Genomic DNA, 111,031 nt, shown 5'->3' with positions numbered 1-111,031 from the left:
GGCTGCCGAGGACAAGGCGGTCGAGCGGCTGGCGGGCATCGCCATCCCGACCCGGGAAGACATGCAGGAGATCGAGATCTCCAGTCGCCTCTATATGGAGAACGGCGCGCGCTACATGACCGCGACGCTGATGTGCCACTCCGATACCGACATGCCCCGGACCACCGCGGTGACCTTCATCCTCGGCGATCACCGCCTGGTGACGGTCCGCTACGACCTGCCCAAGCCCTTTGCGCTGGTCGAGGCCAAGCTCGCCCGCTCCTGCACGCCCTCGATCACCGGCGAGATGGTGCTGATGGAGCTCCTGGACGCCGTGATCGACCGCTGCGCCGACATTCTGGAGCGCTGCGGCGCCGAGATCGACCAGGTCTCCCACGAGATCTTCGAGCCGGAGAGCGAGCGCCACGGCCACGCCAAGCGATATTCCCAGATCCTGATCTCGATCGGCCGCAAGGGCGACTTGACCTCGAAGGTTCGCGAGAGCCTGGTGTCGATCGGCCGCGTCGTGACGTTCCTGTCCGCCGTGGTCGAGGGCGTGAAGTGGTCGAAGGACATGCGCGAGCAGCTCAAGACCATGCAGCGCGACGTCGCCTCGCTGACCGATCACGCCTCCTATCTCTCCAGCAAGATCACCTTCGTGCTCGACGCCATGCTCGGCGTCGTCAATCTCGAGCAGAACAACATCATCAAGCTGTTTTCGGTCATGGCCGTTGTCCTGATGCCGCCGACCCTGATCGCCTCGATCTACGGCATGAACTTCAAGGTGATGCCGGAACTCGAATGGGTGCACGGTTACCCGATGGCGCTGGTGATGATGCTGATCGCCGCCATCGTCCCCTACTGGATCTTCAAGTGGAAGAAGTGGCTGTAGGATCGTGCGCGAGCAAAGATACCTACCGAGACCTTACGCCGCTCGCATAGACACGATCAATCGTGTCGCAGAATCGATCGGGATTGCGGCGACGCGGTGACGCGTGTGTCATGCCGCAATTCCTCCGGTAAAATTTGAGCGGTGGGCTGAACGTTTGCGCGAAACTTGTCTGCGATAAGCAGGGCGTAGCCGCGAGGAACAGCCATGGTTGAGAAACACATAACGTCGCCCCGCAACGTCATCGATCTGGCGAACTACCGTCAGGTTCTGGCGAGCGGCAAGGCGCCGTCGATGTCGGCACGCATGTGCCGGCACTGTGGTGCTCCGCTGCTCGATGGTGAGAACGACGACGACTGCTCGACTGCATTCAGCACGGCCGCTCCGCGGCCGCGCGAGCGGTCACGTCGGATTCGACTCGATTGAGGAACGGAAGGTAAGGGCGATCCAGGTCTTGCGGCGGCGTTGTCTGGATCGCCTTGCTTCCCTGAGCGGCCATTTCCACTTCCGTCATTGCGAGGAGCCACCCGGTCCCGCCTCCGGCGGGCCGGATGACAGGCTCCGCGACGAAGCAATCCAGACTGTCTTTGCGGAGGCAGTCTGGATTGCTTCGCTTTCGCTCGCAATGACAGTGCCCGCCTACACGTGCTGGCCGCCGTTGATGTGGATCTCGGCGCCGTTGACGTAGGAGCTGGTGTCCGTGCACAGCACGTAGATGATCTTTGCCACTTCGTCGGGCGTGCCGAGGCGGTGCATCGGGATCTGCTGCTCGACGATCTTCTCGGTGCCCGGCGACAGGATCGAGGTGTCGATCTCGCCCGGGGCGATCGCGTTGACGCGGACGCCGATGCGGCCGAAGTCGGAGGCCATCTCGCGTGTCAGCGCTGCGAGCGCGGCCTTCGAGGTGGCGTAGGCCGCGCCTGCGAAGGGGTGCACGCGCGAGCCCGCGATCGATGTGACGTTCACGACCGACCCCTTGGCGGCCTTCAATTCCTCGATCAGCCCCCGCGCCATCATGATCGGCGCGAAAAAGTTGACATGGAAGACGTGGGTCCAGGTATCGAGGTCGGTGTCGACCGAGCCCAACCGCGAGCCGCCGGCGCCCTTCGGCGAGATCGCGGCGTTGTTGACCAGCGCATGCAGCGTGCCGCCCTCGAGCCGGTTGCGGATCTCCGAGATCGCGCGCGCGGTGTCCTTGGGATCGCCGAGGTCGACCTGGATGTGGTCCTCCGGCCCTGCGTCCCAGGGGCAGTCCTCCGGGAAAGGATGCCGCGAGCAGGTGATGACGCGCCAGCCCGCCGAGGAGAAACGGATCACGGTGGCGTGGCCGATGCCGCGGCTGGCTCCGGTCAGGAGCAGCGTACGGCGCGGCGCATTGGACGAATGCGGCATGGACATCTTTCAGGTCGGCCCAAAGCTTACGGATACATTCGCGTCTTGGACCACGGTTGGCCGGCCGCGTCACGGCGAAATTCAATGCGGTCGTGCAGGCGGAACGGGCGGTCGTGCCAGAACTCGATCCGCACCGGCGTGATGCGCCAGCCGCTCCAGCCCGGCGGCCGCGGCACTTCGCCGATGACGTATTTGGCCGCGACCTTGGCGATGGCCTGCTCGAACGCGAACCGGCTCTCCAGCTCTTGCGATTGCTTGCTCGCCCAGGCGCCGATCTGGGCCTGCTTCGGTCGCGTCGCGAAATAGGCGTCGGCCTCCGCGTCGGTCACCGGCGTCACGTTGCCGCGGATGCGCACCTGACGGCGCAACGACTTCCAGTGAAAAAGTAACGCTGCCTTAGGATTTGCGGCGAGTTCGCGGCCCTTCTGGCTGGCGATGTGGCTGTAGAAGACGAAACCCTCGGTATCGAAGCCCTTCATCAGCACCATGCGCACATCAGGCAGCCCGTCGGGATCGACCGTTGCGAGCGCCATGGCGTTCGGATCGTTCGGCTCGCTCTTGACCGCTTCGTTGAGCCAGGCCTCGAACAACGCAAATGGCTCGTCGGCAGCGGTGAAATCACCGGATGTTAAGGGTGTCTGGTGTTTCATCGAGGTCGTGTCGGTCATGTCCGGAGTCCGAGTTGCGTCCCGCGGCCCAAAACGCGTTGTTGTCCGCTACCGCCCTATATAGGGCATGGGGACGCGTTGGCCTATCGGCGATCCGGCCGTCCGGCTTCGTCATGACGATGATTCTGATCGGGCTTGGTGCCGGCGGCTGCAGCTTTTCCCGCAACGACGGCAGCGCCTATGCCAAGGCCGAGGACAGCGACCTCACCGGCTCGATCGCGCGGCCGGCGAAGGACGCTCCCCCGACCGAGACCGATCTCGCCTTCACCCGCAACGCCGCCTCTGACGTCCTCAGCAAGGGCGACAAGGATTCCAGCCAGCATTGGGAGAATCCGGAGACAGGGGCGCGCGGCTCGGTGACGCCCATCGCCCAGTCCTATGCCGCCGAGGACGGGCGCAAATGCCGCGACTTCCTGGCGAGCTACGTCAACGGCAATACCGAAAGCTGGCTCCAGGGCGCCGGCTGCCAAAGCGGTCGTGGCCGTTGGGAGATTCATACGCTAAAGCCGTGGCGGAGCTGAGCATGATCCGGAAACGTGGGAACCGGTTTTCCGATCAGACCATGCTCCAAAGATAGAGCTTCAGCTCGCGTTCCTAGTTGCAAAAATGCCACTCTCTTCCCACATCACCCGCAGGTGGGGCGGGGAGCCCTTTGAACAATTCGATTTCTTGAAGGAGACGTGACGAATGCGCGACCCCTATGAGGTCTTGGGGGTGCCGCGGAGCGCCAGCGCTGCCGCGATCAAAAGCGCCTATCGCAAGCTGGCCAAGAAGCACCATCCTGACAGCAACAAGGGTGATCCGAAGGCTGCCGAACGCTTCGCCGAGATCAACTCGGCCAACGAGATCCTCGGCGACGAGGACAAGCGCAAGCAGTTTGACCGGGGCGAGATCGACGCCGAGGGCAAGCCGCGCTTCCAGGGTTTTCCGGGCGGCGGCGGTCCTCGCGGCCGCGCGGGCCCAGGCGGGTTCGAAAGCTATACGTTCCGAAGCGGCGGTGCGGGCGGCCCGGGCGGCGGTGCGTTCGAGGACATCCTCAACAGCATGTTCGGCGGCGGGATGCGCGGCGCACGGCCCGGAGCCGGCGGCGGCGCCCAGTTCGAGTTCGACACTGGCGGCATCGGGCTCGATCTCGACGTCAACGTCGCCATGAGCGTCTCGCTGGAAGAGGCGGTCAAGGGCGGCGAGAAGCGTGTGCGGCTGCCGACTGGCAAGGAGCTCAACGTCAAGATTCCGGCCGGGGTCACCGAGGGCCAGCAAATCAGGCTGCGGGGGCAGGGAGAAAGTGCGCAGGGCCATCCGCCCGGCGATCTCCTGATCACCATCAACATTGCACCGCACCCGTTCTTCAAGGTCGAGGGCGCAGACCTCAGGATCGACCTGCCGGTCACGCTCTACGAGGCGGTGCTCGGCGGCAAGGTCCGCGTGCCGACCCTCGGCAATGCCGTGGAGCTCTCGGTCCCCAAGAACACGTCCAGCGGCCGGACCTTCCGCCTCAAGGGCAAGGGCCTGCCGAAAGCCGGCGGAACTGGGGATCTCTTCGTCATCATCAGGATTATGCTACCGGACGGGAACGACGCCGAGCTTGAAGCATTGATGGAGAAGTGGCGGGACCAACACCCCTACAATCCACGTAGCGGTGTCGGCTAAAGCATGTCCGGAAAAGTGTGGAGCGGTTTTCCGGAAAGATCATGCGCAAACAAAGAGCTAAAGCGCGAGCCATCGCGCTTTAGGGCGAGAGCGAACTGAAGGGGTTCTCCTAAAGGACCACGGCATCGTCCTGGAGATGATGCCCATCATACGCCTGAGGCGTGGTAGCGCTTCATGGTCTCGACGTGTCGGCTGTCCGGCGGGGCAGCCGATAAAAAGGTGCGGCCTCGAGAGGGGGACCAGCGCGGTACCAAAAACCCCAATCGAGGCCGCCCGCGTCGATCGGCGGATCGAACGCCACTCATAATCGCGTGAGCACCCGGTGCGATAATGAGACGTGTCGATGTCCTGATTCCAAATTTTCGATGACGGAATCTGGGCACTGGCCTTGCGCGGTTGTCTAGGTGCCGTTTTTCTCTGCTTGGTCGTAGACGGCCTGCGCCACCTTGGTCAGCCGCTCGCGATCGCTGCTGCCGCTGACGACGTAGCCGACGCCGCGCTCGGACCAGAACAACGCGCCGTCCTTGTCCGTCTTGGCGTAGCGCATTTGCGTTGCACCATTCTCGGTCTTGGCGCTGTAGATGGTGTACCGTTCGCCCGAAGCGCCCTCGTACATCAGGAACGACGCCGGACCGTTCGGTCCCGGCAGAAGCCGGCCGCCGACCAGCTTCAGCCCGCTCGCCTCCAGGTTCGGCGCGAACACGGTCCAGCCGCAGCGCCGGGTCAGCCAGGCCTGCAAGTGATCGCGCTCGTTGCCGCCGACCTCAACGGGGTGGCGGACCTCGACGACATAGAGGCGGTGGGCGTCGAGTGCGTCCGCCGTAAAGCTCCGGAAGGTCGAAGGCGCGTTGGCGGCGCCATGCGCCACCCAGCCGGCGGTGCCGCCGGCGACGAAGGCGACCAGCACGGCCGCGGCGGCGCCATAAAACCATTGCCGCGGGCGGCGCTCCAGCCTCTCGAGCTCGAGCCGTGCGGGCACCCGTTCATGGGCAATCGAATCGTAACGCGCGTGCAGCATCTCGGCCATGGTCCGCCAGGACTGCACCCGCTCGGCGTCCTCGGGGTGGGCGGCAAGAAAGGCCTCGACGTCGGCGCGTCGCTCGGCCGGCAACTCGCCGTCGACATAGGCGTGCAGTTCGTCCTCGGTTACTGGAATCTTGCGGTCGTTCATATCGGTCGTCTCTGGCTCTGCGGCCCAAAATGCCTTCTGCGAGTTAGCTTCGCGCAGCTCACTATCCGGCTGCGGGCGGAGATCGTTCGATGCATCGACCCGGCCATCATTTTACCCGCCTGAGCGCCGTACGCTCGCCCTCCAGTGAGGCTTTGACGTGGGCTCTTGCGCGCGCCAGGCGCGACATCACGGTGCCGATCGGCACGCCCTGGATGTCGGCAACCTCGCGGTAGCTCATGCCTTCCAGCATCACCAGCAGCAGCACCGAACGCTGCTCCTCGACGAGAGTAGCCAGTGCCTTCTCGATGTCGCGTCCTTCGGCCTCGGTCCCGCTGGCATCGGGGTTGTTATCCGTCAGCGGCATGAATTGCGGTCGCCTTGCCAGCGAGCGCCGCCGGTTCTTGTTGAGGTTGGTCAGGATCGTATAGAGCCAGCTCCTGACGTCGCCTCCGAGAAACAGCCGCTCCGAACGCAGCGCGCGTACCAACGTATCCTGGACCAGATCGTCGGCCGCATCCGCATCGCGTGTGAGCGCGCGGGCGTAGCGGCGCAACGCCGGGATCATGGCTTCCACACTCTGGCGAAACGCACTCATTGCGGTCCTGACATCCCTGGCGTTCGGCGCGCGCCTATAGCGATCATAACACCCAAGCGGAACGGCTATTCCGGCACTCGAAACAGCGTTAATGCTGCGGATTAGGGCTGTACCGCAGGGGAGGGCTGGTGTACCTCCAGACCTCAACGAGAGTTCGACGGGACGTGCAAAAATGGCGCAGAATTCGGGTCTGATGCAAGGAAAGCGCGGGGTCATCCTCGGCGTCGCCAACAACCGCTCGATCGCCTGGGGCATCGCCAAGGCATGCCACGCCGCGGGCGCCGAGCTCGCCTTCACCTATCAGGGCGATGCGCTGAAGAAGCGCGTCGAGCCGCTCGCCGCCGAGATCGGCGGCCTCGTGCTTGGCCATTGCGACGTCACCGATGCCGCGACCATCGATGCCGTCTTCGCTGTGCTGAAGGAGAAATGGGGCAAGATCGACTTCCTCGTGCATGCGATCGCCTATGGCGAGCAGCTCGACGGCCGCTACGTCGACACCACGCAGGAGAATTTTTCGAAGTCGATGCTGATCTCCTGCTATTCGTTCACGGCGGTGGCGCAGCGCGCCGAGAAGCTGATGACGGATGGCGGCTCGCTGATCACGCTCTCCTATTACGGCGCCGAGAAGTGGATGCCGCACTACAACGTCATGGGCGTGGCCAAGGCGGCGCTGGAAGCCAGCGTGCGCTATCTCGCCGCCGATCTCGGCGAGAAGAACATTCGCGTCAACGCGATCTCGGCAGGTCCCATCAAGACGCTGGCGGCGTCCGGCATCGGCGACTTCCGCTATATCCTGAAGTGGAACGAGACCAATGCGCCGATGCGGCGCAACGTGTCCACCGAAGACGTCGGCGGCAGCGCGCTGTATTTCCTCTCCGACCTCTCGCGCGGCGTCACCGGCGAGGTGCACCACGTCGATTCCGGCTATCACGTGCTCGGCATGAAGCGGCCGGATGCGCCTGACATCTCGCTGAGTGGCAAGGACTAGCTTTCAGCCGACATGCCGGTGCCCACGATCTACTTCCTTCGCCACGGCGAGACCGAGTGGAACGCGCTCGGCCGGCTCCAGGGCACCAGGGACGTCCCGCTGAACGCGCGCGGCCGGGGTCAGGCGGTGCACGCTGCCGAAGTTCTGGCCGATCTGTTCAAGCGCGACGGCAAGGATAAGGCGGCGCTGCCCTATGTGTCGAGCCCGCTCGGACGGGCGCGCCAGACTATGGAGCTCGCGCGCGGCAAGCTGGATCTGCCGCCTGCCGACTATTCGCTCGACGACCGCCTGCGCGAGATCGGCTACGGCGTCTGGGAGGGGCTGACACTGGCGCAAAGCGAGGCCTCGGATCCGGATGTCTATGCAAGGCGCCTCGCCGACAAATGGACGGTCGCGCCCGCAGATGGGGAGACCTATGCGGCGGTGCAGCTGCGCATGCTCGACTGGTACGAGTCGCTTCTGGTCGATACCGTCGCAGTGGCCCATGGCGGGACCTGCCGCGCCCTGATGGTGGCCTTGGGCCTCGAGACGCCCGCCAGCGCCGCCGAGCTCTATATCGAGCAGGGCGCCGTCTACGTGTTCCGCGACGGGCGGTTGGAGAAGTTTAGTTAGCCCGGAGCGCTGCCTCGCCCCCGCCGTCATGCCCGGGCTTGTCCCGGGCATCCACGGACTTTCGTGCTCGCAGCCACCAAGAACGTGGATGGCCGGGACAAGCCCGGCCATGACGGCTTCGCCGATATTTGACCCCTATTTCAGGGCGAGTTAAGTCAGCATTGACTTACGAACCCGCGAGCAGCGATGTCCTTCAACACTTTCGGCCACATGTTCCGCGTCACAACCTTCGGCGAGAGCCATGGGGTGGCGATCGGCTGCGTGGTTGACGGCTGCCCGCCGATGATCCCGCTCACCGAGGCCGACATCCAGCGCGATCTCGACCGGCGCCGTCCGGGCCAGTCGCGCTTCACCACCCAGCGCCAGGAGCCGGACCAGGTGAAGATCCTGTCCGGCGTGATGGCCCATCCCGAGACCGGCGCTCAGGTGACGACGGGCACGCCAATCGGCCTTCTGATCGAGAACACCGACCAGCGCTCGAAGGATTATTCCGAGATCAAGGACAAGTTTCGCCCCGGTCATGCCGACTTCACCTATGAGGCGAAGTACGGCCTGCGCGACTATCGCGGCGGCGGGCGCTCCTCGGCGCGCGAGACCGCGATGCGCGTTGCCGCCGGCGCCATCGCCCGGAAAGTGCTCCCCGATATCAAGGTGCGAGGCGCCCTGGTGCAGATCGGCCCGCACAAGATCGATCGCGACAAGTGGGACTGGGACGAGGTCGCCAAGAATCCGTTCTTCTGTCCCGACAAGGACAAGGCCGCGTTCTTCGAGACCTATCTCGACGGCATCCGCAAAAGCGGCTCCTCGATCGGTGCCGTGATCGAGGTCGTCGCCGAGGGCGTGCCGGCAGGTCTCGGCGCGCCGATCTACGCCAAGCTCGATTCCGATCTGGCGGGTGCGATGATGACCATCAACGCGGTGAAGGGCGTCGAGATCGGCGCCGGTTTTGGTGCGGCGGAACTGACGGGCGAACAGAACGCCGACGAGATGCGCTCCGGCAATGACGGCACGCGCTTCCTCTCCAACCACGCCGGCGGCGTGCTGGGCGGTATCTCCACCGGGCAGCCCGTGGTGGTACGTTTCGCGGTGAAGCCGACCTCGTCGATCCTGCAGCCGCGTCTCACCGTCGATCGGCAAGGCACCGAGACCGAGATCTTCACCAAGGGCCGCCACGATCCCTGCGTCGGCATCCGTGCCGTCCCCGTCGGCGAGGCCATGATGGCCTGCGTGCTGGCCGATCACTTCCTGCGCGATCGCGGACAAGTCGGGCGTTGAACTCGCGGTACTAGTCCACCGTGCGGCTTGACGGCCCCGCAACTTCGTCCGCAAATGCGGCCATGAACAGCTCCGAGCTTCAGCGCATCACCAACTGGCTGATCGACGGCACTTGGGCGGCTCAGGAGTCGGCCGTAGGGATTGCCGATTTCTGCGAACGTCTGGTCGCGGCCGGCCTGCCGCTGTGGCGGTTCGGCATCTTCATCCGCACGCTGCATCCCGAAGTCTTCGGCCGCAACTTCATCTGGCGGCAGGGCGAGGGAGTAGAAATCGGTGCCGTCGATTTCGAGATCCTGGACACGCCCCAATTCGCCCACAGCCCGCTTCGCGTGGTTTTCGAGCAGGGCATCGAGGTCAGGGGCCGCGCAGGCGACCCCGACAGCAAGCGATTTCCGTTCCTCGAGGACATGCACGCCGAAGGCGCGACCGATTATATCGCGGTGCCGGTGCCTTTTCTCGACGGCTCCATTCACGCGACGAGCTGGATCACGCGGCAGCCCGGCGGCTTCAGCGACGACGACATCGCAGCCATCCGAGCTCTCATAGCGCCTCTCGCACGCATCAGCGAGATCATCACTATGCGCCGCACCGCCGAGATGCTGCTCGACACCTATGTCGGTAATCGCGCCGGCGCGCGCATCCTCGGCGGCCAGATCCGCCGCGGTCACAACGACACCATGCAGGCGGCGATCTGGCTGTCGGACCTGCGCGGCTTCACCGCGCTGTCGGACCGGCTGCCGCCCGAGACGGTTGTCCAGATCCTCAATCATTATTTCGACTGCCAAGTCACGGCGATCCGAGACCATGGCGGCGAGGTGCTGAAGTTCATGGGCGACGGCCTGCTCGCCGTGTTCCCGATCGACGAATATGTCGGCGATGCCGCTCATGTCTGCGCGCAGGTGCTGGAGGCGGCGCGCGACTCGCGCGCCAGCGTCGAGGCGCTCGCCTTTCCGGTGGGCGAGGCCGTCGAGCGCTTCCGCTTCGGCGTCGCGCTGCATGTCGGAAACATCCTTTACGGCAATATCGGCGGCGGCAACCGTCTCGACTTTACCTGCATCGGCCCGGCGGTCAATCTCGCGGCAAGGCTGGAGAAGATCACGGGGCGCCTGGGGCGGACCGTCGTCGCCTCGGAAGGTTTTGCCAATGTCTGCCGCCATGATTGGCACCAGCTCGGCGAGTTTCCGATCGCAGGATTTTCCAAGGCGCAGCGCGTCTACGGGCTGGCGGAGGAGACGACGGTGGTGATGGCGTGATGTGCACTGAGCTGAAGGACATTCATCGTCGCAGGATGAAGCCTATTCCTCCGGCTCCGTCGTGAACAATAGCGGATAGCCCTTGGCGCGGCCGGCGTCGGTGGCTCGCGTTGCCTTGGTTTCGGCGACGTCCTTGGTGAATACGGCCACCACGCAGGCGCCCAGCTTGTGCGCGGTGATCATCACCTTGTAGGCCTGATCCTCGGTCATGCGGAATTCGGCCTTCAGCACCATGGTGACGAATTCACGCGGCGTGTAGTCGTCGTTGATCAGGATGACCTTGTGGAGCTTCGGCCGCTCGACCTTGGTCCTGGTCCTGGTTTTCGGTTTGGTGACGGTGTCGTTCATCGTGTCCCGAAACGCCCTGGCTCGAATGAGCCACCAGCCAACACATCATACCGCAGAAGCGGGGAGCGCTCCAAGATATGCGGCCGCTCGCCACTATGCCGTCGCGGCTGGGCAGGAATGCACGACTTGCGCCTGCGCGAGTTACGGAAGTGCGCGAACGAGCTGTAATGCGGCGATCAGAGCGCCCACCGACAGCACGACCGACGCAATCATGTAGGCGGCAGATGCCCATGTCTGGCCGCGCTCGATCAGATACCAGGCATCCAGCGAGAACGTCGAGAACGTCGTGTACCCGCCACAAATTCCGACCGTCAGAAACATCCGCGCGGCCTGCGGCAGGTTCCATTTGGTCGCGAACAGCGCGGTGAAAATGCCGATCAGGAACGATCCGGTGACGTTGACGATCAGCGTGCCCCACGGAAAATCCGTACCGAACGCGCGGCCCGACCCGATCGCAACGAGATAGCGTATGACCGCGCCGAGCGCTCCGCCGCCGGCAACGGCGAGGATGTATTGAATGTTCAATGTCTCGTTCCCCACTTCGCCATTTGCTTCACTTGCCCTCGGTGGCCAGACCTTTGCCGACGGCGAGCAGCCCCACCAGCGAAACCAGCGCGAATCCAAGCCCGGCAAGAAACGTTCCCGCCGGTCCATAGGCGTCCCACAGCGCACCTGCGATCACGCTCGCGGCCAGCAAGGCAAGGCCGGTGAACAGGTTGAAATAGCCGAAGGCGGTGCCGCGCAGGCTTGGCGGGGCGGCATCCGCGACCATGGCCGAGAGCAGGCCCTGCGTCAGTCCCATATGAAGTCCCCACAGCACGACGCCGAGCGCGAGGCCCGCAAGGCTCGGGAGCAGCGCCAGCACGAGGTCGGCCGCGGCGAGGAAGACCAGGCCGAGCGCGAGAAGGCCGGTCCGGTTGATCCGGTCCGACAGCACGCCGGCCGGATAGGCCGACAGCGCGTACGCGACGTTCATCAGCACCAGCACCGCCGGCACCCACATCACGTCAAGTCCGATGTTCTGTGCGCGCAGGATCAGGAAGGCCTCGCTGAAACGCGCCAGCGTGAAGACGATACCGACTGCGACGACGCGCCAGTACACCGCGCCGAGCTGGCGCATCGCGGCCAGATTGAGCGGATTCCTGGCGCGCTCGCGCCTCGGATCGGGCTCCGGCTCCTTCACCGCGAACGCGATCAGCCCGAAGGACAGGAAGGCCGGCAGCACCGCGACCCAGAACACGAGGGTAAAATTGTCGGCCGTCCACCACATCAGGCCGATGGCCACGAGCGGCCCGACGAAGGCGCCGATCGTGTCGAGCGATTGCCGCAGGCCGAAACTCGCGCCGCGCAGGCCGACCGGGGCGATATCGGCGATCAGCGCATCGCGCGGCGCGCCGCGAATGCCCTTGCCGACGCGATCGATGAAGCGCGCCGCCACCAGCCATCCGACGCTGGGCGCGAGCGGGAACAGCGGCTTGGTGAAGGCGGCCAGCCCATAGCCGAGCGCGGCGAGCAGCTTGCGGCGGCCGAGCCAGTCCGACAGCGCACCGGAGAAGATCTTGGTGATCGAGGCGGTCGCCTCGGCAATGCCCTCGATGAAGCCGACGGTGAGGGTGGAGGCGCCGAGCACGGTGACGAGATAGACCGGCAGCAGCGCGTGGATCATCTCGGAGGAGATGTCCATGAACATCGAGACAAAGCCGAGCACCCAGATCCCTCTGGGCAGCGTGGTACGTACGGCATTCGGTGTCGTCACGTCTTCGTCGTCCCCTCGCATTCGCCTGCCGGCCGCCAGCAGGCAACAAAAAACCCGCCATCGGCGGGTACGTCCATGCTCCCGCCAAAGGCAGAGGCCCAAGATTGCCTCTCCTCGAGCAGGAGTCATCAGCCCATGAGGTCATCGATCGCCGGGCGGTTGTCGGGGGACTCCATCCCCATCTGCGACCAACCTAGCATGGAAATCGTGCCGGACAAGTGGGCGGGGTCGCGTGCCTCCGCCGGCAGCTGGATTCCGGGCCCCCGCTTCGCGAGTCCCGGAACGACGGCTCTTGAGATCGCCCCTGTTCCCGACGCGGCAACATGGCGGCAGACTTGCGTAACGTGTGAATTCCTAACTCGAATGTGAAGCACAAGCGATCTTCGGCCTTTGCGGCAAGCCGATTGCATGTCACCATCGCGTCATACGACGGGAGACTGCGATGCGTTTGCTGTTCTCGATCGGGGCTGTGCTGGTGGCCGGCATGTTCGCCGGAGGGGACGTCGCGGGCATCGCGGCACCAGGACCCAAATTCGAATCGCCCAGAACTCAACCGCAGCGGCTTGCGGCCGACAAGGACGCGCAGAGCGTCGATGTCGAGCTGATCCTCGCGGTCGACGTGTCCTACTCGATGGACATGGACGAGCTCGCGATCCAGCGCGAGGGCTATGCACAGGCGATCCAGTCGAAGGAGTTCCTGCAGGCGCTGAAGCTCGGCCCGAACGGCCGCATCGCAGTGACCTATTTCGAGTGGGCCGCCTCCAGCGACCAGAAGATCATCATTCCCTGGCGGCTGATCGATGGTCCGGAGACGGCGGACGCGGTTGCCGCCGAGATCATGAAGACGCCGATCCGGCGCGCTTCGCGCACCTCGATTTCAGGCGCGATCAACTTCGCGATGCCGCTGTTCGACGAGGATCCCTATCGCGGCCTGCGCCGCGTCATCGACATTTCCGGCGACGGTCCGAACAACAATGGCGGCCCGGTCACGATGGCGCGTGACGCCGCGCTGGAGAAAGGCATCGTCATCAACGGCCTGCCGATCATGGTCAAGGAGCCGTCCTATTCGACCATGGATATCGACAATCTCGATCTTTATTACGAGGACTGCGTCATCGGAGGGCCGGGGTCCTTCGTCATCACGATCAAGGAGCGCGACAAGTTCAAGGAAGCGATCCGCACCAAGCTGCTGATGGAAATCGCCGGCCGCACCCCGGAGCGGCCCGTGATGCCGGTTGCCGACAAGGAGCCGCGCGTCAATTGCCTCATCGGCGAGAAGATCTGGTCCGATCGCTGGGGGCGGTGAGGGGGCGGTTTTTTCCGGTGGCATCACGCCAGTTCCGGCTGAGATCTTTTGCCCGCCCGGCCGACGCGCGCGCTTAACGGCTCGTTAACGGGTGCGTGGCCCTAATCGCATCGTTACTGTTCGTTCCCGCCGGCATCCTGACCTGCCCAAGCCAGCGAAAGCGGGTTTGTGAGGCCCGTCCGAGCAATCCAATGGCCATCGTCACATCGAGCACCAGCCAGATTTCGCCCGCCAACGAGCGGCTGTATCGCCAGAGCGCTCTGCTCGGTGACTGGAAGGGCAATTGGGTGGGCAACAACCAGCCCGTCGGTTTCAAGGTCGTCAACATCCGCGGGGCCCGGGCGCAAGTCGAGTACACCCACAACGGACGCACCGAGCGCGGCTTTGGCGAGGTTCAGGGCACGCTCATCACCTTCGGCGGCGTCACGGTCGGCACCAAGGACGGCAAGAACATGGTGATGCTGTTCTCGTTCGGGGGCGTCGGCAAGCAGACTGCAAATCTGCAAAAGCAGGACCCGCCCGCGTCCGACAGCCGCCTGATGGGAAGCTGGGGCGGCTATTCCAGCGAGAACGGCAAGAGCGCGAGCTTCAAGGTGCTGTCCGTCAATGGCAAGGAGGCCGAGGTCAGCGTCACCACCGACGGCGTCACCCGCAAGGGCACCGGCTTCGTCTACAAGAACGTCATCATGTTCGGACAGACGCAGATCGCAAGCGACGACGGGCAGAACGGCAAGATCATCTACCAGGTCGGCACCAAATCCTTCATGGTGCCGGTGACGAAATATCCGCCGGCGGATTCGTCGTCTTCGGTCGACAAGACCGCATAACCCTTTACGGCGCTGTTCCGCCGGGGTGAGCCAGCGCCTTCAATTCTCGGTCGACCTGCCGCAGCATTGCGCAGGCCTGCGCGAAACCGCCATGAGCGACAAGTCGCCAGATTTCGTCGGCCTGCTCCACCAGGTGTGGAATCGTCAGCGGCGGGCCGGCTGCCTCCTGCAGCGCCCCCTTCTCGTTGATCAGATAGCGCTCGTTCAGTGCGAACAGTACCTGCGCGACGCAGGCGAGCGATCTGTAGAGGCAGCCCGCGACATGGGTCCGCTCGTTGCGTGCGGCCGCGAGCTCGGCATTTTCGATACTGAACAGGACTTCCCATTGGAAGCGCCGGATCAGGGCGCTGCGCAGTGGCTCCGGATAGGGAAGCGCGATCGACTTGAGCCGGGCAATCAGGCCGGTCGGATCGTGCAGCGGCTGACAATATGCGATCTCGCCCATCCAGATCGCCGAGCAGAAGCCATGCGGATGGCCGGGCTGGTAGTCCATGGTGACCGCGCCGGCGCCGCAGGATTCCATGACGGCCTCGACCGCGTCGGCGTCGCGGTAGAGCAGGTCGACCTTGCGGCCTTCCACCGAAAGCCAGGCGCCACCGACGATCCTGGGCCCCCATTCTCCGACGGGCGTCACCGTCGTGGCGGCGGGATCGTCCGCGATCGTCTTCGCGGCGGCCAGCAACCGTCCGGTGTCCAGCGCTGACTTGAAATAGAGTCCGATATCGTAGTCCGAGGCCGCGTGCGCGCGGCCCCGCGCGCGAGAGCCGCCGAGCACAACAGCTTGAACGCCAGGTACATCGGCAACAACGGATGCTAGGCGGGTGAGCAGCGGATCGTCCGGCATCAGGTGCGGTTCCCCGAAAGACTTGCGGCCGCGAGGGCCGGCGCGGTCGCTCCGCTGGCATTGAGGATGGTCGAGGAGTATAGTTTTGCAGTGTTTCAGACGGTAGCCAGAATGTTCGACCTTGCACGCTCATGCGCTCTTGCAGCTCTCGCCGTGTTCTGCCTCGACGGAGCGCCGGTTCACGCGCAAGTGGCGCCGCTGCGATATTGGATTCCCGGGGGGCCTTTCGGCCTTGGCGGCGCTGCCGGCCTGAGCTCCGACAGCTATGGCAACTTTGCGGGCTTCAACGCCGGAGAGGCCGATTGGCGTACGAGCTCTGCGAACGGCTTCTTCATCGGTCGCGAACGCGGCAATCTCGGATTGAGCGGCTTCAACCAGGCGGGCTCGCTCGGCAATTTCAGCGCGCTTTCTTATGACAGCACGCAATTCGGCTATCAGATGAAGACCGGCGGCGGCATGCCCGTCACCTTTTTCGCCGGCTTCGACACGCTGAAATACGGCAACGGCATCGGCAGCTCGCTGGCGCCGCTCACCTCCACCGCCGCGCCCGGCTATGGCGGGTTTGCGGGTGTCGAATTCAAGCCGACCTCAAATCTCAGCCTGTCGTTCGGCGTCGGCTACACCCAGCAGGATTCGGGCCGCATGGACAGCGATATCAGATCGAACATGCTGCCCGGCGAATCGCCGGCGCTGAGCGGCCTGCGACGCTAAGATCGCATCACCAGCTCCGGTGGACGCCGCAGCGATTTCGGCAGGCTTGGGCCGGTGCCGAAGCGCATCACGATGTCGGGGCGTCGTTCGCCGAGGCCGAGCCGGGTCGCGAATTGCTGCCTCAGTGCTGCGACCTCGACCGGCTGGTTGACGAAGGAATATTTCAGTCCCAGTGCGGTCGCCTGCAAGCCGAAGCGCTGGCAGGCGCGGCCGACCGCGATCCAGTGCGAGGTGTCGCTGCGATCGGCAGCAAGCACGACGACACCGGCCGAGCTGTCGAGCTGCTCGCGGTATTTCTTGTTTTCTCCGCTTTCGGTGAAGAACAGCTTCAGAAGCGGCCGGGCTATCCAGGACGGCAGCGCAGGATTTCCCGATGCGGGCGCGAACAACCCGTCCATGGTCGCGACCGCCTCTGCCTCGTTGAAGCGGATCCAGTCGACGAGCTCGCGCATGAAGGCCTTGTCGCGCATCTGCGCCGAATTGCCTTCGAGCACATAGTCGGCGACCTCAGCCATTCCGGCACGCTCGGTGATCAGGATCGCAGCGACGCCGGGTTGCCGGCAGGCGTTCTCGAGCTGGCGCAGGATCTCGGGCGCGGCAGGCTTGCCGGCGAAGGCCGCGCGGGTGCATTGCCTGACGGGAATTGCATCGGCCAGGGCCGATGCGGCAGGAGCGGCCTCGTCGAGCGTGATCACGATGCGATCGCCGTCGACGACCGGATCGGCGCGCCAGCCCAGCGTGGCCGCGGCGAGGATGAGGTTTTCGGCGGCACAGCCGAGACTGACGAAGAGATGATGATCGCCGGGATCGACGGCCGGACAGCGCCGCGCGACGTCAGGCGCAATCGTGATGACATTGCCGCGGACGGCGAAGATCCACGGCTGGGTGTTGTGGCTGTTGGCCGCAAGCGTCGCAAACCGGACGAGCTCGCGATCCCTGGGCGCTGCTCGCAGCGGAGCCCGTGACGCGTTGATGGCCTCGTCATAGGTCATCGCCGCCAGCGCGGCGGAAGGGCTGCCGATCGCTGCCGCAGAAAGCCCGAGCGCGGTCGTGATGAATTGTCGCCGGTTGGCCACGGACTTCCGCTCCACACCCCATGATGAGGCATTCTTAGCGCCAGGCGGCGCCGAGAAGATTGACCGGAATCAAGGTCGGCAGGATCACGATACGCCGGCGACCAGCGGACGCTGCAGGTGCCGGGCCATCAGGTCGGCGGCTTCGCTGTAGCGCCGCGCTTCCAGAACGTCGAGCAGGCGCAGATGCTCGCGCACGTGCCGCCTCATGCCGTCACGATCGGCGAAGCTGCGATAGGCGAACAGGCGCCTGATCGAGTTCACGCGCTTGAGCGCTTCGAGGAAGAATGGATTGCCTGTTCCGCGGATGATCTCCTCGTGGAATTCGCAGCCGGAGTGAAAGATCTCGCCAATCGTCATCTTCTCGATTTCGCCGTCGAAGACCCGCTGTTGGCGCTCGCGCAGGCGTGTGATCACCTCCTGGGGCAGCGCAAAGCCGGGCTGTGCGATCGCCGCCGGCTCGATCACTGCGCGAAACGCCTTGGCCTGCGCCTGCGCTTCGGGGCTCGAGACCGTCTCCGCGAAACGCCAGCCATAGCCGGGCAGGCGTGCGATCCAGCCCTCGGCGGCGATACGGTCCAGCAGCCGCTGCAACTCCGCGCGGCTCAGATCATAGCGGCGCAAGAGCTCCGCCTCCGTGACGTCGGCTGGGAGTCGGCTCGCGAGCACGTCCCCTGCGATGGCCGTATAAACCTGCTCGCCGCGCCTGACGGCCGCGAGCGCCGGTTGGGCGGCGCCGCTGGTCGGATTCTTCGCCAGCACGAAGCCGCGATGCGGCTCGCCGCGCGCCAGCCCCGCCGCTTCCAGGGCCTTCAGGCCGAGCCGGATCGGCGCGCGTGAAAGATCCAGCGCATCCGCAAGCCTTTGTTCGACCAAGCGGTCTCCGGCCTTCATGCCTTCGCGGCGGGCTAGCGCCATGATCAGGCCGGCGAGCTGCTCGGCCCGCTCGGAACCGTTCTTGTCGCTGCGCGGTCGGGAACTGTCGGTGGCGCTCATTGCAGTGCACGCAAGTTTTAGGGCTTGACAGACTGTCTCATGGATTGTTCTTTTATGCAACAATATACAATCGTCCCCAGGGAGACCCACATGGCCCGCGAGCCCGATGTCCACATTTGCGAGGTCGCGCCCCGCGATGGTCTTCAGAACCTGGACATCTTCGTTCCGACCGAGGCCAAATGCGCGTTGATCGACATGATCGCCGCCGCGGGCATACGCGAGATCGATGCCGGGTCGTTCGTCCCGCCGAAGGTCGTGCCGCAATTCGCCGACGTTGATGCGGTGATGGCGCATGCGCTCATGCACAAATCCACTATCATCGGCGCGCTGGTGCCGAACCCGAAGGGCGCCGAGCGCGCCATCGGCGCGGGCGTCGACGCCGTCTATTTCGTCATCTCGGCCAGCGAGACGCACAACCGCGCAAACGTGCGCCGCTCGGTCGACGAGCAGGTCGAGGGGTTTCGCGCAGTCCGCGCTGCGATCGACGCCCGGCCGTTGGGGCAGCGGCCGCGATTGATGGGGGCGATCTCCACCTCCTTCGGCTGCTCGCTGGAAGGGGAGGTGAGCGAAGCGGCGGTGTGCCGGGTTGCGCGCGCTTTTGCCGAAGCGCGTGCCGACGAGATCGGGCTTGCCGATACCGTCGGTTATGCGACGCCGAAATCGATCCGGCAGATCGTCGGGGCGGTGCAGCGCGAGCTCGGGTCGCAAATGACGCTGCGGCTGCATCTGCACGATACGCTCGGCGCCGGCCTGGCCAATGCCGTCGCCGGCCTTGAAGCGGGCATCCGCCGTTTCGATGCCGCCGTATCCGGCCTCGGCGGATGTCCCTTCGCTCCGGGCGCACGCGGTAACATCGTCACCGAGGATCTGGTGTTCATGCTGGAGCGCATGGGGCTCTCCACCGGCATCGACCTCGACCGCCTGATGCAGACCCGCGAGATTCTCGCCCGCCACATCCCCGCAGACCATCTGACCGGGCATCTGCACGAGGCCGGAATTCCCAAGCTCCTGCGGAGCGCGGCATGACCATGGCTGTGCGTGAGACGGGATCTGAGCTTCGTCCGTTGGCGGGCCTTCGGGTCATCGAGTTCAGCCAGATGGTGATGGGGCCGAGCTGCGGCTTGATCCTGGCCGATCTCGGTGCCGACGTGATCAAGGTCGAGCCGCCCAAGGGTGACCGTACCCGCGCCTTCAAGGGACCTGCCGCCGGCTTCTTTGCGACCTACAGCCGCAACAAGCGCAGCATCGCTCTGGACACGTCGACAGCGCAGGGCCAGCACATCGCACGCAGACTGCTCGAGCACAGCGACGTGCTGATCGAGAACTTCCGGCCGGGCCTGTTGAAGCGGATTGGTCTCGACTACGAGAGCGTCGCGGCTTTCGCGCCGCGCCTGATCTATTGCTCGCTCAAGGGCTATCTGCCTGGTCCTTACGAGAACCGCCTGGCGCTCGACGAAGTCGTGCAGATGATGGGCGGCCTCGCCTACATGACCGGTTTGCCCGACAGGCCGATGCGCGCCGGCGCCTCGGTCAATGACGTCATGGGCGGCATGTTCGGTGTGATCGCGATCCAGGCCGCGCTCGCCGAGCGGCAGCGTACCGGCCGGGGCCGCTACATCCAGAGTGCGCTGTATGAGAACAACGTGTTCCTGATGGCCCAGGCGATGATGTGCGAGGTGGTCAGCGGGCAGCCATCGATCCCCTATTCGATCAAGGACAGCCCGTGGCCCGTCTACGACCTCTTCGACACCAGGGATGGCTCAAAACTGTTCGTCACCATCGTCGGTGAAGAGCAATGGGAAGCGTTCTGTCGCGCCTTCGATCGCGAAGCCTGGCTCTCCGATCCACGCTTTGCGACCAGCAATGGCCGGGTCGATCATCGCGGCTGGTTGATCCCGGAAATCGCGAATATCTTCAAGCAATGGGACAAGGCCGATCTCGCCGCGCGGCTCGAGCAGCTCGATCTGCCCTACGCACCGGTGAACAAGCCCGGCGATCTCTTCGATGATCCGCATCTCAACCAATCCGGCGGCCTGACCGACATCCGTTTGCCTGACGGTAATGAGGTCAAGACACCGCTGTTGCCGATTGCCATGGACGGAAAGCGGCTGTCCAACCGCTACGATCCACCCGGTATCGGCGAGCACAGCGGCGAGATCCTGCGCGAGATCGGGATGTCGCCGGATGAGATCGAACAGCTGCGACAAGCAGGGACAATCAAGGTCCCGCCGTCCTGACGGACCGCGCGATTGAACAAGAACCAAGGGAGGAGGATCACATGAGCATTTCGAGACGCCAGGCGCTGTTCGCGGGGTCTGCATGGGCCGGCGCGTCACTGCTGCCGGGGCCATTGCGTGCGGAGGCCAAGCAGGTCTCGCTCGCTTTCGGGCCGGTGTCGCCGGTTTACGCCGTCGGCATGATCGCGGAGCTGAAGGGATACTTCAAGGACGAAGGGCTCGACTCCAAGCTCGTTACCGGCAATGCCGGTACGTTCGGCCGGCAGACATTGGCGGCGGGGCAGGCGCTGTTCGCGCACGGCGATGCCAGCCATCCGCTCCAGCTCGGTGCGCGCGGCAAGCCCTGCAGGATGCTGCTCGCGACCGAGATGGTATGCTCCTACGCCAACATCGTGGTCCGGCAGGACCTCTACGAGAGCGGCATCAATTCGATCGAGAAGCTCGCGGATTACAAGCGCCCCGACGGCGCCAAGCCGATCGTTGCCGCGACCGCCATCGGGTCAGGCACCTGGGTGTACGGCACCTATGTGTTCGAAGCGCGTGGGCTCGGCAACAAGGTGAACTGGGTTGCGGGCGGCGGGCCCAACACGATGTTCCCATCGCTGCAGACCAAGCAGTTCGACGCCATCGTGGCGCCGCCGAGCTGGATCGTCGAGGTCGAGAAGAAGGGTTTTGGCCGGACGATCTACGACACGTCGAAGCCTGGCGTGTTCGAGAAGGATTTCGGCGGGACGTTGCCCGTGCTGGTGATCTACACGCTCCAGGACACGGTCCAGCAGGACAAGGCGATGGTGCAGGCCTACGTCAACGCGATCTACCGGGCGATGGCTTTTGTGAAGGCGGCGCCGCTCGCGGAGGTGCAGGCGCTGGTCACGCCGAAGTACTTTTCAGGGATAGATCCCGATGCCGTCAGCGCCGAGCTCGGCTTCGACAAGTCGACCTGGGCCTATGACGGCGTCATCGACAAGGCGTCGTTCGAGCGCGGCGCCAAGCCCTGGTACCGCAAGGGCACGGACATTCCCGAGACCAGGTACGAGGATGCGGTCGACATGAGCTTCCTTCAGGCGGCCAGGGCGAAATACAAATGATCGCCGCGCCAAGCCAGAGCCTCGCGCTCGCGCGCGACGAGGATCGCGCAGCGGCTGCGCGCACGCGCATCGCCGTACAGGGTCTTGCCAAGCGCTTCAACGCGTCCGGACGCGAGTTCGTGGCGGTGGATGACGTTTCCTTCGAGGTCAAGCAGGGCGAGTTCGTCGCGCTGCTCGGTCCATCCGGCTGCGGCAAAAGCACCATTCTCAATATGGTCGCGGGGCTGTTGCCGCGCTCCGGCGGACGCATCCTGATCGACCAGGACACGGTCGAGACCGGCGAGGTCAACCCCAGGGTCGGCTATGTCTTCCAGCGCGATACGCTGTTTCCGTGGCGGACCGTGGAGCAGAACATCGGCTATGGGCTGGAGATCGCGGGAGTGCCAAAGAGCGAGCGCGCCGCGCGCGTTGCCACCGCCATCGAGAAGGCCGGCCTTGCAGGCTTTGCGCAGAGCTTCCCGCGCATGCTGTCCGGCGGCATGCGCCAGCGTGTCGCCTTAATGCGCACGCTGATCCTGGAGCCCGAGATCCTGCTGATGGACGAGCCGTTCGGCGCGCTCGACACCCACACCAAGCTCGAGATGCACAAGACGCTGCTGGAGATCTGGGAACGCGAGCGGCAGACCGTTCTGTTCGTGACTCACGATCTCGGCGAAGCCTTGACGCTGGCGAGCCGCATCATTCTGCTCTCGGCGCGCCCCGGGCGTCTCAAGGAAGACTTCGACGTCGCCATTCCGCGGCCGCGCGATCCCGTGGCCGTGCGCGAGACGGCCGAGTTCGCCCGGCTCTATTCCCACATCTGGCATTCCCTCGGCGAAGAATTCCGCCGCACCAGGGCCGACTGATCATGTCCAACAGCCGCACCGTCATCCTGTTCTGGCAATTGGCCATTCTCGCAGTGGTTCTCGTCGTCTGGCAATGGGGCTTCGAATGGAGCAAGACGCTGCTGCCGAAGGCCTACGTGCCGAAAATCCTCGATCCCTATTTCGTCGCCAAGCCGTCGCTGATCTGGCAGAGTTTCCTGCGGCTTGGCTGCTTCGCAGACGCGACCGGCTTTACCGCCTGCATCAAGGGCAGCGACAACAATCTATGGCTTGCCACACTCGTCACGTTGAAGAACACCTGGTGGGGCTTTCTATTCGGCTCGGCGAGCGGGATCGCGGCCGGCCTGGTGCTCGGCCGTTCCGATTTCCTCTCTCGCGTGTTCAGCCCCTACATCGTGGCGTTCAACTCCATACCGCGCATTGCGTTGGTCCCGCTCGTCATCCTGATTTTCGGCCTCGGTGACCTCTCCAAGATCGCAACCGCCTGGCTCGTCGTGTTCTTCGTGGTGTTCTTCAACACCTTCGAGGGAACGCGTGCGGTCGACCGTGACCAGATCGCTGCCGCCCGCCTGCTCGGCGCCAGCGAATTCACGGTGCTGCGCACGGTCGTGATCCCATCCGCGCTCGCCTGGGTGTTTGCCTCGCTCTTGCCGGCCGTTTCTTTCGCGCTGATCGGCGTGATCGTCGGCGAGTTCATCGGCGCCGAACGCGGTCTCGGCAAGCTCATCATCGAAGCTGAGGCGCGGGCCAATGCCAGCGAGATGATGGTAGCCATCTTCGTCATGATGTTCGTCGGCATCCTGCTGGCAATCGCAGTGCGCTCGCTGCAGTCCTACCTGTTGCGATGGCAGCCGCAGTTCGAGGCCTCGGCGTAGCCGCCCGCGTCAGCGGCTGAACCGCGCCACCAGCTCGACATGCGGCGTGTGGCGGAACTGGTCCACCGGCACTACGGCCTCCAGCCGGTAGCCGCCGTCGATCAGCAGCCGCGCGTCGCGGGCAAAGGTTGCAGGGTTGCAGGACACGGCAATCACGACCGGCACCTTGCTCGCCGCAAGCTTCAGCGCCTGCGCCTGCGCGCCCTGGCGCGGCGGGTCGAATACCACGGCGTCGAAGTCCCGCAGCTCCTGCGGCACCAGCGGGCGGCGGAACAGATCGCGGGGCTCGCACTTGATCGGCTTCAGGCCAGGTGTTCGCGCAGCTTTCGCCAGCGCCGCGATGGCGCCGGCGTCGCTGTCATAGGCTGCAACGCGCGCCTTCTCCGCGAGCCTGAGCGCAAACGGACCGACGCCGCAGAAGAGGTCGAGCACCTCCTTGGCCTTGCCGATGCGCTCTGCGACGAGTGCCGCAAGCGTCTCTTCGCCCGCCACCGTCGCCTGCAGGAACGAGCCCGGCGGCAGCGTCACCTCGGCGCGGCCCATCCTCACCGTCGGCGGCAGGCGTTGCAGCACCAGCTCGCCATGCCGGGTCAGCCGCGCCAGGCGGTGCTGCTCGGCGACGCGCGACAGCGCCGTGACCAGCGCCGTCGGCAGCGGGCCCGAGCCGCGCACGTCGACATCGAGCCCGTTGGCGGTCGCGGTGACCTGGATGTCCAATGGCTTGGTCACCGGCATCTTGGACGTCAGCGGCTCGGCGAGTGCCCAGGCGGCATCGAGTGCGCCCTCGAGCGCGGGATCGAGGATCGGACAACGATGGATCGGGATGACGTCGTGCGAGCTCGCAGCCGAAAAGCCGACCTTGAGGATGTCGTGCGTGCCGAACCGGCCGTGCAGCGTGATGCGCCGGCGCCCGGCGCCGTGGGCGTCGACCAGCGGCGCCACCTCGCAATCGATGCCGGCCTGCGCCAGCGTTTCGATCACCATGTTGCGCTTCCAAGCCCGATACGGCTCGTTCGCCCAATGCTGGATCGCGCAGCCGCCACACACGCCGAAATGCGGACAGAATGGTTCGACGCGTTCCGGGCTTGCGACCTCCACCGCCAGCAGCTTGCGCCGGTCGGGATGATGGCCTGCGACGTGATCGACCTCGACGGTCTCGCCGCCGAGCGTATAGGGCACATAGATTGCTTCGCCGGCGTCGAGGCAGACGCCGTCGCCGCGATGGCCGACATGATCGATCGTGATGCGCTCAACCACGGCGCGCGCCCAGGAAGAATTCGATATTGCCGTCGCCGCCGGTGATCGGCGAGGGGAATATGTCGATCTCGGTGCAGCCGAGCGATACCGCGAAGGCTGCGATGTCGTCGCAGATCTCCCGGTGCACGGCAGCATCGCGGATGACGCCCTTCTTGTTGTGCTTCCTATCAGCCTCGAACTGCGGCTTGATCAGCGCCAGCAGGCTCATCGGTGCGTCCGCGAGCGACAGCGCCACCGGCAGCACCGTTTTCAGCGAGATGAAGCTGACGTCGATGACGACGACATCGGGGCGCGCCGGCAGGCGCTTGCCCTCATAGCTGCGGATGTCGGTCTCCTCGATCGACACGATCTTGGGATGATCGCGCAGCGAGGGATGCAGCTGGCTTGTGCCGACATCAATCGCGAACACCAGGCTCGCGCCGTTCGCCAGCAGCACCTCGCTGAAGCCGCCGGTGGAGGCGCCGACGTCGAGGCAGACATGGTCCTCGATCTCGATCGGGTACCGCTCCAGCGCCCCGGCGAGCTTGACGCCGCCGCGGGAGACGTAAGGGTGCGCCGGCTCGGCCTGGATCACCGCGTCCTCGGCAATCGTCTCCGACGGCTTTGCGATTTGCTTGTCGTCGGCCGTGACGAGGCCGGCCTCGATCGCCGCGCGGGCCCGCGCCCGGCTCTCGAACAGGCCGCGCTCGACCAGCAATACATCCGCGCGCTTGCGGGCAGGGGGCATCGGATCTCCGACGGACGACTAAAAAGCTTATGTAGCGATCAATCGCGCGGCCGCCATCCGGACGCAAGTCTCGAACGCGGTGAGATCGTGCCAGACGTCGGTCGGCATAGTGGCCGGCGTCACCAGCGGGCAGCCGTGCAGCTCCAGCGCATGGATCATCATGAGGTTGTCGACGAGGCCGAAATCTTCGACCGCCAGCCCTTGGGCATCGACCAGCCGCCCGTTCTCGGAGGTGACCTCCATGAAGCGACTGAGGCGGTCGGCATAGGCGGCGCCATCGTTGGAATAAGCCAGGCAGAATTTGCGGCGGCCGGCCATGTAGCCGAGCTCGTAGACGGTGCCGGGATCGGCGCCGGCGCCGCGGAACGGCGTGAGGTTGGCGATGATGGCATCGGCCGCGTCCATCATCGCCTCGTTGCCGCAGAAAATCTGCCGCGAAGCGTCGCGCGCGGTGAGGTCGATCGCGTTGTCGAGGGGGTAGAGCCCGGTAAGCCCGTGCGCGGCGCAGATTTCGACCTTGCGCCGGCCGATCTCGACGGCATCCGGCAGGAACACGTCGGGGCCTGCCAGATAGATTTTCATCGCACGACCGATTGAGAAGGCATCGGAGTTGCCGCGACGTTGGCGGTGCAAAACCTCTCCCAAGGGGAGAGGTCGCGCCGAAGGTGCGGGTGAGGGTTACGCTCTCACGTGGGATCTGAGCCCCTCACCCGGATTGCACTGGACGATGCTTCGCATCGCCAGGAGCAATCCGACCTCTCCCTACGGGAGAGGTGGGGTTCAGCGTCTGCCGCGACAATCAAGCCAGCTTGACCGTCTCGGTCTTCACATCCTTGCCGAGCGCCTCGAACACCTTGGCCACGATGCCCTTGGCGTCGAGGCCGGCGCGGGCGTACATGGCGGCCGGGGTGTCGTGATCCTGGAACACGTCGGGCAGCACCATCGAGCGGAACTTGACCATGCCGGTGTCGAGCACGCCCTGATCGGTCAGGTATTGCGCGACATGCGAGCCGAAGCCGCCGATCGAGCCTTCCTCGATCGTGATCAGGATCTCGTGGTCGCGCGCGAGCTTGAGGACCAGCTCGGTGTCGAGCGGCTTCATGAAGCGCGCATCGGCGATCGTGGTCGACAGGCCGTGGGCGGCGAGCTCGTCGGCGGCCTTCTCGCATTCGGCGAGACGGGTGCCGAAGGAGAGCAGCGCGATCTTGCTGCCCTGGCGGATCACGCGGCCCTTGCCGATCTCGAGCGGAATGCCGACCTCGGGCATCTCGATGCCGCGGCCTTCGCCGCGCGGATAGCGAAGCGAACTCGGACGGTCGTCGATCGCGACCTGGGTCGCCACCATGTGCACTAGCTCAGCTTCGTCGCTAGCTGCCATGATCACCATGTTGGGCAGGCAGCCGAGATAGGCGTTGTCGAACGAGCCGGCATGGGTCGCACCGTCGGCGCCGACAAGGCCGGCGCGGTCGATGGCGAAGCGGACGGGCAGGCTCTGGATCGCGACGTCGTGGACGATCTGATCGTAGCCGCGCTGCAGGAAGGTCGAGTAGATCGCGCAGAACGGCTTGTAGCCTTCGGTCGCAAGGCCCGCGGCAAAGGTCACCGCGTGCTGCTCGGCGATGCCGACGTCGAAGGTGCGGTCGGGGAAGGCCTTGTTGAAGATGTCGACGCCGGTGCCCGAGGGCATCGCCGCGGTGATGGCGACGATCTTGTCGTCCTTCTGGGCTTCCTTGACGAGGCTCTGGCCGAACACGTTCTGATAGGCCGGCGCGTTCGGCTTGGCCTTGGCCTGCGTACCGGTCGCGACGTCGAACTTGACGACGGCGTGATACTTGTCGGCGGAGGCTTCCGCCGGGCCGTAGCCCTTGCCCTTCTGCGTCACGACGTGGACCAGGATCGGACCGGTCTCCATGTCGCGGACGTTCTTCAGCACGGGCAGGAGATGGTCGAGGTTGTGGCCGTCGATCGGGCCGACATAGTAGAAGCCGAGCTCCTCGAACAGCGTGCCGCCGTCCATCATGAAGCCGCGGGAATATTCCTCGACGCGATTGGCGCGGTTGGCGAGGATCTTGGGCAGGCGCTTGTTGATCTGCTTGGCCGCATCGCGCAGCGTGCGATAGGTCTTGCCGGAATAGAGGCGCGACAGATAAGCGCTCATGGCGCCGACCGGCGGCGCGATCGACATGTCGTTGTCGTTGAGGATGACGATCAGGCGCGAGTTCATGGCACCCGCATTGTTCATGGCCTCATACGCCATGCCGGCCGACATCGCGCCGTCACCGATCACGGCGATAACGTTGTTCTTGCCGCCGGAGAGGTCGCGCGCCACGGCCATGCCGAGGCCGGCGGAGATCGAGGTCGAGGAATGCGCCGCGCCGAACGGATCGTAGTCGCTCTCGCTGCGCTTGGTGAAGCCGGACAGGCCGCCGCCGGTGCGCAGCGTGCGGATGCGGTCGCGCCGGCCGGTGAGGATCTTGTGCGGATAGGCCTGGTGGCCGACGTCCCAGATCAGCCGGTCGCGCGGCGTATCGAAGACGTAATGGATCGCGGTGGTGAGCTCGACCACGCCGAGGCCCGCGCCGAAGTGACCGCCGGTCACCGAGACGGCATCGATGGTCTCCTGCCGCAGCTCGTCGGCAACCTGGCGAACCTGCTCGACCTTGAGCTTGCGCAGATCTTCCGGCGTCCGGATGGTGTCGAGAAGCGGCGTCTTACTGTATGCGTTCACGGCGATTTCCAATTTGTCAGCACCGGAAGGTCATTCCGGTGCGCGATGGGTTTGCACAATATCGGCGCAGCGCGAGTCCTATAACCGTCGGAGCCACCTGCACGGGGCAAGGCCCCGCCTTCAAGCTTAGGTAAGCTTAAGTGTGCTCCGGTTCAGTCTCTGTGATCCCTGTCACTTAGATCGGCTTCGTCCGTCCCCAAGCCAATTTCATCAGCAGTTTGAAGCACTTGTCGTCGGTAATCGGTGCCCACGCAAGGCTTACAAAAAGCCACACTCCGCGCAGCTTTACACCAAAGCTTAGGCCAAAGCCAACCCGCTGGGCCGATTAGGGGTATGCAGGTGCAACTCGCGGACCAGAAGTGGTTAACCTCGGGGCGGGATAAGGGGTTCCGGCCTTGCTCGGTTCTTGGCAGGCTTTTGGCCCGAGTATGGGCTTTTCTCGCTCTCAACGACCCGATTCGAAGGCAGGGACGTATCCACCGCCAGGGAACCGCATGCCGGCCGGGAGCTGCGCATGGCGATAAGGACGCAGCGGCCACGCTCACCGCGAAGACATTCTACGCGGACCTGCGTCGCGGTCTTGCACGGCCCTGCGGGGGTCAGAAGACTGAGCGGGAGAGCACTCTTATTACTGGACGTCGAGCGGGGCCGTGCCGGTGGCCTGGCCGCTGGCATCGGTGGTGATCTTGTCGACGCGCGCCTCGGCCTGGCGCAACAATTCCTCGCAGCGCCGCTTCAGGGCCTCGCCGCGCTCGTAGATCGTCACGGATTCCTCGAGCGGCACCTTGCCGTCCTCGAGCCGCTTCACGATCGTTTCGAGTTCCTCGATCGCGCGCTCGAAGGTGAGCCTGGAGACGTCGACTTGAGTGTTTTCGGCCATATCCGTTTCCGATTGCCCGATTCGCTTCACCTTTGAGAAAGCAGAGTTTTACGGGCGTAATGTGGCGGGTGGGTCAAGCGCCCATCAGGGCGCCGACATGCGCCGTAACAGATTCTTTCAGTCCCTGCAGGTCATAGCCGCCCTCGAGCACCGAAACAACGCGGCCGCCGGCGGTCTTGTCGGCGAGGTCCATCAGCTTGCGCGTCACCCAGGCATAGTCCTCCGCGCGCAGGTTGAGCGAAGCCAGGGGATCGCGATAATGCGCGTCGAAGCCGGCCGAGATGATCAAGAGCTCCGGGCTGAATTTCTCGAGCTGCGGCAGGATCAGATTCTCGAACGCGACGCGGAATTCCGGGCCGCCGTCCTCGGAGGCGAGCGGCGCATTGACGATGGTGTCGTGATCGCCGCGCTCGCTTTTGGCGCCGGTGCCCGGAAACAGCGGCATCTGGTGCGTCGAGCAGTACATCACGGTCGGGTCCGACCAGAAGATGTCCTGCGTGCCGTTGCCGTGATGCACGTCGAAGTCGACGATGGCCGCGCGCTTGATGCCGTATTTGCGCTGGGCGTGGCGCGCGGCGATCGCGACGTTGTCGAAGAAGCAGAAGCCCATCGGCTTGCCGATCTCGGCGTGATGTCCGGGCGGGCGGACCGCGACGAAGGCGTTGCGATGCTCGCCGGCCATCACCGCTTCGGTCGCCGCAACCGCACCGCCGACGCCGCGCATCACCGCCTCCCATGTGCCCGGGGACATCGAGGTGTCGCCGTCGATGTAGACCTGACCGCTGGTGGGCGCGATGTGGCGCAGCTCGGTGACGTAATGCTCGTTGTGGCAGAGCGTGACGAGATCGAGATCGCCCTCCGGCGCCTCCTCGCGCGCCAGGAACTGGAAGCGCTCATGCGACAAGGCTTCTTCCACCGCGCGTAGGCGATCTGGCCTTTCAGGGTGTCCCGGCGGCGTGACATGGTCGAGGCAGGCCTTGTGGGAAAGGAGAAGCGTGCTCATCAGGTCGGCCTCACGGAAAAACGGGCTTTTGCCGTCGTTGGCGCATCCGGCGCCAAAACGCAATGCAAAACCCAATCTAAGCGCTTGGCCGGGAATGGCAAAGGGCTGCCCGCTTGATCCGGATCAATTCACCCGCAGGATGCGCCTGGGCGGCAGCGGACCGACCGGCCCGTGCGCCCGGAAGAACGCGAACAGCGCGTCCGCATCGTAACCGCCGTATTGTGGCGCGGTGCCCTGCTTGGCGACGGTAAACCCGTCTCCGCCGACGGCGAGGTAATCGTTGAGCGTGACGCGGTAGCCGCTTCCTGGCTCGATCGGCCTGCCGTTGAGTGTCATCTTCTCCAGGCTGACGCGCTCGCCGAACGGTTTTGAAGCATCCCAGGTATAGCTGAAGCCGTTCGACACCTGGAGAATCCGCGGCCGCTTCGGGTCCAGCCATTGCTGCTCGAGCAAGTCCTTGAGCTGGCTGCCCGTCAGCGTCATGGTGACAAGACGATTGCGGAACGGCTGGCTGGCGAAGACGTCGCCGAACGTGATCGCGCCGTTCTCCTTTGGAACGATGTCGGTGCGGATGCCGCCGGGATTGGTGAGCGCGATGACGGCGCTGCCATCCTTCGCATCGCGCGTTGCGAGCAATTGCGCGTCGGCGATGATATCGCCGAGCGCGCTTTCGCCGGCCTCGTTCGGCACGCGCGACAATGTCTGCGTCACCGAGCCGGCGGGCCGGCTGGCGATCGGCGCGGAGAGCTTGTCGTAGGCGTCGATCAACGCGGTCTGCTCGGGATCCCTGGCCAGCGAAGCATTGGCGACGATGACGTTCTCGGCCTTGGCGGCGACGATATCGCGAGTCACAGGATCGAGCTTGAGGTCGATCGCGGTGACGAGTGTGCCGTATTTGTCGCCGCTAGTGACGAGCCGCCCGTCGATATTGCAGATGTAGGCGCGATGGGTGTGGCCGCTGACGACGACGTCCACGGCAGGATCGAACTTCCTGACGATGTCGACGATCGGCCCGGTGATGGCAGGGCATTCATCGTAGTCGCCGGCGGGCTCGCCGCCCTGGTGGATCAGCACCACGATCGCTTCGACGCCGCGCGCCTTCAGCTGCGGCACCAGCGCGTTCACCGTCTCGGCCTCGTCGCGGAATTCGAGCCCGGCGATGCCCGCGGGCGAGACGATGCCGGCGGTCTCCTTCAAGGTCAGGCCGATGAAGCCGACGGGGATGCCGTCGAACTCCCTGATCTCGTAGGGCGGCAGCACGCTCTTGCCGGTCGCGGTCTCGACGGTGGAGGCCGCGAGATAACGGAATTTGGCGCCCTTGAAGGGATGCGGTCCCTGGCAGCCGTCGGCGGGATGACAGCCGCCGTTCTGCATGCGCAGAAGCTCGGTGTTGCCCTCGTCGAATTCGTGATTGCCGACCGAGCTGATCGCAAGGCCCATCATCGAGAGCGCCTCGATCGAGGGCTCGTCGTGAAACATCGCCGACAGAAACGGGCTCGCGCCGATCAGGTCGCCCGCGGCGACGAAGATGGCGTTCTTGTGTCCTTCGCGCAGCTGCTTCAGCAGCGTCGCCATGTACTCGGCGCCGCCGGCCGCCACCGTCACCTTCTTGGACTTGTCCTCGGGGTCGTTGATGCGGATGCCGCCCGGCGGCGGCCGCAGATGGCCATGGAAATCGTTGATCGCGAGAATGCGCAGCTCGACGGGGGCTGCGCTCTGGGCCGCAGCGGGGAGGATGCCGGTGAGAGCGAGGACGAAGCAAGCCAGGCGGAGAAGATGTCGCATGGAGGTAGACTATTCGTTCGGCGCGAAGATTTCACGAAGGTTGTTGTCGGCATTTTTGGGCACGCGCAGCGTCGTCCCCCTGAGAATCCCATCATCGCACGAGCCATGCCGCTCGATGAATGCCAGGCCCCTTACGTGCCGCAACAATTAGCTACAATGTTTCATTTGAAAAACCGCTGGTTGTGGGGCACGATCCGGCCCCGTTCGCTTCAGACAGACCGTCAGATTCATGATTGCCGCCCCCCGGATCGACGAATCCTCACCGTATTATCGCGGCTGGCGGGTCGTGCTGGCGTGCTTCCTGATGGCCTTCTTCATGTTCGGCTTCGGCCTCTACGGCCAAGGCGTCTATCTCGCCGAGTTGCAGCGCGCTCACGGCTGGCCGGGCACGCTGATCTCCGCGGCCAGCACCTTCTCGTTTCTCCTGACCTCCGTGCTCGTCATCTTCACCGATGACCTGCTCGAGCGCATCGGGCTGCGCGCGCTGATCCTGTGCGGCGTGTCGGCGCTCGGCGCTTCGACCGTGCTGCTGGCGCTGGTGCAGACGCCCTGGCAGCTTTATCTCGCCTATGCGCTGATGTCGGTCGGCTGGACCGGCATGGGCACGGTGGTGATCGCGACCGTGCTGAATTCCTGGTTCGAGCAGCGGCGCGGGCTTGCGCTCAGCCTTGCCTTCAACGGCGCGACTTGCGGCGGCATCATTCTCGTCCCGCTGCTGCTGTCGCTGACCGGCAGCATCGGCTTCCGTTCCGCGATGCTGGCGGCGACCCTCGCGATGATGGTGCTGGTGCTGCCGGCGGTCGTGACCTTCATCGGCTGGCCCGCAGGCATGGCGCCTGCAGCGGGCGGACGTTCCTCCGGCTCCTCAGCGCCGGTTCGCTCGCGCAAGGCGGTGCTCGCCAACGCGGCGTTCTGGACCATGGTGCTGCCGATCGCGTTCGCGCTGCTGGCGCAGATGGGTTTCATCGTCCACCAGGTGACGTTTCTCGAGCCGCTGATCGGCCGCTCCGCCGCAGGGCTTGCCGTCACGATCATGGCGGCGATGGCGATCGTCGGGCGCCTCTCGCTCGGCCTGTTCGTCGACCGGCTCGATGCCCGGCTCGCCTGTGCGGTTTCGATGACGAGCCAGGCGGCTGCGCTGTTCGTGGCTCTGCAAAGCACGAGCCCGACCGTGCTGCTGGCCTGCTGCGCCGTCTACGGCTTCTCGATGGGGAACATGATCACGTTCCCGCCCTTGATCATCCAGCGCGAGATCGGTGCTTCGGCCTTCGCGACCGCGGTGGGCTTGGGCACCTCGATCAGCGGCATCGTCAGCGCCTTCGGCCCCGGTGTCGTCGGTCTCGTGCGGAGCGTTACGGGCAATTACACGACGGCGTTTGCGATCTGCGTGGTGCTCGATCTCGCCGCGGCGGGCGTGGTGCTGTGGCGGCCGGGGAGAAGAGCTCAGGTCGCAGCTTTGTAGCCCGGATGGAGCGCAGCGCAATCCGGGACCGCTGTATCCGCGGTGAGACTTTCCCGGATTTCGCTACGCTCCATCCGGGCTACGATGTCGCGTTTGCGGCGCTCACCTTACCCCAGCAACGCCGCATCCGCCGCGGCGACCGACTCCGCGCTCTCTGTCACGGTGCGCTCGAGTGCGCCGGCCTGCACCGCGATGTTCTCGGCGAAGAAGCGCGCCAGCGCGACGTAGCGTGGCGCATCGCCAAGGCCTTCGGCCTTGGCGGCGAGCGCCTCGGAGGCGAGCAGGCAGCCGCCGAGGGTGGAGCCGAATTGCTGCAGATAGGGCGTCGCGCCCGCGAGCGCGTCGTTCGGCGCGGAGGCAACGCGCTCCAGCAGCCATTTGCTGGTGCGCGTGAGCGCCTCCAGCGCCTCGCGCAGCTTGGTGCCGGTGGTGCCGAAGGCGGGATCGTTGGAGGCCTCCACCTGCTTGACGGTCGCCGAGAGCTCGTCGAGCAGCGCCCACACCGACGCGCCGCCATTGGCAGCTAACTTGCGCGTGACGAGATCGATCGCCTGGATGCCGTTGGTGCCCTCGTAGATCGCGGTGATGCGGGCATCGCGGTAGTGCTGGGCCGCGCCGGTCTCCTCGATGAAGCCCATGCCGCCATGCACCTGCACGCCGAGATAGGCGACCTCGTTGCCAATATCGGTGGAATAGGCCTTGGCCATTGGCGTCAGCAACGCCGCGCGCGCGGCCGCTTCAGCGCGCACCTTCGGATCCTTGGCGCGGGTCGAGACGTCGATCGCGACCGCCGTCGCATAGCAGATGGTGCGCGCGGCCGCGGTCTGGGCCCGCATCCGCATCAGCATGCGCTTGACGTCGGGATGCACGAAGATCGCATCCGAGCCGTCGCCTTTCTTGCCTACCGCGCGGCCTTGGCGGCGCTCCTGCGCATACGACAGGGCCTGCTGGTAGGCCCGGTCGGCAACGCCGACGCCCTCCAGGCCGACGCCGAGGCGGGCCTGGTTCATCATCGTGAACATGCAGCGCATGCCCTGGTTCTCTTCGCCGATCAGATAGCCGATGGCGCCGCCATGATCGCCCATGGTCATGGTGCAGGTCGGCGAGGCATGCATGCCGAGCTTGTGCTCGACGCCGCTCGCATAGATGTCGTTGCGCGGCCCCAGCGAGCCGTCCGCGTTGACCATGAACTTCGGCACCAGGAACAGCGAGATCCCCTTGGTGCCGGCGGGCGCATCGGGCAGACGCGCGAGCACGAAATGCACGATGTTGTCGGTCATGTCGTGCTCGCCATACGTGATGAAGATCTTCGTCCCCTTGATGCGATAGGTGCCGTCCGCCTGCTTTTCGGCGCGGGTGCGCAGCGCGCCGACGTCGGAGCCGGCCTGCGGCTCGGTCAGCTGCATCGTTCCGGTCCATTCGCCGGAGACGAGCTTTTCGAGATAGATTGTCTTCAGCTCGTCGCTACCATGCGCGTCCAGCGCCTCGATCGCCGATGCCGTCAGCAGCGGGCAGAGGCCGAAGGCGACGTTGGCCGCGCTCCAGATCTCGGTGCAGGCGGCATTGATCGCGAGCGGCAGGCCCTGGCCGCCGAAATCTTCCGGGCCGGACACCGCGTTCCAGCCGCCCTCGGTCCAGCGCTTGTAGGCGTCAGGCCAGCCCGGCGCGGTCGTGACCTTGCCATCCTCGAGCTTGATGCCGTGCTCGTCGCCGATCTTGTTGAGCGGCGCCAGCACGTCGGATGCGAACTTGCCGGCTTCCTCCAGCACGGCGGCCGCGAGGTCGGCATCGAAATCGCCGTAATGGCCGGCCTCCAGGGCGGCCTTGAGGCCCGCGCCATGGTTGAGCGACAGCAGCATGTCAGAAATCGGCGCGCGGTAGGTCATGGCTCACTCCCCGAGAACAGATATTGGCGCCGTATTCCCATGAAACGGGAGCGGTCTCAACTGCCGGGACGCCGGATGGCCTGGCCGGAACGGGCAGGCCGTCGGGGCCCAGCATAGAGTGTCGGCCGCCGGGCCCTTTTTGCCCCTCCAGGCGGTTGAAATGCCGCGCCGCTCCCTATAGACCGGCTGCGACCGACGGGAATCTGCGGGTGCCGGTTCTGCCCGTTCCGTTCGTCGTCTGTTGGGGCGTAGCCAAGCGGTAAGGCAGCGGATTTTGATTCCGCCATTCGGAGGTTCGATCCCTCCCGCCCCAGCCAGATCTTCCGCCCAGCCTGAAATCACCCACGGACCCGGCCCGGCTGGGGAGCTGCTGCACAGCTCTGCGCTGCACAGGGCGTTTCTCGGCAAAGATTCCGCCGACCGGGCCTTCCCCATGCGAACCATGACCCGCCGCGACAAAGATGGCGACGTTGAGGGGCGAACGGTCTACGACGGTGAGGTCATCTCATGAACGCCACCTAAAACGAGAACAACGTCATGCCGCACTTGGTGATCGAATATTCGGAAGGGGCGCTCGCTCGCGACGACGTAACAGGCTTGATGGAAGCGCTCTTTGAAGCCGCTTGGCGAACGGGCATCATGAAGGCGGAGGACGTCAAGGTGCGCGCGTGCGTCTACAACGATTTCCTGGTTGCCGGGAAGCGTGACAGCTTCGTGCATCTGTCTGTCTTCTTGCTCGAAGGTCGATCGCCCGACCAGAAGGTTGAGCTGAGTACGAGCCTTCGACGGACGATGACAGAGCGATGCCCGGATGTGGCCAGCATAAGCGTGGATGTCCGTGACATGGACCCGGTCGCCTACAAGAAACGGCTAAAATGACGGGTGCTCGCCAAAAGGCGGCAGCTTCTCAGACGAGCAGGGGCTGCGCGGCGAGGGACATCTCCTTGAGGAGAGGCAGGAAGCGATCGATCATCTCACCGGTCGTGATGCGATCGACATGAGCGCCGATATTTGCGGCCGCGATGACGGCGCCATCGTAGCGGCGAATTGGCACCGATATCGACCGAAAGCCCTCTTCGGCTTCCTGATCGACAAGGCTATACCCTTTGGTGCGGTCGGCAATGATCGTTGCAATCACTGCCGATTTGTCGACCAGCGTCGACTGGGTCAGAGCCGCCAGCTTCATGCCGTCGACCGTTCTCGTCAGCTCGTCGTTTGCCAATCTGCCCAGCAGAACGCGTCCCACCGACGTGCAGAAAGCCGGCAGCCGATATCCTATGTCCAGTCCGGTCGAAAATACCCGCGCCGGACTCGAGCGGGCGATGAAAACGACCTCTTCGCCATCCAGGACCGCAAGGGAGCAGACCTCCCTGGCCTTGCCGGCGACCTCGTCCATCAACGGCTGCATCACGGTGCTGATTTGGTTCGACGTCAAATAGGCCGAAGCCAAAAGCAGCACTCTGGGCGTTAGCGAAAACAACCGCTCGTTGCCCGCGACGAATCCGGATTTTACGAGGGTCATCAGAATCCGGCGCACCGTCGCCCGCGGAAGATTCGCGCTCTTGGAGAGGTCGCTGAGGGTCATTGGACGGCGATCGATACCGAACGACTGTATCACGCGAAGACCCCGATCCAGGGTCTCGATGAACTCGCTGCCCTCCCGCGCCTTTTCCTCTTCTTCCGTACGCTTCAGCCTCGGCATTCTATTGGGCGGTCCCTCTCAGTGGCCTCTCGAAAGCGAGAACCATCACAAATCCGCGCGCTAGGCGCCAGCCTTGTCTCCGGCTGTCACCAGGGATTTGAGGTCAAAGGAAGGGTCTGCGGCTTGCTCCGGTGCAGGGGAGATTCCCGCCGCAATCAGGCGTCGGGCTGCCATTTGCTCGCCTGGCCGGTTGACGCTGTCCACCGCGACCAATCGGCCCTGGCGATAGTAGAAGACCGAGAATCTTCCGTCGTCGACCGAACCTCGGACCGCCTGCCGATCATATCGTCTGGCCAGCCCGACGATCTGCAGCTTGACGTCATATTGGTCGGACCAGAACCTCGGCACATTCTCATAGGGCGCTCGAGCGCCGGCGATCGCCAGTCCAGCGGCCTTCGCTTGATCCTGGGCGTTTTGCACCGATTCCAATCTCACCCAGCTTTCGCAAAAGCGGTTGAAGTGGTTGGCGCAGTCACCGGCCGCGAAAATGTCCGATGTTTCGCATTGTCCGTGCGCGTCAACGACAATTCCATTCGTGCATCTAAGCCCCGCCGAGCGCGCGATCTCGTCATTGGCGACACCACCAATCCCCACCAGCACCAGGTCGGCGTGGACAACGGCACCGTTGCCCAGCACGACAGCGGAAACTTTTCGATCGTTTCCTTTGAAGGAAGCAACCGTTTCGTCGAGCATCACGTCCACGCCAGCCCGCAAATGCGTATCAAGAAGAAAGGTCGACAAGACCGGCGAGACGGCACGTTCAAGCAGGCGGCTGCTCGCTTCCACGACGGTGACCTTCTTGCCCAGCTTTGCCGCGGAGGCCGCAGCTTCCAGCCCTATGAAGCCGCCCCCGACGACGACAATCTCCGCAGCATTGGCCAGACCTGCCTTCAGGTCGATCGCATCGGTCACCGAACGCAGATAGAAAATTCCATCGAAGTCCGCGCCCTCAACCGCGATGCGCCGCGCGCGCGAGCCCGTGGCGAAGAGGAGTTTTTCAAATTTCAGAGCGTTGTTGCCGGCCAGAGTGATCTGTCGCGCGCGCAAATCGAGCAGCGTGGCGCGCTGCCCAAGAACGAGATTGATCTGCTTGCCTTCGAAGAAAGTCTTGTCGCGCAAGATCAGATTTTGCTCGCTGATGCGCCCGAGAAGGAAGTCCTTGGATAGCGGCGGCCTCTGATAGGGCAGCCACTCTTCGTCGCACACGATGGTGATGGGCTGAGAATAGCCGGCGTCACGAGCCGTGAGAGCAGCTTGAACCCCGGCATATGATGCGCCGATGATGACCAGTCCCGTCATGATTGCCTCGCCGGCACATGGACCACCAGCTCGTCGAGAGAGGCGGGCACCTTCAGCTGGCAACTCAGCCGACTGTTCGGCTTTCGCTCTCCCGAGACGGCGGACAGCAACTCGAGCTCTTCTTCGCTCGGCTGAGGGACAGAGCTTGCTTGTTTTTCATCGACGTAGACGTGACAGGTCGCGCAATCGAGGCAGCCGCCGCATTCGCCGTCGATGCCGTGAATACCGTTGCGGACGGCCGCGAGCATCACGCTCACGTCGCGTCCGACCTCGATGGATTTTCCGCTGCCGTCCTGCTGGACAAATCTCACTCGCGGCATCCGACCTCCGTTTGCTAAGTTTGTTCGATCTGAGAACATAAGTTCGTTAAACGGTTACAGCAGTTCTGGCGGACCCTCAATCCCGACTTGTTTGCCGCCGCTGCGGTTCCATTAGGCAGGTCCTGCGGAAATATTTTGCTTGCTTGCGCGTCACATTGGAGTCATTCTGAACAATATCGAACTAATGTTCGTCTACCGAACAAACAGGCAGGGTGTAATGAAGCTGACGACAGCGATCGTGGGAGTGGTGCTGACATCAGGCGCGGCGTTTGCCCAGCAGCAGGAGGCCAATGCTCCCTCGCTTGCCTTGATCAACGGCAAGATTCTCACCATGGACGGCCAGTCAAAGGTCGCGGAAGCGCTTGCCGTTCGCGACGGAAGAATCTTGGCCGTAGGAGATGCGGCGACGATCAAGGCGTTGGCCGGAAATCGCACCCGCACGATCGACTTGCAGGGCAAGACTGTCGTTCCCGGGCTGATCGACACGCACGCGCATTTCAAGGCTGCCGGTCTGTCCGACTACGTCGTCAACATGAGCGGCGCCAAGACTGTTGCGGATGCCCTCGCAAGCATCAAGCAGTTCGTGGCGAAGAAAAAGCCCGGCGAGTGGATCATCGGAAGCGCCTGGCATCCCCCGTCACAGCTCGCGGAAAAGCGTTACCTGACACGCCAGGAAATCGACGGCGTCGCGCCGAACAATCCGGTCTATCTCCGGACCGTTGGCCACTTCTCGATGGCCAATTCGATGGCGCTCGAGAAGGCCGGCGTAACCAAGGCCACGCCAAACCCAAGCGGCGGATCGTTTGAGCGCGACAGTGCCGGTGACCTGACCGGCGTTCTGGTCGAGACGGCGATCGACAACGTCGAAAAGGCCGTTCCGGAGTGGACGGCGGACGACGAGTTTCGCCAATTCAAGCTCGCGGAAGCTGTGCTGAACTCGTTCGGGATCACCAGCGCCGTAGAAGGGGCCACCTCGCCCAGGGACATCGCGGCCCTGCAGCGCGTGGCGCAGGCCGGTGAAGCAACGCTACGGGTCGGTCTCATGTGGCGCCCGGAGCCCCCCGCCGAGAACGCGGCCTGGGAGGCCATCATGCGAGGCAACGGCGCCTCCTCCGGCTTTGGCGATGACTGGCTGAAGTTCGCCGGAATCAAGATCCTTTACGATGGCGGCATGACGCTCAAGACGGCGCTCATGCGCGAGGCCTATCCAGACTCGCATGATGGCTACCACGGCATTGCCCAGCAATCGCCGCAACGCCTCAAGGAGCTGGTGTCCATTTGCAATCGCCACAATTGGCGCGTGGGTGTCCATGCCGTCGGCGACAAGGGCATCGACCACGTCCTTGATGCATTCGAAGCGGCCGACAAGGAGAAATCGATCAAGGATCGGCGTTTCGTCCTGATCCATGGAAGCTTGATAGTGCCCGAGCAAATGGAGCGCGCGAAACGCCTCGGTGTCAGAGTCGACCTCCAGAACGTTTTCATGTGGGACAAGGCGGCCACCGTCGAGCGCTTCCTGGGTGCGGCGGTCGCCAATCGGGCCGTGCCCACGAAAACTCTCATCGAGAAGGTGGGGCTGAACAGCCTCGGCGCAGGCACCGACTTCCCGGTGAACACGATCAATCCCTTCATCAACATCTACGTCATGGTAACCCGCAAGGATCTCGCCGGACGCGTTTATGGAGCGAACGAAGCCGTCAGCCGCGAGCAGGCGCTGCGCCTCTACACCAGCGCGGCATCGCACTATATGTTCGAAGAGAACGAGAAGGGGACGATCGAGGCCGGAAAACTCGCGGACCTGACCGTGTTGTCGGCGGACCTCATGACGGTCCCCGAGGAGCAGATCAAAGACATCAAAGCCGACCTGACGATCGTCGGCGGCAAGATCGTGTTTCAGCGTTAGTCTGCGTCCCGATAGCATGAGGACGCATCTCGAAGCCGAGAGAGGAGATCCAAGTCATGATGAGCCAAGAGCAGAACGACCTCATTACCCGCATCGGACCGAAGGCGCCTGCGGGAAAGCTGATGCGGATGTATTGGCAGCCTGCTGCGCTCGTCGACGAACTCGCGGAGGGGCGCCCCATCAAGGCCGTCAAGCTTCTCGGCGAGAACTTCGTTCTGTTCAAGGACGAAACGGGGCGCTATGGCCTGCTCGATCGCGACTGCCCGCATCGGGGCGCCGACCTTGCCTTCGGCCGGCTCGAGAACGGTGGCCTGCGCTGCGCCTTCCACGGGTGGCTGTTCGACGTCACGGGACAGTGTCTCGAGACGCCCGCCGAGCCTGCAAACTCCTCGCTCTGCAAAAATATCAAGCAGCGGTCCTACCCCGTCGTGGAGAAGGGTGGAATCCTGTGGGCGTATTTGGGTGAAGGCGAGCCGCCCGCGTTTCCGGAGATCGACTGCTTCGCGGCGCCGGACGAATACACCTTCGCCTTCAAGGGCCTGATCGAATGCAATTGGCTGCAGGCGCTGGAAGTCGGCATCGACCCGGCCCACGCATCGTTCCTTCACCGGTTCTTCGAGGATGAGGATACATCGGCGGCCTATGGCAAGCAGTTTCGCGGTGCGTCGGCCGACTCGGAAATGCCCATGACGAAGGTCCTGCGCGAGTACGACCGGCCGATCATCAACGTCGAGCACACCGAATACGGCCTGCGGCTCATCGCCTTGCGAGAAATCGACGAGCAGCGCACCCACGTTCGCGTCACCAACCAGCTATTCCCGCATGCGTTCGTCATTCCGATGAGCACGGAGATGACGATTACCCAGTGGCACGTGCCCGTCGACGACGTGAATTGCTATTGGTATGCGATTTTCACCAGCTACGCCGCGCCCGTCGACAAGGCGAAAATGCGCGCGCAGCGCCTCGAGCTTTACGAATTGCCGGAATACCGCTCGCGGAAGAACAAGTCGAACGACTACGGCTTCGACCCGCACGAGCAGGCGACCGAGACTTACACCGGCATGGGCGCGGACATCAACGTCCACGACCAGTGGGCCGTCGAGTCGATGGGCGCTATTCAGGACCGGACGCGTGAGCATCTCGGGCAATCCGACAAGGCGATCATTCAGTACCGCCGGCTGCTTCGCCAGGAGATCGAGAAGGTGGCCTCCGGGGGCAAGCCGCTGTTGTTCCTCGACGCTGCCAGCGCGCGCAGCATCCAGGGGCCGGCCACAATGGACGGCATCGGTCCGACGAAGGGCTGGGAAACCTACTGGATGGAAGTGGACGTCAAGCGTCGTCGGGGCGCTCCCTGGGCCGCGCCGGTGCCCGCCGAGCTCGCCAAGAAGGTGCCTCACCTGACCGCCGCCGAATAAGCCAGGCCGCCCAGCTCAGCAAAGGAGATGTCGTTGAGTTTCGTCGAAAAGCACGGTCTCTGGTCGGCCGAACAGAAGGAGGCTGCCATCCGCATGCGGCGGATGGCGGAGGAGCAGGAGTTGCATACGATCCGGCTCTCCTTTCCGGACCAGCACGGCATCTTGCGCGGCAAGGCGCTGGTCGCTTCCGAGGCGCTCTCGTCGATCGAGAGCGGCTGCTCGATAACGACGACATTGCTCGCGAAAGATACCTCTCATCGCACGGTGTTTCCCGTCTTCACCGCCGGCGGCGGGTTCGGGATGCACGAGATGCAGGGTGGAGGCGACATCTTGATGGTCGCTGATCCCACCACCTTCAAGGTTCTCCCCTGGGCACCAAAAACCGGGTGGATGCTTTGCGACCTCTACTTCTCCGACGGACGACCCGTGCCCTTCGCCTCCAGGGGCCTGTACCAATCCGTGCTGGGGCAGCTCAAGGACCGGGGCTATGATTTCAAAGCGGGCCTCGAGGTCGAATGCCACATCTTCAGAGTCGAGAATCCCCGCCTGGCGCCTTGGGACGCCGGCAGTCCCGGCCAACCGGGTGAGCCTCCGGAGGTCAGCCTGCTTTCGCAGGGCTATCAGTACCTGACGGAGCAACGTTACGACCAGATGGAGCCTGCGCTCGAGCTGATCAGGCAAAACATCGTGGCGCTGGGCTTGCCGCTTCGGTCGATCGAGTTGGAGTACGGGCCGAGCCAGTGCGAGTTCGTGTTCCAGCCCACCGTCGGCATTGAGCCGGCGGACACCATGGTGCTGTTTCGTACGGCAGTGAAGCAGATCTGCAACCGCCACGGCTATCACGCGACCTTCATGTGCCGGCCGCGGATACCGAACGTGATGTCATCGGGGTGGCACCTTCACCAATCGCTGGTCTCCCGAACAGACGGCGTCAACGCGTTCATGACCAGCGAACCGGCCGGCCTGTCGAACCTTGGCAAGCACTATATGGCCGGGCTGCTGGAGCATGCCAGGGCATCCGCGGTCTTCTCGACGCCGACGATCAATGGCTACAAGCGCTACCGTTCCTATTCGCTGGCTCCGGATCGGGCGATCTGGGGACGCGACAACAGGGGCGTCATGATCCGCGTGCTGGGCGGTCCCGACGATAAGGCCACCCGGCTCGAAAACAGGATCGGCGAGCCGGCCGCAAACCCCTATCTTTACATGGCGTCGCAGATTCTGGCCGGCCTCAACGGCATTGATCGCCAGCTCGATCCCGGTCCGTCGGCGGACACCCCCTACGAGACCAAGGCGAACCTCCTGCCGACCTCCTTGCGCGAGGCGGTGTTCGCGTTGCGCGATGACCCCTTCTTCCGCGAGGCTCTGGGAGAGAAATTCGTCGACTACTACGTTTTCATCAAGAACGCGGAAATCGAGCGCTTCCAATCGACGGTCACCGAGTGGGAGCAGCGAGAATATTTCGAAATGTTCTGAAACAGCATCACCGAAGCGGGAGAAGAGAGATATGAGCTTGAGGTTTGGACTTGTTGGGGCCGTCGCGATTGCCACTGCCTGGATGTCGCCGGCGCAGTGCGACACCATCAAGGTGGGGATCATCGGCACCATGTCCGGTCCGTATGCCTTGTTCGGCCAGAACTTCAAGTACGGCATTGACGCCTGGGTGGCCAAGCATGGGTCGAAAGTGGGCGATCATCAGATCGAGTTTGTCTATCGCGACGAAGAATCGCCGAACCCCGCCAAGTCGAAATCATTGGCTCAGGAGTTGATCGTCAAGGAGAAGGTTCAGTACATCGCGGGACTGTACTTCACTCCGGACGCCCTGGCCGTCGCTCCGCTTCTCGAGGAAGCGAAGGTGCCTATGATCGTCATGAACGCCGCGACGTCCGCGATCGTCGAGAAGAGCCCCTACATCGTGCGGACGTCCTTTACGATGTGGCAGAACACGGTCCCCGCGGCGAAGGTGGCGAAGGCCAGAGCGGCCAAGAAGGTGGCGATCGCCGTCAGCGATTACGGCCCCGGCATCGATGCCGAATCGGCCTTCAAAAAGACGTTCGAGGCAGATGGAGGCACCATCGTCCAATCGATCAGGATGCCGCTCAATACGACCGACTTCGGCCCGATCATGCAAAGGATCAAGGATTCCGGCGCAGACATGATCTTCACATTCTTGCCGGCCGGTCCACCAACCCTGGGGTTCGTCAAGGCCTATATCGACAACGGGCTGAAAGCGTCTGGCGTGAAGTTGTTGTCCACGGGTGATGTCGTGACCGAGCCCGATCTTCCGACTATCGGTGACAGCGGCGTAGGCATCCTGTCGACTTACCACTACGCGGTCTCGCATGACTCTTCAGAGAACAAAGCCTTCCTGGCCGATCTGATCAAGGCCGGTGCCAAGCCTGACGACATCACCATGGCGTCGGTCGCGGCCTATGACGGTGCTCGGCTCATCTACAAGATGGTTGAGGCCACCAACGGCCAAAAGGACCCAGACAAAGCCCTTGCGGCCGTGAAGGGCATGAAATGGGTCAGTCCGCGCGGCCCCGTGTCGATCGACCCGGATACCCGGCATATTCGTCAGAACGTTTATCTGCGCGAAGTCGTGAAGCAGGACGGCAAGCTCCTCAACAAGGAACTGCAAACGTTCGATGCGCAGCCGGACTGGGGCCTGGCGAAGAACTAGGGCGGATCGCTCGCGATGTAAATCTCGCGAGCAATCTCTTCATCGTGTCGGATAAGGGCCCGGAATGAGTGGTCGGTCGCAGTCTATTCGCTTCGTCAACGGTCGCATCTATCGCGATGCCAGCGACCGGATGATACCCGGCTTGACGGACGCGCACATCCACCTGTTCGGGCTGGCTGCCGAGCGGCTCCAGATCCGAAAAGCCGCGGAAGCATTCAACTAATGGCGTGGACGGGTCTCAGCATCGGGCTAGATGCCCTCTCGTACGGCATGGTGCTTTTCATCATCTCCATCGGCTTATCCATTATGATGGGCCTGATGAGGGTCGTGAACCTCGCTCATGGCGCATTTGCGATGATCGGGGGATATCTCGCGTCTTTTGCGCTCAAGAACGCGGGAGTTGGATATCCACTCGCGATTGTCCTAGCGGTCCTCGGCACCATCGCGATCGCCTTTCCGCTCGAGTTTCTTCTCTACCGCCGGATTTATCGCAAGTCCGATGAGCTGACCCAGATATTGCTCACGATCGGCATCGCGTTCGTCATCATCGGCGTTGCCAACTACATTCTTGGCCCGACAACCAAATCCATTCCGCTGCCTCCGCTGCTGAGCGGTCCCGTCGATCTCGGCTTCCGAATGATCCCGGCTCATCGGATTTTCGTGACGATTTGCGGAGTGTGCACCGCGGGCTTGCTCTGGCTACTGATCGACCGCACCGAGTTTGGGATCCGGCTGCGTGCCGCGGTCGACAACGGTGACATGGCCGAGTCGCTCGGAATCAAGACGCAGATCCTTTTTTCCGCGACCTTCGCGCTTGCGGTCGGCCTGGCGGCGTTCGGGGGCGTGGTGGGCGCCGAACTGTTGCCCGTCGAACCTTTTTACGCGCTCAGATATATGGTGACGTTCCTTGTCGTCGTCTCGGTCGGCGGGGCAGGATCGATCCCGGGCGCCGTGGCGGCATCGATATTGCTTGGCCTCGCGGACACGACCGGCAAGTATCTTGCACCCGAATATGGTGAGTTCTTCTTCTATCTTGCGGTCATCCTGGTCGTGTTTCTGTTCCCGAACGGCCTTTTGGGCAGGAGGCACTGACGTGACCGATCGAGCCATGGTCGATGGCGTGAGCCCGCCGCGTTTTTCCGTGCCGCTTGAGCTGCGCGCTGTCGCAATCACGCTGGCGCTCGGAGTGCTCGGCTACACGCTCTTTCCGGAGGACCTCGCGTTTCTGACGCGACTGATCAGCATCACGCTTCTGGTGCTGTCGCTCGATCTGGTCACGGGGTATTGCGGTGTCGCCACCCTTGGACATGCTGCGATCTACGGTGTGAGCGCCTACGTCGTGGGTAACGCATGCCTTGCCGGACATTCCGACCCCCTGCTGTTGTTGCTCGTGGGGGCGGTGGCCGGTGCCGTGATGGGGCTGGTCTCAGGCGTCCTTGTCACGAGGTTCAAGGGTCTCCCCCAGCTTGTGCTATCCATTGCCGTCGGACAGCTCGTCGCGGCGCTGGCCAACAAACTGTCCAGCCTGACGGGCGGAAGCGACGGATTGTCCGGCATTTCGCCTGGACGAGTCTTCGGGGTCTACGCGTTCGACATGTACGGTCGCACCGGCTACGTGTTCTCCGTTGCGGTGCTCATGGTCGTGTTCGTGGTGCTGCTTCGAATCGTGCACTCTCCGTTCGGCCTGCTTTGTCAGGCAATCAAGGATGACAGCCTGCGAGCTCGGATGATCGGTGCCCGCGTGTATCCCCGGCTCGTGCTGATGTATGGCGTGTCGGGGGTTGTTGGCGGAATTGGTGGTGCTCTCAATGCCATCAATACGGGCGTCGTGGGACTGGATAGCATCGGATTTGAGCGGTCGGCTGAAGCTCTCGTCATGCTGGTCCTGGGTGGCGCAGGCAGTCTCTGGGGCGCGCTGATCGGATCCATCGTCTTTCAAGTGTTCGAGCACTACGTCTCGGCTGCGAATCCATTCCATTGGATGACCATGGTCGGTGCGTTGCTGATCGCGGTCGTTTTGTTCGCCCCGAAAGGCCTGGTGTCCCTTGGAGGCTTGCTTGCTGGTCGCACCGCCTCGGTGATGAGGAGGCGCCCGTGAGCCGGCCGCTGCTCGAACTGCGAAACGTTTCGATGTCCTTCGGCGGGATGCGGGTCAACGATGATATTTCCTTCAGTATCGGGAAGGGAGAAAGGGTCGCGTTGATTGGCCCGAACGGCGCCGGCAAAACCACGCTCGTCAACGTCATCTCCGGCGACTTGACCCCTTCACAGGGCGCCGTCCACCTCGCCGGGGTTGATGTGACCGCACTACCGATTTCCGATCGCGTCGACGCCGGCTTGATCCGGACCTTTCAGATCACGAGGCTCTTCAAGAGCCTGACGGTCGCACAAAACGTCGCGCTCGCCGTGATGCAACGAAAGGGGCTCACGAGAAGCATGTTTTCCTCCCCGATGGATCGGCCGGACGTTCGTCGGGAGTGGGAGCGGGCCCTTGGAACGCTCGGTATCGCCCATCTGGCCGACAGGCAGGTCTCGCAACTGGCGTACGGTCAGCAGCGCCTTCTTGACCTGGCAATCGGGCTTGCTCTCGAGCCGAAGGTCCTGCTCCTGGACGAGCCCGCGGCAGGGGTTCCGTCAGAGGAGTCCTCCAAGATCATCGAGGCGATCGACAGATTGCCATCTGATATCGCGGTCTTGATGATCGAGCATGACATGGACCTGGTGTTCAAATTTGCCCGCCGTGTGCTCGTTCTCGCCAACGGAAAGCTGATCTTCCAGGGCGATCCGGCAGAAGTCACGCACCATCAGGAAGTCCGTCGAGCTTATCTAGGTAGCTACGCAGATGCCCGCCACGCGTCTTGAAGTCAAAGGTCTCAGTGCCGGGTATGGCCCCACCCGTATCATCGATCACATGTCGTTCGAGGTCTTGCCAGGAGGCCGTCTCAGCGTCCTTGGTCGAAACGGAGCCGGCAAGACGACCTTGCTCGCATCGCTGATGGGTCTGACGACCCATCATGGGGGAAAAGTATTCCTGGGCGAGGCTGATCTCACGGATACCAAGGCATCGACACGCGCTCAACGAGGTCTCGGTTACGTACCGCAGACACGCGACATATTTCGGTCGCTGACGGTGGAAGAAAACCTGGTCGCGGGTCTCAAGGATCGAGGTCGAGAGGCACTTGAAGAGGTCTACGTGATGTTTCCGAGGTTGGCCGAACGTCGACGCCATTTCGGGACGCAATTATCGGGCGGCGAGCAGCAGATGCTCTCGCTCGCCAGGACGCTGCTGGGAAGGCCTTCAGTTCTCCTCTTGGATGAGCCGCTCGAGGGGCTCGCGCCGGTGATCTGCGATCAGATCATGGAAATCATCACCGCGCTGGCGAGTTCTGGTGAAATGACCATCGTTTTGGTCGAGCAGCAGATCGAACGAGCGCTGCGCTTTGCCGATCATGTCATGGTGGTTGAACGCGGCAAAGCGGTCTGGAGTGGTGAATGCTCGCACTTGCGCGACGACCCCAAGATGGTCGAGCGCCTGCTCGGTGTTGGGGTGCACTGAGGCATGCGGCTTCCTTGTCATTGAGACAATGGGCAAGCTCGTATCACCCTTGCCCCGTCGGGGCGGCGGGGCTTGGCCGTAGGGCTCGCCCGGAAAGGCGAACCGGCAGCACGATCGCACGCCAAAGGGCCGGACAAGTTGATCCCTTGCCGCAAAGCGCTCAAGGACGACCGCAAGCGCTGTCAGTTCAGCCTTCCAAGCAGTCTTCGGATGATCTTCCGCAAGTTTTCGGCGTACTCATCGACGACCTGACGCCTCTCGGCCGATGGCGGCAGCTGACATTCGTCGTTCCCATCCGGCGACGGAGGATCCGTCTTGGAACTCCCGCGCATGATCGAGGCGATCGGCTTTGTCACTTTCACGGGAAGTCTGACCTCTGATGCACGACGCGCGTCGTTCAGGCTAGGTGCCAATTCCATCTGCGGCCTTCACACAAGTTAAGTCGCCGGAGCGGGTCGATCTGCATGGCTCGTCGCCGACGCGTGGCGCCGCAACATTTTGCAAATCGCGGCGCGCTAGGTGCACGAGGCGGTCGGATCGCACTTCGGGCAGCGGCCGTCGGCGGCTGCGCCGAGCTGGCGGCCGAGCTCGGCCCTGAGAGCCTCCTTGTTCCATTCGGCGCCGTCGCATCTGACGATTCGCTTGGCGCGCTCGAAGGCGTGACTCTCGGCGGCGTCATCGCCGATGCGGACGATCACGTCCCGATGGAACGGGCAGGCCGTCGTCGCGCGGGTCGTCTCCAGGGCGTAGCGCACGACCTCGGTGAGATCGTCGGTGTCAATGTCGGCAAGCATGTCGGTTCTCCTGATCGGCGTCCTCCCTTGTCCAGACCATGCACTACCTTCGACGAAAACCGGCCTCGGGCTCGATGGGAGCGCCGAGGCCGATTGTTCGCGTGGCTCTTCCATCCAGGGTCTGAACTCGTCCAGCAAACCCGCGCTGCCGATCTTCGTTCCATCGAACTCTTCGGCGGAGCCGCTCTCCGGCCTGCTCCATGTTCGCGGTCTTCTGCACTCTCCGTGAAAGCGGCGCCGGAAAGGCCTCGAAATCCAAACGTCGCTCGCTCCGGCAAAGGGGACCTCGAAAAAGCGTTCCCGATGCCGACACAAGACTATCGTCGGCGTCGCAAACATGTCTTGATCCAGCTCAAGGGAGGCGGCGGTATTTGACCGAACGCTTCTCGATCGGCAAGCCGCTTACAAGCGCTGCGCGATGTCTTCACCGCTGCTCGCGTCAATCCGTTCAGGACATCTGCGTAAGTATTGGACCGCAATTTCCAGGTCGCCGCGCCGGGCGCATATCTCCAGCATGGAGCGCAACGTCATCTTCAAATGCCCCCGCACGGGCATGAACGTGCAGCACTGGATTCCCGGCACAGGCTCCGACGCCGCGGACACGCACGTCCCGGTCCGGTGTCCCGCTTGCGCCTCGCTGCACTTCGTCAATGTCGCCAGCGGCAAGACCTTGAGCGAGGGCATCGGTCGGCCTCGCGCGACCACGGCGCCAGCCGGTCTCGGCGACCGGCTCGATCCATCGCGGCCTTGACCGCGTGAGCTCCGCCCGGCCGCGTCCGGATCGGATCTTCCGACTGATCCCTAGGGCATCTCAGACCCAGCCGCCATCGACGATGTAGTGCTGGGCGGTGCAGGCGGAGGCCTCGTCGGAGGCGAGGAAGACGGTGAACTTCGCAACCTCGTCCGGCATGAGCCGGCGCTTCAGGCATTGTCGCTGCTGCAGCTCGATCTCGCCGGCCGGCGTCATCCATTTCTCGAGCTGCCGCTCGGTCATGATCCAGCCTGGCGCGATCGCATTGACGCGGATGTTGTAGGGGCCGTAGTCGCGCGCCAGCGAGCGCGTCAGCCCGATCACGCCTGACTTGCTCGCGGTGTAGGCGGCCATGCCGCCTTGTCCTGCGATCCACGACACCGAGCCGAAATTGACGATGGCGCCGGCATTGGCCGCCTTCATGTCCGGCAACACGGCCTGAGATGCGAAGAACTGGTGCTTCAGGTTCACCGCGATGCGGTCGTCCCAATAGTCCGGCGTCATCTCCTCGGTGTTGTGCCGCTCGTCATGAGCGGCATTGTTGATCAGGATGTTGATCGGGCCATGAGCCTTGCGTGCCTCGGCGACGCCGGCACGCAGCGCGGGTATGTCGGTGAGATCGACATGCTGGAAATGCGCAGCCAATCCCTGCTCGGACAGCTCGCGCGCCAGGCGCTGTCCCTCCTCGACCTTGATGTCGAAGAACACGACCTTGGATTTCTGCTCCGCAAAGCGCCGCACGATCGCAGCGCCGATTCCGGCTGCGCCGCCGGTGACGAGTACGACCTTGCCGGCGAGGTCGGAATAGATCGCAGCCATGGGCACCTCGTTTGTTGCGGCCGGCGCGGCAGGCCGCGTCGACTCTTTCGCAAACCATAGCCATTCCATTGGTGAGGTGCATAGATCAGAATTTGTGTTGCGCACCTCAAAAATTGAGGGCAGGATTGCGCCAAAGAATAAAGACGGTCGGGAGGATGTGATGAGATTGCTCGGGAAACTGGGACTCGCTGCTGTCGCATGCCTGCTTTGGGCCAGTTCCGCGTCAGCCGACACCACGGTCAAATGGCTGCACATCGAGGTCAACCCGGCCCAGGTGAAGATCTGGGAGGAGGTCGCACGCAGCTATGAGGCGTCGCACCCAGGTGTGAAGGTCGAGATGCAGTTCCTCGAGAACGAGGCCTACAAGGCCAAGCTGCCGACCATCCTGCAATCCAAGGATCGGCCGCACATCATCTATAGCTGGGCCGGCGGAGTGCTGAAGACCCAGATCGAGGCCGGCGTCCTGGCAGACATCACCGATTCCGTGAAAAGCGGCGGCTACAGCGACACGATCGCACCGGCAGCGCTCGCGGCTTTCACCAGCAACGGCAAGGTCTATGGCCTGCCGACCGCGCTCTCGCAGGTCGGCTTCCTCTACAACAAGGACTTGATGGCCAAGGGCAATGTCGACGCGAGCAAGATCAAGACATGGGACGATCTGCTCGGCGCAGTGAAAACGCTGAGGGCCGCGGGCGTGACGCCGATTGTGGTTGGCGGTGCCGATAAATGGCCGCTGCATTTTTACTGGACGCATCTCGCAGTGCGCATCGGCGGCAAGCCGGCCTTCGATGCAGCACTGAAGGGTGAGAATGGCGGGTTCGCCGGCGAAACCTTTCAGAAATCCGGCGAGCTGTTCAAGCAGCTGGTCGATCTCCAGCCCTTCCAGAACGGCTTCCTCGGCTTCAAGAATCCGCAGGCCGTCGGCTATTTCGGCGACGGCAAGGCCGCGATGATCCTGGCCATCTCGTCCTTCTATCACACCCAGCGCGCGCTTGCCGCCGACAAGGTCGGTCTCGGCGACGACAAGCTTGGCTGGTTCGATTTTCCGGTCGTACCCGGCGGCAAGGGCGAGCCGTCAGACACGCTCGGCGGCATCACCGGCTGGTTGATCACCAAGGGGGCGCCCAAGGAAGCCACCGACTTCCTCAAGTTCTTCATCTCCAAGGACGTGCAGGCGCGGCTTGCCGCCGGCAACTTCATCGTTCCCGTCGCCAAGGGCGGCGAAGCCGGTCTCAACAGCGCCTTCATGAAGCAGATCGCGGCCAATCTGGCGAAGTCCAACTATCACCAGAACTTCTATGATCAGAGCCTTGGCCCCTCGGTCGGTCGCGTCGTCAACGACGTCACGGCCGAGATCGCCGGCGGCAGCATGAGCCCGCAGAACGCAGCGAAAGCCATCGAAGCGGCGTACAAGCAGGGTAACTGACCGGTGGCGCGACGGATCGCGATGTCGTCGCCGATCGGCGTCGCCGGTGAGGCGGCCCCCCAGGTCGGGATTCGTGGCGCGGTTCGTGGCCCCGGCTGGGATGGCCGCTTCACCGTCCTGATCCTGTTCCTGCCGCCCGCGCTGCTGCTGTTCACGCTGTTCGTGGTGCTGCCGATCGGCGAGGCCGCCTGGTACTCCGCCTTCAACTGGAACGGGTTCGGCAGGCCGACCAACTGGATCGGCCTCGACAATTACCGCTTCGTGCTGGAGACGCGGGCCTTCTGGCTCGCGCTGCGCAACAACGGGCTGATCATTGCGGTCTCGCTCGCCGTCCAGCTGCCGCTCGCGCTGACCCTGGCATTGATGCTGGCCGAAAAGTTTCGCGGCGCCGTGGCGCTGCGCATGCTGTTCTTCATGCCCTATATCCTCGCCGAGATCGCGACGGGGCTGATCTTCAGCTTCGTCTATGACGGCGATTACGGCCTCGTCGCCTCGATCTGGCGCACGTTCGGCGCCGAGCCTCCGCATCTCCTGGCCTCGACCGACACGGCGATGCTGGCGGTGCTGATCGTGGTGGTCTGGAAATATTTCGGCTTCCACATGATGCTGTTCATCGCCGCGCTCCAGAGCCTCGACAAGAACCTGGTCGAGGCCGCCCGTATCGACGGCGCGACGCGGACGCAGACGCTGCGCCACGTCGTGATCCCCTTGCTCTATCCGACGATCCGCCTGTCGGTGTTCTTCGCCATCATCGGATCGCTGCAGCTGTTCGATCTCGTCATGCCGCTGACGCGCGGCGGGCCGGCCGATTCCTCCAACACGTTGGTGAGCTTTCTCTACAACAACGGCATCTCGCGCATGCGGGTCGGCTATGGCAGCGCCATCGGCGTCATCCTGTTCGCGATCTGCGTGACCTTTGCCTTCACCTACAAGCGATGGTTCATGCGCGATGAATAGTGCCGGGGCTAGAAGCGCATTCGATCCCGCAGCGCTGTTCAAGGCGCTGTTCCTCGGCTTGGTCGCGATCTTCGTCCTGGTGCCGCTGCTCGCGACCTTGCTCGGCGGCTTCAAGTCGCTCGGCGAGCTCCGTGTCAATCCATTCGGCCTGCCCGCACAATGGGAGTGGCAGAACTACGCCGACATCCTGTTCTCGGCGCGCTACTGGCAGCTACTGCGTAATTCGCTTGTCATCTCGACGCTGGCGGTGGCGCTGACCCTGATCACGGCTTCGATGGCCGCGTTCACCTTCGCCCATGTCCGGTTCTTCGGCTCATCGATGCTGCTCAGCTATCTGACGCTGGGCCTGCTGTTCCCCGCCGCGACCGCCGTGCTGCCTCTGTTCATCAAGGTGCGCGATCTCGGCCTGCTCGATACCTATTTCGGCGTCGCGCTGCCGCAGGTGGCGTTCAGCCTCGCCATGAGCGTGCTGCTGCTACGCCGTTTCTTCAAGGACATCCCCTATGAGCTGCTCGAGGCGGCGCTGGTCGACGGCTGCAGCTACATCAAGTTCTTCCGCTATGTGACGCTGCCCTTGTCGCGTCCGATCCTGGCGACGGTCGGCACCATCACCTTCGTCAACAGCTGGAACGCCTATCTGCTGCCGCTGGTGATGCTGAACACCGACGCGCTGTATCCCTGGCCGCTCGGCATCATGGTCTACCAGGGCGAATACTCGTCCGAATGGCACCTGATCCTGGCCTTCATCACACTCACCATCCTGCCCACGATCATTCTGTTCCTGCTGGCGCAGAAGCACATCGTGGCCGGCCTCACCGCGGGCGCGGTCAAGGGATGAGCCGTATTCTGAGGAGATAACATGAGAAAAGTCGGCATCGGAATCATCGGCTGCGGGGTGATCAGCACCGCCTATCTCAAGGCGGCCCAGCGCTTTCCGGTCATGGAGGTCAGGGCGCTCGCCGACATGCGCAGCGAGATTGCGGAACGCCAGGGCGCGGCCTTCGGCTTGCCGGGAATGCGGGTCGACCAATTGTTGAAGCGAGACGACGTCGAAATCATCGTCAATCTCACGGTGCCGCTCGCCCACACCGATGTCAGTTTGGCGGTGCTGAACGCCGGCAAGCACGTTCACTCGGAGAAGCCGCTCGGCATCAATGTCACTGAGGCGCGCAAGGTCATGGAGCTTGCCGCGCAGAAGAACCTGCGCGTCGGCTGCGCGCCCGACACGTTCCTTGGCGGCGGCCATCAGACCGCGCGCAAGCTGATCGACGACGGCGCGATCGGCACGCCCGTCGCGGGCAGCGTTTTCTTCGGCTGCCCCGGCCACGAGCGCTGGCATCCGGCGCCTGGCTTCTATTACCTGCGCGGCGGCGGGCCGATGCTCGACATGGGGCCGTATTACATCACCGATCTCGTGCAATTGCTCGGCCCGGTCGCCAGCGTGATGGGCTCGACCGCGCGCCCCAAGACCGAGCGCCTCGTGACCAGCCAGCCGATGAACGGCGCGCTGATTCCGGTCGAGGTCCCGACCCATGTCGCCGGGACGCTGGAGTTCGAAAGCGGCGCCGTCGTGTCGATCACGATGAGCTTCGACGTGCCGAAACATCGGCATGCGCCGATCGAGATCTACGGCGACAAGGGCAGCATGCTGGTGCCGGATCCAAATCGCTTCGGCGGCGAGGTGCAGGTGGCGAAGACCGGCGGCGAATGGGAGGCGATGCCGCTGACGCACGGCCACGTCGAGGGCGAGTTCCGCTCGATCGGCGTCGCCGACATGGCTGGCGCGATCCTGAACGACCGGCCGCATCGCGCCAGCGGCGCGCTCGCCCTCCACGTGCTGGAGGTGATGGAGGCGTTCCAGACTTCCGCCGACGAGGGCCGCCGCGTCAAGATCGAGAGCCGCGTCGAGCGGCCGGCGATGCTGCCGGCGGGACGCGAAACCGGACAGATCGATTGAGGGTATGACCATGCGCAAGGCAATGATTGTATGGGGCGGCTGGCCGGGACACGATCCCGATCTCTGCGCGTCGATGATCCGCGGCTGGCTGAAGGCGGAAGGCTTCGAGGTGCGGATCGAAACCACGACGGCAGCCTTTGCCGATCCCGCGATCCACGATCTGTCGCTGATCATACCGATCTACACGATGTCGAAGATCGAGAAGGCGGAAGCGCTCAACCTCTGCGATGCGGTGCGCAGCGGCGTCGGGCTTGCCGGCCACCATGGCGGCATGTGCGATGCTTTCCGCGAATCGGTCGATTACCAATTCCTGTGCGGCGGGCAGTGGGTCGCCCATCCCGGCAACATCATCGACTACAAGGTCGACTTGACGAAGCCGGACGATCCGATCATGACGGGTCTGAAGAGCTTCGAGCATCGGTCTGAGCAATATTACATGCATGTCGATCCCGCCATCGAGGTCCTGGCAACGACGACCTTCACCGGTGAGCACGCGCCCTGGATCGAGGGCGTGGTGATGCCGGTGGTGTGGAAGAAGCGCTATGGCGCCGGGAGGGTATTCTATTCCTCGCTGGGCCACCGCGCCTACGAGCTTGACGTGCCGGAGATCCGGACGTTGATGACCCGCGGCATGCTATGGGCCGCGCGCGAATGACTGAAGGCGCGACCCAGCCGGTGCTTCGGGCCACGCTCGAGGACGTCGCGCGCGCGGCGGGCGTTTCGCTCGCCACCGTCGATCGCGTCGTCAACCGGCGCGAGGGTGTCCGCGCCAAGACCGTCGCGCGCGTCGAGGCCGCCGTGGCAAAGCTCGGCTATCGCGCCGATGTTGCCGCGGCGCGGCTCGCCCGCGGGCAGACCTTCCGCTTCGCTTTCGTGCTGCCGACCGGCAGCAACAGCTTCATGACCAACCTCAGCGAGCAGGTCGCGCGCACCGCGGACTGGCTCGCCGGCCATCGCGGCTTCATCGACATCCACCATGTCGACGTGTTCGACCCCGATGTCCTTGCCCGAGCGCTGGAGAACCTCTCGCCGGCCTATCAGGGCGTCGCCGTCATCGCGCTCGATCATCCCCGGGTGCGCGCCGCGATCGACGAGCTCGTCGCGCGCGGGGTTGCCGTGGTCACCCTGGTGTCGGACGCGCCGAGTTCGTCCCGGGTGCATTATGTCGGGATCGACAATCCAGCCGCGGGCCGCACGGCCGCCACGCTGATGGGACGCTTCCTTGCCGGGCGCGAGGGCACCGTCGCCGTGATTGCGGGATCGTTGTCGCTGCGCGACCACACCGAACGGCAGTTCGGCTTCCACCAGATCCTGTCGAGCGAGTATGCGAGCCTGTCCGCACTGCCTGTCATCGAGGGGCGCGACGACAGCGACCGCACGCGGGACCTTACGGCCGCGCTGCTCGCCCGCCATGCCGACCTCCGCGGCATCTATTGTTGCGGCGCCGGAAACCGCGGCATCGCCGATGCGCTCGAGGCCTCGGGCCGCGCGCGCGAGGTGGTCTGGATCACCCATGAGCTGACCGAGCACACCAGGCGGTTCCTGGTGCGCGGCACGCTCGACGCCGTCATCAACCAGGATGCCGGCCATGAGGCGCGGTCTGCGGCGCGAGTCCTGCTCGCGCATTGTTCTGGCGAGCCGATCAGCCCCGACCAGGAGCGCATCCGCATCGACATTTTCCTGCGGGACAATCTGCCGTAGCGTGAAGCGCACGGAAGCGCCGCGCGAGGACTACCCCTCGTACTGATCCGGCCCCATCGCCCAAGCCGACTCGTCGTGGCCGAAGGCGTAATTGCGGTTGTTGAGCGCCGGATTGCGGTTGACCATCGGCCGCATGAACATCGGATGGGTCACTGAGCGCACCTCGTGCTCGACCGTGAACAGCTTCTTGCCGCTGTCGAGGTCGACGATGTCGCAGAACCGGTACTGGTATTGATTGTCCTCGCGCGAGATCAGCTTGCGCGCAAGCAGCTTGCGGTAGGGGCCGGAGAAGTCGGTGATGTACATCTGCACGTGGTGGCCGTCATAGTCGGCCTGCGGCCGGTCGGTCTCGCGGAACAGCAGATGCTGGTTGCGGCCCGTCTTCACGGCGGCCACAGTGCCAGCGCCGTTCTGCAAGCTCGCGGGCATGCCCATGACTTCAGGATAGAAGGCGCAGATGCCGGCCGCCGATCTCATGGGCACGTCGAACTCGACATAGGGAATGCCGAGCGCGATCCGGCCGAACCGCGCGGCGTCGGGCTCGTAGCAGCGCACGCGGTTACCCCAGGGGCAAACCGCCTCGACATGGTCGTTGTGCTCCCTGAACGCGAACGTCGTGCCCTCGAGCTTCTTCGCGACCGATGCAAGCCGCGCCAGCAGCGCCTCGCGGCCTTCGATGACCAGGCCAATGTGTCCGCGCAGCACCTGCGGCCGGCCGCTCGGCAGATGAAACTGGCTCCGCCCGGCATTGATCCACATGTTGGTGTCGGACACCATCAGATAGGGATCGCGGGTGAGCCCGAGCCCGGCGACGTAGAACAGCGTGGCGAGGCGCTGGTCCGGGACCTGGATGTTGACGTGCTCGAAATGGATTGCGTTGCCGAGATCTTCTGCGGATCGATCGAATTGCTGCGGCATGGGTGTGCACTTCTCGCTGGGGGATAAACGCGTGCATCTTAAAGCATAGATTCCGGCCGTCGAATGCTTTCGCCGGCCCCGTGCCATGCGATGCGAGGTGCGGCTGACGCCCTGAAGAAATAAGAAAAATACAAGGTCAAGAACTAGCCGCCTCTCGGCGGCTAGTTCTTTGGAGGGATACTCCTCCCGCGTCGTCACCTAACCGTGATCGGAAGCACATCGGAGGAGGCCGCCCTGGAGCGGTCTCTTCTTCTGCGGATTGCCCGTTATTGGCCCCGCAGTTTTTCCCCGGTCTTTTCTCCGTGATCGGTGGAGCTTTTGACTTTGCTGCCGGACGTCTTGCCGGCGCCGGTCGTCGTCTTGGGGCCGCCCTTGCCAGCGTCATTCGCCATGCTGTTATTGGTCCGATCAACGCCCGCGCTCCCGGCGCCGCCGCCACCTTGGGCCAAAGCAATCGTGGAAGTCACAGCCAACGCAGCAGCAGTCGCAATCGTCGCTAGTTTTTTCATCGGGTTCTCCTTGTTTAGACTAAAAAAACCAAGCCTCCGATGCTCGAATCGTTCCTGGCGCCTGCTCCCCTGCTCCTTTGTCGCAAGACCTGAATCCGCGCCGTCATACATGAGGGCCGGCCCATGCCTGTCTTGATCTTGCCGTGGCAGCCAGTCCCTGTAATCTCCTTGGAACAACAGGGAAGAAGCCGATGGGAGGAGTTCTGGAGGGCGTGCGCGTGCTCGATTTCGGGCGCTATATCGCCGGGCCCTATTGCGCGACCTTGCTGGCCGAGTTCGGGGCCGAGGTCATCCGGGTCGAGAAGCGCGACGGCAGCGAGGATCGGTTCGTCGCGCCGGTGGGCGAAGGCGGCGAGGGCGCGCTGTTCCTCCAGATCAACCGCAACAAGAAGGGCATCACACTCGATCCAATGAAGGCGGAAGGCCAGGAGGTGATGCGCCGCCTGATCGCGACCGCGGACGTCGTGGTCGCCAATCTGCCGCCGCAGACCCTGCGCGCGATGAAGCTCGACTACGAATCGCTGAAGGCGATCAAGCCGGACATCATCCTGACCACGGCGACCGCGTTCGGCGGGCCGGGCCCGTGGTCCGACCGCGTCGGCTTCGACGGCGTCGGCCAGGTGATGTCGGGCTCGGTGTACATGACCGGCGCCGGGGATCCGCCGTACCGCGCCGCGGTGAACTGGGTCGATTTCGGCACTGCGCTGCACTGCGCGTTCGGCACGCTCGCCGCCCTGATCGAGCGCGGCAAGTCTGGGCGGGGGCAGATCGTCGAGGGTGCGCTGCTCGCAACCGCTTTGTCCTTCACCAATGCCACGCTGATCGAGCAGGCCGTTATCGACGTCAACCGCGTGCCGACCGGCAATCTCGGCCAGACCGCTGCGCCCGCCGACATTTACCGCACGAGGGACGGCTGGGTGCTGTGCCAGGTCACCGGTCATCCGCTGTTCAAGCGCTGGGCGAGGCTGATGGGCGAGGAGGAGGTGTGGCTGAACGATCCGCGCTTTGCCGACGACATCAGCCGCGGCAATAACGGCCGCATCATCAGCGAGCGGATGGCGCGCTGGTGTGCCGAGCGCACCACGCAGGAGGCCGTCGACACGCTAGGCGACGCGATGATTCCGACCGGCCCCGTGCTCTCGCCGCAACAGGCGCTGGATCATCCGCACATCCGCGCGGCCGGCTTCATGCAGGACGTCGACTATCCGGGCCTGCCGAAACAGGCACCGGTTGCCCGCGCCGCGGTGCGGCTGTCGGAAACGCCGGGCGAGATCGCGCACCGTCCGCCGACGCTCGGCGAGCACACCGACCACGTCCTCGCCGATCTCGGCTACGATGCGGACGAGATCGCGGCGCTTCGGCAGAGCGGCATCATCTAACTCACAGCAGCTGCTTCAACGCCTTTGCATCGGCGGGTGCTGCGCTCTTCTGGTCGTTGTCGAAATAGACATAGACGTCGCAGCCCTGCCGCTTCCACGACTTGATGCGCTTGGCCCATTGCGCCAGCGTGGGTTTGGTATAGTGCCCGTGATAGCGCCCGCTTGGCCCGTGTCCGCGCACATAGACGAAATCCGCTGTGCGCTTCCACGGCGCCGGCGCGTCGTGATGATCGGACAGGCACAGCGAGATGTTCTCCTCAGCCAGCATGCGCAGGATGCGCGGCTGATACCAGCTCGGATGACGAAATTCGAAACTGTAGCGGCGTTTCCGCGACAGCAGCTTGAAGAACGAGGCGAGCCGGTCCGCATTCGCCTCGAATTGCGGCGGCAGCTGGAACAGGATCGGGCCGGCCTTGCCGCCGAGCCTGGAGATGCGGTCCTCCAGCAGCTCGAGGCTGTTGACGGAGCGCTCCGACAGGCGCTTCCAGTGCGTGATGAATTTCGACGCCTTCCAGGCGAACACGAAATCGCGGCCGGTCTGCTCCCGCCATCCCGTCACCGCCTCCGGCGTTGGCGTGCGGTAGAACACCCCGTTCAGCTCCGTGGTGTCGAACTGCCCGGCATAGTAGCTGAGCTGCTGCTTCAGCGTCACGCCCTCGGGGAAGAACGGGCCGCGCCAGGAAGCGTAGTGCCAGCCCGAAGTTCCGATCAGAACGCGCGCCATGTTTTACGTACCATCCGTTGCCATTTGCCGGAGGGAACGTCCGTGCGGCCGATACGTTTCTCGTGAGCGTGAACGCGAGGACCGGAACCGATGTACGCGCTGTTTGAAGGCAACAAGCAGATCGGCAATCCCTTTCCGACCGAGAAGGAAGTGTGGGAAGCTGCCTTGATCGAGGGCCTCGTCACGGACGTCCCCATTGCGGACGAGGAGGGCGGCCACATTCTGCCGGCCGGCTATCACGTCGAGCGCATCGAAGAGACGGAGGAGACGTTCGCGCCGCGGCCGGACTGGAAGCTGCCGCGCGAAATCTCCTGAGTTAATTCGTCGCCAGCGCCGCCTTGGCGACTTCGGCCATCCAGCGCGAGGCGACGGGCAGGATCGCGTCGTTGAAATCGTAGCGCGGGCCGTGCAGCTCGGCGCCGTCGCGCAACTCGCCATTGCCGATCCAGACGAAGGCGCCGGGCCGCTGCTGCAGATAATGGGCGAAATCCTCGCCGGCCATGCTGGGCGCGAGATCGCGCCGTACCGGTGCCTGCACCTTCTCCGCGGCGATGCGCGCGAGGTCAGCCTCATCAGGCGTGTTGATCACCACGCCAACGCCCCAGACGATCTCGGGCGTGACCTTGACGCCGAAGCTGGTCGCGATCCCGGCGCAGGTACGCGTGATGCCATCGAGGATGACGTCCTTGACCACTTCGCGGTGGTAGCGCAGCGTGCCGCGGATGGTGACGCGTCCGGCGATCTGGTTCGGCGCGGTGCCGCCTTCGATCGTACACAGCGACAGCACGGCGGTGTCGAGCGGATCGACGCCGCGCGAGGTGACCGATTGCAGCGCGACGATGAGGTGCCCGGCCGCCACCACGGGATCACGCGTCAGATGCGGCATACCGGCGTGCCCGGCATGGCCCTCGATATTGATGGTGATGCGCCCGCCGGAGGCCATCACGACGCCGTCGTGCACGGCGATGGTGCCGGCGGCAAGGCCCGGCCAGTTGTGGAAGCCGAATATCCGCTCCATCGGAAAGCGATCGAACAGTCCGGCCGCGACCATCGCCCGCGAGCCGCCAAAGCCTTCCTCGGCCGGCTGGAAGATGAAATCGACCGTGCCGCTCCAATCGGTATCAGTGGCGAGCAGCGCCGCGGCGCCCAGGAGCGAGGCGGTATGGCCGTCATGGCCGCACGCATGCATCACGCCGGATGACTTTGAAGCATAGGGCAGCCCGGTGTCCTCGGTGATCGGCAGCGCATCCATGTCGGCGCGCAGGCCAACCCGCCTTTGCGCATGGCCGCGCCTCAAGGTCGCGACGATGCCGTGGCCGCCGATTCCAGCCTCGAAGGGAATGCCGAGCTCGGTGAGCTTGTCCTGCACGAAGGCAGAGGTCTCTTTCTCCTGGAGCGACAGCTCCGGGTGGGCGTGGAGATGCCGGCGCCACGCGGTCAGTTTCTGGTGCAGTTCGGGGGACAAGGCAGGGGCCTTTCGCAAGGTGTCGGTTGCCGTCACCATAAAGGATTATCACCGCCATGCACCCTGCGCCTTGGAATGCCTCGCGTGCAGCAATGTGCGCTTTTTCCGTCATTCCGGGGCGCGCCTCTTGGCGCGAACCCGGAATCCATCGTGCAGCGAGCTCCGCGGCCCAATAGATTCCGGGTTCGCGACTTCGTCGCGCCCCGGAATGACGAGCAATAGGTGTTACGCCAGCTTCGCCAGCCCCTTCCAATCGAACCCAATCCCGTGACCCGGCCGATCGGGCGCCAGCGCCAGCCCGTCCTTCAGCACCAGCGGATGCTCGAGATACTTGTCGAGCCCGAAGCCGTGCGCCTCCAGATAGGATCGGTTCGGGCAGGCCGCGAGCAGATGCACGGTGATGTCGTGCGCGCCGTGGCTGGTGACGGGCAGGTTGAACGCTTCCGCCAGCCGCGCGATCTTCATGAAGGCGGAAACGCCGCCGCAATTGGTGACGTCGGGCTCCGGGTAGGACACCGCGCCACTGGCGATGTAGTTCTTGAACTCCCACAGCGAGCGCAGATTCTCGCCCGCCGCGATCGGCACGCCGCCCGCCTGCATGATACGCACATGGCCCGCGACGTCGTCGGGGATGATCGGCTCCTCCAGCCAGGTGAGGTCGAAAGGAACGAAAGCACGCGCGGCGCGGATCGCCTCCTCGACCGTCCATTTCATGTTGGCATCCGCCATCAGCGGAAAGCCGTCGCCGAGATGCTGCCGCATCGCGGAGATGCGCGCGACATCGGACTTGAGGTCGGGCCGGCCGACCTTCATCTTGATGGCGCGGAATCCCTTGGCGAGATTGCCGTCGGTCTGCTTCAAGAGCGCATCGACGGAGAGATCGAGGTCGATGCCGCCGGCGTAGCACGGCACATGCGCATCGAAGCCGCCGAGCAGGCGGTACAGCGGCAGCTTGGCGCGCCGCGCCTTCAGATCCCACAGCGCGATGTCGAGTGCCGAGAGCGCCAGCACCGCCGGCCCGCCGCGCCCGCCATAATGCAGCCCCCACCAGACATGATGCCAGATCGCCTCGGTATCGTCGGCCTCGCGTCCTTCGACCAGCGGCGGGATCTCGCGCTTGAGAATGTCGGCCACAGCCCCGCCGTTGCGCCCGACCGTATAGGTGTAGCCGACGCCCTCGGCGCCATCGGCATCGCGGATGCGGCAGGTGAGCAGCTCGAACGCCGTCATGTCGCCATGCGTGGAGTCCGACAGCGTGATGGGGAGGGGGATCCGGTAGAGCCCGGTCTCGATGTTTGCGATGCGCGGCATGGTGCCTCCCTGTCTTTGGTTCTTCTTCTTCGTAGGGTGGGTTAGCTAGCGGATGCGCGAAGCGCAGTCCGCTGGCGTAACCCACCTCTTCTGTCTCTGCGGATACGAACAGTGGTGGGTTACGCCTAGCGGTTTGCGCTTCGCGCAATCCGCGGGGCTAACCCACCTTACGCTAGACTATGAAGTCCGTCGCCTCCAGCGAGGCCGCATGCACTCCGCTCAGGGTGATGGTGTCATTGGCAGTGAGGTGAATCACCGCATTGCCCGAGCTGTCATCGCTGATGAGGCCGGACAGGGTCGCCCAGTCGGCAAAACCGTAGTCGTGCAGGTTGATCACGTCGAGTTCCCCCGCGGTGCTGCCGACCGCCATGTTGCCTTGATTGAAGTCGTTGATGACGTCGTTGCCGGAGCCGGCCGTGAAGACGAAGACATCGTTGTTCGGCCCGCCCCACAGCTGATCATTACCCGCGCCGCCGTTGAGCGTGTCCGTGCCGCCAGTGATAGAGCCAGGGGTAGATGGCGCATAAGTCCGCGCATCGCCGTAGAGATGATCAGTGAACTCTCCGCCATTGAGGATGTCATTGCCGCCACGCGCACTGCCGGACATGTTCATGGCGTCGCCAATCAGCTGGGAGCCGTAGACGGCCGGCGGCGGCTCGCCGCCATTCGTCACGAAGGTCAGGGTATCGTTGCCACCCTGGGCATTGTCGGTCAATGACGTGAGCGAATCGCCGGCCAGCGTTCCACCTCCGATCGCCATGCCACTGCTGATGCCGAGCGTGAGGTCGTCGTTGCCACCGATTGTATTGCCGGTCATGGCACCGATGGCATCCCCACTGAGGGTCGCCGTGCTTTCGTATGCATATTCGAATACGTTCAGCGTGTCGTTGCCGCCATGCGCGTTGTCGCTCATGGATCCCCCGGCATCGCCACTGAACACGTTCTCGAAGGCCCGCCCACCGGTCACGCCTGTCAGCGTGTCATTGCCGCCTTGCGTGTTGCCCGACATGTCGCCTCCGGCATCTCCGTAAATGGAGATGTTGGAGCGGAAATTGCCGCCGGCGTCGGCGGTGAGCGTGTCGCTGCCGCCTGCAGCATTGCCCAACATGGTCTCGGCGTCGCCCATAATGGTGGCGCCGCTGAAGGGATAATCCACGTTCGCCGTGAGCGTGTCGTTGCCGCCGTGGGAATTGCCCTGCATGACCGTGTCTTCGCCGATCAGCGTAACGAACACGTCCGCGTTGAGGATGGTTGCCGTCACCGTGTCGTTCCCGCCCCAGCCGTCGATCGGGAAGTTGGGATCCCCGACGATGGTCGCGGTTTGGCTGAAGTCCGGAAAGGTGAGAATCAGGGTGTCGTTCGGCATCGTGCGCATGGCGCATCACTCCCATTTCATATCAGTCACGTGACTCTGAAAACAGCGGAGGTCTCGGCGAGACGCACTGCGGTCACGCTTGGATCTGAATCTACTTGGAGTTGATGGCGGAGGTTTGCTCCTGACTCGGTTTGATTGCGGCCGAGGAACCGCGTGACGGTGCTCGCCATCGATGGGCAGCACGGGACAGGCGCGGACTTCACGGAAGCCGCGATCGACCCGTTAGACCAGAGCCGTGTTAAAGCGCTATGACGTGCCGTTTGCCATCTCACCGCATCGTCGCCAGCTGCACCGCCAGCGCGCAGGCGCGGTCGTATTCGTCGAGATTGATCCATTCGTCGACCGTGTGCGCCTCGTTCTGGCCAGCACCGAAGGTCACGGTCGGAACGCCGTGGCGGACCATCCAGTTGGCGTCCAGGCCGCCATTGGCGGCGCGCACGTTCGCCGTTCCGCCCACGGCAGACACCGCCTCGATCGCGCGTTTGACCACCGGCAGGTTCTCCTTCATGCGGAACGGATAATAGTCGGTCTCGGCCTTGAATTTGACCTTGCCGGACTTGCCTTGCGCGTTGGTGACCTTCTTGGCCGCCTTCTCGAACGCGGCCTTGTAGGCCTTGGTGATCTCCTTGAAGAATTTTCCGTCATGGCTGCGGCTCTCGCCGCGCACATGCACGTAGTCGGTGACGACGTTGGTGGCATCGCCCGCGGGGCGGCCTTCGCCGCCGGTGACCGGGCCGACATTGCTGGTGCCTTGCTTCTTGCCCTTCACCACCTTGCCGAACCAGCCGCCGGCCTTCACGTCCGCAAGCGCGAGCGCCATGATCATGGTCGAGGAGATGCCGCGCTCCGGTGCGACGCCGGCATGCGAGGCGCGGCCGAAGATTTCGACGGTCCAGCGGTCGGCGCCGACCGCCCCAATCACGACATTGGAGGCCGAGCCGCCGTCATAGTTGAACGCCATCACCGGCTTGCCGAGCTCGTCGAGCTTGACGTGGCGCGCGCCGTAGAGCCCGCTCTCCTCGCGTACGCAGAACAGAAGCGTGATCGGCGGATGATCGAGCTTCTGCTTTTCGAGCTCGGCCGCCAGCGTCACCAGCACGCCGCAGCCGCAGCGATTGTCGCCGCCGAGCGCGGTCTTGGCGTCGTTGACGATCTTGCGCCCCGTCAACTTTGGCTTGGCACCGGCGCACAGCGGCACCGTGTCCATGTGGGTCATGAACATGATGCGTGGATGGTTGTGCAGCGCGCCGCGGCCGGGCAGGTCGACGATGAGGTTGCCGGTCTCGGTCGGCACCGGAATGCGCGTGTTGGCGTCGTCGAGCCGGATCGCCTTGGCCGGCACGCCGCTCTCCTTCAGCGCAGCCGTGAGCTCCCGCCCGATCGCCGCCTCCTGTCCGGTGACGCCCTCGACAGTGAGGAAGCGCATGAGACGATCGGTGGCGGCTTTGGTGTCGACGGGCATGGACTCGAATTCCCCTGATGCGGATGGCGGCGCAGCATCTCCTGCGCTTCCGCATTTCGCAAGGGGCTCAGACGCGCTGCGTGTAGATCAAGAAAATCAGCACGCCGACCGCCAGTGCCGCCGCCATGAACAGCAGCACCGCCGGCAGCCCCGCGAGTGCGGCCACCGCGCCGGTGACGGATTGCATCAGCGCAGTGCCGAGAAAGAAGGCGAGATTGACGGCCGCAAGCGCCTTGCCGGCGACCTGCGCATCGACGAGTTGCCTGGACATGCCGAACAGCAGCGGCTGCGCCGAGGTGAAGAGCCCGATGAGCACGAACAATGCCAGATCGTAGGAGGGCGGCATGACGTTCACGCCGAACAGCCATGCAACGGCAAAGTGCGGCGCTCCCAGCGCCATCAGCGCGAGCAGTAGCGCCGCGATCGCATGCGTGCCGGCGACCAACTCGCGGCGGCGGCCGAGCCTGCGGTCGATCATGCCGACGAGCAGCGGGCCTGCGATCATCGCCAGCGTGAACGCGCCGAGCTGGTTGCCGGCCTCGATCCGCGTCAGGCCCTTGATCTCCATCAGCCAGGGTCCTCCCCACAGGCCGCGCAGCACCAGCGTGCTCGCCAGCGACACCATCGCCAGCGCGATCACGCCGCGCAGCGGCCGTGACAGGCCGAGCCTGACCACATCGATCATCTGCGACAGCGGCGAGGACTCGTCCTTGTGCTCGGCCGGCTGGTGCGGCACCAGTACGAACACCGCCAGCGCGACGAGGATGCCGCCGATTGCGGAGATCCAGAACCCGGCGCGCCAGCCGTAAGTATCGATCACGAAAGCGAGCGGGCTCGCCGACAGCAGCATGCCGATATTGCCGATCGAGAGGATGGCGCCCGACCACAATCCGAATCGCGCCGCCGACAATTGCTTGGCTGCGAGCGTCATCGGGCACATCAGCATGCCCGAGGTGGCGACGCCGAGCAGCAGTTGCCCGACGGCGAAGCTCTCGGGCCCCGTCGCAAACCCCGAGGCCATCGCGCCGAACACGGTTCCCGCCAGCAGGGCGAGCGACACCGGCCGCACGCCGAACCGGTCCATCGCCGCGCCGACCGGGATCTGCGAGGCTGCAAAGGCAAAGTGGTAGACCGACGTGAGGCTCGCCAGCGCCTGCGGCTCGATGTGGAAATCCGCCGCCATCAGGTCGAGGCTCACCGCCGGAATGGTGCGCAGCAGGGTCGACAGCATGTGGCCGCAGGCGAGCGCGACCAGCGCGAAGATCAGCGCGCGGGTGGCGGTGCCCGCGTCGTCGTCGGCATTGGTCATGAGCGTCCCATCCCGAGAAGGTTTTAGGGTGGGTTACAGGATTGAGGGGGCGGGTGCCAATGGCGGCAGCGCGCCCCCCTCATGCCGGAATGTGACCTCGGACTGAGAGCAATGACATTGCCGAGAGGCTAGCCGCATTGCAACGCACCACCTTCGAGACGGCACTCAGCCTGGTAGGGAGTCATGGCGTTGCGCCGCGGGGATAAAGTGTTGTGGGCGTCTCCGCGGTGCGCGCGACGGTTGCATCATCTTCGCTCTTGGGAGCTTCCGTTGGCGAACGTAGGAACAAAGGAGACATCGTCTCTCTTACCTAGGTTAGGGAGACCTGATCATGCTGTCCTCGAGACCGCCACGGCCCATTCGCACGACGCTCGATCTTGCGAACGCTGAGCAGGTCAAGTCGGTCCGCAGGCGGCTTCGCATCTCCAATGCCGATCTGGTCAGGATCGTCGACAAGATCGGCAACTCTCTGGCGGCCATCGAGAAGGAAGTGGAGCTCGAAAAGCTGGCCGTTCAGCAAGGTAGTGCCAGGGACGCAGCGACGACCCTCGAATGAATCCAACCCATCACGTGGGAAAGGAGAATTGCGATGAACAGTCTGATCTACCTCATAGGGCTCATCGTTGTGATCGCCGTCATTCTTTCGTTCTTCGGCTTGCGATGACCCGCCACGGCCCGGCAGGCGACCGCCGCGCCGGTGAAGTCATTCTTAATGTCGCGTGCAGCAAATGGTTGATGCGCACCAGGTCAATACCATCATAGCGACGACGCTTTGTGCGTTCTTCGAGCGGCTTCCCGACGCTCAAATCGGCACTGAGGAAGCCAAGCTGCTGGCCAAGCAAATCACTGAAGCGCTGAACGCAGCTGGGCTGCAGATTGTCCCTGTGGCTCCGGCGAGCACACGGCCCTAGTTCTATGGCTGCGGCACCGAGCTTTCTGACTTAAGGCTCCATCAGAGCTTCGTTTTCTTGAGGTCATGTCTCGCGCCGGAATGGCGTCATCCGCGTCGCTCCTGGGCCGCAATCTATTTCAACTCGATCAGCAGCTTCCAAGCGTCCTCCAGCAAGGCCTTCATCCGGTGTCGCTCGGCGCGGGCGTCCGGTGTGCACATTCCATGTTGATATGCATTCCGGTTGCCCTTCGGAGCGCCCGATCTTGGCGCGCCGCCATGCATGCGGCAGCGGCGCTTGCCGTGCACGGCTGGCGCGCGGCACGCGAGACCGCGGCGCGTCTGCGCCCCGCAGCGCGGGCTCGACTGCATTGCATCGGTATGACGGATGTGATCGCCGGTCATACGCAGGCGCCACTCGTATGGACCTCGCGGCCTGAGCCCGTTTCTGCATTCGAAGTCGTCTCCATTGCGCCAGCCTCCGCAATGATCATGCTGGCATGCTGCGTGACGTTGCCCACGATCGCCCGTCCGCCGTCCTGTACCGACAGGTTTTGCACCGTGATCGCGCGCTCGTCGCTGTTGCGGTGGCGGTTCAGCGCTTCGACCTGGGCGGCGAAGGTGCGCGAGAGCCGGGTCAAGGCGCGGGCGATGCCCTCCTGCTGCGTCAGATCGTCGGTGCAGGCGAGACGGCAGGCACAGCGCATCGCCGCCATGTGCACCGACACCATCTGGGAGACCAGCAAGGCCTCGATGGAATCCTTCGGCGCGATGCTCCTGATGGTCGAGATCATGAAGGCGAGATTGGCCTCATCCGGCTTCTGCCCGACCACGCTGGCCTTGACCAATTGCCTCAATATGCCGTGCATCGCGTCGCGATCCGGGGCGCCGAGCGCCTCGGCCAGCAGCCGCTCGCCGGCCTGTGAGTCGGGATGGCTGATCGCAATGCGCCGCTTGTAGAGTTTTACGCGCGGGTCGCGGCGGGGACGCTGCGATCGGATGCCGCGAGCGGCGAGGGGATGTGGCGTTCGAGAGCTGTCGTCATGGGCATGTGTCCTTTGAGCGCGCAGGCGCGAACGGCCGTTCGCCGCTGCGCGCGAATGCGGATTTCGGAATGTCGATGAAGGGTTTAGACGCAACCGCGTCGGCACGGGTCCGGACCGGCAGGCCGTGACGCTCGCGACTGTTGCGATGATGGCATTATGGCACTGTTTTGCCCGACGCGACAGAATTTATTTCGTAAATCCGAAAAATTTCCTCGGCCCTGCGCAAGCCTTTGTTCTGAAAGGGGCGGTCTACTGTGCATGGGGTTGTTTTCGCACTTTTGTATTGGAAGCGGCACGCACGTGCCGTGCGGCGGAATGCCGGCGCTCAAACGCGATTGCGAAATCCGGCACGGCCGCTATTCATGACTTCTACGGCGTCGCACCAACAAGCATGCACAAGCGACGCCAAGAGGTCTGGGAGAGAACGAATGCAACGAACCGCCCGCCTGCTGGCAGTCATCGCAGCTCTATGCGCCTTGGCGCCGGCGACAGAGGCTCTCGCGCAGAAATATCCGTCGCGGCCGGTCAAGATCATGGTCGGCTTCAGTGCGGGCGGCCCGGTCGACGTCGTCGCGCGCATCATTGGCGACCGCTTGAGCAACAAGCTCGGCCAGCCCTTCGTGGTCGAGAACCGCGCCGGCGCCAACGGCATGATCGCGGCCGAAGCCGTCGCGCGCGCCGAGGCGGACGGCTACACCATGCTCGCCTGCAACTCGTCGACGATCACGCTGAACAAGACGCTGTTCAAGGACATCCGCTACGATCCGCAAGTCGACTTTGCGTCGCTCACCACGGTGGTCTCGGCGCCGCTCGTCCTCGTCGTCAACCCCGAGAATCCCAAGACGGCGAACGTCAAGTCGGTGGCCGATCTCGTCGCGGCGGCGAAGGCCGCGCCCGGCGCGCTCGCCTACGGCTCCGGCGGCAACGGCAATCTCGCCCATCTCGCCATGGAGCTGCTCAGCCAGAAAGCCGGCATCAAGCTGATCCATGTGCCCTATCGCGGCGGCTCGGCCGCCGAGGTCGGCATTCTCGCGCAGGAGGTGCTGGCGGTGTTCGATCCGCTCTCCGCCGTGCCGCTGGTCAAGGCCGGCAAGCTGCGCGCGCTGGCAGTGTCCTCGGCCGAGCGGCTGCCGGCGCTGCCCGACGTGCCGACCGTGGCGGAAGCCGACTATCCCGGATTCGACATCTCGTTCTGGGTCGGCTTCTTCATGCCCAAGGCAACACCCGCGCCGATCCTGGAAACCCTGCACCGGGAGATCGTCGCCGCCGCCAAGGATCCCTCGGCCGAGGAGAAGCTCGGCGCGCAAGGCGTCGTCAGCGTGCTCAGCCCGGCCGACTACGCCGCGGAGATCGCCAAGGAGACCAAGGAGCTCGCAGAGGTGGTCGCGGCGGCGAACATCAAGGCGGAATAGGGCGCGACGCGCTATCTGCCGATCAGCAGCTTAAGCCGGTCGAGCAGCGGACGCTGTCCTGCATTGATCTTCTCCTGCGCCGCGTCGAGCGTGAACCATTCGGCGCGGTCGACTTCCGGAAAGGCCTGCCGCTTGCCGCTGCGCGGCGGCCATTCCATCTCGAACGTGTTGCTGCGAATGCTGCGCACGTCGAGATCGAGCTCGGCCGCGAAGGCGGTGACGAGCTTGCCCCCGCGCTGCCTGACCTGGCCCAGCGGGGTCAGCGGCATGGAAAGCTCCTGTCCCAGCTCCTCGGCGAACTCACGTCGCGCCGCGATCTCCGCGTCGTCCGTGTATTCACCCTTCGGGATCGACCATGCGCCGAGATCCTTGTTGCGCCAGAACGGCCCTCCGGGATGGACCAGGAGCACCTCGATGTTCCCACGCTTGCGATAGGCGATGATCCCGGCACTCTTCGATGGCATTGCAGGTTCCGCAGAAAAAGAGCCGCGGCCTTCCCTCGGGAAAAAGTGGAACTGCGCGTCCTAGCGCAGGTTAGTAGCCAATGTTCATTTGATGAAAGGGAGTGAACCATGATCCGCCTGTTGGCAACCACCGCATTGGGGGTGGTGCTGGCGAGCGCCGCGTATGCGCAATCGCCCAGCACGAATCCGCCGTCTCAGCAGACGCCGCAGTCCCAGTCGAACTCGACCGCGCCATCCACGAGCTCGCCGTCGAGCGCGACCGACAAGCAGCAGACCACATCGCAACCGCAGCAATCCCCGTCGTCGGGAACGCCGGCCCAGACCACGCAGGCCAACCCACCCTCGTCCGGCTCCGGCACCGCCAATACGGGCTCGACTGCGCAGTCGCAGAGCGGTGCGACAAATTCCAATGCAACCGGCAACCAGCCTGCAACGCAGCAGAGCGCCAACCCGCCAGCTGCGAACACCAACCAGGCACAGGACCGGTCCAATCCGCCGCCGGCCAGCAATCAAGCCCAGCAGGCACCGGCCGCATCTGGAACCAACCAGGCCCAGCAGGCACCGACTGCGCCGACGAGCAACCAGGCGGCCGCCCAGGCCGACGTCAACCTCAACAAGCAGCAGGAGACCAAGATCAGCGCGTCGATCTCGCACCTCAACGTGCGGCCGCTGACCAATGTCAATTTCGCGCTGAACGTCGGCACGGTGGTGCCGCGCGACGTGCACCTCTCGACGCTGCCGCCCGACGTCGTCGAGATCGTGCCGCAATATCGCGGCTACAGCTTTGCGCTGGTGAAAGATCAGATCGTCGTGGTCGATCCGGCGACCTACAAGATCGTGACGGTGCTGCCATACTCAGGCCAGTCCACGGCGACAACGACCACGCGCGAGCGCAGCGCCAGCAAGTTCTCGGATCGCGATCGCGAGGTGATCCGCAAGCATGCGAAAACCCGTACCGAGGGGCGCAAGGAAGTGCGGACCACCGGCAGCACGGCGCGCAGTGAGATCCGCGTCGGTGACCGTCTTCCCGAGAGCGTCGAGGTCGAGGAATTCCCGACCACGGTCTACCGCGATGCGCCGGGCTTGCGTGAATATCGCTACATCCACCGCGACACCCGGACCTATGTCATCGAGCCGCGCGAGCGGCGGGTGATCGAGGAGATCGACTAGGTCGATTTAGGTCGGAGCCGCCGCAAGCGAGCGGCTCCGATCGTTAGCCTGACGTCCGTTCGCGCGATGCGAGACGAACGGCGCGCGCCTTCGCGCTCTTTCCGGCCGCGCGTGCCGCGATCATGCTGCGGGCCTTGCCGGGAGCCGTGACATTCTTCCGCAACAGTGTGGCGAGCCGCTTGCGGGCGCCCTTCGTCGTCACGCGCGCCGCGACTTGCTCCGCCTTGCGAATGATGTTCGCAACCGAAGGCGTCAGGTTCACCGGAACCCAGGCGACGTCCTTGGCCTTCGAAAGACTGCCGATGCCTTCGCATGGCGCTTCGCGCGGCAGGTCGATGCGGATCGCGAGTGCCTCCGACCGTTCGGTCCAGTCTTCGGCCTTGGTGCCGGTGATGATCCGGACATAGTCGCGCGTCTCACGCGGCAGCTCGCTCTGCCTGGCAAGCCATTTCTGGATACGGCCGGGACCGGCATTGTAGGCCGCGGCAGCAAGGCCGAGATTGCCGAAATCGTCGCGCAGCTTGCGCAGGAATTTTGCCGACGCCGGCAGCGCCTTCATCGGATCGAAGGGATCGTCGAGCCCGACCTCGGCGGCCGTCCCCGGCATGAACTGCGCGACGCCCTGCGCGCCAGCATGGCTGACCTCGTTGGACTTGAAGCGGCTCTCCTGCCAGATCAGGCGCGCGAAGAACGGCACCGGAATGCCGCTGGATTCGGCGGCCTCGCGCAGCGCGTGACAAAATCGTTCGGTTGGCGAGGGCTCCGCCTGCACCACCGGCTCGACCGCGCGCGGTGGCTCGATCACCTGCTCGTAAGCCGCGTGCGCGTTGGCAAGCTCGATCGCCTGCACGCTGGCGACGAAGAGCTCGACCACCGGAACAAGTGACGAGGCATGATTGTTCTTGAGAACAGTGGTGTCGAAACGTGATGCTTGGCGGGATGCCGACGGATCGAGATCGCACATCAGAAGCAGAAACGCGGCGCAAGCCGCGACGACAAATCGCATTTGCTGGGAGAACCTCGAACTGTGGGATGAACGGCCAGCGATGCGCCGGCGATAGGAAGTTCTTAACCGTCCGATTGCGGCAAAGCTGCGATCTCGTCGGTTCCTTCGGTGTTACTACGGTGTTCCCGAAGCGAAACCATCCGCGGTTTTTGCGGGCCGTTTGCGAGTGGGATGCGCGATGACGATGCGATGGATACTAGGCGCGGTGATGTCGCTGTGGCTCGTCGCTCCGGCGCTCGCAGGCAATCTCGAGCCTGCTGCGGTGAATGACGCTGCGCGTCCTGCGAAGCCGCCGGCCACCGACAAGCTGAATGCAGCCGTGGTGAAGCTTCAGGTGCTGCTCGACCGCGCGCAATTTTCGCCCGGCGAAATTGACGGCAAGCTCGGCGAGAACGCGCAGAAGGCGCTCAAGGCGTTCGCGGAGCAGAACGGCATCGCATCCGACAAGGTTGTGGCGCCGGAGCTCTGGGACAAGCTGACCGCGGCGAGCGAGGGCCCGATCCTCGTCGACTACAAGATCACCGGCGCCGACGTGAAGGGACCGTTCTTAAAGAAGCTGCCGGCCAAGCTCGATGACATGAAGTCGCTGGACGCGCTGAGCTACACCAGCCCGCTCGAAGGAGTTGCCGAGAAATTCCACATGAGCGCGGATCTGCTCAAGGCGCTCAATCCGGGCAAGACCTTCGACAAGGCCGGAGAGACGATCGTCGTCACAAACGTTCCGGCGCGGCGCGAGCTGCCGCGCATTGCCCGGCTCGAAGTCGATAAGACCAACGGGACCTTGAAAGCGTTCGACGCAAGCGGCGCTCTGCTGGCGTTCTATCCGGCGTCAGTCGGCAGTCCGGATCGCCCGACGCCAACGGGAACGCTGAAGGTCACCGCCAGCCACGAGCTGCCGACCTACCGCTACAATCCCGACTACAAGTTCAAGAGCGTCAAGTCCAAGAGACCGTTCGACATCAAGCCGGGTCCGAACAATCCGGTGGGCGCATACTGGATCGGCCTGTCGGCGCAGGGCTACGGCATCCACGGAACGGCAGAGCCCGACAAGGTCAGCAAGTCGGCGTCGCACGGCTGCGTTCGGCTCACCAATTGGGACGCGCGTGTGCTCGGCGAGAACGTGAAGCGCGGCATGTCCGTCGTCTTCCTTGATGCGCCGACGGAATCCTCATCGAAGCGGCAGGGCACGCCCGCTGCGAAGCGTGCCGCGAACTAGTCCTTCGGAAAATCCTTGCGCATCGCGATCTCCGCGGCGTCGCCGGGCGACAGCACGTTTTGATCGAAGGCGGCCTGCGGCGTCGTCATGATGTCGTAGAGCGAGATGCCCTTGATCGGCTTGCCCATGAGCTCGCGGACGCATTCGGCGAGCGTGCCGTTGTAGACGAGATAGGGCGGCCCGCGATCCTTCTGCCGCTCGCCCTTCAGCGACGGCCATTTCTTCAGCTCGGCCGGCGCGTCATAGGCGATCGGCGATCCCTCTTTGAACATGCGTTTGGCCCCGGTGGCTTGATGGCCGGGAAGTCTACAGCCGCCGGGTAAACGCCTGTTAAAGAATTGGTTCAAATCAGCCGGCAATGAAGGCGAGCAGGGTGCCGTTGGCCTTGGCCGGCGGCACGCAGATCGCAGCTGCGCTCCGCACGGCGGCTGGCCCCAGCGCCTTCTCGGTCGCCGCGAGGTCGCCGCTGACCAGCACCAGCGCGGCGCCACCGCGCTCTGAGAGGCCATTCAGCGACACGCCGGGATAGCGCTTGGCGAGCTGGTCCAGCGTCAAATAGACGAAGTCGGCGCGATCGCCGCCGGAGGGCACGATGATGGCGCCGTCCGCGTCGGTCTTCGCCTCGCGGTCGATCAGGCGGGCGAGATGCGCGGCCTCCTTGGCGGGCTCTGGCGTTGCGATCAGCGTCTGCTTGATCCGCTTGGCCGCATTGGCGTGGGTCATCAGCTCGGGGATCCACACGGTCTCGCGGGTCTTGTGCTGGCAGGCGAAGATGCGCACGCCGCCCGGCGCTTCAGCCGTCGGCCACATGAAGGTGCGGAATTTAGCCGCCGAGATCGTGCCATCTGGCAGCGTGACAGGGCGTTCGAAATCGGTCGGGCCGATCGGCTCCAGGCCCCGTGCACGGATCTCCTCGGCGCCGGCGGCGCTATCGACAGCGGTGAAAGCGATGCGCTCGATGCCCTCGCCATGGCGCTCGACGAAGGCGCGGGCCGGCGCATTGTGCTCGGTTGCCACGAGCACGCCGAGCAGCTCCATGTAATCGGGGTCGAACATGATGGTGTAATTGCCGGTGCCCATATGCGCGCTGTGGGTGCCGCGCGGCGAGACCGTGAAGCCGAGTTGTCTGTAGTTCTCGGCGGCCTTGTCGAGGTCCTTCACCATGACGACGGCGTGGTCGATACCGATGACGTTCTTGAGGGCCACTGTTGCTATTCCCCGATTGCAAGCTGATTTTGCGCCGCGCCGGCGGCTGTCGGCCATGTCTACGCCGGATGGGCCGTCAAGTCATTTTCAATTCGGCGAGAGATGCGGAATTTCATTCCGCGCGATGCATCCTCCGACGCGCTTCAGCGCGCCTGCTCGAGGTAAGCCGCGAGGACGGCGCGCTCCTCGCCGGTCATTTCCGTGATGTTGCCCGGCGGCATCGCATTCGACCAGGCCGCGACCCGTCCGATCAGGCGGATGTTGCGATGGATGTGCTCGGGCGTGTCGAGCACAATGCCCTTCGGCGCGGCGACGATGCCGGCCCAGACCGGCTCGGCCGCGTGGCACATGCTGCAGCGGGACATCACGATCTCCTCGACATTGGCGGCCGTGACCGGCGCCGACAATGCGCCCGTCTTCACCTCGCGCGGTCCGGCGGCGGAGAGGAGGAGGATCGCAATCACGCCGGCCGCGGCCACGCCCCACACCCACCAGGGTGATTGGCGCCCGGCATGACGCTCGTTGAAGAAGTGGCGGATCACCGGCCCGAGCGCCAGGACGATCGCGACGATGATCCAGTTGAAGCGCGTGGCGTAGAGCAGGGGATAGTGGTTGCTGATCATCAGCACGACGACGGGAAGCGTCAGGTAATTGTTGTGGACCGAGCGTTCCTTGCTGGCCTTGCCGAGCTTGGGGTCAGGCGCCTGTCCGGCGATCAGGCTGGCCACGATCTTCTTCTGGTTCGGGATGATCAGCGTGAAGACGTTGGCCACCATGATGGTGCCGATGATCGCGCCGATCTGGTTGAAGGCGCCGCGTCCGCTCAGCACATGGGTGAAGGCGTAAGTGAGTGCGACCAGGAACAGATAGCCGCCGATGGCGAAAGGCAGTTCGCGCTGGGCGAGCCCGGTGCGGCAGGCGGCCTCATAGAGCAGCCACGCCAGCGCCAGGCTGCAGAAGCTGAACAGCCCGGCCTGGAATGATGTGAGGTCGAGGATCGACTTGTCGACCAGGAACAAGTCGGCCTCGAGATAATACACCACCACCATCAGCGCGAAGCCGGACAGCCAGGTGGTGTAGGCCTCCCATTTGAACCAGGTCAGCTCGTCCGGCATCTGGCTGGGCGCGACCAGGTATTTCATGATCCGGTAGAAGCCGCCGCCATGGACCTGCCAGGCCTCGCCCTGCACGCCGCCCGGCAGGTCGGCCTTCGGCTTCAGGCTGAGGTCGAGGGCGATGAAATAGAAGGAACTGCCGATCCAGGCGATTGCGGCCACCACGTGCAGCCAGCGCAGCAGCAGGCTCGCCCATTCCGATATGACGGATCCCCACATGATCTCCTCATCCGGCGCGACCTGGATGCCGCAGCCTCCATGACCGTAACCGGCGATTGCCGCCCTCACAATGTGTCGCACCGTTCAACCGCATTTTCCAGTATGATGGACTGCGGCTGATGCACATCGTGCGGGCATGAACTGACGTGGGATTCGGCAGGCGCCAAACTCGCCGAGAGACCTTTTGCGGGTGATCGGCGTTGACGCACGACACGCCCAAGGCGGAGGACGACGAATTGAGCGACAGGATAAGGTTCGTGGCGATGCTCGCAGCGCTGCTGGCTGCTGCTGCGGCCGGCGCACACGCCGAGCCCGTGTTGCAGGGCAAGGATGCCTATGGCGATTGGCGCGCCGACAAGCCCGGCACGGTCAGGCTGATCCGGCCGCAGGATCTGGTCAGGCCCGGCGCCACGCGATCGGTTGCGAGCTCGTCGCGCGTGGTGCCGCGTCCGCCGGAAGCCCAGCTCCAGGTGCCGGCCGGCTTCAAGATCGAGCTGTTCGCCGAAGGCCTGCGTGCGCCGCGCATCATCCGCGCGGCGCCGAATGGCGATGTGTTCGTCGCGGAAACACGCGCCGGCACCGTTCGGGTGCTGCGCGCGGGCGAGGGCGGCAAGGTCGCGACCAACGAGATCTTCGCCAGCGGCCTGCGGCAGCCGTTCGGCATCGCTTTCTTTCCGAACGGCGACAATCCGCAATGGGTCTATGTCGCCAACACCGACAGCGTCGTTCGCTTTCCCTACAAGGCCGGCGATGTGAAGGCGCGCGGCAAAGCGGAGACGGTTGTCGCAAGCCTGCCGGATGGGGGCCATTCCACCCGCGATATCGTCTTCACGCCCGACAACAAGCGTATGCTGGTGTCGGTGGGTTCGCTCAGCAACGTCGCCGAAGGCATGGGCACGCCGCCCGGCGGGATGGAGGCGTGGGCGAAGACGCAGCCGCTCGGCGCCACATGGGCCAGCGAGCTCGAGCGCGGCGCGGTGCTGGCCTTCAACCCTGACGGCAAGGAGCGAAAGATCCATGCCACCGGTATCCGCAACTGCGTCGGCCTCGCGATCCAGCCGCAGACCGGTCTGCCCTGGTGCTCGACCAATGAGCGCGACGGTCTCGGCGACGACCTCGTACCCGATTACGTCACGAGCGTGAAGGAAGGCGCGTTCTACGGCTGGCCGTGGTTCTATATCGGTGGCAATGAAGACCCGCGCCATGCCGGCGCGCGGCCGGATCTCAAGGACAAGGTGACTGTGCCCGATGTGCTGATCCAGCCGCACTCGGCCTCACTCGGCATGACCTTTTACCAGGGCGCGCAGTTTCCGCCCGAATACCAGGGCGACGCCTTCGCCGCCCAGCACGGCTCCTGGAACAGGTCGAAACGCACCGGCTACAAGGTGATCCGCATCCGCATGAAGGACGGCAAGCCGACCGGCGAGTACGAGGATTTCGTCACCGGGTTCGTCGTGAACGATACGGAAGTGTGGGGCAGGCCGGTGGGAGTGGCGGTGGCGAAGGATGGATCGCTGCTGATCTCGGAAGATGGCAACGGCACGATCTGGCGGGTGACAAGCGCGCCGCGGTGACGCTGCACCCTCTCTCCTTGTGGGAGAGGGTGGCTTCGCGAACGCGAAGCCGGGTGAGGGGTATCTATCGTCACGAGCAGTCTCAGGTGTAGAGAGAACCCCTCATCCGGCGCTTTGCGCCACCTTCTCCCACAAGGGGAGAAGGAAGAAGAGCACCTCATCCCCGTCTCACGCTCGCACCACCATCCACCGGCAGCGTCACACCGGTGATGAAATTCGCCTCATCGCTCGCCAGGAACAGCGCGGCGTTGGCGACGTCCCAGCCCGTACCCATCTTTCTGCGCAGCGGCACCTTGCTGTCGCGTTCGGCTTCGACCTCGGCGCGGGTCTTGTGCCATTCGCGGGCGCGGGTGTCGACGGCCATCGGCGTGTTCATCAGGCCGGGCAGGATGACGTTGGCGCGGATGCCGTATTCGGCGTTCTGGTAGGCGAGCTGTTCGGTGAAGGCGATCATCGCCGACTTCGTCGCCTTGTAGGCGACGTAAGGATAGGTGGTGATCGCGGCCATCGACGAGATGTTGATGATGGCGCCGCTTCTCTGCGCGCGCATGATCGGGATCACTTCCTTCGCGGCGAGGATGCAGCTCTTCAGATTGATGGCGACGACGCGATCGAATGCCTCCTCGGTTATTTGCAGCAGCTCGGCATCGCCACCAGCGAGGCTGACGCCGACATTGTTGTGCAGCACGTCGATACGTTCCCAGCGCGATTGCGCGTCCGCAACCATCGCCTTGATGTCCGCAGCCTTGGTCACGTCCGCCTTGAAGGCCGCCGCCGTGCCGCCTTTCGCGGTGATCATCGTGACCGTCTCCTGCGCCGATTCCAGATGGTGGTCGACACACAAGACCTTGGCGCCCTCGCGCGCGAAGATGAGCGCGGTCGCGCGGCCGTTGCCCATGCCTTCGCCGGGGCTTTGCCCGGCGCCGACGACGATCGCGACCTTGTCCTTCAAGCGCATCTCGGTTCACTCCCGTCCTTGTCATTATTTTCGTGCAGACTAGCAATCGCGCTCCTGGGAGAGAAGAGCGCGCTTTCCGCGTTCATGTCATTGACATCACACGGAATTGCATGTGGCGGCCGGTCCATCGCGCATGGCTGGCCGTTGCGGTCGAGGAACCGTTCCGGCCTCGCAGCGTTTGTCGCGGAGCCTTTCCCGCGCTAGGCTCAGTCCCGGGGCTTCCCAACCACCAGTGGCTTGCCGATGAATCTGCTCGATCCGCAAGGGCCCGTGGCTGCGGCCAATAGAACTATTTTGGTCGATTCGGTCTTCATCATGCTCGTGATCGTGGTGCCGACCATCTTCGCGATTCTGGCTTTCGCGTTCTGGTTTCGCGCCTCGAATCCGAGAGCACGCTACCAGCCGGAGTTCGTCTATTCCGGCCGCGTCGAGATGGTGGTGTGGTCGATTCCGGCGCTCACCGTGATCCTGCTCGGCGGCGTCGCCTGGATCGGCTCGCACCAGCTCGATCCCGCCGCGCCCGTGCCGGGCACCGGCAGCCCGGTGCGGATCCAGGCCGTCTCGCTCGACTGGAAATGGCTGTTCATCTATCCGGACCAGCGCATCGCCACCGTCAACACCCTGACGGTGCCGGCAGGCGCCGAGCTGAATTTCCAGCTGACGTCGTCGAGCGTGATGAACACGTTCTTCATCCCGCAGCTCGGTAGCATGATCTACACCATGAACGGCATGGTGACGAAGCTGAACCTGCGCGCCGACAACCAAGGCAAGCTTCAGGGCCTCTCCGCGCATTTCTCCGGCGACGGCTTCCCGGACATGATGTTCGACGTCAACGTGATCTCGCCGCTCGCCTTCCCGGACTGGGTGGCGAATACGGCGAAGACGGACGCGGTGCTGAACGAGGACAGCTACAAGAAGCTGATGCAGCAGGGGATCGAGAAGGGCAGGCCGGTCTACCGCCTCGACGATCCGCGCCTGTTCGATTTGATCGCGACCCAGCACATTCCGCCCGGACCCGGGCCGGCGCTCGCGTCCGAAGCAGGCCGGTCGCACAGTGGAGGCCATCATGCTCGGTAAGCTCGATTGGTCGGCCATCCCGCTCGACCAGCCGATTCCGCTCGTCGCCGGCGCGGTGGTGCTGGTCGCGATCCTCGGCGTGCTGGGCTGGGTCGTGGTGAAGGGACATCTGCCCTATCTCTGGCACGAATGGATCACCAGCGTCGATCACAAGCGCATCGGCGTCATGTACATCCTGCTCGCCTCGGTGATGCTGCTGCGCGGCGGCAGCGACGCCATCATGATGCGGATACAGCAGGCTGTGGCCTATCAGTCGCAGGGCTATCTGCCGCCGGAGCACTACAACCAGATCTTCTCCGCGCACGGCACCATCATGATCTTCTTCGTGGCGATGCCGTTCGTGATCGGGCTGATGAACCTCATCGTACCGCTCCAGCTCGGCGTGCGCGACGTCGCGTTCCCGACGCTCAATTCGGTCGGCTTCTGGCTGACGGCCACCGGCGCGCTGTTGGTCAATATCTCGCTCGTGGTCGGCGAATTCGCGCGCACCGGCTGGCTCGCCTTTCCGCCGCTGTCGGAACTGTCCTATTCGCCTGGCGTCGGCGTCGACTATTACGCCTGGTCGCTGCAGATCTCCGGCGTCGGCACGCTGGTGGCCGGCATCAATCTCGTCACCACCGTGCTGAAGCTGCGCACCAAGGGCATGAACTACCTGCGCATGCCGATGTTCTGCTGGACCACGCTGGCCTCGAACCTCCTCATCGTCGCGGCGTTCCCGATCCTTACCGCGACGCTGGCGATGCTGCTGCTCGACCGCTATCTCGGTTTCCACTTCTTCACCAACGAGGCCGGCGGCAACGTCATGATGTTCATGAACCTGATCTGGGCCTGGGGCCATCCCGAGGTCTACATCCTGGTGCTGCCCGCCTTCGGCATCTTCTCCGAGGTGGTCTCGACATTCTCCGGCAAGGCGCTATTCGGCTACCGCTCCATGGTGCTCGCGACCATGGCGATCTGTGTCGTCTCCTTCATGGTCTGGCTGCACCACTTCTTCACGATGGGCGCAGGTCCCAACGTCAATGCCATCTTCGGCATCGCCAGCATGATCATTGCGATACCGACCGGCGTGAAGATCTACAATTGGCTGTTCACGATGTATGGCGGCCGCATCCGTTTTGCGACACCAATGTTGTGGTCGGTCGGCTTCATGGTGACGTTCCTCATCGGCGGACTGACCGGCGTGCTGCTCGCGGTGCCGCCGGCCGACTTCATCCTCCACAACAGCATGTTCCTGGTGGCGCACTTCCACAACGTGATCATCGGCGGCGTGCTGTTCGGTGTTTTTGCCGGCTTCGAGTACTGGTTCCCGAAGGCGTTCGGGTTCCGTCTCGACGAACGCTGGGGCAAGGCCGCGTTCTGGTTCACCTTCATCGGTTTCTTCATAACCTTCATGCCGCTCTACATTGCCGGCATGCTCGGCATGACCCGGCGCATGCAGCACTACGACGTCGCGGCTTGGCGGCCCTGGATGATCGTTGCGGCGGTCGGCGTGGCGGTGCTGACGATCGGGGTGATCTGTCAGATCGTGCAGCTCGTCGTCAGCATCCGCAATCGCGAGGCGTTGCGCGACCGCACCGGTGATCCCTGGGACGGGCGCTCGCTGGAATGGGCAACCTCGTCGCCGCCGCCGGTGTTCAATTTCGCGTTCAACCCCGATGTGCGCGGCGAGGACGCCTATTGGGATATGAAGGCGCGCGCGAAGCAGCAATCGCTCGCGCATGAGACGCCGGATTATCAGGACATCGAGATGCCCCGGAATTCCCCGACCGGATTCGTCTGTGCCTTCTTCGCCACCATCATGGGATTCGCGCTGATCTGGCACATCTGGTGGATGGTGATCCTGGGCGGCTTGGGCGCTTGGGCGACCTTCGTCGTGTTCGCCTGGCGCGATCATGACGAATACGTCATTCCGGCCGAGGAGGTCGCCCGCATCGACCGCAGCAACATCGAGGAACGGCGCAACCTCGTCAGCATGGCGGGAGCAGTCTGATGGCGATGATCGCGACCGCAGGCCACGCGCACGCCGACCCCCATCATATCGGCCTCGTCATCGAGCATCCTGGCCCCGCGCCGAAGCGGATCGTGACCGCCTACGGCTTCTGGATCTTCCTGCTCTCTGACATCGTGATGTTCTCCTGCTTCTTTGCTGCCTATGCGGTGCTGTCAGGCCAGACCGCCGGCGGCCCCAAGGGCGCGGAGATCTTCGAGCAGAGGAACGTGGCGATCGAGACGGTCTGCCTGCTGCTGTCGAGCTTCACCTGCGGCATGGCCAGCATCGCCGCCGACGTGCGCAACCGGTTCTGGTTTTATCTTAGCATGACCGTGACCTGCGTGCTCGGGCTGATATTCCTCGTTCTCGAGTTTCGCGAATTTGCCGACCTGATCGCGCGTGGCTATGGCCCGTCACGAAGTGCATTCCTGACCGCGTTCTTCTCGCTGGTCGGCTGCCATGGTCTGCACGTCTCGGCCGGCGTGCTGTGGCTGCTCACCATGATGGCCCAGGTGTTCGCAAAGGGCTTTCGCGCCGACATCTTGCGCCGGATGACGTGCTTTGCGCTGTTCTGGCACGCGCTCGACATCGTCTGGGTCGCAGTGTTCTCCGTCGTTTACCTGCTCGGGAGCGCGCCATGAGTGAGCAGACGCATGGAATGGTCAAACACGACCTCGCGCCGGGCGAGGAAGAGGAGCATAGCGTCGGCGCAAGGATCCTCGGTTACGTCGTCGGGCTCGTGCTCGCGCTGCTGCTCACGGCGACGTCGTTCTTCATCGCCGGCACGGACCTGGTCTGGCAGCCCTCGATTCCCGTCGCGCTGATCGTGCTCGCGATCACACAGATGGGCGTGCATCTGGTGTTCTTCCTGCATATCACCACTGGCCCCGACAACACCAACAACGTGCTGGCGCTCGCCTTCGGGCTGCTGGTGGTGTTGCTGGTGGTCGGCGGCACGGTCTGGATCATGGCGAATCTCAACGCCAACATGCCGCCGATGGACCAGATCATGCGGATGCAGTGACAGCCGCACAAAAAGAAAGAGCCGCTTGCTTGTGACAAGCGGCCCAAGTCTAGGGAGGAAACGCCCAAGCAAAGACAATCGGCCGGAGCCGGATTGCTGCCAAGGAAACGCTCGCGCAAGGGCGCTTGCGTCGGCATACAAATGCAGCAACCGTCGACGAAGTTCAATTCCGGATCAATACGGTCTCGGATTACCACTCACGGGTGCGTGAGGGAGCTTGCTCACCTTGGCCGGCGGCAATTGTAGGCCTTGCGGAAGCCGGCCGCCTGGGCGTCGTCCTCCGAGCAGAACCAGCGATCCGGTGTCGTGGTCGCGGGATAGCTCGGGCATCCCCGCAGATGGTAGATGCCGATATTGCCGGTGACGCGGGCGCGCACCGCGAGCTTGCCCTTGATGCTGCAGTTGGGGGGCATGGTCAGCTCCTCCGGAAACAGCACGGCGCGGATTTCCTTGTCGCGGTCCGGGCGGCAGGCGGTGCCCAGCAGCGCGCCGTCCTTCTTGCCGCTGCGGAAATCTTGCGGTGCAACAAAACAGCCCTTCCAGATCCCCGCCGCCGTCGTCTTGGCCTCGGTGGCTGCCGGCCTGACGTTGGCCTTCATCGGCTCGCGTGCGAGGGCAAAGCCGAGCTTGATCAGCTGCTCGTTCAGGCTGGCCTTGTCGCCTTCGGCCGTGCAGATGGCGCGGTGCCGCTTGCCAAAGCTCTTCTCGGGTCCGACATCGTCGCAGCGCACCGTTCGTTTGTTGATGAGCTTCGCGAGCTGGTCGCGGGCCTCGATGCCGCAGGTCCAGGCATCGGCTTTATTGTCGATGCAGACCTGGTCGAGCTCCGGCGCGTCGACGCCGTCGAGCCGGTAGGTGACGTCGCCGAGCTGGACCGAGTTGCCGTCACGGGCCGTCGCGGCGCCGGTCAGCGCGGAAACTGGTCCGGACGAGGCCAGAAATCCGGACCAGGCGAGAAACGAAACGAGCGCAAAAGCGCGGGTGGCGGCAACGAATTTCTGGAAGGACATACGGTCTCGCTTATCGATGGCTCGTGCGCCCCGTTCCTAGCATCCGGATGTGGCGAGACCAATGGTCTGCGCCTCGCGAAGTGCGACATTCCGGCCCCGCCGCTTTACTCCGCCGGCGCTCTGCCCGTATCGTTTCGCCGGCCTCGCTGACCGCGCAAGGCCGAATCGCCCGGTAAGCGGCGAGGGGGAGGACAAGGTTGCGATGAAAGACCCGGTGGATGTCCTGATCATCGGCGCCGGCGCTTCGGGCGCGGCGGTGGCGTGGTCGCTGGCCGAGACCAAGATGCACATCCTCTGCCTGGAGCAGGGCGGCTGGATGAACCCGGCGGAATATCCCAGCATGGGCCGCGACTGGGAGGCCAAGTTCTACGGCGAATGGTCGTCGAGCCCCAATGTTCGCGGCCGTCCCGAGGACTACCCTATCAACGACGACAACTCTCCCATCAAGGTCGTGAACTACAACGCGGTCGGCGGCTCGACCGTGATGTACACCGCGCACTGGCCGCGGCTGCATCCCTCCGATTTCAAGGTGAAGACGCTCGACGGCGTCGCCGACGACTGGCCGATCGACTACGAGGCATTGGCTCCGTTCTTCGAAGAGAACGACCGCATGATGGGCACGTCAGGCCTGTCAGGCGATCCGCTGTCGCCGCTGACGCATCCGCCGATGCCGCAGCAGCCGATGGGCCTGTCCGGCGCCATCATCGGCAAGGCCATGAACAAGCTCGGCTGGCACTGGTGGCCGTCGGACACCACGGTCGCGACGATGGACTACGAGGGCCGGGCGCGCTGCATCAATCTCGGCCATTGCACGCCGGCCTGCGCGCAAGGCGCAAAATCCTCCACCGACATCACCTATTGGCCGCATGCGATCCGTGCCGGCGTCGAGCTGCGCACGCATTGCCGGGTGCGCGAGATCACCACCGATGAGAACGGCATGGCCTCGGGCGTGGTCTATTACGACAAAGACGGCATCGAGCAGTTTCAGCCCGCGCATGTCGTCGTCATCGCCTGCAACGGCGTCGGCACGCCGCGGCTGCTGCTCAACTCGGCATCGGGCCGCTTCCCCAACGGTCTCGCCAATTCGTCGGGCCTCGTCGGCAAGAACCTGATGTTCCATCCCTATGCGCAGATCTACGGCTATGTGAAGGAGCCGACTGACTCCAACCGCGCGCCGCCGACCTGCCTGTGGAGCAAGCAATGGTATGACACCGACCTGTCGCGCGGTTTCGTGCGCGGCTATGGCGTTCAGTTCGTGCGCGGGGCCGGGCCGGTGTTCGAAGCGGTCGTGAGCGAGCAGAAGGGCATCTTGCCGTGGGGCGAGGATCACCACCGCGTGTTCCGCAAGCTGAACGGCCACCGGCTTGGTTTCTCCGCAATCTGCGAGGATTTGCCGGAGGAGCACAATCGTGTCACGCTCGATCCGGTGCTGAAGGACAGTCACGGCATTCCCGCGCCGAAGGTCGACTACACCATCAGCGAGAACAGCCGGAAGATGATGGAGCACGCGCTGGCGCGCGGCCGCGAGTTCCTCGAGACGGCCGGCGCGAGCGACATCTGCGTCAACTCGCCGATCCCCTGGGGCGGCTGGCACCTGCTCGGCACCGCGCGCATGGGCACCGACCCCGAGCGTTCCGTCGTCAATGAATGGGGCCGCTCGCACGATGTGAAGAACCTCTTCATTGTCGACGGCAGCATCTTCGTCACCTCGGGTGGCGTGAACCCGACCTCCACCATCCAGGCCCTCGCGCTCTACATCGCCGACAAGATGAAGCAGCGCCTCGCCAATTTGTTCGATTGAGGCTGTGATGTCCGCAGACAACCAACTGACACGCAGGCAACGCGACGATCTCCGCGCCATCGCCGCGATGATCATTCCGGCCAGCGACGAGTACAAGGTGCCGGGCGCCGACGATCCCGCGATCCAGGCCGACATGTTGGCAACGCTCGGTCGCGATACCAAATTGGTGGCGGCGGCGCTGGATCACCTGGCGCGGCTCGCCGGGGGCCCGCTCGCCGAGCTCGATGCCGCCAGACGCGACGCGGTGGTGCACGAGTTTCGGAAGAACGGCGGCGTTGCCGCCGCAACCCTCGTCCGTGTCGTGCTGCAATGCTATTACCGCGATGACCGCGTACTGAGCTCGCTGGGGCTCGAGCTGCGCGCGCCTTTCCCCAAGGGCCATGTGCTCCCAGAAGGGGACTGGTCGCTGCTCGATCCGGTCAAGGCGAGAGGTGGCTCGCTGAGGCGCCCGCCCTAGCCATCTGGGCAGCCCGGCGCTGCGCTCCAGGCGGGCCCTTGCGGCGACGGGAACAGGCCACCATCTGTGTGAGCCTCAAGGACTCTTGCCATGTTGGACTTCACATCAGATATCGCCGATGACGCACCGTCACCGCGAACGACGGCGCCTGGCCCGGCCGATGACCGGGCGCTGCTGGACGCCTATTCCAATGCCGTGATCGACGTGACCGACCGGGTCGGGCCCGCGGTCGTGCGCGTCGAGACCGGCCCCAAGGTGTCGAACGGTCGCGAGCGCGGCGGGCTCGGCTCCGGCATCGTGATCTCGCCGGATGGGCTCGTGCTCACCAACAGTCATGTGGTCGGCACGTCGAAGGAGATCCGGCTGCGCGACGTCGAAGGCCATGTCGGCGACGCCCAGGTGCTCGGCGTCGATCCCGATACCGACCTCGCACTGCTGCGCGCCAACGGCGTGCGGCACTTGCCCTATGCCGCGCTCGGCAATTCCAAGAGCCTGCGGCGCGGCCAGCTCGTGATCGCGATCGGCAATCCGCTCGGCTTTGAATCGACCGTGACGGCCGGCGTGGTCTCCGCGCTCGGCCGCTCGATCCGCTCGGTGAGCGGGCGCACCATCGAGGACGTGATCCAGACCGATGCCGCGCTCAATCCCGGCAATTCCGGCGGGCCGCTGGTGTCGTCGCATGCCGAGGTGATCGGCATCAACACCGCGATCATCAATGGCGCGCAAGGAATCTGTTTTGCGGTCGCCAGCAACACCGCGCAATTCGTGCTGTCGGAGATCATCCGCCACGGCTATGTCCGCCGCGCCTATATCGGTGTCGCCGGGCAGACCGCGCCGGTCCCGCGGCGACATGCGGTGCTGGCCGGCGTCGAGAACAAGATGGGCGCGCTTCTGATGCAGATCGAGCCGGATGGACCAGCGGCGAAGGCAGGCCTGTTGCCCGGCGACGTCGTGATCAGGCTCGACGGCGTCGAGATCAACGGCGTCGACGATCTGATCCGCGTGCTCGACCGCGACCGGATCGGCCGCCGGCTACCCATGGACGTGCTGCGCCTCGGCCGCCTGCGGGCGATCGACATCGACCCGATCGAGCGCAAGCCGGCGCGCTGAACCGGGCGATGACAGCGAGTGTGTGGCTGACGCGGAGAGGGGCTGGCGCCTAGCCTCTACTCCGCCGCGGCGGCAAAGCGGCTGTTCTCCAGCTCCGCTTCCAGCCGCGCCGTCTCGGCCGCCGCCAGCCTGATGTTGGCCTCCTTGACGTGGCCGAAGCCGCGGATGGTCTCCGGCACGCGCGCAAGCCTTGCCAGCAGCGGGATTTGATCCGGCTTCAGCCCTGTGATCCGCTGGTCGATCATCGCCAGATAATCCGCGATCAATTTCCGCTCAGTCCGGCGCTCCCCGGTGCGGCCGAACGGATCGAACACGCTGCCGCGCAGGAACTTGAGCCTGGCGAGCACGCGGAAGGCGTGGATCATCCAGCTGCCGAACTCCTGCTTCTGCAGATGTCCGGTCGTCTTGTCGCGCTTGGTGAAGATCGGCGGCGCCAGATGGTACTTCAGCGTGAAGTCACCATCGAATTTTTCGGACACCTTTTTTGCAAAACTGCCGTCGGTGTAGAGCCGGGCGACCTCGTATTCGTCCTTGTAGGACATCAGCTTGAACAGGTTCTTTGCGACCGCTTCGGTGAGCTCGGTTGACCCAGGCGAAGCCGCGCTCTCCGCCTTGCGCACCTTGGCGACGGCTGCGAGGTAGCGGTCGGCATAGGCCTTGTCCTGATAGGAGTTCAGGAATTCGGTGCGCGTCGCGATGATGTCGTCGAGTGATTTCGCCGGCGCGGACGCTCTAGCCTTGAACTGAAGCACGCTGCGCACGCGCGACATGTCGTGGGCTGCGAGCCGGCCCCAGGTGAAGGCGAGCTTGTTCATCTCGATCGCAGCGCCGTTGATCTCGATGGCGCGGAGCAGGGCCTCCAGCGACAGCGGGATCGCGCCCTTCTGGAACGCAAAGCCCAGCATGAACGGGTTGGTTGCGATGGAATCGCCCATCAGGGCCGCGGCAATGCCTGTTGCGTCGATGATGTCGAGGTTGTTGTCGCCGATCGCGTCGCGGAGCACGGTCTGCATCGCGCCCATCTCGAAATCGAGATCGGGGTTTTGCACGAAGCTCGCGGTCGGCTGCAGATCGGCGTTAATGTAGGCCTTGGTCACGCCGCGCTCGGCGCGGCTCAGCGCCGTCGGGCCCGCGGAAACGATCATGTCGCAGCCGAGGATGACGTCAGCGCCGCCCGTGGTGATGCGGACCGCGGAAATATCTTCCGGCTTCGGGGCGATGCGGACATGGCTCATCACCGCGCCGTTCTTCTGCGACAGGCCGGTGAAATCGAGCGCCGAGCAGCCGCGGCCGTCGACATGGGCAGCCATGCCGAGCAGGGCACCGATGGTGATGACGCCGGTGCCGCCGATGCCGGTGACGAGGATGTTGTAGGGCCCGTCCAGCTCACGCGCCGGCGGCAGCGGCAGATCCGCGAACAGCTGGCCGGAATCCACAGCCGAGGTCTTCATCCGCTTCAGCGAGCCGCCATGGACGGTGACGAAGCTCGGGCAAAAGCCCTCGACGCAGGAAAAGTCCTTGTTGCAGTTCGACTGGTCGATCTGGCGCTTGCGGCCGAATTCGGTCTCCAGCGGCTGCACCGAGACGCAGTTCGAGGCCTGCGAGCAATCGCCGCAACCTTCGCAAACGAGCTCGTTGATGAAGGCGCGCTTGGCGGGATCGGGATAGAGCCCGCGCTTACGGCGGCGGCGCTTCTCGGCGGCGCAGGTCTGGTCGTAGATGATGACCGTTAGGCCCTTGATATCGCGCAGCTCGCGCTGCACGGCATCGAGCTCGCGGCGGTGGTGGATGGTCGCGCCTTGCGGGAAGTATCCGCCTTGCGGATACTTTGTGGGATCGTCGGAGACGATCGCAAGCCGCTTGACGCCTTCGGCCCAGACTTGATGGGCGATCTGCGCGACGTTGAAGGCGCCTTCGGCGGGCTGGCCGCCGGTCATCGCCACGGCGTCGTTGTAGAGGATCTTGTAGGTGATGTTGATGCCGGCGGCCGAAGCCGCACGAAGGGCGAGCAGGCCGGAATGCGTGTAGGTGCCGTCGCCGAGATTCTGGAAGATGTGATTCTCGTTCGTGAAGGGCGACTGGCCGATCCAGTTCACGCCCTCGGCGCCCATATGCGAGATCAGATCCGTGCGGCGGGTCGGCATGCTCAGCGCCATGCCGTGGCAGCCGATGCCGGCCATGGCGCGGCTGCCCTCGGGCACCCGCGTCGAGGTGTTGTGCGGGCAGCCCGAGCAGAAGAACGGCGTACGCGCCAGCTTGATCGGCGTGCTGGTCGTGACGGGATTGTCGAAGGCCTCGAGCCGCGCGAGGCGCTGCTCCAGCACCGGGCTGTGATGGCCGAGCTTGCGCAAGCGCGCCACCAGCGCGCTGGCGACGATGGTCGGCGTCAGCTCGCCCTCGCTCGGCAACAGCGGTGCGCCACGCTCGTCGCGCTTGCCCGTAACGGTCGGACGCTTTGAGGCATCGACGTTGTAGAGGATGCGCATCAGCTGGTCTTCGATGAAGCCGCGCTTCTCCTCGACCACCAGCACGTCCTGAAGACCTTCAGCGAAACGTTTCGCGCCGCTTTCCTCCAGCGGCCAGGTCAAGGCAACCTTGTAGATGCGAAGGCCCAGGTCCTGCGCGTCCTTGTCGGTGATGCCGAGATCAACGAGCGCCTGGCGCAGGTCGAGATAGGCTTTTCCAGTCGCGACGATGCCGAGCCGCGCAGGCTTGGAATCTAGCACGATGCGGTCGAGCTGGTTGGCGCGGGCGAAGGCCTGCACCGCGGCCATCTTGGGGCCGAACAGGCGCTTCTCAGCCTCGAGCGGCGGATCGGGCCAGCGGATGTTGAGGCCGCCGGGCGGCATCTCGAAATCGTCGGGCACCACGATCTGGATGCGTTCAGGGTCGCTATAGATCGACGCGGAGCTCTCCACGGTCTCGCTGATCGCCTTGAAGCCGACCCAGCAGCCCGAGAAGCGCGACAGTGCAAAACCGTAGAGGCCGAGGTCGAGATAGTCCTGGAGCGTGGCAGGATTGATCACGGGAATCAGCGCCGCCGCGAACACCTGCTCGCTCTGATGCGCCAGCGTCGAGGACTGGCAGCCGTGGTCGTCGCCAGCGAGCGCCAGCACGCCGCCGTTGCGCGAGGTGCCGGCGGCATTGGCGTGCTTGAGCGCATCGACCGAGCGGTCGACGCCCGGGCCCTTGCCGTACCAGATTCCGAACACGCCATCGACCTTGGCTCCGGGAAACAGGCCGAGCTGTTGGCTGCCCCAGACCGCGGTCGCCGCCAGATCCTCGTTGAGGCCGGGCACGAAGGCGATGTCGTGGTGCTGAAGGTGCGCCTTCGCCCGCCACAACGCATGGTCGTACATACCGAGCGGAGAGCCACGATAGCCCGAGATGAAGCCGCCGGTGTTGAGGCCCTGAAGCCGGTCGCGTTCGCGCTGCAACATGGGCAGGCGGACCAGGGCCTGCGTGCCGGACAGGAAGATCCGCTTCGATTCGAGCCGGTATTTGTCGTCCAGCTCGACCTGCAACAGCGTCATTCGGAAGTCCTCGTCTTTCGTTCGGCGGGAGGTTTGCGCTGCGGGAGGAATCGCGGCTGCGCGATGCGAATTGTGACAGTCAAAAGGATGGGCCAGCGAAGTCAATATCGCTGGCCGCATCCGTGGCGCTCCTGCTAGTCATGGCTTGCACGCGGAGGAAAACATGACGGCGTTCGAGACCGAGATCACTCAGACCGGAGGCGCCTTGGTCGGGCCGTGGCGTCGGCCACGCCAGATGCTGCAGGCGCAAACTTACGACGCGCACGCCTCGATTCATGACGACGCCACCGCGCAGAAGCTCGGCTTCAAGGGCGGGACGATCGAGGGTCCGACGCATTTCAGCCAGTTTGCCCCGCTTTGCGAGCGGCGATGGGGGCAGGTCTGGTTTGAAAGAGGTTGCCTTTCTGCCCACTATCGCAGCGTCTGCTACGAGGGGGAAGAGGTGCAGGCGATCCTGATGGCTTCTTCGGATGAGCAACCGGAGTGTCAAATTCAAATGGTCAAGCGGGACGGCACCGAAGTGCTGCGCGGCACGGCTTCCATCGTCGACAGCCCAACCGCCCTTGATCTGCGTCTGCGTGAGCTTAAGCCGCTCGCCGACCCGGTGATCCTTCGCGACGTGCAAGTCGGTGTGACCGGCAAGCGGCAGTCGGTGCGCATGGCGTTCGACCAGAACATGGGCGACCTCTATCCGTTCTCGCTGAGGCAGAAGCTCGCCGTCATCACCGAAAGCTCGCCGTACTATTCGGGCGCGGATAATCCGTGGGGCAAGCCCATCATCCCGATGGAGATGCTGAGCGTGCTGTTCCAGTACCGCTCCAAGGACGATCCGCTGCCGGCCAAGGGCCCGGCCGTCGGCCTGTTCGCCGACCAGGAGATCCGCCTGCTCAAGGGTCCGCTCTTCGAGGGCGAGGAATACGAGGTCGAGCGCGAAGTGGTCGCGCTGTCCGGCAGCCGCCGCACCGAAAGCGCCTGGGTCAAGACGCGCGTGTTCGACAAGGCGGGCGCGATGGTGGCGGCCATGCTGCTGAACATGGCGACGCTGAAGGAGTCCTATGCGCCGTATGAGGAGGAGTATCGGCGGCTGTATGGGGCAGGGCGGTAGCCTCTGCTCGTCATTCCGGGGCGCGCGTAGCGCGAACCCGGAATCCATTTCACCTCGCGTACCGCGGCCCGATGGATTCCGGGCTCGACGCTGGCGCGTCGCCCCGGAATGACGGAGGAAGCCGCTTATCTCTTAGGCAAATGCACGGCGCGAAGCCGTCGCACAGGGAATGAGCAGACGCCGATCGCCGGCGTAACCTTCTGACCAGACGACAAATTCCCTCGCTACCCGCGCTCAACCGCAATTGTACACAATGGCACGGCGCTTGCAGAACTCCCGCTCAGGAGAGTTCTCGCGGGGCCGTCATGTTGAACTCAGCCAAGCCGACAAGGGGCGTCGTCAGCGCCGAGCCTGAGCCGATCACGCTCGACTGGCCCGCCACCGCGCTCCTCATCATCGACATGCAGCGCGACTTCATGGAGCCCGGCGGTTTCGGCGAGACGCTGGGCAACGACGTCAGCCAGCTCGCGCGCGCGGTGAAGCCGATCGGCGCGGTGCTGACGGCCGCGCGCGACACCGGCATGCTGGTCATTCACACGCGGGAGGGGCATCTGCCCGATCTCTCCGACGCGCCGCCGGCCAAGGTCGAGCGCGGCGCGCCGAGCCTTCGCATCGGCGATCCCGGTCCGATGGGCCGCATCCTCATTCGCGGCGAGGCCGGCCACGACATCATTCCCGAGCTCTATCCGCTCGACAGCGAAATCGTGATCGACAAGCCCGGCAAGGGGGCGTTCTACGCGACCGAGCTCGGCGAGGTCCTGGAAAAATACGGCATCGAGAATTTGCTGGTGTGCGGCGTCACCACCGAAGTGTGCGTCAACACCACGGTGCGCGAGGCCAACGACCGCGGCTATCGCTGCGTCGTCATCGCCGACGGCTGCGCGTCCTACTTCCCCGAGTTTCACGAGATGGGCCTGAAGATGATCAAGGCCCAGGGCGGCATCTTCGGTTGGGTCGCGGATTCAGCCGCAGTTCTGGAGGCAATGAAGGTTTCGACCACATAGGGGTATATCATGAGCACATTGACGGGGGCGGCCGGCAGTTCTGATCTGAACAAGTTCGACTTCAAGCCGGCGCTATGGACGTCGGGCGATTGGAACGCGTTGTTCGGCTTCGGCACCAACATCCTCGTCAACATGTTGGTGCTCACGGGCCTGTTGCGCTTCCTGCTGAAGATGCCCGACAGCCTCGTGTTCGGCCGCATCCTGCCCGCGCTCGGGCTGATGATGTGTCTCTCCACCTTCTATTACGCCTATCTCGCCTATCGCCTGGCCCAGAAGACCGGCCGCAACGACGTCTGCGCGCTGCCGTCGGGCGTCAGCGTGCCGCACATGTTCATCGTGACCTTCGTGATCATGCTGCCGATCACGCTCAAGACCGGCGATCCGCTCAAGGGGTGGTCGGCGGGCCTCGTCTGGGTATTCTTCCAGAGCTTCATCCTGATGATCGGCGGCTTCATCGCGCCGTTCATCCGCAAGATCACGCCGCGCGCGGCGCTGCTCGGCACGCTCGCAGGGGTCTCCGTCACCTTCATCTCGATGCGGCCAGCGTTAGAGATGTACATGACGCCGCAGATCGGTCTCGTCTGCTTCGCCATCATCCTGGTGAGCTGGTTCGGCGGCGTGAAGTATTGGCGCGGCATTCCCGCGGGCCTCGTCGCAATCGCGGCCGGCATGATCATCGCCTGGGGCTCGAACCTGTTCGGGCTCGGCCTCGGCGGCCTGAGCATCGCGGGCGTCGGTGCGGCCTTCGCCAATTTCGGCTTCTCGGTGCCGATCCCGGCGTTTGGCTACGTCTTCTCCGGCTTCGAATTCCTCGGCATCATCCTGGTCACGGCCATTCCGTTCGGCATCTACGACCTCGTCGAGGCCATGGACAATGTCGAGAGCGCGGAAGCGGCCGGCGACGACTATCCGACCACGCGCGTGCTCACCGCCGACGGCGTCGTCAGCCTGATCGGCTGCCTGATGGGCAATCCTTTCATCAACGCGGTCTATATCGGCCATCCCGGCTGGAAGGCGATGGGCGGCCGAATCGGCTATTCGGCTGCGACCGGCATCATGGTGGTGGTGCTGTCCTGGTTCGGCATCATCTCGGTGCTGCTGGCGCTGGTGCCCGTGGTCGCGATTTCTCCGATCCTGCTCTACATCGGCATGCTGATCGGCGCGCAGGCGTTCCAGACCACGCCGGTCAAGCACGCGCCTGCGATCGTGCTGGCACTGACCCCGCACCTTGCCGCCTGGGCCAAGCTCCAGATCGATACGATGCTGGCCTCGACCATGACTGCGGCAGCAACCGTCGGCGGGATGGCGGCCGACAAGGCCGACGCGGTCAAGACCGCAGCGGTGGCGGCGCTGCCGCAGCAGGGCGTGTTCTATCACGGCCTCGAAGTCATGGGCGGCGGCTCCATCCTCGGCGGCCTCATCCTCGGCGCTATCGGTGTCTTCATCATCGAGCGCGATTTCGAGAAGGCCTCCGCCTTTGCGCTGGTCGGGGCGATCCTGACCTATTTCGGCTTCATGCATGGCGAGGCCGTCGGTATCGGCGGCGGCTTTGGCGTGACCCCTGCGGTCGCGCTGGCCTACGCCGTGATGGCGGCAGGCCTGTTCGCCGCCAGCAAGCTCGGCGCCAGCGAACACTATGCCGCGCATCCGGAGATGTCGGCCGCACCGGCGGAGTAGGCCCGGCTTCATTGTTGCGGAACGGCCGGGCGGATGGTCCGGCCGCTTCTGTTTCAGGGGCGTACCGCCGGCGTTTCCATCGGCAGGCCGCGCGCCCGCGACATCAGGTACAGTTCGAGTGCGACCAACTCGGGTGAGCCGTAATCATAGGCCTGGGCGCGGACACCGCTCATGCAGCTGCGCAGCCGTCGCTCCAGCGAGCCCAGCGTCTGCCATTCCAGTCGATACAGCGGATAGCCGGTCGGCTGTCCTTGCGTGATCGGAGCGCCCGCGAGGCGCTTGTCGAAATTGTCGTCATGGCAGTTGGTGCAGGCAAGGTTGAGCTGGCCTTCGCGCTGCATGAAGAGCTCGCGGCCCTGGTCGACAAACGGCTTGAGCTGCGGATCGTCGCCGGCCGTGATCGGATTGCCACGCGACTGGTGGGCGATGAACGCGGATAATGCCAGCAGGTCGCGGCTCTCGTTAGGTAGCGGCGTTGCCTGCTGATGATTGGCCCGGCAGAGATTGATGCGCTGGTCGAGCGTGACGGGGCGCGCGAGTGCCTTGTCGAAGGCGGGATAACGCGCCGCGACGCCCTTCATGCTGGTGCGCGCATCGCCATGACAATCGGCGCATGCCCTGTCGGCGCTGCCGGTCTTCTTCTTCCACAGCTGCTCGCCGTCGAGCACGAACAGCATGCCGGGATTGGCGGTGTCGTCGTCCTGCATCGCCCGGGTGTCCGGGCCCATGAAGGCATAGCCGGAGCGGCGCGCATCGGGCGGGATCTCTGCGGCGAGCAGGGCTGGGCCCGTGACGAGGAATATCGCCGCCGCCGCTATCGCGCGCCAAGCGATCATTCGACCCTGATCGATGCGGATGCGGTGGACGAATAGCCGTTGTCGCCAATCCACTCGAACTCGAACTTGCCGCTCTCCTTGGCCACCGTGAAGAACGACAAATATGGGTTCGCCGCGATCGCCGGAAACAGGTCGGCACGAAAGATTTCGGCGCCGTTGTAGCGGCAGATGAAGCTCGTGATGATGTCGCGCGGCACGAGCTTGCCGTCCGCGGTATGGCGGAATCCTGTTTCCATGATGTGCGAGGTCAGCGTGCGGATCTCGATGATCTCGCCGCGTTTGGCTTTCGAGGGAACGTTGATGAGGGCGGCCATCAGTTCATCTCCTCGGTGCAGGCCGCCAGCGTCACGACGACATCGGCGGCAACCTGCCAGAACGTGTCGTCGGACAGGCGCGCGATCGCGACCACCTTCTGGGTGTCGGCGAGCCGGATCCGGGTCGAGACCTGGGCGCGGCCGGAGGAAGGACCAAGATAGAAATTGCCGATGTTCGGCTGCGGGTTCTTCTCGTTGAAGACGTGGATGCTCTTGACGTAATCGTCCGCCGTCATCGGGCTTGCAACGCTGACCGTTATCGGCACCGTATTGCCGTTCTCGACCAGCGGCGGAATGTCGAGCCTGATCCTGCCGCTGCGAAGCTGGGCTTCGCCGACGAGGTTACGGATCGCAGCGTTGAGCATCGCCGGCGTCGCTTGAAGCGGCCGCAGCGTCACGATCGGGACCGTGCCGGCGACTGTCACGCCTCCGGCGAGGTTCAAGAATTGTCGTCGCGTGGTTGGCATGAAACCTAGTCCCGAAGCGTTGCAAGAAAAGCCACGATGTCCTCGATCTCCGCAGCCGACAGGATCGGCTTGCCGGCGAAGTTGCGTCCGACGCGGACGAGGCCGTCGTTGCGATAATAGGACGGCATGATGGTGTCCGGATTGAAGCGCGAGGCATCGACCAGTCGAAGCCGCAACTGGCTCGCGGACCACCGGTTCCCGGCACCGGCAAGATCAGGCGCGAGGTCGCCCTGGAACCGCGTTTCCGGAAATGGGCCGGAATGGCAGAGGATGCAGGTCGTCGTGCGTGCGAGCACCAGCGCGCGCCCACGCGTGGCATCGCTGGGCGAGCCGGTGAGCGAGGCGGGAATGCCGTCGCCGACGATTGTGTAGGGCACGAGCTCGTCCGCGCTCGCGCTGCAGGCGAGGCTGGCAGAGATCAGCGCTGCGATATGGATCGGTGCTCTAGCCAAAGGTGTCCGCCGTGATGGTTTCAAACCAGCGCTCGGCCTCGTCCGCCTCGCGGGCGCGCAATTCGCGCGGCGCGTCGACCGGGCTGGTGGCGCCGCCCTCGACCTCGGCGAAGATGTCGCCCCTGGGCTCGTAATTGCCGGCCAGCGAAAAGCCGTAACCGGGCGCGACGACGTTGTAGCAGACGCCTGTCAGGCGTGGCGCCTCCGGTGCGCGGCCTGCAAGGAGATTCATGATCGCTCCAGCACAGGCCTTGCCTTGCGCGCTCGCAGCGGATGCTGATTTGGGAATGCCGCCGCCGAGGCAGGCATCGCCGATGACGTGGACGTTCGAAACGAGTTTCGACTCGAACGTGACGGGATCGATCGGGCACCAGCCCGTCGCGTCCGCAGCGCCCGCGATGGCGGCGATGCGCCCCGCGCGCTGCGGCGGGATGACGTTGGCGACGTCAGGGGTGTAGTTGCCGAACTCCGTGACGATGGTTCGCATCGTCGGATCGACCGAGGTGACGCGGCCGCCTTGCGACAGTGCGACTCGCTCGATCATGTCGCCATAGAGCTCCTTCCACGCTTTCTCGAACAGCCGCTGCTGAGAGAACGCGTCCTTGGCATCGAGGATCAGAACTTTCGACCGCGGCTTTCTCGACTTCAGGTAATGCGCGATCAGGCTCGCGCGCTCGTAGGGCGCTGGCGGGCACCGGGAAGGATTGGCCGGGATTGCAATGGCGATCGTGCCGCCGTCCGCCATCGCTTCCAATTGCCGGCGCAGCAAAAGCGTTTGCGCGCCGGCCTTCCAGCCGTGCGGCATCGTCTCCGGCGCGGCACCGTCGTAGCCGGGCAGGGCTTCGAGATGGAAGTCGATGCCGGGCGAGAGCACGAGGCGGTCATAGCCGAACGTGGTGCCATCCCCCGTCGTCACACGACGCGTTTGCGTGTCGATGCCCGTCGCAGCCTGGATGACGATGCTGATGCCCCCGGCGGCAAGCTTGTCATAGCCGAACTGCTGCGCCTCGATCTCGCGCAGGCCCGCGATCACCTCGTTGCTGAATGGACAGGAGATGTAGGTCTGGTTCGGCTCGATCAGGGTGACCTGCAATTTAGCATCGGCGCGCGCGAGCGCGCGGGCGCAAGCCGCGCCGCCGAAGCCGCCGCCGACCACGACGACGCGGCCCGCCGATTGCGCGCGCAGGATCGAAGGGGCGGCGAGCGATGTAGCCGCGACGGCGATGCCGAGGACGGCATTCCGCCGCGTCACCGGCGCATTCATGAGACCTGTCCGGAAAATGCTGCGGCGGCCGATACGGCCGCCGCGATTTGTCCTTTGAGCATGATCTTTTCGGACAACCGCTCCACACTTCTCCGGATCATGCTTTACGCGAAGGTGATGTTCTGGTCGCGCAGCGGCACATGGCGGATGCGCTTGCCGGTCGCGGCGAAATACGCGTTCAGCACCGCCGGCGCCGCGATGCCGATGGTCGGCTCGCCGACGCCACCCCAGAACCCGCCGCTCGGCACCATCACCGCCTCCACCTTCGGCATCTCGTTGATGCGCATCGAGTTGTAGGTGTCGAAGTTGGTCTGCTCGATCTTGCCGTCCTTCACCGTGCAGCCGCCGTAGAACAGCGCGGAGAGGCCATAGACGAAGGAGCCGGCGACCTGTCGCTCCACCTGCGCCGGATTGACGACGTAGCCGGGATCGGTGGAGGCGACGATGCGATGCACCTTTATCTTGCTGCCCTCTGTCACCGAGATCTCGGCGGCGCCGGCGACATAGCTGCCATAGCCCATCACCTGCGCGATGCCGCGATAGACGCCTTGCGGCGCCGGCGTGGTCCAGCCGATCTTCTCGGCCACCGCATTGAGCACCGCGAGGTGCTTGGGGTGGTTGCCCATCAGCTTGCGACGGAATTCGAGCGGGTCCTGGCCTGCGGCATGGGCGAGCTCGTCCATGAAGCATTCCATGTAGATCGCGTTGTGATTGACGTTGACGCCGCGCCAGAAGCCGGGTGGGACGTGCGGGTTGCGCATCGCATGCTCGACCAGAAGGTTCGGCACCGAATAGCCGAATGCGGCTTCGCCGGATTGGGCGACGCCCTGGAATGCCGCGGGATCCATGCCGTTCTGCAACGCTTCGGGGCGGAGCGAGAACAGGATCGATTGCCCGGACAGGCGGTAGTGCAGCGCGATCAGGTTGTTGTTGGCATCGAACGCGCCGGTCATCTTGCACTGGGTGATCGGGTGATACCTGCCGTGCGCCATGTCCTCTTCGCGCGACCACAGCAGCTTGATCGGCGTGCCCGGCATCTGCTTGGCGATCATAACCGCCTGGCGAACATAGTCGGTCTGGCCGCGCCGGCCGAAGCCGCCGCCTAACATCACCTTGTGCACGTCGCACTTCTCCGGCGGCAGGCCGGACGCTTCCAGCACCGCTGCAAACGCCGCCTCGCCGTTCTGCGTGCCGCACCAGACCTCGCATCGGTCCGCCGTGTAGAGCGCGGTGGCATTCATCGGCTCCATCGTGGCGTGGTTCTGGTAGGGATAGGAGTAGACGGCCTCGACCTTCTTGGCGGCGCCGGCAATCGCGGCCTTCGCGTCGCCGTTCTTGTTGCCGACATAGGCCGGCTGCGCATTGTCGAGGCCCTCGGCCAGCCATTTCGCAATCGACTCGCTGGAGACTTTTGCGTTGTCGCCTTCGTCCCAGACGATCGGCAGTGCTTCCAGCGCGGTCTTGGCGTGCCACCAGGTGTCGGCGACGACCGCGACGGCGGTGTCGCCGACCCTGACGACCTTCTTGACGCCTTTCATGTTGGCGATCTTGGCTTCGTCAAAGCTCTTCAGCTTGCCGCCGAACACCGGGCAGTCCTTGATCGCAGCGTTCAGCATGCCCGGCAGCTTGACGTCGACGCCGTAGATCATCGCGCCGGTGGTCTTGTCGACCGTGTCGAGCCGATTGACGCCCTTGCCGATCAGCTTCCAGTCCTTCGGATCCTTCAGCTTGACGTCCGCCGGCGGCGTCAGCTTCGCCGCAGCTTCGGCGACCTTGCCATAGGTCGTGGTCCGGCCCGAGGGCGTATGGGTGATGACGCTGTTCTGGGCCCTGCATTCGGAGGCCGGCACCTTCCAGGCGTCGGCTGCGGCCTGGATCAGCATCACGCGCGCGGTGGCGCCGCCCTTGCGGACATAGTCCTGCGAGGAGCGGATGCCGCGGCTGCCGCCAGTCGAGAAATCGCCCCAGACGCGCTTGCGCGCGACGCTCTGGCCGGGCGTCGGATATTCGGTCGTGACCTTGGTCCAGTCGCATTCGAGCTCCTCGGCAACGAGCTGGGCGAGGCCGGTCAGCGAGCCCTGGCCCATCTCCGAGCGGGCGATGCGGATCACCACGGTGTCGTCGGGCCTGACCACGACCCAGGCGCCGATCTCCGGCGAGCCGTCGGCGGCGCGGACCACGGCGGGGCCGCCGAAGGGCAGGTCGAGGCCGATGGCAAGGCCGGCACCGACCGCAGCGGTGCCGATGACGAAGGCGCGGCGGTTGAGCCGCGGCGATATATGCTTGTTCATGTGGGGATTTCCTTACGCGCTCGCGATCGTGTGGATCGCCTCGCGCACCTGCTGGAAGGTGCCGCAGCGGCAGATATTCGTGATGGCCTCGTCGATGTCGGCGTCGGTCGGCTTCGGCTTCTCGTTCAAGAGCGCGGCCACCGCCATGATCATGCCGCTCTGGCAATAGCCGCATTGCGGCACGTCCTGGGCGATCCAGGCCTCCTGCACCTTGTGCAGCGTATTGCCCGAGGCGAGCCCCTCGATGGTGGTGATCTGCTTGCCCTCGGCCTCGCTGACCGAGATGCCGCAGGAGCGCATCGCAACGCCATCGAGGTGAACCGTGCAGGCACCGCATTGTGCAATGCCGCAACCGTATTTGGTGCCGGTCAGGCCGGCATTCTCGCGGATTGCCCAAAGCAGCGGCGTATCCGGCTCGACGTCGAGCGTGAAGGGTTTTCCGTTGATTGTTAGGTTTGCCATCGCAAGTCCCCTGATTGGCCCAATCCACCGATTGAACTCAGGGGCGCAATGTGTGCGGCAAACTGGAACGGTTCAAATCAATAGTCCGAGGTTCAAATCAACAAACCGAGCGCGGCCAGGGCGCATGGCCCTCGCTCTGGGGTATGGACCGGGACGCCGTTTTGGCTCATCCCTTCGCAATCGATTCGGGTTGAGGCCTTGTTCCGAGGGCGCCAATCCGCGGCTTGAGGCGACGTCCGGCTGTGAATGCCGGTTCCAGGGCCCCGCGCGGCTTGCGCTGCGGCGACAGTTTGTCCCTATTGCCGGGGTGCAAGTCGCGGGCGCTTTGGTACACTGCGCCGACGCAAAAGGAGTTCCATGAACGTGCCGAGTCCCTGCAACGTACTGATGCTCTACCCGCTGTTCTCGGCAGAGTCCTTCTGGACCTTCGGCGAATCCTGCAAAGTGCTGGGCGTCAAGCGCCCGGCCGCCCCCCTGGGCCTGATCACCGTCGCCGCGATGCTGCCCGAGAGCTGGACCGTCCGGCTGATCGATTGCAACACCGCGCCGTTCGGGGAGGAGGATCTCGCCTGGGCCGACGTCGTCTTCACCGGCGGAATGTTGCCCCAGCAGGCCGACACCTTGCGTCTGATCGAGCTCTGCCGCGCTGCCGGCAAGCCGGTCGTGGTCGGCGGACCCGACCCCACCTCGAGCCCCCATATCTATGAACGGGCCGACTTCCGGGTGCTCGGCGAGGCCGAGAGCGTCATGAACGAATTCATCGCGGCCTGGGAGAGCGGCGCGCGATCCGGCCTCTTCACCGCACCGAAGTTCCAGGCTGACGTCACCAAGACGCCGGTGCCGCGTTTCGACCTGCTCAAGTTCGAGGACTATCTCTATCTCGGTGTGCAATATTCGCGCGGCTGTCCGTTCACCTGCGAATTCTGCGACATCATCGAACTCTACGGGCGCGTGCCGCGGACCAAGACGATCGAGCAGATGTTCGTCGAACTCGAGACGCTCTACAAGATGGGCTATCGCGGTCATCTCGACTTCGTCGACGACAATTTCATCGGCAACAAGAAGTCGCTGCGGCAGTTCCTGCCGAAGCTCGCCGAATGGCAGCGCACGCACGGCTATCCGTTCGAATTCTCCACGGAAGCCTCGGTCAATCTCGCCGACGACCCGGAGCTGTTGGAGTTGATGGGTGCGGCCAATTTCTTCGGCATCTTCGTCGGCATCGAAAGTCCGGACCCGGCGACGCTGGTCGCGATGCGCAAGAAGCAGAACACGCGGCGCAACATCGCCGAGAGCATCCACAAGATCTACGCCGCCGGCATGCTCGTCACCGCGGGCTTCATCGTTGGCTTCGACAACGAGAAGGTCTCGATGGCGGAGGCGATGATCGACTTCATCGAGGAGGCGGCAATCCCCGTCGCCATGGTCGGCCTGCTCTATGCCTTGCCCAACACGCAGCTCACGCGCCGGCTGGAGCGCGAAGGCCGGCTGCATTCCGGGCACGACGTGGCGCCGACGATTGGCGCCGATCAGTGCACGGCGGGCATCAATTTCGATCCGGTCCGCCCGTTGCGCGACATCCTGACGGACTACAAGCGGGTGCTGGAACACGTCTACAGCCCGGCGGCCTATGCAGCACGTGTCGACCGCCTGATGACGCTGCTCGACCGGTCGAGGCAGCGTTCCGAGCTTGCCGAAGGCGATATCCGCTCCAAGCTCGGAGCCATGGAGACCGTGCACAAGGTGGTGTCCGCGCTTCCTGAGGCGCGGGGGCCGCTCTGGCAGACCTTCATGAACTGCGCCAAGCGCGACACGTCATCGGCGCGCATCGCCGTGCAGATGATCGCGGCCTATGCACATCTCGGCCCGTACTCCCGCAAGGTCATCGCGGCGATCGACGAGCGCCTGGCCGCGCTGGACAACGAGACCGTCGCTCCGGTGGCTGTCGGCGTGACGGCGGCCTGACAGCTTACTTCACGGCGAGCCGCAGGAAGCTCATCACGCTGCCGAGCGCGGCAAAGCCCGCGCCGAGCGCCAGCGCCAGCGTCGCGCCCTCGTGGCCAGCGAGTGCGAAGCAGGCGGCGGCGAGCGCCGCGCCAGTGGTCTGCCCAGTTAGGCGCGCGGTCGCGACGATGCCGGAGGCGCTGCCGCTGCGGTGCGGCGGCGCGCTTGCCATCACCGCCTTCATGTTCGGCGCCTGGAAGAAGCCGAAGCCCATGCCGCAGATCACCATCCGCAAGATGATGTCGGCAATGGCGGGATTGGGCGGCAGTGTCGCGAGCAGCGCCATGCCGAGACCCAGCAGGACGAGGCCGATGCCGCCGAGCAGCCCGACGGCATGGCGGTCGGAGAGGCGGCCTGCGATCGGCGCCATGATGCCGACCACCAGCGGCCAGGGCGTCATGAAGAAGCCGGTCTCGACCTGCGAGCGGCCGAGCACATCCTCGAAATAGAACGGCAGCGAGACGAAGGCGAGGCCCTGGACGGCGAAGGAGCACACCGCCGTTGCCGCCGACAGCGCGAACATCGGCCTGGCGAACAGGTCGATCGGCAGCATCGGCGCGGGATGGTCGGCGTGGCGGCGGGTCAGGATCACACCGAGCACGAGGGCTGTGACCAGCTCGATGCCGACCACGAATGGCGACAGATTGTGCGCGGCGCTGCCGATGCCGGTGATGAACAGGCCGAGGCAGGCGGTGGCCAGGATCGCGCCGAGCAAGTCGAAGCCGTGATCAGCGCGCGGGGTCTTCGGCAGCATGGCAAAGCCGATGCCGATGGCGATGAGGCCGAACGGGATGTTGACGGCGAACAGCCACGGCCAGGGTCCGAAGGCGAGGATGGCGGAGGCGATCGAGGGCCCGAAGGTGAAGGCGGTCGCGACCACGAGTGCGTTGTGACCGAAGCCGCGGCCGAGCATGCGGCCGGGATAGACGAAGCGCACCAGCGCCGTGTTGACGCTCATGATGCCGCTCGCGCCCAGCCCTTGCAGCGTGCGCGCCAGCAACAGGCTGTCGAGCGACCATGCCACCGCGCAAAACAGCGAGGCAATGGTGAATAGGATCAGTCCGCCGAGATAGATGCGCTGGTGCCCGACGATCTCGCCGAGCGCTCCCAGCGGCAAGAGCGTCGCCACCAGCGCGATCTGGTAGACGTTGACGACCCAGACCGACTGCTCCGGCGTGACGTGCAGGTCGGCGGCGATGGCCGGCAGGGCGATGTTGGCAATGGCAGTGTCGAGCGAGGCCATCGCGAGCGCAGTGAAGATCGCGGCAACCGCCCAGCGCCGCTGCGTCGACGTAAGACCGTCGGCGGTGGGATGGTCGGGCTCGCGCGCGGCGGCAGGTAACGTGATCGTCATTTTTGTTGGCGCGCTGCTCCGGCGGCGTAGCCATGGGGGACGTTCGGCATGTACTACGGAGGCGCCGGCTTCCACAGGCGCAAGCTTGCATGCTGTGTATGCGCGAAGGTCGGGCGACGCGCTTGCGCTGCGGGCGCAAGGGCGAGGCCAAAAGAAAAGTCGAAAAACAACCCCATGCACAGTAGGAGGCCCTTTGATCGACAAGGCATTTTCCTGCCGTGTCGAAAACGGCGGTCGCAGCCGTGATCAAGTTGACCCGTCGGGCAAAACACTGGCAGGATGCCAGCGTGGAAGCGATCAGGCCGGGAGCAGGCCGCATGCGCGTCCTGCGCCGCCTCCACCACGCCGACGTTGAGACAGATCAACACTCGACCTGCGCGGCCGCCCGAACTTTCCATCAGTGCATCGATGGAAGGGCGGCTACATGCAGATTCTGCTCAGGGAAATCCGGAATACCCCTTTGCTCTGGATGCTGGCCTTCGTGCCCATCGTGCTGGTGGCCGAGACGGTGGCGCCACATTCCCATACGCTGCTGTTTGTGCTCGCGGTGCTGGCCATCGTTCCGCTGGCGGCGCTGCTTAGCCACGCCACCGAGGCGGTTGCCGCGAAGACCGGCGATGCCGTGGGCGGATTGCTCAATGCAACGCTCGGCAATCTGACCGAGCTGATCATCGCCATCACGGCGCTGCGCGCCGGCCAGTACATGCTGGTGAAGGCCTCGATTGCGGGCGCGATCGTCACCAACGCGGTGTTCATGCTGGGCGCCTGCCTGTTGCTGGGCGGCCTGCGCTATCATGTGCAGGAATATAACCGCGCCGGTGCGCGGCTTTCGTCCGGCCTATTGCTGATGGCGACCGTCGCCTTGCTTGCGCCTTCGGCGGTCGCCGATCTCGACCACCTGCCGCAGGGCGGGGGCATCCTCAACAAGCTCAGCCTCGGCATTTCGGTCCTGCTCATTATCGCTTACGGGCTCGGCCTGTTGTTCTCGCTGCGAACGCACAAGGAATTGTTTGCAAGCGCCGGTCACGGCGACGACGACAAGGAGGCGCACTGGCCGATCGGAACGGCCGTCGGCACGCTGCTGGTCGTCACCGTGCTGGTCGCGCTGGTCAGCGAGATCTTCGTGGAATCGGTGCAGAAGGCGGCGGAAACCTTCGGAATGAGCCCGGCCTTCGTCGGCTTCATCGTCGTCTCGCTGGTCGGCGCCGCCGCGGAATTCGCGGTGGCCTTCGCCGCGGCGCGCAAGGACCGGCTCGACATGGCCGTCAGCATCGCGCTCGGCAGTGCCTCGCAGATCGCGCTGTTCGTCGCACCCGCTTTGGTGCTGCTCAGCTATGTCGTGGGGCCGAAGCCGATGGACCTGCAGTTCTGGCCGGGCGCCGTCACCATGATGATGATCGCGACGGTGACGTCGGCCTTCATCACGGCCAGCGGGCGCTCGGCCTGGTTCGTCGGCGCCCTGCTGATCTTCATCTATGCGGTGTTCGCGCTGACGCTCTACCTGGTCCCGCCGGCGGGGCAGGGGTGAAGTTCGGTGCCCTTCGATCTCGCTCCGGCAGGCTATTGGTCGTACGAGAAAATGCCAGTTCCAGGCCGCGATCGTCGGCGTCAGCCCGGGTGCATGGCGGCGCGATGCGCAGGGATCAGCAAACCGCGAAGGTTGGGCGTGCTTCGTCGAAATCACCTTACGGCACAAACGTGCTGAGCTCGTAGACGACGACCGCAGCGCCGAGACAGCGCCGCCAGGGATTCACGCCGCGGATAATCTCATCGGCGCCCCAAATCACTAGTCCGCTTTTAAAGACGATTGTCAGGGCGACGCTGGCTCTTCCCGCGGAAGGCCAGATCCAAAGCAGAAGGCCCGCGACGATCACGATCCATAGGATGAGGTTGGGCCATTGCGCGATGGTGATGGCACCGGTTTCGCGGCTCCTGAAGAACCAATCGAGGAATCGGCGCACGATCACCGCGTCGGTCAGATCACGACCTCACTCTCTTCGCGGCCCGTCCAATAAGTGATGCGCTTGGCTTTGACTTTGATCAGGACGATGCCCGGCGTATCGATTCCGTTGTCGAACCACTTGTCGAGGTCGCTGGTCCAATGCTGTTGGAAGGCGGCCTTGTCGCGGATCAGCTCGGCAGTCCCTTCGACCGCGACGTAGACTCCCTTCGAGAATAGGCCCGCCTCCGATGAGAATCCGAGCGCTACCTTGGGATTTCGTTGGATGTCCGATACCGTTCGCGCCTGTTCGTAGGTGAAGTAGTACGAGGTGCCGTCGTAGGCGACGTCGCCGTTGTTGCTCATCGGACGGTTGGCAATCTCGCCGTTCTCGGTGTGCGTCGAGAGAATGGCGATGTCGATGCCGGCCATTTCCTTTGAGATTTCGGCGAGCGATTTCTTGGGCATGAACTTTCCTCCAGTGGAGCGGAGGCAACGATTGGATTGGGCCCATGTTCCCTGAAGCCGGGGACGAAGTGCGCGCCCGCGGTTGAGCAATGACTCGCTTATTGCCGGCGGCGGTCTGGCGGTTGGGCCGTCATGCTCGCTGAAATGCCGCAGGTGCGGCCTTGCGCTGGTTGTCGCGCTGGCCGGCTCGTCACGACCCGACGCGACGACCGACCTCGACCTGATCCTCCCAGTCCTCCCATTCGACATTGTTGATGTGGAGGTAGCTCGAGACGGCCGAGCCGATGGTCGGAAAGAACTGGGCTTCGCCGACCTGCGCATACAACCCGAACCGCTTCAGCTTGTCCTTCACGGGATCCTTCAGCTCGGCAAAGCAAAGTTCGATGCCCCTGACGTGGAGCGCCTCGTCCAGTTCGGCAATTGTGTCGCAGGCGGTGACGTCGACGCTCGTGACCGGTTCGGCGGCGACGACCAGCCAGCGCACGGGTGTCGGCGATTGCTCGACCGCGGCCAGAATACGTTCCTTGAAGAACTCGGCATTGGCGAAGAACAGCGGCGCGTCCCAGCGGAACAGCACCAGTCCGGGTATCAGGCGGGCATCGGGATATCTCGTGATGTCGTGATAGCCCTTGACGCCCTGCGCCCGCCCAAGAATTGCGGAGTGCGGACGCCAGCCGTCCCACAGAAACTCGGCAATGGCGACCGCGATGGCGAGGCCGATTCCGGGAATTGCGCCGAGCACGGCTACGCCCACGAAGCACAGCACGGTCAACCAGAATTCCCAGCGCTGGATCCGGTAGATTCGTTTGAGATCACTGATCTCGATCAGGCCGATTGCGGCTGCGATCACCACGGCGGCCAATGCGGCATTCGGCAGGTGCTGCAACAGGTTTGGCGCAGCCAACAGAAGGAACGCGATCGCAAACGCGCCGACGACACATGTGAGCTGGGTGCGGGCGCCGGCGGCTTCGGCAACGGGCGTGCGCGAGGAACTGCTGCTGATCGGGAAGCCCTGGAAAAAGCCGGTCGCCAAATTGGCCGCGCCGAGGCCCACCATCTCCTGGTTCGGATCGACCTTGTCGCCCAGACGAGCAGCATAGGTTCGCGACAACACGCTGGTGTCGGCGAACGAGACCAGAGCGATGGCGCAGCCGCCGGCCAGCACGGGGATAAGATCGCCATAGCCTATCCTGGGAATGGAGAAGGCCGGCAGACCTTGTGGAAGTGGCCCCAAGACTTTCACACCATAACCAGTTCCCAGATCAAGGAGTGAGACGACAAGGGTCGCTCCGACGACGGCAATCAGGATTCCCGGCAGTCGCTTGCTGTCCTTGAGCAGCAGGATGACGATCAACGTACCAAGTCCGACTGCGAATGCGGCCCAATTGATCTTGCCATCACCGATCCCAACGGCGATCGCCCATAGGTCTCTCAGCGGTCCTTCGCTTTCGATCGAGAAGCCGAGCAGCTTTGGCAACTGGCTGATCAAAACGGTCAGCGCGATCCCGTTCATGTAGCCGTACCGTATCGGCTTGGACAGCAGCTCGGTCACGAACCCTAACCGTGCGATGCCGGCCACAATGAGCACCGTTCCCGAAACGAGCGCCATCATGGCGGCAAGCATTGCGGCGCGGACCGGATCGCCGCCGGACAGGGGGACGATGACGCCGAGGATGACAGCTGCCAGCGCCGAGTCCGGTCCGAGCACGATGATGCGGCTCGGACCGAACATCGCGTAGGCCAGAAGCGGGACCATGGTCGCGTAGAGGCCGTGGATGCCCGGCAGACCGGACGCGACGGCATAGGCAATTCCGACCGGGACAAGCATGGTCGCCAGCACGAGACCTGCGAAGACATCATGCCGAAGCCAGGCCGCTTCGTAGTACCGAAGCGTATCGATCCCGGGCACCCAACGCGTCCAAACGTTCACCGCGCGCACTCCAAAGGCCGGTCGCCATGCGAAGCGATCGCCGGTCAACAGACGATCAACACGGATATCTGCAGTCACGTGTCGGCTCGCCGATAGCGCGCGACGATCTCGCAACGACTCGACCACTCGCTTGACGCAAATCAACGTTGCCGTAACCTCGACTATTCCGCGGCGCAGCAATCCTTGGGACGAGAGCCATCGCTCCTGGACCTGATACCGCAACCCGCCATCCACCGAAGGGCCGATAGCCTTTTCCTGTGGTCATCCTTCGCGACGCCCGCTTAGGCGGGCTCCTGAGCAGGGAGTGTGTGGCTGCAGTCTCGGGAGACACTGACGCCGATTAGCCTCATCCTGAGAGCTCTGAGGAGGCGCGTAAGCGCCGTCTCGAAGGACGAGGCGTGCGCACCGGCCAAGTCATGTGCGATAACCCTGGCCATCCCTCACGTTCGTCCTCACCGCACGATCATCGACTCCGGCCAGTTCGGTGCTTGCCACACCGTCGACCACGGCTGGTTACCTCCACAGCCGCGCGCCGTGACATCCACGCGGACGAGCACGAAGCTGCTGGTGCCACTGGTATAGCCTTCGGTCGTTCCCAGGCGGTAGACGTGACGAAGGCGAGAGCTCGGACACATGTCTGTTCCGGTTAGGGCCTCGAACACGCCGGCCTCCTTTCGCCAGGTGATGAGGCCCGGCCGCGGCGTGGTGCCGAACCCGGTGTTCTGTGCGAAGAATGGAAACGCGACGAGCTTCGGATGGCGCGCGTCCTTGAGGTCGAAGACGAGATGACTTCCCACGATCCACTGACAATATACGACGACGAAACGGCGCTCTCTCTCGACCAAGAAGCGAAGCGGAATCTCTTTCATGCCTTTTTCGACGTCGCAGTTTTCGCGTTGTGCTGCGCGCGCCACCTGCCGTGGGACCTCGGCGAGGGCTGAGACCTGGAAATCCGTTCTGCCTCCAAACGGGATGGGATCGAAGGCGGCAGTCTCATCTCGACTGCCGGCGCTCTGCTTGTCCTCGCCGAACGCGGCGGAGGTCAAGTGAACTGCGGCAAGGAGCATCAAGAGACCGATCGCAACACTCACGCTCTTCAATGCCGAACGCATCGCATGACTTCCTCGAACTGATACCGCCGCAGTCCCGATCCACGGGGATCACCGTGCCCATGATTGTACTGCGCCCGCGAGGCGAAAAACACCACGAGCGCACGCACCCATGCGGTCAAGCCAGGCCGTTTTCGGCGATTTCAAGCCAGCTGTGGTGGCACGAGAACAACCGAAGGACACGCCTGAGTGTGTATCGGGCATGGGCCCAAGTGAAGGCCCGCATCTGGGAGTTACGGCCCCAAAATTTGAGGCGCTCCCGACGCGGGCTTGGGCTGTCGACTCGCCTACTGCCAAGATCGGCGCCGCATCGCCAAGCTACCAGTAACTTTTGAACGTTTGCGCATTCGTCGTTCCTCAGCCTTTTCCAGGCGGGTACGAAGGTTCTGAAGCTCCGTCAGTTGAGAGCTGAGCGACAAAACACGTTGACGCAGAATCGCAATACGGTCGCACTGACCACGAGTACTCATGACGCGCCCTAAACTATGACTGTCAGGAAATGAACAGCTGGGCCAAGAAACAGAATGGACTTAAACCTATGAGTGTTGATGACCATAGCAAAGGTTCATGAAATTTGATTGACACGCGCGGCAGGGACGTCGCCGACCGCGATCGGAACATGCCAAAGATCAAAGCGCCGTTGGATCGGTGATTTTGCGCGACCACCCCAGTTCGATTCCGAGTTCTTACGGAAAACCGCTGCTAGAGCACAAGCCCGAGCACCAACCAGCTGGCAACAGACAAACAGACGCCAATTCCCAAATACGGCAATGCAATGCGCATGGTCATTCCTCCATGCCTGGACGCGACGAGAACATGGTCAGATACGCAGATTCGGGGCGCCAGCCCTATATTCCATGCGATGTATGAGGTGTTTAACGGCATCCGACGAGCATATTTAATTTGACTTTTGAATATGGTCAAAATTATATGTATTTGAGTTAATTGCTATATTTAATTTGGGCGTGTCGCCGCGCCGCAACACATTATCTACGCGTGTTCTGATCGGGTGCCGAAACCATGCGAACAGGCTGGGCGATCGCTCCATTGGAGTTGCTCTTGAGAGAGGCGTGATGCATGCGCCAATCAATCGATACTGCACCCAGGGACCGAGAAAGCACCCGAATAGAAGATGCGGCGGAGGAGCTCGGTCACGGGTCGCCCGAGACGGGCAGATGGGGCGCAAAGGACGGCTCAGCGCTCCGCTCTTCACGGACCCATTGGTGGGGTGAGACCGAGGATATCGATCCGGAGGAGACGG

The 111,031-nt window shown here is 64.3% G+C and carries 107 protein-coding genes, 1 tRNA gene, 1 pseudogene and 1 riboswitch (2 of these 110 only partly in view); of the genes and pseudogenes, 56 read left to right on the top strand and 53 right to left on the bottom strand.

Annotated features, from left to right (window positions below):
- Positions 1-871, top strand: the 3' portion of a protein-coding gene (locus ACTEK7_RS11075) for a magnesium transporter CorA family protein (RefSeq protein ID WP_036004038.1). 107 nt of this gene lie to the left of the window's left edge; the window shows 871 of its 978 coding nt (coding positions 108-978); the start codon falls outside the window, past its left edge; it ends in the stop codon at positions 869-871.
- A 204-nt stretch (positions 872-1,075) separates the two neighbouring features.
- Positions 1,076-1,294: a hypothetical protein gene (locus ACTEK7_RS11070; RefSeq protein WP_035696491.1), complete on the top strand. Its 219-nt coding sequence runs from the start codon at positions 1,076-1,078 to the stop codon at positions 1,292-1,294.
- A gap of 213 nt (positions 1,295-1,507) precedes the next feature.
- Here ACTEK7_RS11070 and ACTEK7_RS11065 read toward each other — a convergent pair whose 3' ends face one another.
- Together ACTEK7_RS11065 and pdxH are read right to left on the bottom strand one after the other, a co-directional pair.
- Complete coding sequence (locus tag ACTEK7_RS11065) at positions 1,508-2,260, bottom strand: SDR family NAD(P)-dependent oxidoreductase (protein ID WP_036004050.1); 753 nt, start codon at positions 2,258-2,260, stop codon at positions 1,508-1,510.
- A 26-nt stretch (positions 2,261-2,286) separates the two neighbouring features.
- Positions 2,287-2,928 carry a pyridoxamine 5'-phosphate oxidase gene (gene pdxH, locus ACTEK7_RS11060; protein WP_036004041.1) on the bottom strand — a complete coding sequence of 214 codons (642 nt, stop codon included), beginning with the start codon at positions 2,926-2,928 and terminating at the stop codon, positions 2,287-2,289.
- Between the two features lie 113 nt (positions 2,929-3,041).
- Between pdxH and ACTEK7_RS11055 the strand changes: the two genes are divergently transcribed.
- Positions 3,042-3,449 carry an RT0821/Lpp0805 family surface protein gene (locus ACTEK7_RS11055; protein WP_036004044.1) on the top strand — a complete coding sequence of 136 codons (408 nt, stop codon included), beginning with the start codon at positions 3,042-3,044 and terminating at the stop codon, positions 3,447-3,449.
- 166 nt (positions 3,450-3,615) lie between these two features.
- Complete coding sequence (locus ACTEK7_RS11050) at positions 3,616-4,578, top strand: DnaJ C-terminal domain-containing protein (protein ID WP_057026860.1); 963 nt, start codon at positions 3,616-3,618, stop codon at positions 4,576-4,578.
- A gap of 400 nt (positions 4,579-4,978) precedes the next feature.
- Here ACTEK7_RS11050 and ACTEK7_RS11045 read toward each other — a convergent pair whose 3' ends face one another.
- The gene (locus ACTEK7_RS11045) at positions 4,979-5,749 is read right to left on the bottom strand and encodes an anti-sigma factor family protein (protein WP_036004055.1); all 771 of its coding nucleotides are present in this window, start codon (positions 5,747-5,749) and stop codon (positions 4,979-4,981) included.
- Between the two features lie 106 nt (positions 5,750-5,855).
- Positions 5,856-6,344 carry an RNA polymerase sigma factor gene (locus ACTEK7_RS11040; protein ID WP_036004059.1) on the bottom strand — a complete coding sequence of 163 codons (489 nt, stop codon included), beginning with the start codon at positions 6,342-6,344 and terminating at the stop codon, positions 5,856-5,858.
- 172 nt (positions 6,345-6,516) lie between these two features.
- Here ACTEK7_RS11040 and fabI point away from each other — a divergent pair, with 172 nt between their 5' ends.
- The 4 genes from fabI to ACTEK7_RS11020 all read left to right on the top strand — a co-directional run bounded on the left by fabI (position 6,517) and on the right by ACTEK7_RS11020 (position 10,472).
- Complete coding sequence (gene fabI, locus ACTEK7_RS11035) at positions 6,517-7,332, top strand: enoyl-ACP reductase FabI (protein ID WP_225146194.1); 816 nt, start codon at positions 6,517-6,519, stop codon at positions 7,330-7,332.
- 12 nt (positions 7,333-7,344) lie between these two features.
- Entirely contained in the window at positions 7,345-7,944 is a 600-nt protein-coding gene (locus ACTEK7_RS11030) for a histidine phosphatase family protein (RefSeq protein ID WP_225146193.1), read from the top strand.
- Positions 7,945-8,130: 186 nt separating this feature from the next.
- On the top strand, positions 8,131-9,219 hold the full coding sequence (gene aroC / locus ACTEK7_RS11025) for a chorismate synthase (RefSeq protein ID WP_225146192.1): 1,089 nt from the start codon (positions 8,131-8,133) through the stop codon (positions 9,217-9,219).
- Between the two features lie 62 nt (positions 9,220-9,281).
- Positions 9,282-10,472 (top strand): adenylate/guanylate cyclase domain-containing protein, encoded by a 1,191-nt coding sequence (locus tag ACTEK7_RS11020; RefSeq protein WP_225146191.1) that lies wholly within the window; start codon positions 9,282-9,284, stop codon positions 10,470-10,472.
- Positions 10,473-10,514: 42 nt separating this feature from the next.
- On the opposite strand, the gene clpS is transcribed toward ACTEK7_RS11020, so the two are convergent.
- From clpS to ACTEK7_RS11005, 3 genes are all read right to left on the bottom strand, one after another.
- Positions 10,515-10,820 carry an ATP-dependent Clp protease adapter ClpS gene (gene clpS, locus ACTEK7_RS11015; protein WP_036004073.1) on the bottom strand — a complete coding sequence of 102 codons (306 nt, stop codon included), beginning with the start codon at positions 10,818-10,820 and terminating at the stop codon, positions 10,515-10,517.
- A gap of 141 nt (positions 10,821-10,961) precedes the next feature.
- Entirely contained in the window at positions 10,962-11,345 is a 384-nt protein-coding gene (gene crcB / locus ACTEK7_RS11010; RefSeq protein ID WP_057026857.1) for a fluoride efflux transporter CrcB, read from the bottom strand.
- 28 nt (positions 11,346-11,373) lie between these two features.
- The gene (locus ACTEK7_RS11005; protein ID WP_225146190.1) at positions 11,374-12,597 is read right to left on the bottom strand and encodes an MFS transporter; all 1,224 of its coding nucleotides are present in this window, start codon (positions 12,595-12,597) and stop codon (positions 11,374-11,376) included.
- 91 nt (positions 12,598-12,688) lie between these two features.
- A riboswitch (Fluoride riboswitch) is annotated at positions 12,689-12,765 on the bottom strand.
- A gap of 253 nt (positions 12,766-13,018) precedes the next feature.
- Between ACTEK7_RS11005 and ACTEK7_RS11000 the strand changes: the two genes are divergently transcribed.
- Together ACTEK7_RS11000 and ACTEK7_RS10995 are read left to right on the top strand one after the other, a co-directional pair.
- The gene (locus ACTEK7_RS11000; RefSeq protein WP_036004084.1) at positions 13,019-13,882 is read left to right on the top strand and encodes a DUF1194 domain-containing protein; all 864 of its coding nucleotides are present in this window, start codon (positions 13,019-13,021) and stop codon (positions 13,880-13,882) included.
- 191 nt (positions 13,883-14,073) lie between these two features.
- Positions 14,074-14,709 (top strand): hypothetical protein, encoded by a 636-nt coding sequence (locus ACTEK7_RS10995; RefSeq protein WP_036004087.1) that lies wholly within the window; start codon positions 14,074-14,076, stop codon positions 14,707-14,709.
- Positions 14,710-14,713: 4 nt separating this feature from the next.
- Here the strand turns inward: ACTEK7_RS10995 and ACTEK7_RS10990 are convergent, their stop codons facing one another.
- The gene (locus tag ACTEK7_RS10990) at positions 14,714-15,553 is read right to left on the bottom strand and encodes a nucleotidyltransferase domain-containing protein (protein ID WP_225146189.1); all 840 of its coding nucleotides are present in this window, start codon (positions 15,551-15,553) and stop codon (positions 14,714-14,716) included.
- Positions 15,554-15,664: 111 nt separating this feature from the next.
- On the opposite strand from ACTEK7_RS10990, the gene ACTEK7_RS10985 reads away from it, so the two are divergent.
- Positions 15,665-16,264 carry a hypothetical protein gene (locus tag ACTEK7_RS10985; RefSeq protein WP_225123788.1) on the top strand — a complete coding sequence of 200 codons (600 nt, stop codon included), beginning with the start codon at positions 15,665-15,667 and terminating at the stop codon, positions 16,262-16,264.
- Here ACTEK7_RS10985 and ACTEK7_RS10980 read toward each other — a convergent pair.
- Together ACTEK7_RS10980 and ACTEK7_RS10975 are read right to left on the bottom strand one after the other, a co-directional pair.
- Positions 16,261-17,340 carry an Acg family FMN-binding oxidoreductase gene (locus ACTEK7_RS10980; protein ID WP_225146188.1) on the bottom strand — a complete coding sequence of 360 codons (1,080 nt, stop codon included), beginning with the start codon at positions 17,338-17,340 and terminating at the stop codon, positions 16,261-16,263. The two genes, ACTEK7_RS10985 and ACTEK7_RS10980, sit on opposite strands and share 4 nt — an antisense overlap.
- Before the next feature lie 84 nt (positions 17,341-17,424).
- Positions 17,425-18,447 carry a GntR family transcriptional regulator gene (locus ACTEK7_RS10975; protein WP_225143588.1) on the bottom strand — a complete coding sequence of 341 codons (1,023 nt, stop codon included), beginning with the start codon at positions 18,445-18,447 and terminating at the stop codon, positions 17,425-17,427.
- On the opposite strand from ACTEK7_RS10975, the gene ACTEK7_RS10970 reads away from it, so the two are divergent.
- From ACTEK7_RS10970 to ACTEK7_RS10950, 5 genes are read left to right on the top strand one after another with little or no spacing between them, the layout of a single operon-like run.
- The gene (locus tag ACTEK7_RS10970) at positions 18,424-19,359 is read left to right on the top strand and encodes a hydroxymethylglutaryl-CoA lyase (RefSeq protein ID WP_225146187.1); all 936 of its coding nucleotides are present in this window, start codon (positions 18,424-18,426) and stop codon (positions 19,357-19,359) included. The two genes, ACTEK7_RS10975 and ACTEK7_RS10970, sit on opposite strands and share 24 nt — an antisense overlap.
- A complete protein-coding gene (locus ACTEK7_RS10965; RefSeq protein WP_225146186.1) occupies positions 19,356-20,570 on the top strand; it encodes a CaiB/BaiF CoA transferase family protein in 1,215 nt (404 codons plus the stop codon). The genes ACTEK7_RS10970 and ACTEK7_RS10965 overlap by 4 nt, the downstream gene beginning before the upstream one ends.
- A gap of 41 nt (positions 20,571-20,611) precedes the next feature.
- A complete protein-coding gene (locus tag ACTEK7_RS10960) occupies positions 20,612-21,658 on the top strand; it encodes an ABC transporter substrate-binding protein (RefSeq protein WP_225112637.1) in 1,047 nt (348 codons plus the stop codon).
- Positions 21,655-22,503 (top strand): ABC transporter ATP-binding protein, encoded by an 849-nt coding sequence (locus tag ACTEK7_RS10955; protein WP_225127544.1) that lies wholly within the window; start codon positions 21,655-21,657, stop codon positions 22,501-22,503. Before ACTEK7_RS10960 ends, ACTEK7_RS10955 begins: the two co-directional genes overlap by 4 nt.
- 2 nt (positions 22,504-22,505) lie before the next feature.
- Complete coding sequence (locus ACTEK7_RS10950; RefSeq protein ID WP_225146185.1) at positions 22,506-23,357, top strand: ABC transporter permease; 852 nt, start codon at positions 22,506-22,508, stop codon at positions 23,355-23,357.
- Between the two features lie 9 nt (positions 23,358-23,366).
- Here ACTEK7_RS10950 and ACTEK7_RS10945 read toward each other — a convergent pair whose 3' ends face one another.
- From ACTEK7_RS10945 to ACTEK7_RS10915, 7 genes are all read right to left on the bottom strand, one after another.
- Positions 23,367-24,614 carry a class I SAM-dependent RNA methyltransferase gene (locus tag ACTEK7_RS10945; protein ID WP_225146184.1) on the bottom strand — a complete coding sequence of 416 codons (1,248 nt, stop codon included), beginning with the start codon at positions 24,612-24,614 and terminating at the stop codon, positions 23,367-23,369.
- Positions 24,607-25,341 (bottom strand): TlyA family RNA methyltransferase, encoded by a 735-nt coding sequence (locus ACTEK7_RS10940; RefSeq protein ID WP_225146183.1) that lies wholly within the window; start codon positions 25,339-25,341, stop codon positions 24,607-24,609. Before ACTEK7_RS10940 ends, ACTEK7_RS10945 begins: the two co-directional genes overlap by 8 nt.
- 27 nt (positions 25,342-25,368) lie before the next feature.
- Positions 25,369-25,923 (bottom strand): nucleoside 2-deoxyribosyltransferase, encoded by a 555-nt coding sequence (locus ACTEK7_RS10935; protein ID WP_225146182.1) that lies wholly within the window; start codon positions 25,921-25,923, stop codon positions 25,369-25,371.
- A 217-nt stretch (positions 25,924-26,140) separates the two neighbouring features.
- On the bottom strand, positions 26,141-28,069 hold the full coding sequence (dxs, locus tag ACTEK7_RS10930; protein WP_036038029.1) for a 1-deoxy-D-xylulose-5-phosphate synthase: 1,929 nt from the start codon (positions 28,067-28,069) through the stop codon (positions 26,141-26,143).
- Between the two features lie 628 nt (positions 28,070-28,697).
- The gene (locus tag ACTEK7_RS10925) at positions 28,698-28,949 is read right to left on the bottom strand and encodes an exodeoxyribonuclease VII small subunit (protein ID WP_008132970.1); all 252 of its coding nucleotides are present in this window, start codon (positions 28,947-28,949) and stop codon (positions 28,698-28,700) included.
- A gap of 73 nt (positions 28,950-29,022) precedes the next feature.
- On the bottom strand, positions 29,023-29,952 hold the full coding sequence (locus ACTEK7_RS10920) for a histone deacetylase family protein (protein ID WP_036004131.1): 930 nt from the start codon (positions 29,950-29,952) through the stop codon (positions 29,023-29,025).
- A 123-nt stretch (positions 29,953-30,075) separates the two neighbouring features.
- On the bottom strand, positions 30,076-31,737 hold the full coding sequence (locus ACTEK7_RS10915) for a bifunctional metallophosphatase/5'-nucleotidase (RefSeq protein ID WP_225146181.1): 1,662 nt from the start codon (positions 31,735-31,737) through the stop codon (positions 30,076-30,078).
- A gap of 229 nt (positions 31,738-31,966) precedes the next feature.
- Here ACTEK7_RS10915 and ACTEK7_RS10910 point away from each other — a divergent pair, with 229 nt between their 5' ends.
- A complete protein-coding gene (locus ACTEK7_RS10910) occupies positions 31,967-33,199 on the top strand; it encodes an MFS transporter (protein WP_036026102.1) in 1,233 nt (410 codons plus the stop codon).
- 107 nt (positions 33,200-33,306) lie between these two features.
- On the opposite strand, the gene ACTEK7_RS10905 is transcribed toward ACTEK7_RS10910, so the two are convergent.
- Complete coding sequence (locus ACTEK7_RS10905; protein ID WP_225146180.1) at positions 33,307-35,085, bottom strand: acyl-CoA dehydrogenase family protein; 1,779 nt, start codon at positions 35,083-35,085, stop codon at positions 33,307-33,309.
- 242 nt (positions 35,086-35,327) lie between these two features.
- Between ACTEK7_RS10905 and ACTEK7_RS10900 the strand changes: the two genes are divergently transcribed.
- Both ACTEK7_RS10900 and ACTEK7_RS10895 read left to right on the top strand, forming a co-directional pair.
- A tRNA-Gln gene (locus ACTEK7_RS10900) sits at positions 35,328-35,402 on the top strand.
- Positions 35,403-35,622: 220 nt separating this feature from the next.
- A complete protein-coding gene (locus tag ACTEK7_RS10895; protein ID WP_225146179.1) occupies positions 35,623-35,964 on the top strand; it encodes a 5-carboxymethyl-2-hydroxymuconate Delta-isomerase in 342 nt (113 codons plus the stop codon).
- A gap of 28 nt (positions 35,965-35,992) precedes the next feature.
- Here ACTEK7_RS10895 and ACTEK7_RS10890 read toward each other — a convergent pair whose 3' ends face one another.
- From ACTEK7_RS10890 to ACTEK7_RS10880, 3 genes are read right to left on the bottom strand one after another with little or no spacing between them, the layout of a single operon-like run.
- Complete coding sequence (locus tag ACTEK7_RS10890) at positions 35,993-36,787, bottom strand: IclR family transcriptional regulator domain-containing protein (RefSeq protein WP_036026095.1); 795 nt, start codon at positions 36,785-36,787, stop codon at positions 35,993-35,995.
- Between the two features lie 60 nt (positions 36,788-36,847).
- Entirely contained in the window at positions 36,848-38,086 is a 1,239-nt protein-coding gene (locus tag ACTEK7_RS10885; RefSeq protein WP_225146178.1) for an NAD(P)/FAD-dependent oxidoreductase, read from the bottom strand.
- Positions 38,083-38,406 (bottom strand): 2Fe-2S iron-sulfur cluster-binding protein, encoded by a 324-nt coding sequence (locus ACTEK7_RS10880; protein WP_225146177.1) that lies wholly within the window; start codon positions 38,404-38,406, stop codon positions 38,083-38,085. Before ACTEK7_RS10880 ends, ACTEK7_RS10885 begins: the two co-directional genes overlap by 4 nt.
- A gap of 217 nt (positions 38,407-38,623) precedes the next feature.
- Between ACTEK7_RS10880 and ACTEK7_RS10875 the strand changes: the two genes are divergently transcribed.
- From ACTEK7_RS10875 to ACTEK7_RS10835, 9 genes are all read left to right on the top strand, one after another.
- The gene (locus ACTEK7_RS10875) at positions 38,624-40,309 is read left to right on the top strand and encodes an amidohydrolase (RefSeq protein WP_463671646.1); all 1,686 of its coding nucleotides are present in this window, start codon (positions 38,624-38,626) and stop codon (positions 40,307-40,309) included.
- 56 nt (positions 40,310-40,365) lie between these two features.
- A complete protein-coding gene (locus ACTEK7_RS10870) occupies positions 40,366-41,724 on the top strand; it encodes an aromatic ring-hydroxylating dioxygenase subunit alpha (RefSeq protein ID WP_036004148.1) in 1,359 nt (452 codons plus the stop codon).
- Between the two features lie 33 nt (positions 41,725-41,757).
- Positions 41,758-43,200, top strand: a complete 1,443-nt coding sequence (locus ACTEK7_RS10865; protein ID WP_225146175.1) for a glutamine synthetase family protein — start codon at positions 41,758-41,760, stop codon at positions 43,198-43,200.
- Between the two features lie 31 nt (positions 43,201-43,231).
- Positions 43,232-44,407 (top strand): ABC transporter substrate-binding protein, encoded by a 1,176-nt coding sequence (locus ACTEK7_RS10860; protein ID WP_036004149.1) that lies wholly within the window; start codon positions 43,232-43,234, stop codon positions 44,405-44,407.
- A 64-nt stretch (positions 44,408-44,471) separates the two neighbouring features.
- Entirely contained in the window at positions 44,472-44,630 is a 159-nt protein-coding gene (locus ACTEK7_RS10855) for a hypothetical protein (protein WP_157783994.1), read from the top strand.
- Entirely contained in the window at positions 44,630-45,499 is an 870-nt protein-coding gene (locus tag ACTEK7_RS10850; protein ID WP_036004151.1) for a branched-chain amino acid ABC transporter permease, read from the top strand. The genes ACTEK7_RS10855 and ACTEK7_RS10850 overlap by 1 nt, the downstream gene beginning before the upstream one ends.
- Before the next feature lie 16 nt (positions 45,500-45,515).
- On the top strand, positions 45,516-46,505 hold the full coding sequence (locus ACTEK7_RS10845) for a branched-chain amino acid ABC transporter permease (RefSeq protein ID WP_109144604.1): 990 nt from the start codon (positions 45,516-45,518) through the stop codon (positions 46,503-46,505).
- A 32-nt stretch (positions 46,506-46,537) separates the two neighbouring features.
- Complete coding sequence (locus ACTEK7_RS10840) at positions 46,538-47,269, top strand: ABC transporter ATP-binding protein (RefSeq protein ID WP_225112739.1); 732 nt, start codon at positions 46,538-46,540, stop codon at positions 47,267-47,269.
- Positions 47,250-47,963, top strand: a complete 714-nt coding sequence (locus ACTEK7_RS10835; protein WP_225143603.1) for an ABC transporter ATP-binding protein — start codon at positions 47,250-47,252, stop codon at positions 47,961-47,963. Before ACTEK7_RS10840 ends, ACTEK7_RS10835 begins: the two co-directional genes overlap by 20 nt.
- Before the next feature lie 515 nt (positions 47,964-48,478).
- Here the strand turns inward: ACTEK7_RS10835 and ACTEK7_RS10830 are convergent.
- Positions 48,479-48,757, bottom strand: a complete 279-nt coding sequence (locus ACTEK7_RS10830) for a hypothetical protein (RefSeq protein ID WP_036026108.1) — start codon at positions 48,755-48,757, stop codon at positions 48,479-48,481.
- A 514-nt stretch (positions 48,758-49,271) separates the two neighbouring features.
- Here ACTEK7_RS10830 and ACTEK7_RS10825 point away from each other — a divergent pair.
- A complete protein-coding gene (locus tag ACTEK7_RS10825; RefSeq protein ID WP_225143605.1) occupies positions 49,272-49,508 on the top strand; it encodes a hypothetical protein in 237 nt (78 codons plus the stop codon).
- A gap of 60 nt (positions 49,509-49,568) precedes the next feature.
- Here the strand turns inward: ACTEK7_RS10825 and ACTEK7_RS10820 are convergent, their stop codons facing one another.
- On the bottom strand, positions 49,569-50,327 hold the full coding sequence (locus ACTEK7_RS10820) for an SDR family NAD(P)-dependent oxidoreductase (RefSeq protein WP_057026998.1): 759 nt from the start codon (positions 50,325-50,327) through the stop codon (positions 49,569-49,571).
- Between the two features lie 160 nt (positions 50,328-50,487).
- Between ACTEK7_RS10820 and ACTEK7_RS10815 the strand changes: the two genes are divergently transcribed.
- From ACTEK7_RS10815 to ACTEK7_RS10790, 6 genes are read left to right on the top strand one after another with little or no spacing between them, the layout of a single operon-like run.
- Positions 50,488-51,753: an extracellular solute-binding protein gene (locus tag ACTEK7_RS10815; RefSeq protein WP_225146174.1), complete on the top strand. Its 1,266-nt coding sequence runs from the start codon at positions 50,488-50,490 to the stop codon at positions 51,751-51,753.
- Between the two features lie 3 nt (positions 51,754-51,756).
- A complete protein-coding gene (locus ACTEK7_RS10810) occupies positions 51,757-52,710 on the top strand; it encodes a carbohydrate ABC transporter permease (protein WP_225143609.1) in 954 nt (317 codons plus the stop codon).
- A complete protein-coding gene (locus ACTEK7_RS10805; RefSeq protein ID WP_225143611.1) occupies positions 52,703-53,548 on the top strand; it encodes a carbohydrate ABC transporter permease in 846 nt (281 codons plus the stop codon). The genes ACTEK7_RS10810 and ACTEK7_RS10805 overlap by 8 nt, the downstream gene beginning before the upstream one ends.
- 21 nt (positions 53,549-53,569) lie before the next feature.
- Positions 53,570-54,667 (top strand): Gfo/Idh/MocA family protein, encoded by a 1,098-nt coding sequence (locus tag ACTEK7_RS10800; protein ID WP_225127516.1) that lies wholly within the window; start codon positions 53,570-53,572, stop codon positions 54,665-54,667.
- 10 nt (positions 54,668-54,677) lie between these two features.
- Positions 54,678-55,322: a ThuA domain-containing protein gene (locus ACTEK7_RS10795; protein ID WP_036004213.1), complete on the top strand. Its 645-nt coding sequence runs from the start codon at positions 54,678-54,680 to the stop codon at positions 55,320-55,322.
- Entirely contained in the window at positions 55,319-56,368 is a 1,050-nt protein-coding gene (locus ACTEK7_RS10790) for a LacI family DNA-binding transcriptional regulator (RefSeq protein ID WP_225146173.1), read from the top strand. The genes ACTEK7_RS10795 and ACTEK7_RS10790 overlap by 4 nt, the downstream gene beginning before the upstream one ends.
- 30 nt (positions 56,369-56,398) lie before the next feature.
- Here ACTEK7_RS10790 and ACTEK7_RS10785 read toward each other — a convergent pair whose 3' ends face one another.
- Both ACTEK7_RS10785 and ACTEK7_RS10780 read right to left on the bottom strand, forming a co-directional pair.
- The gene (locus ACTEK7_RS10785; protein ID WP_225146172.1) at positions 56,399-57,286 is read right to left on the bottom strand and encodes a VOC family protein; all 888 of its coding nucleotides are present in this window, start codon (positions 57,284-57,286) and stop codon (positions 56,399-56,401) included.
- A 266-nt stretch (positions 57,287-57,552) separates the two neighbouring features.
- Complete coding sequence (locus tag ACTEK7_RS10780; protein WP_156446846.1) at positions 57,553-57,795, bottom strand: hypothetical protein; 243 nt, start codon at positions 57,793-57,795, stop codon at positions 57,553-57,555.
- A 191-nt stretch (positions 57,796-57,986) separates the two neighbouring features.
- On the opposite strand from ACTEK7_RS10780, the gene ACTEK7_RS10775 reads away from it, so the two are divergent.
- Complete coding sequence (locus ACTEK7_RS10775) at positions 57,987-59,174, top strand: CaiB/BaiF CoA transferase family protein (RefSeq protein ID WP_225146171.1); 1,188 nt, start codon at positions 57,987-57,989, stop codon at positions 59,172-59,174.
- 1 nt (position 59,175) lies between these two features.
- Here the strand turns inward: ACTEK7_RS10775 and ACTEK7_RS10770 are convergent, their stop codons facing one another.
- A complete protein-coding gene (locus ACTEK7_RS10770; RefSeq protein ID WP_225127512.1) occupies positions 59,176-59,898 on the bottom strand; it encodes a DUF72 domain-containing protein in 723 nt (240 codons plus the stop codon).
- A gap of 90 nt (positions 59,899-59,988) precedes the next feature.
- Between ACTEK7_RS10770 and ACTEK7_RS10765 the strand changes: the two genes are divergently transcribed.
- Positions 59,989-60,213, top strand: a complete 225-nt coding sequence (locus ACTEK7_RS10765) for a hypothetical protein (protein ID WP_036026065.1) — start codon at positions 59,989-59,991, stop codon at positions 60,211-60,213.
- A 1-nt stretch (position 60,214) separates the two neighbouring features.
- Here ACTEK7_RS10765 and ACTEK7_RS10760 read toward each other — a convergent pair whose 3' ends face one another.
- The 5 genes from ACTEK7_RS10760 to ACTEK7_RS10740 form a co-directional block, all read right to left on the bottom strand.
- A complete protein-coding gene (locus ACTEK7_RS10760) occupies positions 60,215-61,363 on the bottom strand; it encodes an amidohydrolase (RefSeq protein WP_225139665.1) in 1,149 nt (382 codons plus the stop codon).
- 225 nt (positions 61,364-61,588) lie between these two features.
- Entirely contained in the window at positions 61,589-62,674 is a 1,086-nt protein-coding gene (locus ACTEK7_RS10755) for a mandelate racemase/muconate lactonizing enzyme family protein (protein ID WP_225146170.1), read from the bottom strand.
- Between the two features lie 172 nt (positions 62,675-62,846).
- A complete protein-coding gene (locus ACTEK7_RS10750) occupies positions 62,847-64,049 on the bottom strand; it encodes a calcium-binding protein (protein WP_225146169.1) in 1,203 nt (400 codons plus the stop codon).
- Between the two features lie 268 nt (positions 64,050-64,317).
- On the bottom strand, positions 64,318-65,511 hold the full coding sequence (locus tag ACTEK7_RS10745) for a M20/M25/M40 family metallo-hydrolase (protein WP_225146168.1): 1,194 nt from the start codon (positions 65,509-65,511) through the stop codon (positions 64,318-64,320).
- Positions 65,512-65,578: 67 nt separating this feature from the next.
- A complete protein-coding gene (locus ACTEK7_RS10740; protein ID WP_036026052.1) occupies positions 65,579-66,820 on the bottom strand; it encodes an MFS transporter in 1,242 nt (413 codons plus the stop codon).
- Between the two features lie 331 nt (positions 66,821-67,151).
- Here ACTEK7_RS10740 and ACTEK7_RS10735 point away from each other — a divergent pair, with 331 nt between their 5' ends.
- The gene (locus ACTEK7_RS10735; RefSeq protein WP_036026050.1) at positions 67,152-67,376 is read left to right on the top strand and encodes a DUF3606 domain-containing protein; all 225 of its coding nucleotides are present in this window, start codon (positions 67,152-67,154) and stop codon (positions 67,374-67,376) included.
- Positions 67,377-67,548: 172 nt separating this feature from the next.
- Entirely contained in the window at positions 67,549-67,731 is a 183-nt protein-coding gene (locus ACTEK7_RS10730; RefSeq protein WP_036004233.1) for a hypothetical protein, read from the top strand.
- A 113-nt stretch (positions 67,732-67,844) separates the two neighbouring features.
- Here ACTEK7_RS10730 and ACTEK7_RS10725 read toward each other — a convergent pair whose 3' ends face one another.
- Positions 67,845-68,114 carry an HGGxSTG domain-containing protein gene (locus ACTEK7_RS10725; protein ID WP_036026046.1) on the bottom strand — a complete coding sequence of 90 codons (270 nt, stop codon included), beginning with the start codon at positions 68,112-68,114 and terminating at the stop codon, positions 67,845-67,847.
- Positions 68,111-68,754: pseudogene (locus ACTEK7_RS10720) on the bottom strand (hypothetical protein). The gene ACTEK7_RS10725 and the pseudogene ACTEK7_RS10720 overlap by 4 nt, the downstream one beginning before the upstream one ends.
- A 429-nt stretch (positions 68,755-69,183) precedes the next feature.
- Here ACTEK7_RS10720 and ACTEK7_RS10715 point away from each other — a divergent pair.
- A complete protein-coding gene (locus ACTEK7_RS10715) occupies positions 69,184-70,167 on the top strand; it encodes a Bug family tripartite tricarboxylate transporter substrate binding protein (RefSeq protein ID WP_225146167.1) in 984 nt (327 codons plus the stop codon).
- A gap of 11 nt (positions 70,168-70,178) precedes the next feature.
- Here ACTEK7_RS10715 and ACTEK7_RS10710 read toward each other — a convergent pair whose 3' ends face one another.
- A complete protein-coding gene (locus ACTEK7_RS10710) occupies positions 70,179-70,631 on the bottom strand; it encodes an NUDIX hydrolase (RefSeq protein ID WP_225146166.1) in 453 nt (150 codons plus the stop codon).
- A gap of 108 nt (positions 70,632-70,739) precedes the next feature.
- Here ACTEK7_RS10710 and ACTEK7_RS10705 point away from each other — a divergent pair, with 108 nt between their 5' ends.
- On the top strand, positions 70,740-71,801 hold the full coding sequence (locus ACTEK7_RS10705; RefSeq protein ID WP_225146165.1) for a DUF1236 domain-containing protein: 1,062 nt from the start codon (positions 70,740-70,742) through the stop codon (positions 71,799-71,801).
- Positions 71,802-71,844: 43 nt separating this feature from the next.
- On the opposite strand, the gene ACTEK7_RS10700 is transcribed toward ACTEK7_RS10705, so the two are convergent.
- Positions 71,845-72,807: a lytic transglycosylase domain-containing protein gene (locus ACTEK7_RS10700; protein ID WP_225146164.1), complete on the bottom strand. Its 963-nt coding sequence runs from the start codon at positions 72,805-72,807 to the stop codon at positions 71,845-71,847.
- A 178-nt stretch (positions 72,808-72,985) separates the two neighbouring features.
- Here ACTEK7_RS10700 and ACTEK7_RS10695 point away from each other — a divergent pair, with 178 nt between their 5' ends.
- A complete protein-coding gene (locus ACTEK7_RS10695; RefSeq protein WP_463671645.1) occupies positions 72,986-74,023 on the top strand; it encodes a L,D-transpeptidase family protein in 1,038 nt (345 codons plus the stop codon).
- Here ACTEK7_RS10695 and ACTEK7_RS10690 read toward each other — a convergent pair.
- The 3 genes from ACTEK7_RS10690 to ACTEK7_RS10680 all read right to left on the bottom strand — a co-directional run bounded on the left by ACTEK7_RS10690 (position 74,020) and on the right by ACTEK7_RS10680 (position 76,563).
- Positions 74,020-74,295 (bottom strand): hypothetical protein, encoded by a 276-nt coding sequence (locus tag ACTEK7_RS10690; RefSeq protein ID WP_036004252.1) that lies wholly within the window; start codon positions 74,293-74,295, stop codon positions 74,020-74,022. The two genes, ACTEK7_RS10695 and ACTEK7_RS10690, sit on opposite strands and share 4 nt — an antisense overlap.
- A gap of 76 nt (positions 74,296-74,371) precedes the next feature.
- Positions 74,372-75,229, bottom strand: coding sequence for a VOC family protein (locus ACTEK7_RS10685; protein WP_225146163.1), 858 nt, complete (start codon positions 75,227-75,229; stop codon positions 74,372-74,374).
- A gap of 143 nt (positions 75,230-75,372) precedes the next feature.
- Positions 75,373-76,563 (bottom strand): urate hydroxylase PuuD, encoded by a 1,191-nt coding sequence (locus ACTEK7_RS10680; RefSeq protein WP_225146162.1) that lies wholly within the window; start codon positions 76,561-76,563, stop codon positions 75,373-75,375.
- A gap of 263 nt (positions 76,564-76,826) precedes the next feature.
- On the opposite strand from ACTEK7_RS10680, the gene ACTEK7_RS10675 reads away from it, so the two are divergent.
- Positions 76,827-78,137: a PQQ-dependent sugar dehydrogenase gene (locus ACTEK7_RS10675; RefSeq protein WP_057026994.1), complete on the top strand. Its 1,311-nt coding sequence runs from the start codon at positions 76,827-76,829 to the stop codon at positions 78,135-78,137.
- A gap of 157 nt (positions 78,138-78,294) precedes the next feature.
- Here the strand turns inward: ACTEK7_RS10675 and ACTEK7_RS10670 are convergent, their stop codons facing one another.
- Positions 78,295-79,095: an SDR family NAD(P)-dependent oxidoreductase gene (locus tag ACTEK7_RS10670; protein WP_036004277.1), complete on the bottom strand. Its 801-nt coding sequence runs from the start codon at positions 79,093-79,095 to the stop codon at positions 78,295-78,297.
- 243 nt (positions 79,096-79,338) lie between these two features.
- Between ACTEK7_RS10670 and ACTEK7_RS10665 the strand changes: the two genes are divergently transcribed.
- The 4 genes from ACTEK7_RS10665 to cyoD are packed head-to-tail and all read left to right on the top strand — an operon-like array spanning position 79,339 to position 83,186.
- Positions 79,339-80,172: a cytochrome ubiquinol oxidase subunit II family protein gene (locus ACTEK7_RS10665; RefSeq protein ID WP_225146161.1), complete on the top strand. Its 834-nt coding sequence runs from the start codon at positions 79,339-79,341 to the stop codon at positions 80,170-80,172.
- Complete coding sequence (gene cyoB, locus ACTEK7_RS10660; RefSeq protein ID WP_225146160.1) at positions 80,162-82,162, top strand: cytochrome o ubiquinol oxidase subunit I; 2,001 nt, start codon at positions 80,162-80,164, stop codon at positions 82,160-82,162. The genes ACTEK7_RS10665 and cyoB overlap by 11 nt, the downstream gene beginning before the upstream one ends.
- The gene (locus ACTEK7_RS10655; RefSeq protein ID WP_036004283.1) at positions 82,162-82,803 is read left to right on the top strand and encodes a cytochrome (ubi)quinol oxidase subunit III; all 642 of its coding nucleotides are present in this window, start codon (positions 82,162-82,164) and stop codon (positions 82,801-82,803) included. Before cyoB ends, ACTEK7_RS10655 begins: the two co-directional genes overlap by 1 nt.
- On the top strand, positions 82,800-83,186 hold the full coding sequence (cyoD, locus tag ACTEK7_RS10650) for a cytochrome o ubiquinol oxidase subunit IV (protein WP_225146159.1): 387 nt from the start codon (positions 82,800-82,802) through the stop codon (positions 83,184-83,186). The genes ACTEK7_RS10655 and cyoD overlap by 4 nt, the downstream gene beginning before the upstream one ends.
- A gap of 221 nt (positions 83,187-83,407) precedes the next feature.
- On the opposite strand, the gene ACTEK7_RS10645 is transcribed toward cyoD, so the two are convergent.
- On the bottom strand, positions 83,408-84,196 hold the full coding sequence (locus tag ACTEK7_RS10645) for a thermonuclease family protein (RefSeq protein WP_225146158.1): 789 nt from the start codon (positions 84,194-84,196) through the stop codon (positions 83,408-83,410).
- A gap of 202 nt (positions 84,197-84,398) precedes the next feature.
- Between ACTEK7_RS10645 and ACTEK7_RS10640 the strand changes: the two genes are divergently transcribed.
- The 3 genes from ACTEK7_RS10640 (at position 84,399) to ACTEK7_RS10630 (ending at position 87,564) form a co-directional block, all read left to right on the top strand.
- A complete protein-coding gene (locus ACTEK7_RS10640) occupies positions 84,399-85,997 on the top strand; it encodes a GMC family oxidoreductase (RefSeq protein ID WP_225146157.1) in 1,599 nt (532 codons plus the stop codon).
- Positions 85,998-86,004: 7 nt separating this feature from the next.
- Positions 86,005-86,454, top strand: a complete 450-nt coding sequence (locus ACTEK7_RS10635) for a gluconate 2-dehydrogenase subunit 3 family protein (protein ID WP_225146156.1) — start codon at positions 86,005-86,007, stop codon at positions 86,452-86,454.
- A 90-nt stretch (positions 86,455-86,544) separates the two neighbouring features.
- Positions 86,545-87,564, top strand: coding sequence for a S1C family serine protease (locus ACTEK7_RS10630; protein WP_036037885.1), 1,020 nt, complete (start codon positions 86,545-86,547; stop codon positions 87,562-87,564).
- 56 nt (positions 87,565-87,620) lie between these two features.
- Here ACTEK7_RS10630 and ACTEK7_RS10625 read toward each other — a convergent pair whose 3' ends face one another.
- Positions 87,621-91,097 carry an indolepyruvate ferredoxin oxidoreductase family protein gene (locus tag ACTEK7_RS10625; RefSeq protein ID WP_225146155.1) on the bottom strand — a complete coding sequence of 1,159 codons (3,477 nt, stop codon included), beginning with the start codon at positions 91,095-91,097 and terminating at the stop codon, positions 87,621-87,623.
- Positions 91,098-91,260: 163 nt separating this feature from the next.
- Here ACTEK7_RS10625 and ACTEK7_RS10620 point away from each other — a divergent pair, with 163 nt between their 5' ends.
- The 3 genes from ACTEK7_RS10620 (at position 91,261) to ACTEK7_RS10610 (ending at position 94,883) form a co-directional block, all read left to right on the top strand.
- Positions 91,261-92,202 carry a hypothetical protein gene (locus ACTEK7_RS10620; protein WP_225146154.1) on the top strand — a complete coding sequence of 314 codons (942 nt, stop codon included), beginning with the start codon at positions 91,261-91,263 and terminating at the stop codon, positions 92,200-92,202.
- A 305-nt stretch (positions 92,203-92,507) separates the two neighbouring features.
- Positions 92,508-93,206 (top strand): cysteine hydrolase family protein, encoded by a 699-nt coding sequence (locus tag ACTEK7_RS10615; RefSeq protein WP_225139651.1) that lies wholly within the window; start codon positions 92,508-92,510, stop codon positions 93,204-93,206.
- A 9-nt stretch (positions 93,207-93,215) separates the two neighbouring features.
- Positions 93,216-94,883: a regulator gene (locus ACTEK7_RS10610; protein ID WP_225146153.1), complete on the top strand. Its 1,668-nt coding sequence runs from the start codon at positions 93,216-93,218 to the stop codon at positions 94,881-94,883.
- Between the two features lie 53 nt (positions 94,884-94,936).
- On the opposite strand, the gene soxA is transcribed toward ACTEK7_RS10610, so the two are convergent.
- From soxA to ACTEK7_RS10575, 7 genes are all read right to left on the bottom strand, one after another.
- Positions 94,937-95,719, bottom strand: coding sequence for a sulfur oxidation c-type cytochrome SoxA (soxA, locus tag ACTEK7_RS10605; RefSeq protein WP_225146152.1), 783 nt, complete (start codon positions 95,717-95,719; stop codon positions 94,937-94,939).
- Complete coding sequence (soxZ, locus tag ACTEK7_RS10600; RefSeq protein ID WP_036004317.1) at positions 95,716-96,033, bottom strand: thiosulfate oxidation carrier complex protein SoxZ; 318 nt, start codon at positions 96,031-96,033, stop codon at positions 95,716-95,718. Before soxZ ends, soxA begins: the two co-directional genes overlap by 4 nt.
- Positions 96,033-96,500, bottom strand: a complete 468-nt coding sequence (locus tag ACTEK7_RS10595) for a SoxY-related AACIE arm protein (protein ID WP_225146151.1) — start codon at positions 96,498-96,500, stop codon at positions 96,033-96,035. Before ACTEK7_RS10595 ends, soxZ begins: the two co-directional genes overlap by 1 nt.
- A 5-nt stretch (positions 96,501-96,505) precedes the next feature.
- The gene (gene soxX / locus ACTEK7_RS10590) at positions 96,506-96,952 is read right to left on the bottom strand and encodes a sulfur oxidation c-type cytochrome SoxX (RefSeq protein WP_036004323.1); all 447 of its coding nucleotides are present in this window, start codon (positions 96,950-96,952) and stop codon (positions 96,506-96,508) included.
- On the bottom strand, positions 96,945-98,216 hold the full coding sequence (locus tag ACTEK7_RS10585; RefSeq protein ID WP_225139648.1) for an NAD(P)/FAD-dependent oxidoreductase: 1,272 nt from the start codon (positions 98,214-98,216) through the stop codon (positions 96,945-96,947). Before ACTEK7_RS10585 ends, soxX begins: the two co-directional genes overlap by 8 nt.
- Positions 98,217-98,320: 104 nt before the next feature.
- Positions 98,321-100,507, bottom strand: coding sequence for a xanthine dehydrogenase family protein molybdopterin-binding subunit (locus ACTEK7_RS10580; RefSeq protein WP_225134181.1), 2,187 nt, complete (start codon positions 100,505-100,507; stop codon positions 98,321-98,323).
- A 12-nt stretch (positions 100,508-100,519) separates the two neighbouring features.
- Positions 100,520-100,969, bottom strand: coding sequence for a (2Fe-2S)-binding protein (locus ACTEK7_RS10575; RefSeq protein ID WP_036004329.1), 450 nt, complete (start codon positions 100,967-100,969; stop codon positions 100,520-100,522).
- Positions 100,970-101,326: 357 nt separating this feature from the next.
- Between ACTEK7_RS10575 and ACTEK7_RS10570 the strand changes: the two genes are divergently transcribed.
- Complete coding sequence (locus ACTEK7_RS10570) at positions 101,327-102,931, top strand: B12-binding domain-containing radical SAM protein (RefSeq protein WP_225146150.1); 1,605 nt, start codon at positions 101,327-101,329, stop codon at positions 102,929-102,931.
- Positions 102,932-102,935: 4 nt separating this feature from the next.
- On the opposite strand, the gene ACTEK7_RS10565 is transcribed toward ACTEK7_RS10570, so the two are convergent.
- Positions 102,936-104,324, bottom strand: coding sequence for an MFS transporter (locus ACTEK7_RS10565; protein WP_225146149.1), 1,389 nt, complete (start codon positions 104,322-104,324; stop codon positions 102,936-102,938).
- Positions 104,325-104,748: 424 nt separating this feature from the next.
- Here ACTEK7_RS10565 and cax point away from each other — a divergent pair, with 424 nt between their 5' ends.
- Entirely contained in the window at positions 104,749-105,852 is a 1,104-nt protein-coding gene (gene cax, locus ACTEK7_RS10560; RefSeq protein WP_225146148.1) for a calcium/proton exchanger, read from the top strand.
- Between the two features lie 157 nt (positions 105,853-106,009).
- Here cax and ACTEK7_RS10555 read toward each other — a convergent pair whose 3' ends face one another.
- From ACTEK7_RS10555 to ACTEK7_RS10540, 4 genes are all read right to left on the bottom strand, one after another.
- Positions 106,010-106,285 carry a hypothetical protein gene (locus tag ACTEK7_RS10555; protein WP_225127481.1) on the bottom strand — a complete coding sequence of 92 codons (276 nt, stop codon included), beginning with the start codon at positions 106,283-106,285 and terminating at the stop codon, positions 106,010-106,012.
- Positions 106,286-106,299: 14 nt separating this feature from the next.
- Positions 106,300-106,731 carry a pyridoxamine 5'-phosphate oxidase family protein gene (locus ACTEK7_RS10550; RefSeq protein ID WP_225146147.1) on the bottom strand — a complete coding sequence of 144 codons (432 nt, stop codon included), beginning with the start codon at positions 106,729-106,731 and terminating at the stop codon, positions 106,300-106,302.
- Positions 106,732-106,921: 190 nt separating this feature from the next.
- A complete protein-coding gene (locus tag ACTEK7_RS10545) occupies positions 106,922-108,661 on the bottom strand; it encodes a SulP family inorganic anion transporter (RefSeq protein ID WP_225146146.1) in 1,740 nt (579 codons plus the stop codon).
- A gap of 452 nt (positions 108,662-109,113) precedes the next feature.
- Positions 109,114-109,773, bottom strand: coding sequence for a hypothetical protein (locus tag ACTEK7_RS10540; protein WP_036004343.1), 660 nt, complete (start codon positions 109,771-109,773; stop codon positions 109,114-109,116).
- A gap of 1,074 nt (positions 109,774-110,847) precedes the next feature.
- Between ACTEK7_RS10540 and ACTEK7_RS10535 the strand changes: the two genes are divergently transcribed.
- Positions 110,848-111,031, top strand: the beginning of a protein-coding gene (locus ACTEK7_RS10535) for a coiled-coil domain-containing protein (protein ID WP_051056872.1). Its footprint extends 1,436 nt past the window's final position; only the first 184 of its 1,620 coding nucleotides appear in the window; its start codon is at positions 110,848-110,850; its stop codon lies off the right edge, out of view.

The organism is Bradyrhizobium sp. JHI2711 (assembly GCF_056156565.1).
Note: the sequence above shows the minus strand (reverse complement) of the source record. Positions and strands in the feature narration are given on the sequence as shown.

Excerpts from the sequence above, each read along its gene's own strand:
- ACTEK7_RS11070 (WP_035696491.1), top strand. The coding sequence starts at position 1,076 with ATGGTTGAGAAACACATAACGTCGCCCCGCAACGTCATCGATCTGGCG.
- ACTEK7_RS11065 (WP_036004050.1), bottom strand. The coding sequence starts at position 2,260 with ATGCCGCATTCGTCCAATGCGCCGCGCCGTACGCTGCTCCTGACCGGA.
- pdxH (WP_036004041.1), bottom strand. The coding sequence starts at position 2,928 with ATGACCGACACGACCTCGATGAAACACCAGACACCCTTAACATCCGGT.
- ACTEK7_RS11055 (WP_036004044.1), top strand. The coding sequence starts at position 3,042 with ATGACGATGATTCTGATCGGGCTTGGTGCCGGCGGCTGCAGCTTTTCC.
- ACTEK7_RS11050 (WP_057026860.1), top strand. The coding sequence starts at position 3,616 with ATGCGCGACCCCTATGAGGTCTTGGGGGTGCCGCGGAGCGCCAGCGCT.
- ACTEK7_RS11045 (WP_036004055.1), bottom strand. The coding sequence starts at position 5,749 with ATGAACGACCGCAAGATTCCAGTAACCGAGGACGAACTGCACGCCTAT.
- ACTEK7_RS11040 (WP_036004059.1), bottom strand. The coding sequence starts at position 6,344 with ATGAGTGCGTTTCGCCAGAGTGTGGAAGCCATGATCCCGGCGTTGCGC.
- fabI (WP_225146194.1), top strand. The coding sequence starts at position 6,517 with ATGGCGCAGAATTCGGGTCTGATGCAAGGAAAGCGCGGGGTCATCCTC.
- ACTEK7_RS11030 (WP_225146193.1), top strand. The coding sequence starts at position 7,345 with ATGCCGGTGCCCACGATCTACTTCCTTCGCCACGGCGAGACCGAGTGG.
- aroC (WP_225146192.1), top strand. The coding sequence starts at position 8,131 with ATGTCCTTCAACACTTTCGGCCACATGTTCCGCGTCACAACCTTCGGC.
- ACTEK7_RS11020 (WP_225146191.1), top strand. The coding sequence starts at position 9,282 with ATGAACAGCTCCGAGCTTCAGCGCATCACCAACTGGCTGATCGACGGC.
- clpS (WP_036004073.1), bottom strand. The coding sequence starts at position 10,820 with ATGAACGACACCGTCACCAAACCGAAAACCAGGACCAGGACCAAGGTC.
- ACTEK7_RS11005 (WP_225146190.1), bottom strand. The coding sequence starts at position 12,597 with ATGCGAGGGGACGACGAAGACGTGACGACACCGAATGCCGTACGTACC.
- ACTEK7_RS11000 (WP_036004084.1), top strand. The coding sequence starts at position 13,019 with ATGCGTTTGCTGTTCTCGATCGGGGCTGTGCTGGTGGCCGGCATGTTC.
- ACTEK7_RS10995 (WP_036004087.1), top strand. The coding sequence starts at position 14,074 with ATGGCCATCGTCACATCGAGCACCAGCCAGATTTCGCCCGCCAACGAG.
- ACTEK7_RS10990 (WP_225146189.1), bottom strand. The coding sequence starts at position 15,553 with ATGCCGGACGATCCGCTGCTCACCCGCCTAGCATCCGTTGTTGCCGAT.
- ACTEK7_RS10985 (WP_225123788.1), top strand. The coding sequence starts at position 15,665 with ATGTTCGACCTTGCACGCTCATGCGCTCTTGCAGCTCTCGCCGTGTTC.
- ACTEK7_RS10970 (WP_225146187.1), top strand. The coding sequence starts at position 18,424 with ATGGCCCGCGAGCCCGATGTCCACATTTGCGAGGTCGCGCCCCGCGAT.
- ACTEK7_RS10965 (WP_225146186.1), top strand. The coding sequence starts at position 19,356 with ATGACCATGGCTGTGCGTGAGACGGGATCTGAGCTTCGTCCGTTGGCG.
- ACTEK7_RS10960 (WP_225112637.1), top strand. The coding sequence starts at position 20,612 with ATGAGCATTTCGAGACGCCAGGCGCTGTTCGCGGGGTCTGCATGGGCC.
- ACTEK7_RS10955 (WP_225127544.1), top strand. The coding sequence starts at position 21,655 with ATGATCGCCGCGCCAAGCCAGAGCCTCGCGCTCGCGCGCGACGAGGAT.
- ACTEK7_RS10950 (WP_225146185.1), top strand. The coding sequence starts at position 22,506 with ATGTCCAACAGCCGCACCGTCATCCTGTTCTGGCAATTGGCCATTCTC.
- ACTEK7_RS10940 (WP_225146183.1), bottom strand. The coding sequence starts at position 25,341 with ATGCCCCCTGCCCGCAAGCGCGCGGATGTATTGCTGGTCGAGCGCGGC.
- ACTEK7_RS10935 (WP_225146182.1), bottom strand. The coding sequence starts at position 25,923 with ATGAAAATCTATCTGGCAGGCCCCGACGTGTTCCTGCCGGATGCCGTC.
- ACTEK7_RS10925 (WP_008132970.1), bottom strand. The coding sequence starts at position 28,949 with ATGGCCGAAAACACTCAAGTCGACGTCTCCAGGCTCACCTTCGAGCGC.
- ACTEK7_RS10920 (WP_036004131.1), bottom strand. The coding sequence starts at position 29,952 with ATGAGCACGCTTCTCCTTTCCCACAAGGCCTGCCTCGACCATGTCACG.
- ACTEK7_RS10915 (WP_225146181.1), bottom strand. The coding sequence starts at position 31,737 with ATGCGACATCTTCTCCGCCTGGCTTGCTTCGTCCTCGCTCTCACCGGC.
- ACTEK7_RS10910 (WP_036026102.1), top strand. The coding sequence starts at position 31,967 with ATGATTGCCGCCCCCCGGATCGACGAATCCTCACCGTATTATCGCGGC.
- ACTEK7_RS10905 (WP_225146180.1), bottom strand. The coding sequence starts at position 35,085 with ATGACCTACCGCGCGCCGATTTCTGACATGCTGCTGTCGCTCAACCAT.
- ACTEK7_RS10895 (WP_225146179.1), top strand. The coding sequence starts at position 35,623 with ATGCCGCACTTGGTGATCGAATATTCGGAAGGGGCGCTCGCTCGCGAC.
- ACTEK7_RS10890 (WP_036026095.1), bottom strand. The coding sequence starts at position 36,787 with ATGCCGAGGCTGAAGCGTACGGAAGAAGAGGAAAAGGCGCGGGAGGGC.
- ACTEK7_RS10885 (WP_225146178.1), bottom strand. The coding sequence starts at position 38,086 with ATGACGGGACTGGTCATCATCGGCGCATCATATGCCGGGGTTCAAGCT.
- ACTEK7_RS10880 (WP_225146177.1), bottom strand. The coding sequence starts at position 38,406 with ATGCCGCGAGTGAGATTTGTCCAGCAGGACGGCAGCGGAAAATCCATC.
- ACTEK7_RS10875 (WP_463671646.1), top strand. The coding sequence starts at position 38,624 with ATGAAGCTGACGACAGCGATCGTGGGAGTGGTGCTGACATCAGGCGCG.
- ACTEK7_RS10870 (WP_036004148.1), top strand. The coding sequence starts at position 40,366 with ATGATGAGCCAAGAGCAGAACGACCTCATTACCCGCATCGGACCGAAG.
- ACTEK7_RS10860 (WP_036004149.1), top strand. The coding sequence starts at position 43,232 with ATGAGCTTGAGGTTTGGACTTGTTGGGGCCGTCGCGATTGCCACTGCC.
- ACTEK7_RS10855 (WP_157783994.1), top strand. The coding sequence starts at position 44,472 with ATGAGTGGTCGGTCGCAGTCTATTCGCTTCGTCAACGGTCGCATCTAT.
- ACTEK7_RS10850 (WP_036004151.1), top strand. The coding sequence starts at position 44,630 with ATGGCGTGGACGGGTCTCAGCATCGGGCTAGATGCCCTCTCGTACGGC.
- ACTEK7_RS10845 (WP_109144604.1), top strand. The coding sequence starts at position 45,516 with ATGGTCGATGGCGTGAGCCCGCCGCGTTTTTCCGTGCCGCTTGAGCTG.
- ACTEK7_RS10840 (WP_225112739.1), top strand. The coding sequence starts at position 46,538 with ATGTCCTTCGGCGGGATGCGGGTCAACGATGATATTTCCTTCAGTATC.
- ACTEK7_RS10835 (WP_225143603.1), top strand. The coding sequence starts at position 47,250 with ATGCCCGCCACGCGTCTTGAAGTCAAAGGTCTCAGTGCCGGGTATGGC.
- ACTEK7_RS10830 (WP_036026108.1), bottom strand. The coding sequence starts at position 48,757 with ATGCTTGCCGACATTGACACCGACGATCTCACCGAGGTCGTGCGCTAC.
- ACTEK7_RS10825 (WP_225143605.1), top strand. The coding sequence starts at position 49,272 with ATGGAGCGCAACGTCATCTTCAAATGCCCCCGCACGGGCATGAACGTG.
- ACTEK7_RS10820 (WP_057026998.1), bottom strand. The coding sequence starts at position 50,327 with ATGGCTGCGATCTATTCCGACCTCGCCGGCAAGGTCGTACTCGTCACC.
- ACTEK7_RS10815 (WP_225146174.1), top strand. The coding sequence starts at position 50,488 with ATGAGATTGCTCGGGAAACTGGGACTCGCTGCTGTCGCATGCCTGCTT.
- ACTEK7_RS10805 (WP_225143611.1), top strand. The coding sequence starts at position 52,703 with ATGAATAGTGCCGGGGCTAGAAGCGCATTCGATCCCGCAGCGCTGTTC.
- ACTEK7_RS10800 (WP_225127516.1), top strand. The coding sequence starts at position 53,570 with ATGAGAAAAGTCGGCATCGGAATCATCGGCTGCGGGGTGATCAGCACC.
- ACTEK7_RS10795 (WP_036004213.1), top strand. The coding sequence starts at position 54,678 with ATGCGCAAGGCAATGATTGTATGGGGCGGCTGGCCGGGACACGATCCC.
- ACTEK7_RS10790 (WP_225146173.1), top strand. The coding sequence starts at position 55,319 with ATGACTGAAGGCGCGACCCAGCCGGTGCTTCGGGCCACGCTCGAGGAC.
- ACTEK7_RS10785 (WP_225146172.1), bottom strand. The coding sequence starts at position 57,286 with ATGCCGCAGCAATTCGATCGATCCGCAGAAGATCTCGGCAACGCAATC.
- ACTEK7_RS10780 (WP_156446846.1), bottom strand. The coding sequence starts at position 57,795 with ATGAAAAAACTAGCGACGATTGCGACTGCTGCTGCGTTGGCTGTGACT.
- ACTEK7_RS10775 (WP_225146171.1), top strand. The coding sequence starts at position 57,987 with ATGGGAGGAGTTCTGGAGGGCGTGCGCGTGCTCGATTTCGGGCGCTAT.
- ACTEK7_RS10770 (WP_225127512.1), bottom strand. The coding sequence starts at position 59,898 with ATGGCGCGCGTTCTGATCGGAACTTCGGGCTGGCACTACGCTTCCTGG.
- ACTEK7_RS10765 (WP_036026065.1), top strand. The coding sequence starts at position 59,989 with ATGTACGCGCTGTTTGAAGGCAACAAGCAGATCGGCAATCCCTTTCCG.
- ACTEK7_RS10755 (WP_225146170.1), bottom strand. The coding sequence starts at position 62,674 with ATGCCGCGCATCGCAAACATCGAGACCGGGCTCTACCGGATCCCCCTC.
- ACTEK7_RS10750 (WP_225146169.1), bottom strand. The coding sequence starts at position 64,049 with ATGCGCACGATGCCGAACGACACCCTGATTCTCACCTTTCCGGACTTC.
- ACTEK7_RS10745 (WP_225146168.1), bottom strand. The coding sequence starts at position 65,511 with ATGCCCGTCGACACCAAAGCCGCCACCGATCGTCTCATGCGCTTCCTC.
- ACTEK7_RS10740 (WP_036026052.1), bottom strand. The coding sequence starts at position 66,820 with ATGACCAATGCCGACGACGACGCGGGCACCGCCACCCGCGCGCTGATC.
- ACTEK7_RS10735 (WP_036026050.1), top strand. The coding sequence starts at position 67,152 with ATGCTGTCCTCGAGACCGCCACGGCCCATTCGCACGACGCTCGATCTT.
- ACTEK7_RS10730 (WP_036004233.1), top strand. The coding sequence starts at position 67,549 with ATGGTTGATGCGCACCAGGTCAATACCATCATAGCGACGACGCTTTGT.
- ACTEK7_RS10725 (WP_036026046.1), bottom strand. The coding sequence starts at position 68,114 with ATGACCGGCGATCACATCCGTCATACCGATGCAATGCAGTCGAGCCCG.
- ACTEK7_RS10715 (WP_225146167.1), top strand. The coding sequence starts at position 69,184 with ATGCAACGAACCGCCCGCCTGCTGGCAGTCATCGCAGCTCTATGCGCC.
- ACTEK7_RS10710 (WP_225146166.1), bottom strand. The coding sequence starts at position 70,631 with ATGCCATCGAAGAGTGCCGGGATCATCGCCTATCGCAAGCGTGGGAAC.
- ACTEK7_RS10705 (WP_225146165.1), top strand. The coding sequence starts at position 70,740 with ATGATCCGCCTGTTGGCAACCACCGCATTGGGGGTGGTGCTGGCGAGC.
- ACTEK7_RS10700 (WP_225146164.1), bottom strand. The coding sequence starts at position 72,807 with ATGCGATTTGTCGTCGCGGCTTGCGCCGCGTTTCTGCTTCTGATGTGC.
- ACTEK7_RS10695 (WP_463671645.1), top strand. The coding sequence starts at position 72,986 with ATGACGATGCGATGGATACTAGGCGCGGTGATGTCGCTGTGGCTCGTC.
- ACTEK7_RS10690 (WP_036004252.1), bottom strand. The coding sequence starts at position 74,295 with ATGTTCAAAGAGGGATCGCCGATCGCCTATGACGCGCCGGCCGAGCTG.
- ACTEK7_RS10680 (WP_225146162.1), bottom strand. The coding sequence starts at position 76,563 with ATGTGGGGATCCGTCATATCGGAATGGGCGAGCCTGCTGCTGCGCTGG.
- ACTEK7_RS10675 (WP_057026994.1), top strand. The coding sequence starts at position 76,827 with ATGCTCGCAGCGCTGCTGGCTGCTGCTGCGGCCGGCGCACACGCCGAG.
- ACTEK7_RS10670 (WP_036004277.1), bottom strand. The coding sequence starts at position 79,095 with ATGCGCTTGAAGGACAAGGTCGCGATCGTCGTCGGCGCCGGGCAAAGC.
- ACTEK7_RS10665 (WP_225146161.1), top strand. The coding sequence starts at position 79,339 with ATGAATCTGCTCGATCCGCAAGGGCCCGTGGCTGCGGCCAATAGAACT.
- cyoB (WP_225146160.1), top strand. The coding sequence starts at position 80,162 with ATGCTCGGTAAGCTCGATTGGTCGGCCATCCCGCTCGACCAGCCGATT.
- ACTEK7_RS10655 (WP_036004283.1), top strand. The coding sequence starts at position 82,162 with ATGGCGATGATCGCGACCGCAGGCCACGCGCACGCCGACCCCCATCAT.
- cyoD (WP_225146159.1), top strand. The coding sequence starts at position 82,800 with ATGAGTGAGCAGACGCATGGAATGGTCAAACACGACCTCGCGCCGGGC.
- ACTEK7_RS10645 (WP_225146158.1), bottom strand. The coding sequence starts at position 84,196 with ATGTCCTTCCAGAAATTCGTTGCCGCCACCCGCGCTTTTGCGCTCGTT.
- ACTEK7_RS10640 (WP_225146157.1), top strand. The coding sequence starts at position 84,399 with ATGAAAGACCCGGTGGATGTCCTGATCATCGGCGCCGGCGCTTCGGGC.
- ACTEK7_RS10635 (WP_225146156.1), top strand. The coding sequence starts at position 86,005 with ATGTCCGCAGACAACCAACTGACACGCAGGCAACGCGACGATCTCCGC.
- ACTEK7_RS10630 (WP_036037885.1), top strand. The coding sequence starts at position 86,545 with ATGTTGGACTTCACATCAGATATCGCCGATGACGCACCGTCACCGCGA.
- ACTEK7_RS10625 (WP_225146155.1), bottom strand. The coding sequence starts at position 91,097 with ATGACGCTGTTGCAGGTCGAGCTGGACGACAAATACCGGCTCGAATCG.
- ACTEK7_RS10620 (WP_225146154.1), top strand. The coding sequence starts at position 91,261 with ATGACGGCGTTCGAGACCGAGATCACTCAGACCGGAGGCGCCTTGGTC.
- ACTEK7_RS10615 (WP_225139651.1), top strand. The coding sequence starts at position 92,508 with ATGTTGAACTCAGCCAAGCCGACAAGGGGCGTCGTCAGCGCCGAGCCT.
- ACTEK7_RS10610 (WP_225146153.1), top strand. The coding sequence starts at position 93,216 with ATGAGCACATTGACGGGGGCGGCCGGCAGTTCTGATCTGAACAAGTTC.
- soxA (WP_225146152.1), bottom strand. The coding sequence starts at position 95,719 with ATGATCGCTTGGCGCGCGATAGCGGCGGCGGCGATATTCCTCGTCACG.
- soxZ (WP_036004317.1), bottom strand. The coding sequence starts at position 96,033 with ATGGCCGCCCTCATCAACGTTCCCTCGAAAGCCAAACGCGGCGAGATC.
- ACTEK7_RS10595 (WP_225146151.1), bottom strand. The coding sequence starts at position 96,500 with ATGCCAACCACGCGACGACAATTCTTGAACCTCGCCGGAGGCGTGACA.
- ACTEK7_RS10585 (WP_225139648.1), bottom strand. The coding sequence starts at position 98,216 with ATGAATGCGCCGGTGACGCGGCGGAATGCCGTCCTCGGCATCGCCGTC.
- ACTEK7_RS10580 (WP_225134181.1), bottom strand. The coding sequence starts at position 100,507 with ATGAACAAGCATATATCGCCGCGGCTCAACCGCCGCGCCTTCGTCATC.
- ACTEK7_RS10575 (WP_036004329.1), bottom strand. The coding sequence starts at position 100,969 with ATGGCAAACCTAACAATCAACGGAAAACCCTTCACGCTCGACGTCGAG.
- ACTEK7_RS10570 (WP_225146150.1), top strand. The coding sequence starts at position 101,327 with ATGAACGTGCCGAGTCCCTGCAACGTACTGATGCTCTACCCGCTGTTC.
- ACTEK7_RS10565 (WP_225146149.1), bottom strand. The coding sequence starts at position 104,324 with ATGACGATCACGTTACCTGCCGCCGCGCGCGAGCCCGACCATCCCACC.
- cax (WP_225146148.1), top strand. The coding sequence starts at position 104,749 with ATGCAGATTCTGCTCAGGGAAATCCGGAATACCCCTTTGCTCTGGATG.
- ACTEK7_RS10550 (WP_225146147.1), bottom strand. The coding sequence starts at position 106,731 with ATGCCCAAGAAATCGCTCGCCGAAATCTCAAAGGAAATGGCCGGCATC.
- ACTEK7_RS10540 (WP_036004343.1), bottom strand. The coding sequence starts at position 109,773 with ATGCGTTCGGCATTGAAGAGCGTGAGTGTTGCGATCGGTCTCTTGATG.